The organism is Rhodanobacter hydrolyticus (assembly GCF_044904645.1).
On record NZ_JADIKK010000008.1, the window covers coordinates 2,338,801 to 2,451,878 of the forward strand.

At 65.3% G+C, this 113,078-nt stretch carries 107 protein-coding genes, 1 tRNA gene and 1 pseudogene (1 of these 109 running past the window's edge); 62 read left to right on the top strand and 47 right to left on the bottom strand.

Annotated elements, in window-relative coordinates; genetic code table 11:
- The first annotated feature begins 81 nt into the window (after positions 1-81).
- The 3 genes from glk (at position 82) to ISP25_RS13155 (ending at position 6,743) form a co-directional block, all read left to right on the top strand.
- Complete coding sequence (glk, locus tag ISP25_RS13145; protein WP_404614473.1) at positions 82-1,182, top strand: glucokinase; 1,101 nt, start codon at positions 82-84, stop codon at positions 1,180-1,182.
- Between the two features lie 80 nt (positions 1,183-1,262).
- Positions 1,263-4,208 (top strand): TonB-dependent receptor, encoded by a 2,946-nt coding sequence (locus ISP25_RS13150; protein ID WP_404614475.1) that lies wholly within the window; start codon positions 1,263-1,265, stop codon positions 4,206-4,208.
- Positions 4,209-4,421: 213 nt separating this feature from the next.
- Positions 4,422-6,743, top strand: coding sequence for a beta-N-acetylhexosaminidase (locus ISP25_RS13155; RefSeq protein ID WP_404614477.1), 2,322 nt, complete (start codon positions 4,422-4,424; stop codon positions 6,741-6,743).
- Between the two features lie 110 nt (positions 6,744-6,853).
- Here ISP25_RS13155 and ISP25_RS13160 read toward each other — a convergent pair.
- Positions 6,854-11,332: pseudogene (locus tag ISP25_RS13160) on the bottom strand (DEAD/DEAH box helicase); the annotation flags it as partial.
- A gap of 164 nt (positions 11,333-11,496) precedes the next feature.
- On the opposite strand from ISP25_RS13160, the gene ISP25_RS13165 reads away from it, so the two are divergent.
- Together ISP25_RS13165 and ISP25_RS13170 are read left to right on the top strand one after the other, a co-directional pair.
- Positions 11,497-13,506, top strand: coding sequence for a S1 family peptidase (locus ISP25_RS13165; RefSeq protein WP_404614479.1), 2,010 nt, complete (start codon positions 11,497-11,499; stop codon positions 13,504-13,506).
- Positions 13,507-13,511: 5 nt separating this feature from the next.
- The gene (locus ISP25_RS13170) at positions 13,512-14,339 is read left to right on the top strand and encodes an alpha/beta hydrolase (protein WP_404614481.1); all 828 of its coding nucleotides are present in this window, start codon (positions 13,512-13,514) and stop codon (positions 14,337-14,339) included.
- Positions 14,340-14,342: 3 nt separating this feature from the next.
- Here the strand turns inward: ISP25_RS13170 and ISP25_RS13175 are convergent.
- Positions 14,343-14,415 (bottom strand) — tRNA-Ile (locus ISP25_RS13175).
- A 131-nt stretch (positions 14,416-14,546) separates the two neighbouring features.
- Here ISP25_RS13175 and ISP25_RS13180 point away from each other — a divergent pair.
- Positions 14,547-14,918, top strand: a complete 372-nt coding sequence (locus tag ISP25_RS13180) for a SnoaL-like domain-containing protein (protein ID WP_404614483.1) — start codon at positions 14,547-14,549, stop codon at positions 14,916-14,918.
- A gap of 68 nt (positions 14,919-14,986) precedes the next feature.
- Here ISP25_RS13180 and rpoD read toward each other — a convergent pair whose 3' ends face one another.
- Positions 14,987-16,858, bottom strand: a complete 1,872-nt coding sequence (gene rpoD / locus ISP25_RS13185; protein WP_192159002.1) for an RNA polymerase sigma factor RpoD — start codon at positions 16,856-16,858, stop codon at positions 14,987-14,989.
- A 146-nt stretch (positions 16,859-17,004) separates the two neighbouring features.
- Positions 17,005-17,445: a D-aminoacyl-tRNA deacylase gene (gene dtd / locus ISP25_RS13190; RefSeq protein WP_404614485.1), complete on the bottom strand. Its 441-nt coding sequence runs from the start codon at positions 17,443-17,445 to the stop codon at positions 17,005-17,007.
- Between the two features lie 81 nt (positions 17,446-17,526).
- Between dtd and ISP25_RS13195 the strand changes: the two genes are divergently transcribed.
- Together ISP25_RS13195 and gnd are read left to right on the top strand one after the other, a co-directional pair.
- Positions 17,527-18,426, top strand: coding sequence for an LpxL/LpxP family acyltransferase (locus tag ISP25_RS13195; RefSeq protein WP_404614487.1), 900 nt, complete (start codon positions 17,527-17,529; stop codon positions 18,424-18,426).
- 42 nt (positions 18,427-18,468) lie between these two features.
- Complete coding sequence (gene gnd, locus ISP25_RS13200) at positions 18,469-19,425, top strand: phosphogluconate dehydrogenase (NAD(+)-dependent, decarboxylating) (protein ID WP_404614489.1); 957 nt, start codon at positions 18,469-18,471, stop codon at positions 19,423-19,425.
- Positions 19,426-19,461: 36 nt separating this feature from the next.
- Here the strand turns inward: gnd and ISP25_RS13205 are convergent, their stop codons facing one another.
- Positions 19,462-21,231 carry an SLC13 family permease gene (locus tag ISP25_RS13205; RefSeq protein WP_192159015.1) on the bottom strand — a complete coding sequence of 590 codons (1,770 nt, stop codon included), beginning with the start codon at positions 21,229-21,231 and terminating at the stop codon, positions 19,462-19,464.
- A gap of 138 nt (positions 21,232-21,369) precedes the next feature.
- Here ISP25_RS13205 and ISP25_RS13210 point away from each other — a divergent pair, with 138 nt between their 5' ends.
- Positions 21,370-22,293, top strand: coding sequence for a patatin-like phospholipase family protein (locus ISP25_RS13210; RefSeq protein ID WP_404616313.1), 924 nt, complete (start codon positions 21,370-21,372; stop codon positions 22,291-22,293).
- Between the two features lie 87 nt (positions 22,294-22,380).
- Here ISP25_RS13210 and ISP25_RS13215 read toward each other — a convergent pair whose 3' ends face one another.
- The 10 genes from ISP25_RS13215 to xth all read right to left on the bottom strand — a co-directional run bounded on the left by ISP25_RS13215 (position 22,381) and on the right by xth (position 30,630).
- A complete protein-coding gene (locus tag ISP25_RS13215; RefSeq protein ID WP_192159019.1) occupies positions 22,381-22,749 on the bottom strand; it encodes a DUF488 domain-containing protein in 369 nt (122 codons plus the stop codon).
- A 67-nt stretch (positions 22,750-22,816) separates the two neighbouring features.
- Positions 22,817-23,533, bottom strand: a complete 717-nt coding sequence (locus ISP25_RS13220) for a glycosyltransferase (protein WP_192159021.1) — start codon at positions 23,531-23,533, stop codon at positions 22,817-22,819.
- Positions 23,534-23,707: 174 nt separating this feature from the next.
- Complete coding sequence (locus tag ISP25_RS13225; RefSeq protein ID WP_192159023.1) at positions 23,708-24,574, bottom strand: ParB/RepB/Spo0J family partition protein; 867 nt, start codon at positions 24,572-24,574, stop codon at positions 23,708-23,710.
- 269 nt (positions 24,575-24,843) lie between these two features.
- The gene (locus ISP25_RS13230; RefSeq protein ID WP_192159025.1) at positions 24,844-25,731 is read right to left on the bottom strand and encodes a ParA family protein; all 888 of its coding nucleotides are present in this window, start codon (positions 25,729-25,731) and stop codon (positions 24,844-24,846) included.
- Between the two features lie 47 nt (positions 25,732-25,778).
- Positions 25,779-26,414: a 16S rRNA (guanine(527)-N(7))-methyltransferase RsmG gene (gene rsmG, locus ISP25_RS13235; protein ID WP_404614492.1), complete on the bottom strand. Its 636-nt coding sequence runs from the start codon at positions 26,412-26,414 to the stop codon at positions 25,779-25,781.
- A 214-nt stretch (positions 26,415-26,628) separates the two neighbouring features.
- Positions 26,629-27,084, bottom strand: a complete 456-nt coding sequence (locus tag ISP25_RS13240) for an SPFH domain-containing protein (RefSeq protein ID WP_192159029.1) — start codon at positions 27,082-27,084, stop codon at positions 26,629-26,631.
- A 363-nt stretch (positions 27,085-27,447) separates the two neighbouring features.
- Positions 27,448-28,281, bottom strand: a complete 834-nt coding sequence (locus tag ISP25_RS13245) for a pirin family protein (RefSeq protein ID WP_404614494.1) — start codon at positions 28,279-28,281, stop codon at positions 27,448-27,450.
- A 105-nt stretch (positions 28,282-28,386) separates the two neighbouring features.
- A complete protein-coding gene (locus ISP25_RS13250) occupies positions 28,387-29,133 on the bottom strand; it encodes a DUF4336 domain-containing protein (RefSeq protein ID WP_404614496.1) in 747 nt (248 codons plus the stop codon).
- A gap of 34 nt (positions 29,134-29,167) precedes the next feature.
- A complete protein-coding gene (locus ISP25_RS13255) occupies positions 29,168-29,854 on the bottom strand; it encodes a YecA/YgfB family protein (protein ID WP_404614498.1) in 687 nt (228 codons plus the stop codon).
- Positions 29,854-30,630 carry an exodeoxyribonuclease III gene (gene xth / locus ISP25_RS13260; RefSeq protein WP_404614500.1) on the bottom strand — a complete coding sequence of 259 codons (777 nt, stop codon included), beginning with the start codon at positions 30,628-30,630 and terminating at the stop codon, positions 29,854-29,856. Before xth ends, ISP25_RS13255 begins: the two co-directional genes overlap by 1 nt.
- Before the next feature lie 179 nt (positions 30,631-30,809).
- Here xth and ISP25_RS13265 point away from each other — a divergent pair, with 179 nt between their 5' ends.
- Positions 30,810-31,019 carry a cold-shock protein gene (locus ISP25_RS13265; protein ID WP_077480516.1) on the top strand — a complete coding sequence of 70 codons (210 nt, stop codon included), beginning with the start codon at positions 30,810-30,812 and terminating at the stop codon, positions 31,017-31,019.
- A 118-nt stretch (positions 31,020-31,137) separates the two neighbouring features.
- On the opposite strand, the gene ISP25_RS13270 is transcribed toward ISP25_RS13265, so the two are convergent.
- A complete protein-coding gene (locus tag ISP25_RS13270) occupies positions 31,138-33,198 on the bottom strand; it encodes a M3 family metallopeptidase (RefSeq protein WP_404614502.1) in 2,061 nt (686 codons plus the stop codon).
- Positions 33,199-33,293: 95 nt separating this feature from the next.
- Between ISP25_RS13270 and ISP25_RS13275 the strand changes: the two genes are divergently transcribed.
- Together ISP25_RS13275 and ISP25_RS13280 are read left to right on the top strand one after the other, a co-directional pair.
- Positions 33,294-35,042, top strand: a complete 1,749-nt coding sequence (locus ISP25_RS13275) for a patatin-like phospholipase family protein (protein ID WP_404614504.1) — start codon at positions 33,294-33,296, stop codon at positions 35,040-35,042.
- Positions 35,043-35,051: 9 nt separating this feature from the next.
- Positions 35,052-35,579 (top strand): gamma carbonic anhydrase family protein, encoded by a 528-nt coding sequence (locus tag ISP25_RS13280; RefSeq protein WP_404614506.1) that lies wholly within the window; start codon positions 35,052-35,054, stop codon positions 35,577-35,579.
- Positions 35,580-35,604: 25 nt separating this feature from the next.
- On the opposite strand, the gene ISP25_RS13285 is transcribed toward ISP25_RS13280, so the two are convergent.
- The 3 genes from ISP25_RS13285 to aroE all read right to left on the bottom strand — a co-directional run bounded on the left by ISP25_RS13285 (position 35,605) and on the right by aroE (position 39,313).
- Positions 35,605-36,144: a hypothetical protein gene (locus tag ISP25_RS13285; protein WP_192159045.1), complete on the bottom strand. Its 540-nt coding sequence runs from the start codon at positions 36,142-36,144 to the stop codon at positions 35,605-35,607.
- Positions 36,145-36,333: 189 nt separating this feature from the next.
- Positions 36,334-38,181, bottom strand: coding sequence for a peptide-N4-asparagine amidase (locus ISP25_RS13290; protein WP_404614508.1), 1,848 nt, complete (start codon positions 38,179-38,181; stop codon positions 36,334-36,336).
- Positions 38,182-38,482: 301 nt separating this feature from the next.
- Complete coding sequence (gene aroE, locus ISP25_RS13295) at positions 38,483-39,313, bottom strand: shikimate dehydrogenase (protein WP_343227584.1); 831 nt, start codon at positions 39,311-39,313, stop codon at positions 38,483-38,485.
- A gap of 150 nt (positions 39,314-39,463) precedes the next feature.
- Here aroE and ISP25_RS13300 point away from each other — a divergent pair, with 150 nt between their 5' ends.
- The gene (locus tag ISP25_RS13300) at positions 39,464-39,700 is read left to right on the top strand and encodes a hypothetical protein (protein WP_192159051.1); all 237 of its coding nucleotides are present in this window, start codon (positions 39,464-39,466) and stop codon (positions 39,698-39,700) included.
- 54 nt (positions 39,701-39,754) lie between these two features.
- Here ISP25_RS13300 and ISP25_RS13305 read toward each other — a convergent pair whose 3' ends face one another.
- Positions 39,755-41,239 (bottom strand): RimK family protein, encoded by a 1,485-nt coding sequence (locus tag ISP25_RS13305; RefSeq protein ID WP_192159053.1) that lies wholly within the window; start codon positions 41,237-41,239, stop codon positions 39,755-39,757.
- Between the two features lie 214 nt (positions 41,240-41,453).
- Between ISP25_RS13305 and ISP25_RS13310 the strand changes: the two genes are divergently transcribed.
- Entirely contained in the window at positions 41,454-41,915 is a 462-nt protein-coding gene (locus ISP25_RS13310; RefSeq protein WP_192159055.1) for a GNAT family N-acetyltransferase, read from the top strand.
- Between the two features lie 71 nt (positions 41,916-41,986).
- Here the strand turns inward: ISP25_RS13310 and ISP25_RS13315 are convergent, their stop codons facing one another.
- The 4 genes from ISP25_RS13315 to ISP25_RS13330 all read right to left on the bottom strand — a co-directional run bounded on the left by ISP25_RS13315 (position 41,987) and on the right by ISP25_RS13330 (position 44,486).
- Positions 41,987-42,562 (bottom strand): hypothetical protein, encoded by a 576-nt coding sequence (locus tag ISP25_RS13315; protein WP_404614511.1) that lies wholly within the window; start codon positions 42,560-42,562, stop codon positions 41,987-41,989.
- Positions 42,563-42,626: 64 nt separating this feature from the next.
- Complete coding sequence (locus ISP25_RS13320; RefSeq protein WP_192159059.1) at positions 42,627-43,139, bottom strand: hypothetical protein; 513 nt, start codon at positions 43,137-43,139, stop codon at positions 42,627-42,629.
- Between the two features lie 262 nt (positions 43,140-43,401).
- Entirely contained in the window at positions 43,402-43,680 is a 279-nt protein-coding gene (locus tag ISP25_RS13325) for a hypothetical protein (protein WP_192159061.1), read from the bottom strand.
- Between the two features lie 119 nt (positions 43,681-43,799).
- A complete protein-coding gene (locus ISP25_RS13330) occupies positions 43,800-44,486 on the bottom strand; it encodes a hypothetical protein (RefSeq protein ID WP_404614513.1) in 687 nt (228 codons plus the stop codon).
- A 94-nt stretch (positions 44,487-44,580) separates the two neighbouring features.
- On the opposite strand from ISP25_RS13330, the gene lptM reads away from it, so the two are divergent.
- The 10 genes from lptM (at position 44,581) to pnuC (ending at position 52,668) form a co-directional block, all read left to right on the top strand.
- Positions 44,581-44,802 carry an LPS translocon maturation chaperone LptM gene (gene lptM, locus ISP25_RS13335; RefSeq protein ID WP_404614515.1) on the top strand — a complete coding sequence of 74 codons (222 nt, stop codon included), beginning with the start codon at positions 44,581-44,583 and terminating at the stop codon, positions 44,800-44,802.
- Positions 44,803-44,811: 9 nt separating this feature from the next.
- Positions 44,812-45,645, top strand: coding sequence for a diaminopimelate epimerase (gene dapF / locus ISP25_RS13340; protein WP_404614517.1), 834 nt, complete (start codon positions 44,812-44,814; stop codon positions 45,643-45,645).
- A gap of 212 nt (positions 45,646-45,857) precedes the next feature.
- Positions 45,858-46,544: a DUF484 family protein gene (locus ISP25_RS13345; protein ID WP_192159069.1), complete on the top strand. Its 687-nt coding sequence runs from the start codon at positions 45,858-45,860 to the stop codon at positions 46,542-46,544.
- A gap of 7 nt (positions 46,545-46,551) precedes the next feature.
- On the top strand, positions 46,552-47,436 hold the full coding sequence (xerC, locus tag ISP25_RS13350; RefSeq protein WP_404614519.1) for a tyrosine recombinase XerC: 885 nt from the start codon (positions 46,552-46,554) through the stop codon (positions 47,434-47,436).
- Positions 47,437-47,673: 237 nt separating this feature from the next.
- Positions 47,674-48,210, top strand: coding sequence for an ATP-dependent protease subunit HslV (gene hslV / locus ISP25_RS13355; protein WP_192159072.1), 537 nt, complete (start codon positions 47,674-47,676; stop codon positions 48,208-48,210).
- A gap of 139 nt (positions 48,211-48,349) precedes the next feature.
- Entirely contained in the window at positions 48,350-49,690 is a 1,341-nt protein-coding gene (gene hslU / locus ISP25_RS13360; RefSeq protein WP_192159075.1) for an ATP-dependent protease ATPase subunit HslU, read from the top strand.
- 123 nt (positions 49,691-49,813) lie between these two features.
- The gene (locus ISP25_RS13365) at positions 49,814-50,428 is read left to right on the top strand and encodes a hypothetical protein (protein ID WP_192159077.1); all 615 of its coding nucleotides are present in this window, start codon (positions 49,814-49,816) and stop codon (positions 50,426-50,428) included.
- A gap of 189 nt (positions 50,429-50,617) precedes the next feature.
- A complete protein-coding gene (locus ISP25_RS13370; protein ID WP_404614522.1) occupies positions 50,618-51,058 on the top strand; it encodes a hypothetical protein in 441 nt (146 codons plus the stop codon).
- 93 nt (positions 51,059-51,151) lie between these two features.
- The gene (gene rbsK / locus ISP25_RS13375) at positions 51,152-52,057 is read left to right on the top strand and encodes a ribokinase (protein WP_404614524.1); all 906 of its coding nucleotides are present in this window, start codon (positions 51,152-51,154) and stop codon (positions 52,055-52,057) included.
- Positions 52,054-52,668, top strand: a complete 615-nt coding sequence (pnuC, locus tag ISP25_RS13380; protein WP_404614526.1) for a nicotinamide riboside transporter PnuC — start codon at positions 52,054-52,056, stop codon at positions 52,666-52,668. Before rbsK ends, pnuC begins: the two co-directional genes overlap by 4 nt.
- On the opposite strand, the gene mnmE is transcribed toward pnuC, so the two are convergent.
- The 4 genes from mnmE to rpmH form a co-directional block, all read right to left on the bottom strand.
- Complete coding sequence (gene mnmE, locus ISP25_RS13385; protein ID WP_404614528.1) at positions 52,611-53,954, bottom strand: tRNA uridine-5-carboxymethylaminomethyl(34) synthesis GTPase MnmE; 1,344 nt, start codon at positions 53,952-53,954, stop codon at positions 52,611-52,613. The two genes, pnuC and mnmE, sit on opposite strands and share 58 nt — an antisense overlap.
- A 209-nt stretch (positions 53,955-54,163) precedes the next feature.
- A complete protein-coding gene (gene yidC / locus ISP25_RS13390) occupies positions 54,164-55,852 on the bottom strand; it encodes a membrane protein insertase YidC (protein ID WP_404614530.1) in 1,689 nt (562 codons plus the stop codon).
- Between the two features lie 92 nt (positions 55,853-55,944).
- On the bottom strand, positions 55,945-56,337 hold the full coding sequence (gene rnpA, locus ISP25_RS13395) for a ribonuclease P protein component (RefSeq protein WP_404614532.1): 393 nt from the start codon (positions 56,335-56,337) through the stop codon (positions 55,945-55,947).
- Positions 56,338-56,351: 14 nt separating this feature from the next.
- Complete coding sequence (rpmH, locus tag ISP25_RS13400; protein WP_008211413.1) at positions 56,352-56,486, bottom strand: 50S ribosomal protein L34; 135 nt, start codon at positions 56,484-56,486, stop codon at positions 56,352-56,354.
- Between the two features lie 220 nt (positions 56,487-56,706).
- Here rpmH and dnaA point away from each other — a divergent pair, with 220 nt between their 5' ends.
- The 9 genes from dnaA to ISP25_RS13445 all read left to right on the top strand — a co-directional run bounded on the left by dnaA (position 56,707) and on the right by ISP25_RS13445 (position 67,073).
- Positions 56,707-58,047 (top strand): chromosomal replication initiator protein DnaA, encoded by a 1,341-nt coding sequence (gene dnaA, locus ISP25_RS13405; protein ID WP_192159092.1) that lies wholly within the window; start codon positions 56,707-56,709, stop codon positions 58,045-58,047.
- A 252-nt stretch (positions 58,048-58,299) separates the two neighbouring features.
- A complete protein-coding gene (gene dnaN / locus ISP25_RS13410; RefSeq protein WP_192159094.1) occupies positions 58,300-59,400 on the top strand; it encodes a DNA polymerase III subunit beta in 1,101 nt (366 codons plus the stop codon).
- Positions 59,401-59,489: 89 nt separating this feature from the next.
- Positions 59,490-60,569 carry a DNA replication/repair protein RecF gene (gene recF / locus ISP25_RS13415; protein WP_404614535.1) on the top strand — a complete coding sequence of 360 codons (1,080 nt, stop codon included), beginning with the start codon at positions 59,490-59,492 and terminating at the stop codon, positions 60,567-60,569.
- A gap of 72 nt (positions 60,570-60,641) precedes the next feature.
- Positions 60,642-63,065, top strand: a complete 2,424-nt coding sequence (gene gyrB / locus ISP25_RS13420) for a DNA topoisomerase (ATP-hydrolyzing) subunit B (RefSeq protein WP_192159098.1) — start codon at positions 60,642-60,644, stop codon at positions 63,063-63,065.
- Positions 63,066-63,280: 215 nt separating this feature from the next.
- Positions 63,281-64,561 (top strand): tetratricopeptide repeat protein, encoded by a 1,281-nt coding sequence (locus tag ISP25_RS13425; RefSeq protein WP_192159100.1) that lies wholly within the window; start codon positions 63,281-63,283, stop codon positions 64,559-64,561.
- A gap of 261 nt (positions 64,562-64,822) precedes the next feature.
- Positions 64,823-65,422, top strand: a complete 600-nt coding sequence (locus tag ISP25_RS13430) for an energy transducer TonB (RefSeq protein ID WP_450088478.1) — start codon at positions 64,823-64,825, stop codon at positions 65,420-65,422.
- A gap of 50 nt (positions 65,423-65,472) precedes the next feature.
- Entirely contained in the window at positions 65,473-66,219 is a 747-nt protein-coding gene (locus ISP25_RS13435; RefSeq protein WP_192159103.1) for a MotA/TolQ/ExbB proton channel family protein, read from the top strand.
- Positions 66,220-66,230: 11 nt separating this feature from the next.
- Positions 66,231-66,653, top strand: a complete 423-nt coding sequence (locus ISP25_RS13440; RefSeq protein ID WP_192159105.1) for an ExbD/TolR family protein — start codon at positions 66,231-66,233, stop codon at positions 66,651-66,653.
- A 6-nt stretch (positions 66,654-66,659) separates the two neighbouring features.
- Entirely contained in the window at positions 66,660-67,073 is a 414-nt protein-coding gene (locus tag ISP25_RS13445; protein WP_192159107.1) for an ExbD/TolR family protein, read from the top strand.
- Between the two features lie 169 nt (positions 67,074-67,242).
- Here ISP25_RS13445 and ISP25_RS13450 read toward each other — a convergent pair whose 3' ends face one another.
- Together ISP25_RS13450 and ISP25_RS13455 are read right to left on the bottom strand one after the other, a co-directional pair.
- Positions 67,243-67,986, bottom strand: coding sequence for a pyridoxine 5'-phosphate synthase (locus ISP25_RS13450; RefSeq protein ID WP_192159109.1), 744 nt, complete (start codon positions 67,984-67,986; stop codon positions 67,243-67,245).
- A 43-nt stretch (positions 67,987-68,029) separates the two neighbouring features.
- A complete protein-coding gene (locus ISP25_RS13455) occupies positions 68,030-68,674 on the bottom strand; it encodes a 4'-phosphopantetheinyl transferase family protein (protein ID WP_404614540.1) in 645 nt (214 codons plus the stop codon).
- 74 nt (positions 68,675-68,748) lie between these two features.
- On the opposite strand from ISP25_RS13455, the gene ISP25_RS13460 reads away from it, so the two are divergent.
- Positions 68,749-72,267: a PAS domain-containing hybrid sensor histidine kinase/response regulator gene (locus ISP25_RS13460; protein WP_404614542.1), complete on the top strand. Its 3,519-nt coding sequence runs from the start codon at positions 68,749-68,751 to the stop codon at positions 72,265-72,267.
- 108 nt (positions 72,268-72,375) lie between these two features.
- Here ISP25_RS13460 and ISP25_RS13465 read toward each other — a convergent pair whose 3' ends face one another.
- A complete protein-coding gene (locus ISP25_RS13465) occupies positions 72,376-73,053 on the bottom strand; it encodes a response regulator transcription factor (protein ID WP_404616314.1) in 678 nt (225 codons plus the stop codon).
- A 97-nt stretch (positions 73,054-73,150) separates the two neighbouring features.
- A complete protein-coding gene (gene acs / locus ISP25_RS13470; protein WP_404614544.1) occupies positions 73,151-75,091 on the bottom strand; it encodes an acetate--CoA ligase in 1,941 nt (646 codons plus the stop codon).
- A 181-nt stretch (positions 75,092-75,272) separates the two neighbouring features.
- Here acs and ISP25_RS13475 point away from each other — a divergent pair, with 181 nt between their 5' ends.
- From ISP25_RS13475 to ISP25_RS13490, 4 genes are all read left to right on the top strand, one after another.
- Positions 75,273-76,709, top strand: a complete 1,437-nt coding sequence (locus ISP25_RS13475; RefSeq protein WP_404614546.1) for a hypothetical protein — start codon at positions 75,273-75,275, stop codon at positions 76,707-76,709.
- A 151-nt stretch (positions 76,710-76,860) separates the two neighbouring features.
- Positions 76,861-77,424, top strand: coding sequence for an acetate uptake transporter (locus ISP25_RS13480; RefSeq protein WP_404614548.1), 564 nt, complete (start codon positions 76,861-76,863; stop codon positions 77,422-77,424).
- 54 nt (positions 77,425-77,478) lie between these two features.
- Positions 77,479-78,570, top strand: coding sequence for a PA0069 family radical SAM protein (locus ISP25_RS13485; RefSeq protein WP_404614550.1), 1,092 nt, complete (start codon positions 77,479-77,481; stop codon positions 78,568-78,570).
- A 55-nt stretch (positions 78,571-78,625) separates the two neighbouring features.
- A complete protein-coding gene (locus tag ISP25_RS13490) occupies positions 78,626-79,735 on the top strand; it encodes a hypothetical protein (protein WP_404614552.1) in 1,110 nt (369 codons plus the stop codon).
- Between the two features lie 149 nt (positions 79,736-79,884).
- Here the strand turns inward: ISP25_RS13490 and ISP25_RS13495 are convergent, their stop codons facing one another.
- The 4 genes from ISP25_RS13495 to ISP25_RS13510 all read right to left on the bottom strand — a co-directional run bounded on the left by ISP25_RS13495 (position 79,885) and on the right by ISP25_RS13510 (position 84,826).
- A complete protein-coding gene (locus ISP25_RS13495) occupies positions 79,885-80,478 on the bottom strand; it encodes an HAD family hydrolase (RefSeq protein WP_404614554.1) in 594 nt (197 codons plus the stop codon).
- A gap of 215 nt (positions 80,479-80,693) precedes the next feature.
- Positions 80,694-82,745 carry a S9 family peptidase gene (locus ISP25_RS13500; RefSeq protein ID WP_404614556.1) on the bottom strand — a complete coding sequence of 684 codons (2,052 nt, stop codon included), beginning with the start codon at positions 82,743-82,745 and terminating at the stop codon, positions 80,694-80,696.
- A gap of 70 nt (positions 82,746-82,815) precedes the next feature.
- Positions 82,816-83,721 (bottom strand): patatin-like phospholipase family protein, encoded by a 906-nt coding sequence (locus ISP25_RS13505; protein WP_404616315.1) that lies wholly within the window; start codon positions 83,719-83,721, stop codon positions 82,816-82,818.
- Between the two features lie 88 nt (positions 83,722-83,809).
- Positions 83,810-84,826, bottom strand: a complete 1,017-nt coding sequence (locus ISP25_RS13510) for a class 1 fructose-bisphosphatase (protein WP_404614558.1) — start codon at positions 84,824-84,826, stop codon at positions 83,810-83,812.
- Positions 84,827-85,297: 471 nt separating this feature from the next.
- Here ISP25_RS13510 and ISP25_RS13515 point away from each other — a divergent pair, with 471 nt between their 5' ends.
- The 12 genes from ISP25_RS13515 to ISP25_RS13570 all read left to right on the top strand — a co-directional run bounded on the left by ISP25_RS13515 (position 85,298) and on the right by ISP25_RS13570 (position 94,769).
- Positions 85,298-85,909, top strand: coding sequence for a DJ-1/PfpI family protein (locus tag ISP25_RS13515; protein WP_192159133.1), 612 nt, complete (start codon positions 85,298-85,300; stop codon positions 85,907-85,909).
- Between the two features lie 103 nt (positions 85,910-86,012).
- Positions 86,013-86,207 carry a hypothetical protein gene (locus ISP25_RS13520; protein ID WP_404614560.1) on the top strand — a complete coding sequence of 65 codons (195 nt, stop codon included), beginning with the start codon at positions 86,013-86,015 and terminating at the stop codon, positions 86,205-86,207.
- Positions 86,204-86,608 carry a GFA family protein gene (locus ISP25_RS13525; protein WP_192159136.1) on the top strand — a complete coding sequence of 135 codons (405 nt, stop codon included), beginning with the start codon at positions 86,204-86,206 and terminating at the stop codon, positions 86,606-86,608. The genes ISP25_RS13520 and ISP25_RS13525 overlap by 4 nt, the downstream gene beginning before the upstream one ends.
- Before the next feature lie 54 nt (positions 86,609-86,662).
- Complete coding sequence (locus tag ISP25_RS13530; RefSeq protein ID WP_192159138.1) at positions 86,663-87,367, top strand: helix-turn-helix transcriptional regulator; 705 nt, start codon at positions 86,663-86,665, stop codon at positions 87,365-87,367.
- Positions 87,368-87,455: 88 nt separating this feature from the next.
- Positions 87,456-88,070 (top strand): ParB-like protein, encoded by a 615-nt coding sequence (locus ISP25_RS13535; protein WP_192159140.1) that lies wholly within the window; start codon positions 87,456-87,458, stop codon positions 88,068-88,070.
- Positions 88,067-89,740 (top strand): SulP family inorganic anion transporter, encoded by a 1,674-nt coding sequence (locus ISP25_RS13540; protein WP_404614563.1) that lies wholly within the window; start codon positions 88,067-88,069, stop codon positions 89,738-89,740. The genes ISP25_RS13535 and ISP25_RS13540 overlap by 4 nt, the downstream gene beginning before the upstream one ends.
- Positions 89,737-91,530 (top strand): DUF885 domain-containing protein, encoded by a 1,794-nt coding sequence (locus ISP25_RS13545; protein ID WP_404614565.1) that lies wholly within the window; start codon positions 89,737-89,739, stop codon positions 91,528-91,530. Before ISP25_RS13540 ends, ISP25_RS13545 begins: the two co-directional genes overlap by 4 nt.
- Before the next feature lie 76 nt (positions 91,531-91,606).
- The gene (locus ISP25_RS13550; protein ID WP_192159144.1) at positions 91,607-92,020 is read left to right on the top strand and encodes an MbcA/ParS/Xre antitoxin family protein; all 414 of its coding nucleotides are present in this window, start codon (positions 91,607-91,609) and stop codon (positions 92,018-92,020) included.
- 81 nt (positions 92,021-92,101) lie between these two features.
- Positions 92,102-92,806, top strand: coding sequence for an RES family NAD+ phosphorylase (locus tag ISP25_RS13555; protein WP_404614567.1), 705 nt, complete (start codon positions 92,102-92,104; stop codon positions 92,804-92,806).
- Complete coding sequence (locus tag ISP25_RS13560) at positions 92,803-93,471, top strand: SGNH/GDSL hydrolase family protein (RefSeq protein ID WP_404614569.1); 669 nt, start codon at positions 92,803-92,805, stop codon at positions 93,469-93,471. Before ISP25_RS13555 ends, ISP25_RS13560 begins: the two co-directional genes overlap by 4 nt.
- A gap of 205 nt (positions 93,472-93,676) precedes the next feature.
- Entirely contained in the window at positions 93,677-94,222 is a 546-nt protein-coding gene (locus ISP25_RS13565) for a hypothetical protein (RefSeq protein ID WP_404614571.1), read from the top strand.
- Positions 94,223-94,316: 94 nt separating this feature from the next.
- Positions 94,317-94,769: a VOC family protein gene (locus tag ISP25_RS13570; RefSeq protein WP_404614573.1), complete on the top strand. Its 453-nt coding sequence runs from the start codon at positions 94,317-94,319 to the stop codon at positions 94,767-94,769.
- Between the two features lie 62 nt (positions 94,770-94,831).
- Here the strand turns inward: ISP25_RS13570 and ISP25_RS13575 are convergent, their stop codons facing one another.
- The 3 genes from ISP25_RS13575 to ISP25_RS13585 all read right to left on the bottom strand — a co-directional run bounded on the left by ISP25_RS13575 (position 94,832) and on the right by ISP25_RS13585 (position 98,281).
- Positions 94,832-95,755, bottom strand: a complete 924-nt coding sequence (locus ISP25_RS13575) for a VOC family protein (protein WP_404614575.1) — start codon at positions 95,753-95,755, stop codon at positions 94,832-94,834.
- 291 nt (positions 95,756-96,046) lie between these two features.
- Positions 96,047-96,982 (bottom strand): GlxA family transcriptional regulator, encoded by a 936-nt coding sequence (locus ISP25_RS13580; protein WP_404614577.1) that lies wholly within the window; start codon positions 96,980-96,982, stop codon positions 96,047-96,049.
- 411 nt (positions 96,983-97,393) lie between these two features.
- The gene (locus ISP25_RS13585) at positions 97,394-98,281 is read right to left on the bottom strand and encodes a patatin-like phospholipase family protein (protein ID WP_404614579.1); all 888 of its coding nucleotides are present in this window, start codon (positions 98,279-98,281) and stop codon (positions 97,394-97,396) included.
- 90 nt (positions 98,282-98,371) lie between these two features.
- On the opposite strand from ISP25_RS13585, the gene ISP25_RS13590 reads away from it, so the two are divergent.
- A complete protein-coding gene (locus tag ISP25_RS13590) occupies positions 98,372-98,560 on the top strand; it encodes a hypothetical protein (protein WP_404614581.1) in 189 nt (62 codons plus the stop codon).
- Positions 98,561-98,711: 151 nt separating this feature from the next.
- Positions 98,712-99,557, top strand: a complete 846-nt coding sequence (locus ISP25_RS13595; protein WP_404614583.1) for a CPBP family intramembrane glutamic endopeptidase — start codon at positions 98,712-98,714, stop codon at positions 99,555-99,557.
- Positions 99,558-99,578: 21 nt separating this feature from the next.
- Here ISP25_RS13595 and phhA read toward each other — a convergent pair whose 3' ends face one another.
- Positions 99,579-100,472, bottom strand: coding sequence for a phenylalanine 4-monooxygenase (phhA, locus tag ISP25_RS13600; protein ID WP_404614585.1), 894 nt, complete (start codon positions 100,470-100,472; stop codon positions 99,579-99,581).
- Positions 100,473-100,605: 133 nt separating this feature from the next.
- Between phhA and ISP25_RS13605 the strand changes: the two genes are divergently transcribed.
- Positions 100,606-101,082, top strand: coding sequence for an Lrp/AsnC family transcriptional regulator (locus ISP25_RS13605; RefSeq protein ID WP_404614587.1), 477 nt, complete (start codon positions 100,606-100,608; stop codon positions 101,080-101,082).
- 15 nt (positions 101,083-101,097) lie between these two features.
- Here the strand turns inward: ISP25_RS13605 and ISP25_RS13610 are convergent, their stop codons facing one another.
- Positions 101,098-102,381, bottom strand: coding sequence for an MFS transporter (locus tag ISP25_RS13610; protein ID WP_404614589.1), 1,284 nt, complete (start codon positions 102,379-102,381; stop codon positions 101,098-101,100).
- 71 nt (positions 102,382-102,452) lie between these two features.
- Between ISP25_RS13610 and ISP25_RS13615 the strand changes: the two genes are divergently transcribed.
- The 3 genes from ISP25_RS13615 (at position 102,453) to ISP25_RS13625 (ending at position 104,937) form a co-directional block, all read left to right on the top strand.
- On the top strand, positions 102,453-103,055 hold the full coding sequence (locus ISP25_RS13615; RefSeq protein ID WP_404614591.1) for a TetR/AcrR family transcriptional regulator: 603 nt from the start codon (positions 102,453-102,455) through the stop codon (positions 103,053-103,055).
- A 71-nt stretch (positions 103,056-103,126) separates the two neighbouring features.
- The gene (locus tag ISP25_RS13620) at positions 103,127-103,927 is read left to right on the top strand and encodes a lysophospholipid acyltransferase family protein (RefSeq protein WP_192159170.1); all 801 of its coding nucleotides are present in this window, start codon (positions 103,127-103,129) and stop codon (positions 103,925-103,927) included.
- Positions 103,924-104,937, top strand: a complete 1,014-nt coding sequence (locus ISP25_RS13625) for a YheT family hydrolase (RefSeq protein ID WP_192159172.1) — start codon at positions 103,924-103,926, stop codon at positions 104,935-104,937. The genes ISP25_RS13620 and ISP25_RS13625 overlap by 4 nt, the downstream gene beginning before the upstream one ends.
- On the opposite strand, the gene ISP25_RS13630 is transcribed toward ISP25_RS13625, so the two are convergent.
- Positions 104,906-105,166, bottom strand: coding sequence for a DUF3820 family protein (locus ISP25_RS13630; protein ID WP_404616316.1), 261 nt, complete (start codon positions 105,164-105,166; stop codon positions 104,906-104,908). The two genes, ISP25_RS13625 and ISP25_RS13630, sit on opposite strands and share 32 nt — an antisense overlap.
- Positions 105,166-106,638, bottom strand: coding sequence for an AAA family ATPase (locus ISP25_RS13635; RefSeq protein WP_404614594.1), 1,473 nt, complete (start codon positions 106,636-106,638; stop codon positions 105,166-105,168). Before ISP25_RS13635 ends, ISP25_RS13630 begins: the two co-directional genes overlap by 1 nt.
- Positions 106,639-107,123: 485 nt before the next feature.
- Here ISP25_RS13635 and ISP25_RS13640 point away from each other — a divergent pair, with 485 nt between their 5' ends.
- The 6 genes from ISP25_RS13640 to ISP25_RS13665 all read left to right on the top strand — a co-directional run bounded on the left by ISP25_RS13640 (position 107,124) and on the right by ISP25_RS13665 (position 110,300).
- On the top strand, positions 107,124-107,738 hold the full coding sequence (locus ISP25_RS13640; RefSeq protein ID WP_404614596.1) for a YbhB/YbcL family Raf kinase inhibitor-like protein: 615 nt from the start codon (positions 107,124-107,126) through the stop codon (positions 107,736-107,738).
- Positions 107,739-107,856: 118 nt separating this feature from the next.
- Positions 107,857-108,015 carry a DUF1328 domain-containing protein gene (locus ISP25_RS13645; protein WP_192159319.1) on the top strand — a complete coding sequence of 53 codons (159 nt, stop codon included), beginning with the start codon at positions 107,857-107,859 and terminating at the stop codon, positions 108,013-108,015.
- Positions 108,016-108,050: 35 nt separating this feature from the next.
- Positions 108,051-108,413 (top strand): DUF883 family protein, encoded by a 363-nt coding sequence (locus ISP25_RS13650; RefSeq protein ID WP_404614598.1) that lies wholly within the window; start codon positions 108,051-108,053, stop codon positions 108,411-108,413.
- Positions 108,414-108,418: 5 nt separating this feature from the next.
- The gene (locus ISP25_RS13655) at positions 108,419-108,889 is read left to right on the top strand and encodes an ABC transporter ATP-binding protein (protein WP_404614600.1); all 471 of its coding nucleotides are present in this window, start codon (positions 108,419-108,421) and stop codon (positions 108,887-108,889) included.
- A complete protein-coding gene (locus ISP25_RS13660) occupies positions 108,886-109,182 on the top strand; it encodes a hypothetical protein (protein ID WP_192159180.1) in 297 nt (98 codons plus the stop codon). Before ISP25_RS13655 ends, ISP25_RS13660 begins: the two co-directional genes overlap by 4 nt.
- On the top strand, positions 109,179-110,300 hold the full coding sequence (locus ISP25_RS13665) for an AI-2E family transporter (RefSeq protein WP_192159182.1): 1,122 nt from the start codon (positions 109,179-109,181) through the stop codon (positions 110,298-110,300). The genes ISP25_RS13660 and ISP25_RS13665 overlap by 4 nt, the downstream gene beginning before the upstream one ends.
- Positions 110,301-110,307: 7 nt before the next feature.
- Here the strand turns inward: ISP25_RS13665 and ISP25_RS13670 are convergent, their stop codons facing one another.
- The 4 genes in view from ISP25_RS13670 to ISP25_RS13685 are tightly spaced (at most 23 nt apart) and all read right to left on the bottom strand, a layout consistent with a single transcriptional unit that may run on beyond the window.
- Positions 110,308-111,213 carry a TolB-like translocation protein gene (locus ISP25_RS13670; protein WP_404614602.1) on the bottom strand — a complete coding sequence of 302 codons (906 nt, stop codon included), beginning with the start codon at positions 111,211-111,213 and terminating at the stop codon, positions 110,308-110,310.
- A complete protein-coding gene (locus tag ISP25_RS13675; RefSeq protein ID WP_404614604.1) occupies positions 111,210-111,995 on the bottom strand; it encodes a hypothetical protein in 786 nt (261 codons plus the stop codon). Before ISP25_RS13675 ends, ISP25_RS13670 begins: the two co-directional genes overlap by 4 nt.
- 12 nt (positions 111,996-112,007) lie before the next feature.
- On the bottom strand, positions 112,008-112,997 hold the full coding sequence (locus tag ISP25_RS13680) for a TolB family protein (protein ID WP_192159190.1): 990 nt from the start codon (positions 112,995-112,997) through the stop codon (positions 112,008-112,010).
- A gap of 23 nt (positions 112,998-113,020) precedes the next feature.
- Positions 113,021-113,078: the 3' end of a hypothetical protein gene (locus ISP25_RS13685; protein WP_404614606.1), read on the bottom strand. It continues 140 nt past the right edge of the window; only the last 58 of its 198 coding nucleotides appear in the window; the start codon falls outside the window, past its right edge; the stop codon is at positions 113,021-113,023.

Genomic DNA, 113,078 nt, shown 5'->3' on the forward strand with positions numbered 1-113,078 from the left:
TCCGCCGCACTTGCCTTCCGACGGCCTCGCGCTCAGCGCGTGCCGCGCCGGTTGGCCGCAGCGGACAAGGGGGGAATCCACGTGGGAGAGTTCGCCAGCCAGCGCCATGTCGCCCAGCCGGTGCCGCGATCGTCGGCGCCGGATGGCGTGCATGACCGCAGCGAGCCGTTCCTCGCCGCGGATGTCGGCGGCACCCACGCGCGCATCGGCCTGATGGTCGGCACGCCCGCCGAGCGGCATCCGGTTAGCGTGCTGCATTACCACCGCTACCACTGTGCCGACTGGGCCGACCTCGGCAGCGTGCTGCGCGATTTCATGGCGCAATTGCCGGCTGCCGGCTATGCCGAACTGGCAGCGCGCGTGCGCCGCTGCGTGGTGGCCAGCGCCGGCGTAGTGCTGGACGACAGCATCGTCAACGAGAACCTGCCCTGGCCGGTGTCCATCGGTGCGCTGCGCGAGCTGCTCAAGCTGGCACAGTTGGAAGTCATCAACGATTTCGAGGCGGTCGCCTGGGCCACGCAATTCCTGGGCATGGACGAAACGCTGCCGGTGATCGACACCGCCACGTCTGCGCCGCACGGCCCGGTGCTGGTGATGGGGCCGGGCACGGGGCTGGGTTCGGCCGTGCTGCTGCCGCGCGCTGCCGGCCATGCGCAGGTGCTCCCCACCGAAGCGGGCCAGATTGCGCTGGCGCCCGGCAACGAGCGCGAAGTCGAGATCCTGCGCGTGCTGGCACGTGGCCGCGCCTACGTCTCCTGCGAGGACGTGCTCTCCGGCCCTGGCCTGCTCAACCTCTACCACGCGCTGTGCGAGCTGCGCGGCTGTCCGGTGTCGCTGATGACGCCGGCCGAAATCACCGGCGCGGCGCTGGCCGGCCACGATGCCGCCGCGCTGGAAACGCTGCAGGTGTTCTGCGGCCTGCTCGGCAGCTTCACCGGCGACCTTGCGATGCTGTACGGCGCCAGCGGCGGCGTGTTCCTCGCCGGCGGCATCCTGCCGCAGATCCATGGCTTCCTGCGCGCCAGCAGTTTCGCCGAGCGCTATTTCAACAAGGGCGTGATGCGCGCCTGGCTGCAGAAAGTTCCTGTTCGACTGATTGAGCACGGCCAGCTTGGTGTCATCGGCGCCGCCGGCTGGTTTCTGGAGGAACGGCAGGGAGAACGAACCATGCCGCCGCTCTAGCGAGACGGCGCCGAATACCGCACCACGCAAGCCAACAACCACGGTTACATCAACCGATCCAACCTCTGAGGGGAGGCCCCATGAACCATCGCAAGACACTGCTCGCCGCGAGCATCGTCGCCGGCCTGTGCCTGTCCGTCGGCGCGTATGCGCAGGACAGCACCCAAAACACGAACACCGGCTCAACCGGCTCCACCGCGAATGCCGGCAAGCCGGACAAGGTGAAGCAGCTCTCCACCGTCACCGTCACCGGCATCCGCAACAGCGAGGCCCTGTCGCTCGACACCAAGCAGGCCGCCGACTCGCACGTCGAGGTGGTTTCCGCCACCGACATCGGCAAGCTGCCGGCCAAGAACGTGGCCGACACCATCGCCCAGTTGCCCGGCGTGAACATCTCCGACGCAGCGGGTGCCGAAGGCGGCTTCGACGAAGCCGACCGCGCCAGTCTGCGCGGCAGCGCGCCTTCGCTCACCCTGACCACGGTGGACGGCCACAACATCGGCTCGGGCGACTGGTTCATCACCGGCGGTGGCGGTACGCGCAGCGTCAGCTACGCCATGTTGCCGTCGGAAATCGTCAGCCAGGTGGTGGTGCACAAGACCTCCGAGGCCAGCCTGCTCGAAGGCGGCGCCGCCGGCACCATCGACATCATCACGCGCAAGCCGCTGGAGTTCTCCAAGCCGTTCACCGCCGAAGCCAGCGTAGGCGGCGTGTATTCCAGCCTGCCAAGCAGCACCAAGCCGCAGTTCAACGGCCTGGTCAACTGGAAGAACGACGACAGCAGCTTCGGCGTGCTGGCTCAGGTCTTCTACGAGGATCGCGAACTGCAGCGCGACGGCCAGGAAATGCTGGGCTACTCGTACATCCCCACCGGTTCGGCGGCTGCCAAGCAGCTCGGCCTGCCCAACAATGCCTCGGGCAGCACGGGCGTGTTCTACCCCAACCTGCCGGGTTCGGCGCTGTTCACTCAGGAGCGCAAGCGCAAGGGCGCTTCGATCGACCTCGAGTGGAAGCCGGTGGACAACCTGACCATCAACCTCGATGGGTTCTATTCCCACCTGAACGCGACCGACTACAACCGCAATTACATGCTGCGCCTGCGTGATCGCGTGCCGACCAGCACGCTGTCCAACTATACGATCGACGGCAATGTCCTCAGCAGCGCAACGCTGGCGGGTGCGCCGGGCCTGTCGCAGGGCATCTACGACATGATCTCGCGTCCGGACGAAAGCGAGTCCAGCCAGTACGTCACCCTCGATGCCGCCTGGCAGGCCACGCAGAACCTGAACTTCAAGTTCCAGCTCGGCACCACCAAGGGCACGGGCAACACGCCGGTGCAAGACATCATGGAGATGGACACCGGCTACGGCGCGTCCTCCAGCTATTCGATGAACGGCCTGAGCTCGCCGATGGGCGTGTCGCTGGGTGGCAACAACGGCACCTACAACCCGGCTACCGTGGGACTGGACTGGATCTTCGGCGACCAGGGCATCCATGTCGTGGACAAGGAGAATTGGTTCCAGGCTGACGGCGAGTTCGATTTCGACGATGCCGGCGCGCTGTCCTCGCTGCAGTTCGGCGTCCGCGATTCGCGCCACACGCATAACAGCCTGTTCGCGATCAGCCAGGGGCCCAACTGGGCTTCGGCCATCAACTTCACCCCGAACTCCACCCTGTGGCCGGCCAGCACCCAGAGCTATACCAACCCCTTGTCCAGCGGCCTCGGCAGCGTCTGGTACTGGACGCCCTCGCAGCTGGCCCAGTTGGACTCTACCTACGCTGATCGCGCCAGCTACGGTCCGGCCTCGCGCTTCTATCCGAACGACATCTACCAGATGACGGAGACGAACAAGGCCGCCTACTTCCAGGTCAACTTCGCCGGCACCAATTGGAGCGGCAACGCTGGCGTGCGCATGGTGGGCACGGACGAGAACATCGGCTACACCGCGGGTTCGGCGCAGCAGGCCGACGTCATCGGGCCGTACTGCAATTCGCCGTGGTATCCGTGCGACGCCACCACCGGCACGGGCGGCTGGTACTGGAACTTCTACAAGGCCCACTACACCAAGGCGCTGCCCAGCTTCAACTTGAAGTACAACCTCAACAGCGATGGCAGCCTGATCGCACGTTTCGCCGCCTCGCAGACGCTGACCCGCCAGGATTACGGCCAATTGGCCGGCTTCCTGACGCTGAGCGATCCGGAGAAGGCGGGTTCCATGGGTGCGGGCCTCGGCCCGAATCCCGAGCTGAAGCCGCTGATCTCCACCAACTTCGACGCTTCGCTGGAGTGGTACTTCGCGCCGCGTGGTCTGTTGTCGGCCAGCGTGTACCAGATGGATCTCAACAACTACTACGACTACGGCACGGTCACCCGCACGTACCTCAACAGCTACCTGACTTTCAACAAGACGAACAACCCCAGCGGCGCGCCGATCTTCAGCCAGTACCTGATCAGCCAGCCGGTGAACGTCGACGGCACGCTGAAGGGCGTGGAGTTGAACTGGGTGCAGCCGATCGGCGATCACTATGGCACGCAGGTCAGCTACACCTATGCCAACGGTCATTCCTCGGGCGGCACCTACCTGTACAACGCGGACGGTACCTTCGCGAACAACGTGGCCGCGGGCAGCCGCCCGCTGTACGGCACCTCGCGCGACACCGTCAACCTGTCGGCGTTCTATGAAGACAAGCAGTGGAACGCGCGCATCAACTACACGTACCGCTCCTCGTTCTACGACGGCATGATGCCGGTGCAGGCGGGCACGCTGTCCAATGCGGTCACGGGCCAGTCGAACACCATGCCGCTGCTGCCGTACTACCAGGCCGGCACGGGTTACCTGTCGTTCTCGCTGGGCTACACGCTCAACGACAACGTGAGCTTCTCGTTCGACGCGATGAACCTCAACAACCCGAAGCTGCGCTACTACGACTATGGCTACCAGGCCGGCCTGGGCTTCGGCAAGGTGCCCGAGGCGTTCTACCAGAACGGTCGCCAGTACTACCTGACGGCGAACTTCAAGTTCTGATCCACCGCTTTACCGCGACATTCGGCGGGCCACGGACGGCCCGCACTCTCCCCGAACGGGCCCGGCTTCATTTTGCGGGCCCGTCTTTTTGCCACCACATATCCATGCCGTCGCCCTTCGGGCCATCGCCGGCGCAATGCCATGTCGCTCCCGGAACACTTTGTCCGGTCCGATCCCGCGATGGCATGCTGGGCCACCCCACAGGAGATGCCGATGAATCGTCGAACCTGGCTGCAACGCGCCTGCCTGCTGTCCGCGCTGGCTGTGTTGCCCTTGCATGCGACGCTTGCTGACGATGCGGCAACGCCCTCCCTGATTCCGCTGCCGGCGCAACTCTCCTTGCAGCGCGGCAGCTTTGCCGTGGATGCCGGTACGCCTGTCGTGCTCGCCAGCCATGACGCCGCAACCAGACAGACCGCGGGCTACCTGATCGACCTCGTGGCGCGCACGCGCGGCCTGCAGCTGCGCATCGCCGGCGACGACAAGGCTGCGCACGCCATCGTGCTGCTGCGCGATCCGCAGGCGCCGGTGGTGCAGGCGGAAGGTTATGCGCTCGACGTCACGGCACAAGGCATCCGCCTCACGGCGCGCGACGATGCCGGCCTGTTCCATGGTGCGATCACACTCGCCCAGTTGCTGGCACCCGACGCGAAGCAAGGCACGGTGGACGTACCCACGCTTTCCATCCGCGATTGGCCACGCTTCGCCTGGCGCGGCCTGATGCTGGACTCCGGCCGCCACTTCCAGAGCGTGCCCGAGGTCGAGAAGCTGATCGACCAGATGGCCCAGCTCAAGCTCGACGTACTGCACTGGCACCTCACCGACGATCAGGGCTGGCGCATCGAGATCAAGCGCTATCCCGAACTCACCCGCATCGGCGCATGGCGCACGCCGCCCGACGCCGGCAAGGACGGCGAGCCGCAACGCTACGGCGGCTTCTATACGCAAGACCAGATCCGCGCCGTGGTGGCCTATGCCGCCGCGCGCCACGTCACCATCGTCCCCGAGATCGACATGCCCGGCCATGCACAGGCGGCGGTGGCGTCGTATCCGAAAATCGGCGTGACCGGCCAGCGCCCGCAGGTGTCCGTCGACTGGGGCGTGAACCCCTGGCTGTACAACGTCGACGACGACACCTTCACCTTCATCGACAACGTGCTCGACGAGGTGATGGCGCTGTTCCCCTCGCAATACATTCACGTGGGCGGCGACGAGGCGATCAAGAACCAGTGGAAGTCCTCGCCTGCGGTGCAGGCGAAAATGCGCCAGCTCGGCATCACCGATGAGGACGCCTTGCAGGGTTGGTTCATCGGGCGCATCGGCCAGTACCTCGAAAAGCACCACCGCAAGCTGATCGGCTGGGACGAGATCCTCGAAGGCGACAACGTGCCCACCGACGCCGCGGTGATGTCGTGGCGCGGCATCGATGGGGCGATCAAGGCCTCGTTGCTCGGCCACGACGTGGTGATGTCGCCGTCGCCCGACCTGTACTTCGATCACGTGCAGGGCGACCTGCCGGACGAATACGCCGGCCGCCTCGGCGTGGAATCGCTGAAGGACGTCTACGCCTTCCAGGCCGTACCCGACGTGCTGGGCCCGGCCCAGGCAAAGCACGTGCTGGGCGTGCAGGCCAACGTCTGGACCGAGCACCTGCCGACCATGGAGCTGGTGGAACACACCACTTTCCCGCGGCTGGATGCGCTGGCCGAAGTGGCATGGTCACCGGTCGCCACGAACGACTGGCATCGTTTCCTTGAGCGCCTCCCGGCAGAGCTCGGGCGCCAGCGCGAGCAGCACGTCGCCGTCGCCGACAGCTCCTTCGCCGTGGACATCGCCACCGACCGCAACGTGGCGCTGGCTACCGGCAAGGCCACGGTGACGCTGTCGGACCAGGCCGGCTTCGGTGCGATCCATTACACGCTGGACAGCAGCGAGCCCACGCCAGCTTCGCCGCTCTACCGCACGCCGTTCAACGTGACGCTGCCGGCTATCGTCCGCGCCAGCAGCTTCGCCACCGATGGCAGCGCACTCGCCATGGCACGCACGCGCACGCTGGACCGTGCCGCCCTGCTCAGCCTGTCCGGCACCGAGCTGGCCAACTGCGCCGGCAGCGACTTCCGCCTGCGCCTGCAGCCCACGCCGGACGCCACCAGTACACAGCCGGTGTACGCGGTGAACATCTTCGACAATTGCCAGATGTTCCCCGCCACGCTGATGGACGGCGTCACCGCCATCCACGTGGATGCGGTGCGCCTGGTGCGCAACTACGCCCTGGCCGGCGATGCGAAGCTGGTGGTGGAGCGTCCGCACGACACGCTTTTCGGCGAACTGGTGGTGCATGCCGACAGCTGCGACGGCGCAGTGCTCGCCCGCATGCCGCTGCCCGACCCCGCGCACAGCCCCAGCAAGTTCAAGCTGGATGCGAAACTGGCTGCCCCAAGCGGTGCGCACAGCCTGTGCATGGCGTATGCCACGCCGGTCGACGGGCCGCTGTATGGCGTGGGACATGTGTCGCTGGAAACCGGCACGCCTTGATACCTTCCGCCTCCCAGGCACGTGGGGAGCCCCATAGCAGACAACAAAATGCTTCGCGTACGAACCGCCTCCTGCCAGCAGCAGCAGGCGTTCTATTTTCTGCGCAATTGCAATGCCTGCCGCGCCGTTTGCGTTTCGGCAGCGGAGAGTTCGACGAGCGGCACGAACTTGCCCGAGATGTGTGCGGCGAGCGGCACGCCATCGCGATAAAGCACGCGCGAGCCAGGCACGGCAGGCACCTTGTCGCCGGCCAGCACGCTGCCGACCAGATTCAGCGGGTCGCAACCGCCCACCACGGCCAGCTCGCCATCTTCCGCGCGTTGGCGAATGGCCCGCAGCGGCGCGATCGCTTCGGGCAGCGCGAACTGTTCGCCCACCAGACCTTCCACGAAACGGCCGCCGCGAATCTCGCCGCGTGCTTCCAGCCGCCGGTACACGCGCAACAGCTCGCGCCACGAAGGCAGCCATGGCGCCTCGCGCTCAAGAAGTTGCCAGAACACCACGCCGTAGCGGCTGAGCAGAGTCCGGGCCACATGCTCGACGGTCTCGTCGGCAAGGATGTCGGTGACCCCGGATCTCTCGTCGCCAGGGGCCGCAGCGTCGATGCTCCCGTCCTTGCCTGCAGCGGAAGAACGGGGCGGCATGCTGCGCAGCAGCGACCAGCGCCCGGCATCCTCGATGCCGCCAAACACGTGCCGCCGCAAGCGCCGATGCCGCGGCGCCTCGCGCTTGGCCGCGGGCAGCAGCAGGGCACGCAGGCCCGCGAAGCTGTCCGCACTGATGCGGCCGGCGGCGACCAGTTCGCCCAGCGCATCCTCCAGCTCGGTGCGCAGCAGATGAGCGATGGATTGCAGCTCATCGAAGAACAGCGCGCCGTGCTGTTGCAGCGCGTCGGCCACCGCCTGGGCGCGCGAGGACAGCAGGCTTTGCTGTGGCGAGGCTTCCCGCGCGACGGACGTCCAGACGGCCATTTGCCTGCGCGGCAACAACACGATGGGTGTGGCGCGTACCGGGCCGCTGCCGCCGCCCGAGCGCAGGCGGCTCCACCCCGTGCGGCCGGAACGGCACAGCTCGTCCAGCCAGGCGGCCGAGTAATCGGCGATGCGCGCGGGCAGGATCTCCGTCTCCCACGCGCCGGCCGCCGCCTCGTAGCCTTCGAGTTGCGCCAGCACAGCCGGCAGCGCATCCGGGCCGCGCAGTTGCGTGGCTGGACTGGCGTGCTGCCAGTCCAGCAGGAAGCGCAGCAGCTGGCGGCGGCTCACCGGCTCGATCTCGCGCCGCAGCCGGCCCAGCGTGTAGCGGTGGATGCGCGCCAGCAGATGGCGCTCGCACCACTCCGTTGTCCCGACGGCGGAATCGAAACGGCCCTGGATCACGTAACCCTCGCCCTGCAGGCGCAGCAACGCGGCTTCCACGTCGGCAGGCGACACGCCCAATGGCGTGGCCAAGGTTTCGACGGTGACCGGCCCGAGGCCGAGCAGCCGGCCACGAACCAGTTCGCGCAGTGCGTCTTCGCGCGTCCAGCTTTGCGCGGCGTATTCGGTGGGCGCGGCAATGACGGGTTGCAGTGGGACTGCCGGATGCACCGCCTGCCACAGCGGGAGTTTTTCGGCGGTGACCCAGACGCCTTGAGGCGCGATGGCAAGTCGCGTGGCGCGCTGGTTGCGTGCCAGCGCATGCAGCCGGTCGCTCCAACCTTCGTTCGCCGTGGCCTCGTGCACTGTGATGCCACCCAGCGCATCCAATGCCTCGTGCATTTCGTCGGTGCTGCGCACTTCGGGCCACGCCTCGGCGCGCACGGCGGCAATGGCGTCGGGGTCGAGTCGGCCGAGATCCCCGGCGTTCACGGGCTCGCCTTGCCGCACGGCGCGGGTGCGGCGCTCTTCCAGCGGCGCATCGTCGAGGAAGGCGTAAGGTGCCGCGTTGAGCACCGCTCCAGCGAGCGGGCTGGGCGCTGCCAGGTCGCGCGCCACGAGGCGGATGTCGCCGCTTTCCAGTTGCCGCAGCAAGCGCAGCAGGCCATCCACGTCCATCGCCTCGCGCAGGCAGTCGTGCAGGGTCTGCGCCACCAGCGGGTGATCGGGAATCTGGCGCTCGCCGACGATGTTTTCGAGACAGGCCACCTGATCGGGGAACACCGCGGCGAGCAGGTCCTCGCTGCGCATGCGCTGCAATTGCGGCGGCACTTTCTTGCCGCCGGCGAAGCGCGGCAGCGCCAGCGCGGTCACGGCGTTCCAGCGCCAGCGTGCGGGAAACAGTGGCGCGTCGAGCAAGGCCTGGACCAGCACATGCTCGGCGCTGTTCGAGTGCAGGTAGCGCGCCACCTCTTCCAGCGGAAAGCTGTGACTGGTGGAGAGCGAAAGCACGATGGCGTCTTCGGTCGCCGCAGCCTGCAACTCGAAATTGAACTGGCGGCAGAAGCGCTTGCGCAGGGCCAGGCCCCATGCGCGGTTGATGCGGCTGCCGAACGGCGCGTGGATCACCAGCTGCGTGCCGCCGGACTCGTCGAAGAAGCGCTCGAACACCAGGGTCGATTGCGTGGGCAGCACACCCAGCGCAGCCTTGGCCGAGGCGAAGTAATCGACCAGCTGCTGCGCGGCGGCTTCGCCCAGGCCCGGTTCGGCGCGCAGCCATGCCAGCGCCTGCTGCTGGCCACCCTCGTCGAGTTGCGCCTCCAATTCCTCGCGCAGACGCGATACCGCAAACGAGAGTTCATCCGTGCGTCCCGGCGCTTCGCCCAGCCAGAACGGGATGCTGGGTGGCACGCCGTGGGCGTCTTCCACGCGCAGGCGGTCGCGTTCCACGCGCAGGATGCGGTAGCTGGTGTTGCCAAGCTGGAAGATGTCGCCGGCCAGGCTTTCGACCGCGAAATCCTCGTGCACCGAGCCAACCACGGCGCCTTGTGGTTCCAGCACCACGAGGTAGTCGGCGGTGTCCGGGATCGCGCCGCCGGAGGTGAGCGCGACCAGCCGTGCGCCGCGCCGCGCGCGCACCTGGCGATGCACGGCATCGCGATGCAGGTAGGCGGCCCGTGCGCCGCGGCGGGTGGTGAAGCCTTCCGCCAGCATGCGTATCACCGCATCGAAGTCCGCACGTGCCAGGGCGCGGTAGGGATAGGCGCCACGCACCAGCGCGTACAACGCATCTTCATCCCATTCGCGGCAGGCCACTTCGGCCACGAGTTGCTGCGCCAGCACGTCCAGCGGTTGCGGTGGCTGCACCAGGGCGTCGAGCTCGCCCCGGCGTACGGCGTCGAGCAGGGCGGCGCATTCCACCAGGTCATCGCGCGTGGTGGGGAACAGGCGCGCCTTCGGCGTACCGCCGACATGATGGCCGGAACGGCCCGCGCGCTGCAGGAAGGCGGCGATGGATCGCGGCGAACCAAGCTGGCAGACCAGGTCCACGTCGCCGATGTCGATGCCCAGCTCCAGCGAGGCCGTCGCGACCAGCACCGACAACTCGCCGCGCTTCAGCCGCTGCTCTGCATCGAGGCGCTGTTCCTTGGCGAGGCTGCCGTGATGCGCGGCGACCGCCTCCTTGCCCAACCGTTCGGAGAGATGCCGCGCCGCGCGCTCGGCCAGCCGCCGCGTATTGACGAACACCAAGGTGGTGCGATGCGCCTGCACCAATTGGGCGAGGCGGTTGTAGACCAGCTCCCACGCATCGTTGGACATCACCGCTTCCAGCGGCAGAGGCGGGAGTTCCAGGGCCAGGTCGCGCTTCCGCACGTGGCCCGTGTCGATGATGGTACAGCGCGGCTTTTCCTTCTCCCCGACGGGGAGAAGGTGGCCCGAAGGGCTGGATGAGGGGCGGGTGCTTGCGGCAGCCTTCCCAAGAGCCGGCCCTGATAAAGGTCGAGGCGAGAGTGCTCCCTCACCCCAACCCTCTCCCCAAAGGGGAGAGGGAGCGATTGCAGCGCCGACCAGGAACCGCGCCACTTCCTCGATCGGTTTCTGCGTCGCCGACAGGCCGATGCGCTGCAGGCGCCGCTGGCACAGCGACTCCAGCCGTTCCAGCGTGAGTGCCAGGTGCGCGCCGCGCTTGCTGCCGGCGACGGCATGGATCTCGTCCACAATCACGCTGCGCGTGCTTTTCAGCATTTCGCGGCCGGAAGCCGAGCCAAGCAGGATGTACAGCGATTCCGGCGTGGTGACGAGGATGTGCGGGGGGGTCTTGCGCATCCAGGCGCGCTCGGCCTGCGGCGTGTCGCCGGTGCGTACAGCCGTGCGGATGGCCACTTCGGGCAGGGCCTGCTTTTCCAACTCGGCACGGATGCCTTCCAGCGGCTCTTCCAGGTTGACGTGGATATCGTTGGACAGCGCCTTCAGCGGAGACACATAGACCACCCGCGTCTCGTCCGGCAACGCGCCCCCGTTCGCCACACCCTCGCGCACCAGTGCGTCGAGTGCAGCGAGGAAGGCGGTGAGCGTCTTGCCCGAGCCGGTGGGCGCGGCTACCAGCACGTGGCCGCCGTCGCGGATCCTCGGCCACGCCTGCGCCTGTGCCGAAGTGGGCGCGTCGAAGCGGCCCTCGAACCACGCGGCGACGGCGGGGTGGAATCCATTCAACGGCGAAGCATCCGCATGCATGCAAGCTGGGCGTGAGGCGGTGGGAACGCCCGATTCTACGCCCACCGCGCTGCCCGCAAATCGCCATGCACGACGGTGCGCCGGCATGCCAAGATGCGCATCGCTGCCGCCCGCGAGGATGCCGAGGGGAGTCCGCAGGCCGCGCGATCATGCGAAGGAAACGTATGCGTACCTGGTGCGAATGGACGATCCGCCTTCTCGGCCGGATCGGCATGCTGATGCTGCTCTCGGGGATCGGCGCAACGACGGTGCAGGCAGCGAGCCTCGATGCCGCGTTGCTGCCGAAGATCCAGGCCGCCACCTTCGAGGTGGTGCAGGCCAAGCCGGTCAATGATCCGCTGACCTACGAGAAACCGCTGCCGCTGGATCTGCTGCCCTACCAGGAGCGCACCGACAAGTACTACTCCATCGGCACCGCCTTCGCGATCGGCCATGGCCGCTACGTCACGGCGGGCCACGTGCTGATGGTCGGCATGAACAGCCTGTGGGGACCGCCCGAGCTGCGCGACGGTGCCGGCCATGTCTACCCGATCGCCAAGATCGAGAAGTTTTCGCTGCGCCAGGATTTCGTGGTGTTCACGCTGGCGCAGCAACCGGCGGGCGACGCGGCGCTGGAGATCGACCGCACGCCTGCACTCAATCAGGTTGTCTACGCGGTAGGCAACGCGCTGGGCACCGGCGTGGTGATACGCGACGGCCTGTACACCTCCGACACTCCGGAAGAACAGGACGGAGCGTGGAAGTGGATGCGTTTCTCCGCCGCCGCCTCGCCCGGCAACAGCGGCGGTCCGCTGCTGGACCAGGACGGCAAGGTCATCGGCGTGGTGCTGATGAAGTCGGCCAACGAGAACCTCAACTACGCGCTGCCGATCCGCGACGTGCAGGACGCGCCGGATGGCAAGGCTGTGATCGACACGCGCACCGGCTACCAGATCGACCTGTTCGACACGGTACAGAACGACGAATTCAAGACGCAGTTTGCGTTGCCCGAGAGCCTTGGCGATTTCTACCGCGACTACCAGACGCGCTTCGATGCGAACGAGGACAAACAGCAGAAGGCACTGCTGGATCGCGAATCCGCCAATCTGTTCCCGAACGGTGCCGGCTCGGCGCGCCTGCTGCACGAGCAGACGACATTCAGCGGGTTCCCCTCGTTGATCGTGCGTGGCAGTGACGGCCAGTGGGGCCGCACGGACACCCAGTCGCGCTACTTCGAGTTGGACAGCAAAGGCTATGTACGCGTCGGTGGAGCCGGGCACAACGGCCTGGTCCACATACGCCGTCCCGACGGACTCGACGCGGCAAAGTTCTACGGCGATGCGAAGACGCGCATGGATCTGCTGGCGCGTGCCGGCTTGTTCCAGCGCTCGGTGGGTAGCGAGAAGATCAAGATCACCTCGCTGGGCAAGCCGACACTCGAAGCAACTCATGTCGACCGCTGGCAGCGCCCGTGGCGCATCGCTGTCTGGCCGCTGCCCTACGCCAACACTCTCGTGGCGACCTATACGCTGCCGACGCCGAACGGTTGCGTGATGCTGGTGCGCTTCGTGCCGCCCGCTGGCTTGCACGACACGCGTCTGGACTTCGACGAACTCAGCAGTTTCGTATACCTCACCTACGAGGGCACGCTGGCGCAGTGGAAGGATTTCCTCGGCAATCCGGCGCTGCAGCCGGCAGCCTTCCGCAACATCCACATCGACTATGGTTATGGTCAGCGCTTCAGCTATGCCTCGCAGCGGGTGGCGTTCTCCTACCCTTCCTCGTTGCAATCGATCGGGCCGGACAACCTGCTGTGGCTGGGCCTCCGCTTCTTCACCGACGGCAAGGCACCGACGTGGGACGTGGGCGACGTGGAGGTTTGGAAGGACACCGCTTCCGATGACCACGACCGCGTCAACGTCCAGCGCTTCATCGCGCCGCCGGACGGGTTGGACGACGACATGACCAGCCGCTGGAAGAAATTGTCGGAACGCCAGTATCCCTACAATGCGGTGGCGAGCTCCCAGGACGACCTGATGAAGATCGTCACCGTGATAGCCCCGACGGCTGCCGACAAGCAGCCGCCCACGGTGCTGTACAGCGCTCTCTACGGTACGGCGGGCACGCAATCCCAGGACTTCATGAAGGGCAAGCTCGATCTGCTCACGAAGGACCTGCAAGTGACGGAACACTGAGCACGATGGCAGGCGCAACGGCATCGCTGGAGATGCCCGACGGCCAGCCGCTGCGCCTGCACGACTGGCCGCTGCCGCAAGCGCGACGCGGCGGCGTGTTGATCGTGCATGGGCTGGGCGAGCACGCCGGGCGCTACGAGGCGCTTGCGCGCTGGTTCAACACACGCGGCTACACGGTGCGCAGCTACGACCAGCGTGGCCACGGCGAAAGTCCGGGGCCGCGCGGCGTGCTCAGCCATCCCGACGATCTGCTCGCCGATCTCGCCGTGGTGCACGCGGACTATGCACGCACGCTGGGCATCGCACCGCTGTTGCTCGGCCACAGCATGGGCGGCCTGGTGGCCTTGCGCGCCGTGCTCGACGAACGCATCACACCGAAAGCGCTGGTGCTCTCCTCGCCCGCGTTGCGCAGCCATGCCTCGCCGGGCCTGCAACGGCTTGCCGCAACGCTGGCGCACCTGCTGCCCGGCCTGCACCTGCGCAACGGACTCGAGCTGGAGCGCCTGAGTCACGATCCGCAGGTGGTGGCCGCGTACCGCAACGATCCGCTATGCCACGACCGCGTCAGCCCGCGCCTCGCCGACTTCATCTTTCGCGCCGGCGCGTCCTGCATCGCCGACGCCGGTCGCCTGGAAGTGCCCACTCTGCTGTTGGTAGCTGGCGACGACGCACTGGTGGATGCCGCCGGCAGCCGCGACTTTGCTGCCGTCGCGGCGCGCACGAAACAACTCACCACGCGCTACTTCGCAGCGCTCTACCACGAGTTGTTCAACGAAGCCGAGCCCGGCCGCACCCAGGTGCTGAGGCAGTTGGAAGACTGGCTTGGAAAGTAGATCTGGGCCCACCAGGATTCGAACCTGGAACCAAGGGATTATGAGTCCCCTGCTCTAACCGTTGAGCTATAGGCCCGTAGTGGCTGCTTAGCGCAGTCCAGCATGGTAACGACGGGCGGCGCGGGCGTCGAGCGGATGAGGCTGCTGACAGCACGCTGTCAGCGGATGGGCATAGTCTGGCAGTCCCATCCCTGTGGAGACTCCCGCATGAATACCGAAGCCGTGGCGAAGCGACTGGTCGAACTGTGCCGCAAGGGCGAGTACGAACTGGCGCAGCAGGAGCTGTATGCGCAGGATGCCGTGAGCATCGAGATGCCGGGCGCGCCGGCAGGTGCGATGGGCGACGCGAAGGGGTTGGAAGCGATCTACGAGAAGGGGCGGCAGTTCGCCGCGAGGGTGGAGACCATGCATGGCGGCACCGTCAGCGATCCGCTGGTGACCGGCAACTGGTTCAGCGTGGCCATGTCGATGGATGTGACATTCAAGGGCCGCAGCCGCGAGCAGATGTCCGAGATCTGCGTGTACCACGTGCGCGACGGCAAGGTAGTCAGCGAGCAGTTCTTCTACGACATGGGCTGAGCGCGGGCCGGATGCGGCAACGGCCGCTTGCGCGGCCGTTGTCGTTGCACTGCCTTTGTGCCGCGGAATCAATCCACGTCGAGGAAGGAGCGCAGCTGCTCGGAGCGGCTGGGGTGGCGCAGCTTGCGCAGCGCCTTGGCTTCGATCTGGCGGATGCGCTCGCGGGTGACGTCGAACTGCTTGCCGACTTCTTCCAGCGTGTGGTCGGTGTTCATGTCGATGCCGAAGCGCATGCGCAGCACCTTGGCCTCGCGCGGGGTGAGGCCCGCGAGCACGTCACGCACGGTTTCCATCAGGCCGGTCTCGGTGGCCGAGTCGATCGGCGAGGACGCATTGCTGTCCTCGATGAAATCGCCGAGGTGGGAATCCTCGTCGTCGCCGATGGGCGTTTCCATCGAGATCGGTTCCTTGGCGATCTTCAACACCTTGCGGATCTTGTCCTCGGGCATGTCCATTTCCTTGGCCAGCTCCTCCGGCGTGGCCTCGCGGCCGTACTGCTGGAGCATCTGGCGGGAAATGCGGTTGAGCTTGTTGATCGTCTCGATCATGTGCACCGGGATGCGGATGGTGCGCGCCTGGTCGGCGATCGAGCGGGTGATCGCCTGGCGGATCCACCAGGTGGCATAAGTCGAGAACTTGTAGCCGCGGCGATATTCGAACTTGTCCACGGCCTTCATCAGGCCGATGTTGCCTTCCTGGATCAGGTCGAGGAACTGCAGGCCGCGGTTGGTGTACTTCTTAGCGATGGAGATGACGAGGCGCAGGTTGGCCTCCACCATTTCCTTCTTGGCGCGGCGCGCCTTGGCTTCGCCGGAAGCCATCGCGCGATTGATTTCCTTGATGTCGGTGAGCGGCAGGAACAGCTTCTGCTCGATGGCGGCCAGCTTCTCCTGCTCGGCGTCGATCACCTCGCGATGGGTCTTGATGTTGGGCGACCACTTCTGGCGCTTGCGGCCCAGCTCGGCGGCCCACTCGGGGTTGCCTTCGTTGCTAGGGAAGGCCTTGAGGAACTCGGCCTTGGGCATCTTCACCTGCTTGACGAAGATCTCCATCAGCACGCGCTCGTGATGGCGGATGTCGCCCACCACTTCGCGCAGCTTCTTGACGAAGCCGTCGATCAGCGCGCTAGGCAGCTTGAGCTTGAGGAACTCCTCCGCCATCTGGTCGCGCAGCTTGACGATCTTCTTGTCGGTGATGCCGGCGGCCTTGGGCGCGGCCTTCTGGAACTTGCCGTAGTGGTCGCGCAACAACTCCATGCGGCGCTTGACCTCTTCCGGGTCGGGGCCGCTGGTGCCGGCTTCCTCGTCCTCGGAGGCGCCCTCTTCCGCGTCGTCCTCGTCGCCTTCGCCCTCGCCGTCTTCGGCGGCCGCGGCCGCGGCTTCCTCGGCCTCCAGACGTGCGGCATCGGCGGCGGCTTCCAGGTCGAGGAAACCGGCGAGGATTTCGCTGAGGCGGCGCTTGCCGTCGAGGTGCTGATCGTATTCCTCCAACAGCAGTTCGATGGTCAGCGGGAAGCTGGCCAGCGCGGTCTGCACCTGGGCGAGGCCTTCCTCGATGCGCTTGGCGATGGCGATCTCGCCCTCGCGGGTGAGCAGTTCCACCGTGCCCATCTCGCGCATGTACATGCGCACCGGGTCGGTGGTGCGGCCCACCTCGGCGTCGACGGCGGAAAGCAGGGCGACGGCTTCTTCGGCTGCGGCCTCGTCGTCGGTACCGGTGCCCGGGGCGTTGTCGGCCAGCGGGTCGGCATCCGGCGCGGCGTCGTGCACCTCGATGCCCACGCCCTTGAGCACGGCCATGATGTCTTCGATCTGCTCCGCATCGACGATGTCGTCGGGCAGGTGGTCGTTGATCTCGGCGTACGTCAGGTAGCCCTGCTCAAGACCCTTGGCGATCAGCGCCTTGATTTCGGACTGTTGCTCGTGGACTTTGTTGTTCATTAACCGACCGCCGCAGGGTTCAAGAACCGGACATTATAGCGATATGCTGCTTTTTTGACCAGTTTTCAAGCTGGAAAAATTCGCCGAACGGGACGCAAAAATCGCGCCAGATCGCGGGTTTGCATAGCACATGACGTAAAAGGCATTCAGCCCGTGTCGAGCCGGAAGGTCACCGGCCCGTCATTCACCAGGCTGACCACCATATGGGCACCGAAGCGCCCGGTTTCCACCCTCGGATGCGCGGCGCGCGCCAGCTCCACCAGATGTTCGAACCAGTGCCGGCCATGCTCGGGAGCGGCCGCGCTGGTGAAGCTGGGCCGCATGCCGGAACGGGTATCGGCGGCGAGGGTGAACTGGCTCACCAGCAGCAGGTCGCCGCCGGTATCAGCCAGTGAGCGGTTCATCTTGCCGGCGGCGTCGCCGAACACGCGGTAGCCGAGCAGGCGTTGCAGCATGCGCTGCGCCTCGCGCTCGCCGTCGTGCGGCTCCACCGCCACCAGGGCGAGCAGGCCGGGGCCGACGGCACCCACGGTTTCGCCCGCGACCTCGACACGGGCGGAGAGCACACGCTGGATCAGGGCGATCATGGCGACTCATTGGCGAGCGGAATGCGCAGGATAGCGCGCCTTTCCGCGGGTGGAAGCCCAGCGATCCCGTACACTGGTCGGATGCGTGCCGACATGTTCCTGATCTACCTGCTGCTGCGCCTGCTCGCCCTGCTGCCGTTGCGCGCATTGCATGCCGCGGGCGCCTTGTTGGGCCGTTTCGCGCTGTGGCGGCGCACGCGCACTGCGCACCATGTGGCGGTGAATCTCGCCATTGCCCGCCCCGGTCTGGATGAAGCCTCGCGTGCTCTGCTGTTGCGCGAGGCGCTGGCCGAGAGCGGCAAGTCGGCCACCGAGATCATCAAGATCTGGGGCAGCGATGCCGAGCATTCGCTGCGGCTGGTGCGCGAGGTACACGGCGAGGCGCTGTTCGACACCGCGCTGGCGGAGGGCAAGGGAGTCATCATCGCCGCGCCGCACCTCGGCTGCTGGGAGCTGCTCAACTACTGGCTGTGCCGCAAGACGCCGATGGCGATCCTGTACCGGCCGCCGCGCATCGCCGCAGTGGAAGGCTTGCTGCGCAAGGTGCGCGGCGCGCTGGCCCCGGAGCAGGTTCGCGCCGAAGGCGCGGGTGTGCGTACGTTGTACAAGCGGCTCGCCGCCGGTGGCACGGTGGGCATCCTGCCCGACCAGAAGCCGCGCGCGGGCGAGGGCGAATTCGCCCCGTTCTTCGGTCGCGACGCGTTGACCATGGTGCTGCTGCCGCGGCTCGCCGCACGCACCGGCGCCACCGTGCTGTACGCCTTCGCCGAACGCCTGCCGCGAGGCGCCGGCTACCGCATCCACATCCTGCCCGCGCCGGATGGGCTGGCCGACGCCGACCTCGCCACCGCCTGCACCGCGCTCAACCGCGGTGTGGAATCGTGCATCGGGCTCGCTTTTGCCCAATACCAGTGGCAGTACAAGCGCTGGTCTGCCGATAACCGGCCCAGCCCTTACGACAATGAGCGCGGCGCAGCATGATGCATGCAGCAACGCCGGCACGTTCACGGCACATGTGCGGCGATGCGTCTATACCAAACGTCTTTTGTTGAATCAGAGGAACAAGCGATGCAACTCGGCATGATCGGTCTGGGCAAGATGGGCGCCAACATGGCGGAACGGCTGGTGCGGGGCGGCCACAAGGTCACCGGCTACGACCCCAGCGCCGACGCGCGCAAGGCGGTGGCGGACAAGGGCGTGGCGGGTGCCGACTCGTTGGCAGCGCTGGTGCAGGCGCTGCCCGCGCCACGCGTGCTGTGGCTGATGGTGCCCTCGGGCAAGGTCACCGACGATACCGTCAACGCGCTGCTGCCGCTGCTCTCAAAGGGCGACATCGTCATCGATGGCGGCAACTCCAACTACAAGGACACGATGCGCCGTGCCGAGCTTTATGCCGGGCACGGTCTGGGCTACGTGGACTCCGGCACCAGCGGCGGCATCTGGGGCCTCAAGGAGGGCTACAGCATGATGGTGGGCGGCGACGAGAAGACTGTGGGGACCCTCGCCCCCATCTTCGAGTCGCTGGCGCCCGCCGCCGACAAGGGCTGGGGCCGCGTCGGCCCGGTGGGTTCCGGCCACTTCACGAAGATGATCCACAACGGCATCGAATACGGCCTGATGCAGGCCTATGCCGAAGGCTTCTCCATCCTCGGCCACAAGAAGGAATTCGACCTCGACCTGCACCAGATCGGCGAGATCTGGCGCTACGGCAGCGTGGTGCGTTCCTGGCTGCTCGACCTCACCACCGATGCGCTGGGCAAGAACCCGACCATGGACGGCATCGCACCCTACGTGGTCGATTCCGGCGAAGGCCGCTGGACCGTGAGCGAAGCCATCGACCTCGACGTGCCAGCCCCCATCATCACCGCCTCGCTGATCGAGCGCCTGCGTTCGCGCGACACCGATTCGTTCACCGACAAGCTGCTGTCGGCGATGCGCAATGAGTTCGGCGGCCACGCGATCAAGAGCGAGCCGAAGTAAGAACCGGCTCCAACCGCAGCATCCCGGCTGGCTGGCTCAGCCGGGATAAAACGGCCAGAATCGCGGTATCAGCCACATCGACAACGCACAGAACAGCGCGATCAGGGGTATGCCCACCTTCATGAAGTCGGTGAAGCGGTAGCCGCCGGCGTAATACACCATGGTGTTGGTGGGGTAACCGACCGGTGTGGCAAAGGAGGTGGCGGCAGCGAAGGCCACGGCCACCACGAAGGGGCGCGGATCGGCGTGTATGGCGTGGGCCACGCTGGTGGCGATGCCCACCATCAGCACCACGGACGGGTTGTGGCCCATCAACTCGGTGAGCAGGGCGGTGAGCAGGTACACCATCATCAGCACGGCGAGCGGGCCGTGGTTGCCGATGAGGTTGATGCCTGCGTGCACCACGGCGTGCGAGAGGCCGGTTTTCTCGATGGCGGTGCCCAGCGGCAGGATCGCGCCGAGCAGCACGATGATCTTCCAGTCCATGCCTTCGTAGACGTCCTTGCGGCCGAAGCAGCCGGTGAGCGCCATCATCGCCGCGCCGCAGATCGCGGCCACCGGTATCGGCAACCAGCGCAGGCCGGACACCACCACCACGCCGGCCATGATTGCCGCCGCCACGATGGCCTTGCGCGACATGCGGCGCGAGTCGTCGCGCTCGCTGAGCACGATGAAAGCGTCGTCGCCGCGCAGTCGCGACATGCCGTCCTCGTCGACCAACACCAGCAGCACGTCGCCTACCGCAAGGCTGGTGTCGCTGAGCTTTTCTCGCAGCACCTGACCGCGGCGATGAATCGCCAGCACTGCCGCCTCGGGGCGCCGGCCAAGGTCTGTTTCGTCCAGCCGGCGACCTTCGGCGAGACTGGCGGGGGCCACCATGATCTCGGCGAGCACGCGCGGATGGTTGGCGTCGCGCACATAGCGGCTTTCCGGCACGTTGGTGAGGTGCGCGCTGCGCTGGAAGTCCTCGATCTTTTCCCAGTCGCCGCGCACCAGCAACACGTCGTCCATCTCCATCTGCTGCGAACGCGGCGACCACATGCGCCGTTCGCCGCGCAGCAGTTCCAACGGATACACGCCGTAACGCTCACCCAGTTGCGCCTCGCCGATGCTCTTGCCCACCAGCGGCGATTGCGCGGTCAGCGCCAGCTCGGTGACGTATTTGCCGATCTCCACTTCCTCGATGTCGTCCGCCTCGATATGGCGCGGCAGCAGCCAGCGCCCCACCAGCATCAGGTAGGTGATGCCGGCCACTGCCAGCAGCATGCCCATGCCAGTGAACTCGAACACGCCGAAGCCGGGCAGGCCGTTCTTCTGCGCCAGCGAATCAACCAGCAGATTGGACGAGGTGCCGATCAGCGTGCACACACCGCCCATCTGCGCGGCGTAGGCCATCGGCATCAGCACGCGCGCGGGCGAAGTGCCGGTGCGCTGGCATACGCGCAGCGCCAGCGGCAGGAAGGTGGCGACCAGGGCGATGTTCTTCACGAACGCGCCCAGCGGCGCGATAGCCAGCATCATGGTGAGCGTGAGCAGCCATGGCTGACGGATGCGCATCAACAATCGGCTCAAGGGTTCCAGCACGCCCGAACGCTCGATGCCGATGCTGAGCGCGAACATCGCCGCCACCGTCACCGTGGCTTCATTGCTGAAGCCCGACAAGGCCTCGCCCGGGCTGACGATGCCCAGCACCACTAGTGCGGCGAGCGTCAGCAAGGCCACCAGGTCGACGCGCAGCTTCTCGCTGGCGAACAACGTCATCGCCACCGCGATGATGGCCACCACCGCCCAGGCCTGCCAGCTCATGCGCAGGCTCCGGTTCGTGCGATCGGCGGCGGTGTCTGCATCGGTTCATCCCCAGCGGCTTCACCCGCATGCTACGCGACGGCGGCGCGAGCGCAAAACCGCATGACGCATTCACCGCAGGCGGCGCAGAATGTAGGCATGAACACCCCGCTATCCATCGAGGCCTCCGGCACCGCGCGACGACCCACCGTGGGGCTGGCGTTGGGTGCAGGTGGCGCCAAGGGCCTCGCGCACATCGGCGTGATCGAGGAACTGGAAGCACAGGGCTACCACATCGCCGCCATCGCCGGCAGCTCGATGGGCGCCCTGATCGGCGGCATCCATGCGACGGGCAAGCTCGCGGTGTACCGCGACTGGGTATGTTCGCTGGCGAAGTTCGACGTGCTCAGGCTGGTGGATTGGACCTTCTCCGGCGGCGGCCTCATCAAGGGCGAGAAGATCATCGAGACCCTGCGCGCCCTAGTCGGCGACGTGTTGATCGAGGAACTGCCGCTGGCCTTCACCGCAGTGGCGGTGGACATCGACCGCGAGCGTGAAGTGTGGCTGTCGCGCGGCCCGCTGTTCGATGCGATCCGCGCTTCCATCGCCATACCCACCGTGTTCCGGCCACACCACATCGGCGGGCGCCGACTGGTGGACGGTGGCCTGCTCAATCCCGTGCCCGTGACACCGCTGATCCGCGAGGCGGCGGACTACCTGGTGGCGGTGAGCGTGGACGGGTTGGCCATCGAAACCTCGCCCGCTCCGCCGGCCGAGGAAGTGGAAGGCACCGACGCACCTGGCTATCGCCAGCGCGTTGGTGCCTTCATCAGCCGCCTGATGACGCGCTCCGGTGGCAACGAAACGCCACGCGAGCCGGGAGCGCTGGAACTGCTCACGCAGGCGATGGATCTGATGCAGGCCAATCTCGCACGGCTGCGTCTCTCTGCCTACGAACCGGACCTGCTGATCCAGTTGCCGCGCAACATGGCCAACCCCTACGAGTTCTACCGCGCCCGTGAATTGATCGAACTGGGCCGACAACAGGCGCGCGAGGCATTGGCGCATTGGCCGCGCCGCTGACACCTTCCTGCATGGGCACAGCCTGCGGCAAATGCTTTTTGCCGCCATTCCTGCCTGGGCCTGGACGGCGAAAGCCGGTGCAGAAGTTCAACGCGGCCCGTGCGTGCGCAACCAGTTCTCCAGATACGACTTCAGCACCACCGCGTTGTTGTGTTCTTCGTCACGGGCGCCGTAGAGCAGGGTGACGGGATGTTTCGCGGCGTGCTCGGCCAGCGGGCGCCAGTGTTCGGCGCGCTTGTCCAGCTCGCCGGCGTAACGCTGGCGGAAACCTTCCCAGCGCGCGGGATCATGGCCAAACCACTGGCGCAAGGCGGTCGAAGGCGCGAGCTCCTTGGCCCACAAGGCCAGCGGCACATCGTCTTTCTTCAGGCCGCGCGGCCATAGACGGTCGACCAGCACGCGGTAGCCGTCGGACTTGGCCGGCGGCTCATAGACACGTTTCACGGCGATGCTCATGCACGCATCTCCCGCAGGGGAATGCGTGCCAGCATACGCCCGCGCCATCACACGGGCGTGATCCGGATCAGAGCTCTTCGATCCTGGTGACCTTGCCTCGGCGCATCAGCCAGGCCACACCGCGCAAGTCGGCCAAGCCCACCCACAGGCGGTCGAGCATGCCGTACTTGGAGACGCCCGCGGTACGCGGACGATGACCCACCGGCACGCTTGTGCTCTGGAAGCCGGCGCGCTTCACCAGCGCAGGCAGGTAACGATGCATGTGGTCGAAGTAGGGCAGACGCAGGAATACCTCGCGTTCGAACAGCTTGAGCCCGCAACCCGTGTCCGGCGTGGCGTCCTTGAGCATGCGCGAGCGCACCGCGTTGGCGATCTTCGAGGAGATGCGCTTGTTGAAGCTGTCGCGCCGTGTGGTCCGCCAGCCGGCGAACAGTTTCACTTCGGACGCAGCAGCATCGCGCGCAGCCAGCAGTTTCGGAATATCGGCGGGATCGTTCTGGCCGTCGCCGTCCAGCGTGGCGATCCACGTGCCGCGTGCCGCGCGCACGCCGTTCCACACCGCCGTGCTCTGGCCGCTGCGGGTGACGTGGTGCAATACGCGCAACTCGGGATGCTGCGCCTTCTGCGCATTCAGCACGGCACGACTGTCGTCGCTGGAATCGTCATCGACGTACACCACTTCGTAGTCGAACCTGCCGCGCAGTGCAGCGGCGATTTCGGCAAGCAGCGGCGGGATGTTGTCGCGCTCGTTGAACACGGGGACGACGACGGAGAGCTGGGGCATGGGGCCAGTCCGGAGAACGATCAGGCGGCGATTATCGCCGATGCGGATGGATAACGCAGGCAAAGCGTGGCATCTCGCGGTTCGCCCTGAGCGTGGCGAAGAGGAGTCGGAGGGCGACCTTTCGACTCCGACGCTTCGAGCCCGCACCCCGGGCGGACGTGGTCGGGCATCACGTCAGCGCAGCTTGCCGAGAATGCCTTCCAACTCGTCATTGCTGTGGTAGTGGATCACCAGCTTGCCGCGGCCACCGCTGCCGGCGGCGAGCTCGACACGGGTGGCGAAGCGTTCCGCCAGCTCGCGCTCCAGCGCGGCGACATTGGGATCACGCACTGGAGCGCGCTTGGCCTTGCCCTTGGGCGCGGCCTGGGCGCGACGCGCGGCGTCCTCCAGCTCGCGCACCGACCAGCCCAGGGTCACCGCCTGACGGGCCAGCTGCAGAGCTGCGGATTCGTCGAGGGTAAGCAAGCAGCGCGCGTGGCCCATCTCCAGTTTGCCCTCGTCGAGCAGCTTCTTGATCGGCTCGGGCATTTCGGTGAGCCGCAGCAGGTTGGACACCGCGGCGCGCGAACGGCCCACCGCGTCGGCGGCCTGCTGGTGGGTGAGGTCGAAGTCCTCGATGAGGCGCTTCAGCGCGTCGGCCTCCTCCAGCGGCGTGAGGTCCTGACGCTGGATGTTCTCGATCAGCGCCATCGCGGGCACCGCGACTTCCGGCACCTCCTTCACCAACGCAGGGATCTCGGCGAGCTGGGCGCGCTGCGAGGCACGCCAGCGGCGTTCACCCGCGATCAGTTCGTATTGATGCTTGCCGATGGCACGCACCACCACCGGCTGGATCAGGCCCTGGGCCTTGATCGAGGCAGCCAGCTCGTCCAGCGCCTCGTCGTCCCAATGGCGACGTGGCTGGTATTTGCCGGGCTGGATCTGCTGGATCGGCAGGGTGCGCAGCTCGCCTTCCTGCTCAAGCACAGGCGCGGCGGCGCCATCGCCACCCAGCAATGCGTCCAGCCCGCGACCCAATCCGCGCTTCTTTGCAGCAGCCATGTCAAAGCCTGTCCATGATTTCCAAGCACCTGGCGCCGGAGGCTGTTTGCGCGCAGGCCAAGGAAGAGTGAGGGAGTGGACGCCGGTCCACGAACGAATGATGACGCAGGAATGCGGGCAAGCAGACCCGGCCCAAAGCGTTGCCATCCGATGGCCGCCATGCCGCAGTGCGCGGCTTGGCCTGAACACCGGTCAGGCTCCTGCCACGCACCGCCACCGGATGGTCATTGGACGACAACGCGGAGTACCTGGAAATCATGGACAGGCCCTTAATCCCGATGGTTGGCAGCGGGCGCCTTGAGCGCCATGCCTTGCACGCTCCGCGCGGGTGGCTCGGCGGCGTCTTCGGGTTCGGCAGCGTCGCTGGCTTCGACCGGTACCGGTATCGGCGGCAGGCCACGCTCACGGCGGATGATTTCGCCGGCGAGTCCGATGTAGGCGATCGCACCGCGCGAACTGCGATCGTAGAGATGGATAGGCTGGCCGTGGCTGGGCGCTTCGGCGAGGCGGATATTGCGCGGAATGATGGAGCGCAGCACCTTGTCGCCGAAGTGCGCGGTGAGCTGCGCCGACACTTCGTTGCCGAGGTTGTTGCGCACGTCGTACATGGTGCGCAGCAGGCCCTCGATTTCCAGCTTGGGATTCAGGCGCTGGCGCACCGCTTTGACCGTTTCCAGCAGGCTTGAAAGACCTTCCAGCGCGAAGAATTCGCATTGCACCGGTATCAGCACGCCGTCCGCCGCGGTGAGCGCGTTGAGCGTGAGCAGGTTCAGCGTGGGCGGGCAATCGACGAGGATGGTGTCGTAGCGGTTGGCCACCGAGGCCAGCTGTTCCTTCAGGCGGTGCTCGCGCGCCAGCGTGTCCATCAGCTTCAGTTCGGCGGCGGTGAGGTCGCCGTTGCCCGGCAGCAGGTCGTAATGGGCATCGGTGGTGACCACGGCATCGGCCACCGCGGCTTCTTCCAGCAGTACCGCGCAGCCGTTGGGTCGCGCTTCGTGCTTGTTCACCCCGGAGGCCGTGGTGGCATTGCCTTGCGGATCGAGGTCGACGAGCAACACGCGGCGCTTCGCCGCGGCCAGCGCCGCCGCGAGGTTCACTGCCGAGGTGGTCTTGCCGACGCCGCCCTTCTGGTTGGCGACAGCGATGATGCGTGCCATGTCGTCGTTTCGTGTGCGCGAAAGGGGATCTAGATTAGCAGCCGGATTCAGCTTGCGCTGCGACCGAGCACGACCAGGCTGCGCTCGGCGTCCAATCCCGGCACGGCGAGCGCGTGGATGCCGCGCACTGCGAAGCCGGGCGGCACGCCGGGCAATTCCTCGTCCGGCGCCTTGCCCTTCATCGCCAGCCAGATGCCGTCCGGCGCCAGCAGGTGGCCGCCCCAGCCGAGCATGTCGGCGAGGCTGGCGAAGGCGCGCGCCGTGATGCAGTCGAACGTGTCCTCCACCTCTTCCACCCGCGACTGGACTGCACGCACGCCGTCGAGCTTCAGCGCACGGATCGCCTCGCGCAGGAAGCGCACCTTCTTGCCGTTGGAATCCACCAGCAGGAGCTGTCGCCCTGGTGCGGCAATGGCCAGCACGATGCCTGGGAGGCCGGGGCCGGTGCCGAGGTCGGCCAGGGTCTCGCCCTGAACGTAAGGCAGGATCGCCAGCGAGTCGAGCAGGTGGCGGGTAACCATCTCGGCGGGATCGCGGATCGCGGTGAGATTGTAGGTCGCGTTCCAGCGCTCCAGCAGGGCCTGGTAATCCAGCAGGCGTTCCACCGCATCCGCAGGCAGGACGAGGCCAAGCGCGGCGATGCCCTGTTCAAGGCGGGCCTGCAGGGCGGCGCGGAGGCTCATGCGGGATCCTGTGCAATGGTGGGCCGGCCAGTATCCGGCGAAACAATGCTCGCGGTCATTCATGTTCGATCGCAAGCATCAAATCGGCGGCCATCCCGTAGCCGCGCTACTTAAGTCAGGAAAAACAAAAACCCGCCAGACGGCGGGCCAAAGCTTTCTCAACTCCCCTGTGCGCGGGCGCTCTAGGGCGGCCCTGCGCAGTGTCGTCCTGCCCTCAGGCGGCGAGATCCAGTTCCACACGGGTGACCATCACGCCACGCGGGCGCAACATGCCATTGAGGCTCTGCTTGAGTTGCTGGCCCAGCGCGCGCTGATCGGCAGCCGCCTCGACCTTGCCTTGCAATGCTTCCACCGCGCCACGGCGAATCAATTGGTCGGCCTGCTCGATCATGGCATCGGCGCGCTCGGGCTCCAGCACCTGCCAGTACACCGTGCCGCGCACGTCGCCCGCATCGACCAGCGGCTCCTCGAAACGCAGCACCCGGCCACCCAGGTCGATGCGATGTCCTACCCGATCCAGCAGCGGCAGCACCAGATGGATGCCCGGCTGCAGCAGACGCACCGTCTTGCCGCGGCGATAAAGGCTGCAGACCTGCCCGGCCGGAACGCGCTTCACCATGAACGCGACGAGCACGAACAGGCTGAGGACAATGAGAATCGAAGCAGACATGACTTTAAAATCAGTAGGTTATGTATTAATTGTTACGCTTTGACTGGAAGTTAAGCATACAGCCAGTTGAAGCCTGAAGATTAATTTTTATTTAACGCCTATGCCGGGCAACTTGCAAGCCCCTGAATCCAAGGCCTTTGTCGGCATCAATCCCTTTGCACTGAAGGATTAAGCATCAGCCGTACCAGCCGCTACCGCCGGGGACGCGCCCAAGCAGAGAGGGCCCGCAATCGGGCTGGCGATCACAGGCTGCATGTCGATCCGGTTGGCTTTTCGCGACAGCACAGCTGTCGCCACAATCGTATCCACCGTGCCCGGCCAAGCCCCGGCCAGCTTGGCCGGGGCAATTGAGGACGCAGCGCGTCAGAACTTGCCGGCGCGGAAGTCGGCGATGGCCTCGTGGATCTGCTCGGGCGTGTTCATCACGAACGGTCCATAGCGCGCCACCGACTCGCCCAGGGGCCGGCCTGCGACCAGCAGCACGCGTGCCGGTTCGTCGCCACCGTCGATGCACACGCGTTCACCCGTCGACAGCACCGCCAGTTCGCTGCGCGCGAGCTTGTCGCCGGCCACCCGGGCATCGGTACCATCGAACACGTACGCGAAGGCGTGGTGGCCTTCGGGCAGCGGAATCTCCACCTGGGCGCCCGGTTCGATCGCGATGTCCATGTACACCGGCGCGGTGACGATGCCGGCCACCGGCCCGACAGCGCCGGCCAGCTCGCCGGCGATCACCTTCACCGTCACGCCGGCGGCCGGATGCAACACGGGAATGCGCTCGGGACCGATGTCCTGGTAGCGCGGCGCGGTCATCTTGTCGCTGGCGGGCAGGTTCACCCACAGCTGGAAACCCCACATCAGGCCGTTTTCCTGCTGCGGCATTTCCGAATGCAGAATGCCGCGACCGGCGGTCATCCACTGCACGCTGCCGGGCACCAGGTCGCCACGGTTGCCGTGGTTGTCGCCATGTTGCATGTGGCCGGCCAGCATGTAGGTGACTGTCTCGAAGCCGCGGTGCGGATGCTCGGGGAAACCCGCGATGTAGTCGTCGGCGCTGTCAGAACGGAACTCGTCCAGCAGCAGGAAGGGATCGAGCATGTCCAGCCCGGGCTGGCCGATGATGCGCTTCAGCTTCACGCCCGCGCCGTCGGCGGTGTCGATGCCGCGGATGCGGCGTAGGATGCGGCGTTCGCTCATGACGATGCTCCGGTTGAAGGAATGCCGCCCAAGATGCGCGCCCGGCGCGCATTACCCAAGCGCCATGCGGGGAACGGATTGTTCCCACGATGCGACGATCCCAACTCAGCCCAGCCAGCGGAATGCGCGGCGCAGTTCCGCTTCTGCGTTCTCCAGATAGCAGCGGCCGTGGGCGAGGATGATCCGTCGCGGCTGCCAGACCATGATCTGCTGCAGGCAGATGCGGGCGCGGGCTCTGTCGCGGAAGGTGAAGCGCATGTCCAGCGGGGTCTTGCCGTCGGGATCGAGCACGCCACCTAACCGCGCGATCCAGCGCATTGCTGTCCCCAGCTTTGCCGGCTCGAAGTTCTCGATCAGATCCGCAAGGATCAGCGTGGCGCTGGCACGGTGCAGGAACACTATTTCCTCGATCGCGCGGCTGCCGCGGAAATGCAGTTGATCGAGATCGCCGGCCCAGACCGGCTCGGACACGTCGCCCAGATCGGCATCGAAGGCGACCTTGATCTTCTGGTCAGCCGCGCGTTCGCGCACACCAGGCGACGCCCAGGCGACAGCATCCGGATAACGCTGCTTCCATGCGGCAATGTATGCGTAGTGCAGTTTGTTCGGCGAGACCAGGTGGCGCACGGACCCCAGCGCATCGATCGCTGCGAAAAGCGCCGTATCGGGCTCGATCGGCGAATGGCACCATAGACCGCCGTCGGCCAGCCGCGCCACGGTCATGCGGGTGGGAAACGGCGCGCTGCCGCCCAGCGCGGCCATGCGCACGATTGGACCGTCGACAATCCACAGTCCGGGCGCAACCGTCTTCAGCGTATTCAGCGGCTCATAGAGTGGTGAGGCGGCATGCATGCGTCTGTCCCTGCCCACTCCAACCTGCCCGCGATCAATGCACCCAGTGCCCGCTGCGGTGTCGCGGTGCCGTACCTTCCTGGATTTCCGGTTCGCTGTGCCGCTGCACCATCGCTTCCAGCTCGGCTTCGGTAACGGGCTTGGCCAGCCAGTACTGGCCCACGGCGCCGAGCACTGCAGGGATCTGCGTGAGGCAGTCGTCGTATTCCTCGTCGCTGAGCTTCTCGAACTCGGCTTCGGCGCTGAGCACGCCGTCGTCGACCGCCAGCGCCATCACCGGTCCCAGCAATTCCATCAGTTGCGGATCATCGGCGAGGCGGCTTTCCCACAACGCAGCGCGCAGGTCGATGCCGCGGCTGAAGCCTTCGCACCAGCCGGCGGCGGAAAGCGCGGGGCCGGTGTCGGTATCGATCTCGCCCAGGATGGGCTCATAGGCGTCCACATCGAGTTCGGCGCTGATCGAGTCGTTGAGCTTGGCCAGCAGTGCCAGCACGCGGTTGCCTTCGGCTTCGTCGTCGAAGGGTTCGTGCAGGACTTCAGGCAGCCATTCGTCCGGCAACACCTGCAGGGGGCCGACCGCGAGCGCGCTGAGCAAACCGTGTACGCCATCCAGCAGCAGGTGGGTGTCATTCTCCTGCGTATGTGCGCGCAGGTAGCGATCCAGTTCGTCGAGCTCTTCGTCGGTGAGCGAGCTGGGCCAGTCGGTCTTGCTTGTATTCATCACGTATCCAATTCCAGCGTCACCGGCGTGTGGTCGGAAGGGCGTTCCCAGCGACGCGGTTCGCGATCGATCGCCGCGGCGCTGGCGGCGGATTTCAAGGCTTCGCCGAGCAGGATCAGGTCGATGCGCAGGCCCATGTTGCGCCGGAACGCGGCCTGTCGGTAGTCCCACCAGCTGAAGTGGCCGCCCTCGGACTGGAACAGCCGGAAGCTGTCGTGCAGCCCGAGATCCGTGATGGCCTTGAGCGCGGCGCGTTCGGGCGGCGAACAGAGGATATCTTCGCCCCATGCGGCGGGGTCGTGTACGTCGCGGTCGTCGGGCGCGATGTTGAAATCGCCCAGCACCACCAGCTTGGGGTGTCGCGCAATTTCGGCCTCAAGAAACGCGCGCACGCGTTCCAGCCAATGCAGCTTGTAGGCGTACTTCTCATCGCCCACCGCCTTGCCGTTGACGACGTAGAGATCGACGATGCGCAAGCCACCCACGCTGGCGGCGAGGATGCGCCGCTGCGGGTCGTCCAGGCCCGGGATGTCGGTGACCACGTCGGCGAAATCGCCCAGCTCCGCGCGAGCGAGGATGGCCACGCCGTTGTAGGTCTTCTGCCCGGAAAACACCGTGTGGTAGCCGGCGGCGGCGAGCTCGGCGGCGGGGAATTTCACATCCTCCAGCTTGGTTTCCTGCAGCGCCACGATGTCCGGCCTGGCGTCCACCAGCCACTGCAAAAGCTGCGGCAGGCGCACCTTCAGCGAGTTCACGTTCCACGAGGCGATCTTCATGCGGGTATTGTAAGGGATGGTTTCCAGCTGAACCGGTGACGGCCCCAACCGGCGCCACGGCCGTTTTCCATGTATGCTCGCGACGGCAAGAGCCGGGGAGGACTCGGATTTCCTGCTCCATGTTGCGGTCAGGCACACCCGTCCGGCCGCGATTCATTCATGTTTCAAAGGTATGTGTCATGTCGGAACGTCAGAGCGGTACGGTTAAGTGGTTCAACGATGCCAAGGGCTTCGGCTTCATTACGCCGGAAAGCGGTGAAGACCTGTTCGTGCATTTCCGCGCGATCCAGGGCAATGGCTTCAAGTCGCTGCAGGAAGGCGAGCGCGTCACTTTCGTCGTCACCAAGGGCCCGAAGGGCCTGCAGGCCGAGGAAGTGCAGAAGGCCTAAGCCTCTGCACTCCGCCGCCTGGGAAAGCCCGCCGCAAGGCGGGCTTTTTCTTTGGAGGCGCGGCCATGAATGGCTGTTCGATTGATTCCGGATCGCAGCCGACCGCCGACTGGCTCGTTCAGTCCAGCAAACCGTGGCTGCGCAGCAATGCTTCCGGCTCGGGCTTGCGACCGCGGAAGGCCACGAAGCTTTCCAATGCCGGACGGCTTGCGCCCACGGAAAGCACTTCGCAGCGGAAGCGCGCGCCGGCAACGGGATCGATCACGCTGCCAGCCTGCTTCGCCGCATCCTCGAACGCGCCGAACGCGTCGGCACTGAGCAGCTCGGCCCACAGGTAGCTGTAGTAACCCGCCGCGTAGCCGCCGGCGAAGATATGCGAGAACGCATGCGGGAAGCGCTGCCACGCCGGAGGATGCAGCACCGCCACCTGCTTGCGTGCCTGTTCCAGCACGGCTAGTGCCCGCGCGCCTTCGGCGGGGTCGTAGCCGAGGTGCAGGCTGAAGTCGAACAGCGCGAATTCCAGCTGGCGCACCAGGAACAGGCCGGCGTGGAAATGCCGCGCGGCGAGCATGCGCTGGAACAGTTCTTCCGGCAACGCTTCTCCGGTCTGCCAATGGCGTGCGAACAAGTCTAGTGCCTCCCGATTCCAGCCGAAGTTCTCCATGAACTGGCTGGGCAGCTCCACCGCATCCCACTCCACGCCGTCGATGCCGCCGATCGAGGGCAGGGCGATTTCGGTGAGCAGGTGGTGCAGGCCATGGCCGAATTCGTGAAACAGGGTGAGCACGTCGTCATGCGTGAGCAGCGCGGGCCGGCCTTCGGTGGGCGGCGCGAAGTTGCAGGTGAGGAAGGCCACCGGCAGCTGCTTCGCGGCGCCATCGTCGAAGCGGGCGCGGCAGACGTCCATCCACGCGCCACCGCGCTTGCCGTTGCGCGCATAGAGATCGACATAGGCGCCGGCAAACACGCGGCCGTCGGCATCCATCACGTCGTAGTAGCGTACGTCCGGATGCCATACGTCGACGCCATCGCGGGGGGCAAGCGTGATGCCGTAGAGTTTGCGCACGATGGCCCACAGCCCATCGACCACCGCGGGCAGCGGGAAATAGGGCTTGAGCTGCTCTTCGTCTAGCGCGTAGTTCTTCTGGCGCAGCTTTTCGGAGCTGTAGCCGACGTCCCATGATTCCAGGTTGTCGAGCTTGAGTTCCTCGTGTGCGAACTGGCGCAGAGTGGCCAGCTCACGCTGCGCCACCGGCTTCGCGCGCGCGGCGAGGTCACCCAAAAACTCCATAACCTCGGTGGGCGAGCCGGCCATCTTGGTGGCCAGCGATTCCTCTGCCGTATTGGCGAAGCCGAGCAGCTGCGCGGCCTCATGGCGCAGCGCCATGATCTTCTCGATACGCGCGGAGTTGTCGTACTTGCCGGCGTGCGGGCCCTGGTCGGAAGCGCGCGTCTGGTAGGCCCAGTACACGCGTTCGCGCAGGCCGCGATTGTCGGCATAGGTAAGCACGGCCTGCACGCTGGGCTGCTTCAGCGTGACCAGGTAGCCGTCCAGGTCCTGGTCCTTGGCGTACTGGCGCAGCACCGCAAGGCCGGATTCTGGGATGCCGGCGAGATCGCGCTCGTCGGTGACGTGCTCGTGCCAGGCGTCGGTGGCGTCCAGCACCGCGTTGGAGAACTCGGTGGAGAGCCTCGACAGCTCGACGCCGATCTCGCGGAAGCGGCTGCGCGCGGGTTCCTCCAGCGACACGCCGGAGAGCCTGAAGTCGCGCAGCGCGTGTTCCACCAATGCGCGCTCGGGCCGCGACAGCGCGGCGAAACCCGGCGCGTCGGCCACCGCCTGCACGGCGGCGTACAGGTCGCGGTTCTGGCCCTGCGCGATGGCGTGTTCGGTGAGTTTCTCCTCGGCCGGCCCGTAGGCCTCTCGCAGCGCGGGACTGTCCGCCACCGAGTGCAGGTGCGACACCGGCGCCCAGGCGCGGGCGAGGCGCTGGCCCAGGCGCTCCTGCGCCAGCATCACATGCGCGAAATCGCGCAGCGCGCCGGGGGCGATGATCGCAGCGATTGCGGCATCGTCGTCGGCGAGGATATCGGCGATGGCCGGTGCCACATGCTCGGGACGGATGCGGGAAAACGCCGGCAGTGCATCGTCGGCCAGCAGGGGATTGTCTTGGGTCATAAAGTGCTCCTTTCCGACGCGAAGCGTGGCGACCACACCGGGCGAAATCAAGCGCGACGACACCGCCCTCACGGCGCCGAAGTAGCATTGCCGCCATGCAGCCCACCGACCTGGCCGACCTGATCCGGCGCACCGCGATCTTCGCGCACCTCGACGAATTCCAGCTCGAGATGCTGGCCAGGCGCATGCGCTGGCTGTGCCTGCCCGGCGGCCAGTACCTGTTCGAGGCCGACGAGCCCTCCGAGGCGCTGTACCTGCTGCGCAGCGGCAGCCTGGGCGTGTTCGACGGTCCCTCCACCCTGATGCACCAGCTTGCCGCGGGCGACTGCGTGGGGGAAATCAGCCTGCTCTCAGGCGGCAACCACCACCTCTCCGTGCGGGCGCTGCGCGATTCCGAACTGCTGCGGCTGGATGTCGCCGACTTCGAGGCGATGGTGGAACGCCACCCCACCACCATGCTGGCGGTGGCGCGCACCGCCACCTTGCGCCTGCTGCAGAACCAGCACCGCGTACCGTCGCCCAACCGGCCGCGCACTTTCGCGATGCTGCCCGCGCACCGCGGCGTCCCGGTGCGCGAACTGGCGCAGCAACTGGCCACGGCCATGGAGCCCTACGGCCACTGCACGGTGATCGACGCCGAACTAGGCCGGGATCGCGGCAGCGACTGGTTCGCCGAGCGCGAGGCCTGGGCGCAGTTCGTGCTCTACCTCGACGACGACAGGGACCCGGAATGGCGCCAGCGCTGCCTGCGCCAGGCCGATGCTCTGCTGCTGCCTGCGCTGGCCGCGCAGGCGGCGCAGCCCTGGACAGAGTTCGCGCCCGGCCACCCGGCCCGCACCGAGCACCGTCCGCGCCACCTGTTGCTGCTGCACGAGCGCGGCGAACCGGAGCGCGGCTCGGCGCAACGCTGGCGCGCGCCGTTCAGCGGCTCGCTGATGCACCACCACATCTGCGGCGAGGGCGACATCGAACGGGTGGCGCGGCTGGTCACCGGCCACGCGCGCGGGTTGGTGCTGGCCGGCGGCGGCGCGCGCGGGCTGGCCCACCTCGGCGCGATCAAGGCGCTGCGCGATGCGGGCCATGCCTTCGACGCCGTGGGTGGCACCAGCATCGGCGCGATCATCGGCGCAGGCGTGGCCCACGGCTGGGACACAGACACCATGCTGCGCCGCTACTTCGAGGCTTTCGTGAGCAGCCGCCCACTGTCGGACTGGACGTTGCCGTTGGTGGCGCTGACCCGCGGCCGCCGCGCCAGCCACATGCTGCGCGAGGCCTTCGGCGACAGCGAGATCGAGGATCTGGGCAAGCCGTTCTTCTGCGTCTCCACCAACCTCTCCGGCGCCGGCCGCGCGGTGCATCGCACCGGGCCGCTGTGGCTGTGGCTGCGCGCCTCCAGCGCGATCCCCGGCGTGCTGCCGCCGGTGCTCCATCGCGGCGAAGTCCACGTGGATGGCGCGCTGGTGGACAACCTGCCCACCGACGTGATGGCCACCGACGGCATCGCTCACCTCACCGCACTGAGCATCCACGGCGGCATGGCGCTGCGTGCCGGCATCGACGACGTGGCGACCCCGCCATGGTGGCGCCTGCTGCTGCAACAGCGTCGCGGCCCGCGCTGGCCGGGCCTGGTGTCCACCCTCGCCCGCGCCGCGATGGTCAACAGCGAGGAAACCAGCGAGCGCTGCCGCGCGCTGGCGCACCGGCTGATCGTACCGCCGCTGGAACGAGTGGGCCTGCTGGAATGGAAGAGCTGGCGCCGCGCGGTGGACGCCGGCTACCGCGAAACGCTGCGCGTGCTGGAAGCCGAGCGCAAGGATCGGGAACCCGGCTGTGACAGCCTCTAAAATGCCCCCATGAATCTGCGCAGCTACAAGGGCATCGCCCCCGTCCTCGGCGAACGTGTCTACCTCGACCCCGCCGCCACGGTGATCGGCGACGTGGTGCTGGGCGACGATGTATCGGTCTGGCCCGGCGCAGTGTTGCGCGGCGACGTGAACCACATCCGCGTGGGCGCGCGCAGCAACATCCAGGACGGTGCCATCGTGCATGTCGCACACGCCGGCCCTTATGGCCCAGGCTACCCTTGCCTGATCGGCGCGGACGTCACCATCGGCCATGCTGCCGTCGTGCATGCCTGCACCATCGAGGATGGTTGCCTCATCGGCATGCACGCCAGCGTGCTTGACGGCGCGGTGGTGAAGAAGCATGGCTTCGTCGGTGCTGGCGCGCTGATCCCGCCGGGCAAGGTGGTGGGCGAGCGCGAGTTGTGGCTGGGCAACCCGGCGAAGTTCGTGCGCGTGCTCAGCGACGCGCAAGTTGAGCAGCTGATGTACTCCGCCGCGCACTACGTGCGAGTGAAGTGCGACTACCTGGGGGAGTGAACAACCGAAAGCCTTCTAAAGGCTCCTATTGCACCGCAGCCGTCTGCCGAGCGGCCATCGCTGCGGCTTGTTCGGCATGCGCGCGACCCAGCAGCCTGCGCTGGGCGTCGAGATAACCGCCGAGCAAGGCGAGCTTGTAATCGCTCGCATTCAGTTCCTCGTGGGCAGGATCGTACTTGTAGTTGCCGGCATCGTACGCACGCAGCAGTTGCAGCTCGCGTTGCGCCTCGTCGAGGTCACCGGCAGCGATGGTGTGCTCCGTGTCCTCGCAAGCCGACTTGAACATGTCGTGCAGCCCTTCCATCGCGATGCGATTGCCTGGCTCGAGCTGCAGCACGCTGAAGTAGAACTCGAACGCGTTGCTGCCTACCGGTGCGACAAGTCGGCCATCGCGCCGCGCGTCGGCGGCAAGGCCAAGCAGGATGTGCACGCCGTTGTCGTCAGACGGTGACTGGGCCGTGGCGCGGGCATTCCAATGCCACCAGCCACCACCGATCAGCATCAAGAGCAAGGCGCCACCCAACCAGACCCGGCGGCGCGAGAAGAACGAAACAAGACTTTGCATGACACCCGTGCCTGACGAAACCAAGGTCGTGGCTGTCTCAAGGAACACCGTCGACCGGGCTGCAAGCTAACTGTGCATTGTGTCAACGCGATGACTCTGCGGATCGGGCCGACAGCGAAGCCCACGGCCCGGCCAAAAAGAAAGGACCGGCTTCCCGGTCCTTTCTTGCTTGCCCATGCTTGAGCCGGGTCAAGGCAACAATTGCACGGTCGCGCCGTAGACGCTGGATGCATATTGCGAAAAGCGATCACGCCAGGAAAGGTTGTTGGAACCCATCCAGCACGCCGCGCCATCCACCCAACCCGTGAGAGCGTTGTCCTTCGAGGAGATCTTGCGGCTGTAGCACTCGTCGAAGGAATCCCTGTAGCGATAATCCTGGTGGCTGTACGTGTCGGTGGCCCCGGTAAATTGCCCTGCCGCGTTCCAGTTGTAGGTGTTGTTTCCGTCGAACGTATTGTCCACGGTAGCCTCGGCTCCCAGGAAATATCCGGGAAACACGGAAGCCGATTGCCTGTACCCCTGCTCCTTCACATCGGTGTACTGCTGATAGCTGCCGTCGGCCTGTTCGAAATAGCCCAAGTTCAGCTTCAGCGGATAGCTGTGCCGCTCGCGAAGAACGACCGTCTTGTGGCCATCGGTGCGCGTCGTGGTCGAATCCACCGTCGTGGTCTGGACGATGTTTTCGCCTTCGCTGTTGGCCGGCAGGGTGTAGTCCTGCGAGTTGGAAAAGGCGATCTTCTGCGCCACTTCCGTTTGCACCACGCCATGCGAGGTGGCCACCACGCCGACAATGGCGAATTTGCGGTTCGACGTGACGGTGATGTTTCCGCCAGTCACGTTGTTGCTTGCATCGGTGGTGAGGTTTTCGACAACCCGGGGCGTGGGCACGGCGGCCAGGCTATTCGAAATGACTGCTCCCCTGACTTGCTTGGAACCGTGGTCGAGATACAGCAGCAAGTTGCCGGCAACGCTGAAATACTGGTTCGCGTTGAACACGCTCATCGAAATGCTGTGCGTCTTGCCATCGTCGAGGGTGCCGGCGAAAGGCGTAAGGTCGACGCGATAGGGAACGAAAGACAGCGTCTGCACACCGGGCGTCGGTTCCCAGAGCCCGGGATTGCCCGTACCGCCGGTGTAAATCCACGGGTACACCGGTGCGACGCCGGCAGGCTGGCCATCGATGCTGATTTCGGTTTCGCGGAACGCCGTGTTGTTGCAACCGAAGAAGCTCAGCGTTCCCTGGTCGTTCGGATTGCACGAATACCAGATCTCGTCGTTGCTCTGGCTTTGTGCGTAGACTTCGAGGTAAGCGCGTTCGATATTCCTCGGCAGCGATGTATAGGTTGCCGTGTATTGGTCGGCTGTCGTGTTCAGGGCATAGGTGCCGTTCGCGGGATTCGAATTCATCGACAGCACGAGATCCGGGCGCGGTTGCAGAATCCCATGACCTCCGTTGTCGCCATTCCTGCCGCGATTGCCGTCATTCGCCAGGGGGTAGAAATACAGCGCCGCCGAACCGCTGAGCTTGCCGTCGTATGGGCCCTCTACGTAATTGACGAAGTCGGAGTGCCCGGCCTGACTGGCCGTAAACAGTGCGCTGTAGTCGGTCACGTCTTTTTCGATATGCCAGGTCGTGGCACTGGGCGGTGCGACGCTGGGTTCCTGCGTGGTGCCGAAATAGAGGATCGCGCCACCCAGCCAGATGGAGCCGGTACGATCGAACTGGTTGGTGCCGACCATGCTGGTGTCGATCGTGAGCACGACTTTTTCCCAGGGACCGGGACATCCGGCAGGCGGTGTGTAGTTGATCGGCGTCGGGCCGCTGGGGTTGTCGAAGGATGCGTTGGTGTACAGCGGCACGACGCATGGCGTCGTCGGCGGCCGCGGCACGGTCGGATCGGCTACGGCCACGTTGTGCGAACCGATCGTCAAGGATTGTGCCGACACGTTCGACACGCCAGTGCACGCCAGAACTGCCAAGGCGCACTGCGCGATGGGAAGTCTCAAACTCCGAACCGTATGCAAACGAGTCGACATGGCTCTATCTCCCCTCGACCGGACCGCCTGATCGGCGCTGGTCACGTTGGACGAATCGACCGGACTGCTGCCGGCGGCGAAAACACTGCAGGTACACCACTTCGGCTCGGCGATGGCCGGGCTTCGAGCGAACATCCCCATCCGCAACATGTAATTACCCCCTACCGTAAGAACTTGTCCGTGAGCTCGACGGCATCGCGGACAGGCTCTGGTCACCCCCTGTGCCGGCCATGCTGGCACCCGCATTTTTAGACGGGGTCAAATCGCCCTTCGAGAGGGCGATGCGGTTGGCATGGATTGCTTAGCCCTCTGCACGCAGGCTCTGGTAGACCGGTTCAGTGTCGGGGTGGCGGCCATGCCACAACGCGAACGCTTCGGCCGCCTGTTCCACCAGCATGCCGAGGCCATCCCACGCGTAGCGCGCACCGCCCGCCTTCGCCCACGCGACGAAATCGATGGCGGCCGCGCCATAGGCAAGGTCGTAGCAGAGCGCGCGCGCGCCCACCAGCGACATCGGCAGTTTCAAGCCGCCGCCCAACACCCCGGCCGAAGTGGCATTGACGATCAGGTCGTAGCTGCCGAGGTTGGCGAGGTCGTCCCAGTAGCGGGTATGCACGCGGGCCGGCTCGCCGATCGCATCGGCCAGCGCATCGGCGGTCTCCGGTGTGCGATTGACGATGGTGAGCGTCTGCACGCCGGCATCCAGCAGCGACCACGCCACAGCGCGCGCCGCGCCACCCGCGCCCAGCAGCAGTGCGTCGTGACCGCGCAGATCCACGCGGTGGCGCTCGGTGAGATCGCGTACCAGGCCCGCGCCATCGGTGTTGTGTGCAACGAGCCGGCCATCGGGCAGGCGGGTGAGCACGTTGGCCGTGCCCGCACGGGTTGCCGCCTCGCTGCGCTCGTCCGCCAGCGAGGACGCCGCACCCTTATGTGGCAGGGTGACATTGGCACCCGTACCACCGGCGATGAAAAAGGCGCGCACTGCATCGGCAAAGTCCCCCGGCGTCGCATCAATGGTGCGGTATTCCAATGTGATGCCGAACTGCTGCGCGAAGCCCTGGTGGATGCGCGGGGACAACGAATGTGCGATCGGATGACCGAACACGGCGAACTGGGAGGGTTGGCTCACGCGGTGCTCCTGGAATGAGAGGCCATTGTAAGAGCCTCTTCGCGATCTCCACACGCAAGGAGGATGACGGACGCGAACGGTCCGCCGCGGATCGCAAGCCGTGAGATGCGACATCGGCATGCTGCACCCATCGCCCGCGAGGAAGCAGCCATGCACACTCCCACCATCCAGCACCACGACCACGGGGACCTGTTGGCCATCGCCCTACTGTGGCTTGCCATAGGCGCTGCGCTGCTGGTGACCACGCTGGTGCCTCTGCACACAGCCCTGCTGGGCTGGGCACCTCTGCTGTGGCTGTTCGTCGCTCCACTCACGCTGCTGCTGATTCTCGAGCCGGGCTTGCCCAGGCAACTGCTCGCATTGCGACGCCCGCGGCGCCGTCACTGATTCCATCTGGCAGTGGAAGGGCTCGTCGCCGCAGGGAAGCGGCGACGGTTCGCCTCACTGGCTGACGCCCTGTCGCTTGAGTTCCATCCGGCGCAGGAATTCGCGCATCACACTGAGATACAACTCGGGGCCGAGGCATTCGTCTTCGACGCCGGCGTCGATGGATGGGTTGTCGTTCACCTCGATCACCACCGGCTTGTCGCCCACGCGCTTGATGTCCACGCCATAGAAACCATTGCCCACGGCCTGCGTGGCCTTGAGCGCCAGCTTCACCACGTCGGGCGGGGCGCTTCCGATGGGCAGGGTTTCCGACTCGCCGGTTTTCGACGGGCCTTTCGCGCCATGGTTGTAGATCTGCCAGTGGCCGCGCGACATGAAGTATTTGCAGGCGTACAGCGGCTCGCCGTTGAGCACCCCGATGCGCCAGTCGAATTCGGTGTAGACGAATTCCTGCGCCAGCAGCAGGGCGCTGTGCTGGAACAGTTCCGCGGTGGCTTTGGCGAGCACGGCTTCGTCCTCCACCTTCACCACGCCGCGCGAGAACGAGCCGTCGGGAATCTTCAGAACCAGCGGATAGCCGAGTTTCTCCGCGACGTCCTTCAGGCTGCGCGCGTCGTCGCGGTAGAGGATTTCGGTACGCGGCACGGCGAGCTTGCGCGAGACCATCAAATCGTTGAGGAAGATCTTGTTCGTGCAACGCAGGATCGAGGTCGGGTCGTCGATCACCACCATGCCTTCCTTCTCCGCACGATGCGCGAAGCGGTAGGTATGGTTGTCGCTCGCGGTGGTTTCGCGGATGAACAGACCGTCGTATTCGGCGAGGCGCTGGTAGTCGTTCTTGCCGATGGGATCGACTTCGATGCCGAGCTCCTTGCCGGCCGCGATGAACGCCTTCTGCGCCCGCTTGTTCGACGGTGGCATGACCTCGTGCGGATCGACCAGCATGGCGACGTCGTAGCGGAACTGCTTGCGCGCCTTGGGCTTGCGCCACAGCTTCTTGCTGAAGCGGTCGAGTTCCTCCGCGAAGGCGTCTTCCTGCGCGTCATCCAGCGTTTGCAGGCCGACCGGCTTGATGGCGCTGGTCTGCCACACGCGATCGCGCTCGAACTCGATGCGCAGCAACGGGCAGGGGAACATTTCGAACACCTGCCGCGCCAGATCCTGCAGCGCAGGCTGCGAGGTCTGGCCGAAGTAGACGAGGATGCCGAAGTCGGTGGTGTCGCGGCCGCCCGCAGGCAGGAAGTGGGTGAGCTTGGTGTTGAGGTCCTCGATCTCCAGGCCGTAAAGCGAACGGCGGCGCAGGTCGTTCACCGTGCGCACCGACGGCATCACCTTGTGTCCGCGCGCCTCGGCCAGCAGCGACACGTAGTAGCCGGTGCCGAGATATTTGTAGCTGCGGCAGAGATTGATGACGTGGGTGCGCTCGTCGTCGCTGCCCACCGGTTCGCGCAGGTAATCCGCTGCGGTGACTACATCCGCTGACGGGTAATAGACGCCCCAATCGGAGGCTTTCTCGACCACGATGACCAGACGAGCCATGTCACCACTCAGGCTTGCGATTGCGGGGCGCCCTGCATGCAAGGCGATGAACGCGCAGTGTCGCACAGCGCGAACGCGCATCGGGGCGTGGCACTGAACCCTTGCTAAGCATTCGCCTCGCTATCGACCGATCACGATTGCCGCATCGTCGCCGGGCCACTACAGTCCGCCCGGTTTGCCGCCGTGCGCGCATCCGATCAAGGAATTCTTCGCCATGTCGCCAACCAATCTGCGCGTCCGCTCAGCCCAGCTTTCCGACCTCGACGATCTGGTGGCGCTGGAAGAACACAGCTTTACCAGCGACCGCTTGAGCCGCGCGCAGTTCCGCCGCCACCTCGACAGCGACAGCGCGAAGGTGCTGGTGGCCAGTACCGGCCCGCATCGTTTCCTCGGCACTGCCGTGGTGTTCTTCCGCAAGCGCAGCGGCGTGGCGCGGTTGTATTCCATCGCCACGCATCACGCCGCACGCGGCCAGGGCGTGGGCTCGATCCTGCTCGATGCCGTGGAAGAACTCGCCCGCCGCCGTCATTGCCGCGCACTGCGGCTGGAAGTGCGCGCCGACAACGCCAGCGCGATCCGTCTCTACGAGCGCCTTGGTTACCACAGGGTGTCTGCGCTTGCGGAGTACTACGAAGACGGCGCCGATGGTTGGCGCTACGAGAAATCGCTGGGCTAAGAGCTGTTTGCGATCTCTCCATGGCCCGCGCAGCGCCTGCATGCCCTCCGCAAGGCGTCCGCTTTGAGCTGTCAGTCGGTAGCCGATCCGCCCTTTGCCGGACCGGCTTCGCTTGAGCCGGCACTCGCCGCTCCAGGATCGCTCGCATGACCAGTCCCCGCCCGCGCGGGCTGGAACCGGACTGCCCCCTTTTCCACGCTCCGGCCATCGTCCGCGTGCCGCGCGCCATTCGGCGATCCGACGGAGATCGCCGTCACGACCAGCAAGGGAACAGCCGCGGCGATGAAAGGCGCCCTGGATTGCCTGGCGGGATCTTTTTCGGACTTGCGCCCAAGCAGCGCCAACGCGCCGCCGACCGATGCGGGAACCATGCAAAAAGCGGCAAGACCGCCGCCGATGAAGATTCCACCAGCCGCCGCGGCCATGACCAGACAACCGGGCCAGCGCTTCCTGAATACGAAGACGAACACGCTGTACACGATGACGAGAAAGGAAAAGGCCATGCCGACCAATCCCACCCGTATGCCTGGCCATGCTCCCTGGGCGTCGAGTGCCGTGACGAATCCGCCGAAAAACGACGTAACTAACCCGGCGACAATTCCCAAGATGCCCGAAATCAGGGCGATGACTCCTCCCGCGACCCTCATATCCCCTCCTTGGCGGAACCGCACCAATGAACAAAGTCCATGGACCCGAACAACTTGTCAGGCATCAATCCTTCTGCCGCGCAATGGTGAACTCCTCGCTGGATGAATAGCCATCCATAGTCGCCAGTGTGTACTCCCCTTTGCACACGCGCTCTTTCTTTGTCGAAGAACAAACCAGCGGGACTTCCTGTTCCTTGACGAGCCACGACTGAAAGCAGGATGGATTCTTTTCATCGGGCTGCCTGAAGCAACCCCTGGAAACTGCGCACACCGAATTGGGCATGTCCGGGTTGCAAACGGGAGATGGCTTGTCTCTGGATTTGCAGTTTGACAATGCGGCTGGATCGCCGTTTTCGGAGAAACTCAGATCGCACTCGAAATTGAATTGATTTGAAACATTTATCTTGAAATTACCGCCATCTTTCCTGATGGACACGCTTTTGAGTGCAGCAGCGTCGTTGTCGCCGCCATACAGGGACATGTTCAGCCATTTTTGCCTGTTTGCGCCGGCGTCATCCGACAAGGCGGCCCAGGAAATACAAGACAACAATAAAAACAAACAGATCTTCCGGATCACGGATTTCTCTCCCTAGAGTAACGCTCGACGCCGATCAGATCCCGGATCGGCACATGCGCCCGGATACTCCGCGCGCGTCGTCATCGCGTCAAGCTGGTCCATCGATCCAACTGTGCAATTGCCAACCAGGTCCACTTGCCGAATCCCGGACCGATTCACGCCGGCCCGACACGCGCTTGAGTGCCCGGACGAAAACCGATGCCAATCCGGCCTCGCCGCGGCAGCGGCAAGGCCGGCCCGGCTCACGCCAGCAGCACGTGCGTCACTTATGGTTCTGGTTCGCCGCTTCCGCCGCCGCCTTGAGTTCGCGGTTGGCCTGGTCGAGCAGGTCCTTCGCTTTCGCCGCGTGGCCGTCCATGTCCCATTCGTTCGCTTGCTGCGCGGCGACGATGCGCTGGTAGGCCTTGTCGGTGAGCTTCTGCGCGGCGGCGATGTTCGGATGGCGACTGCTGCTGACATCGCGCACGGGCTGTGCGGCGAAGGCCGTGGCGGCGACGGTTGCCAGCGCGGCGGTCAAAACGGCTTGCGTAAGCTTGTTCATTGGCCTCTCCCAGGTTGGATGGATGCCACGACGGTACGGCTTGCCGATGCCGCACCGCCGTGGCGAGGCGAATCTAGCGCGGACGCCGTACAAGTTCCTGCGACGGATTTGTCCGCCCTTCAGCGCAGGCCGCCCAGCGGCGAACCGATGCGCCGCTCGGTGGCCGCATCAGGCCGCGCCACCAGTGCGCCGGCGCCCGAAAGACTCAAGCTGTAGTGGCCGCCGTCGACCAGCGGCAGGAAGGCGCCGCTGCCGTAGACCGCATCCACCATCGGCAACGCGCGCGGGTATTGCCGGTGCAGGTCGAGCAGGTCGAAACCGTCGGCGGAGCCGAGCGCCACCACCGTGCGCGGCGCGCTCTGTTCCTGGGTCGCGTCGTCGTAGCGACCGTCGATGCGGTCGAGGCGATAGAGCGGCGGCAGACCGACAAGCAGCTTCCACTTCAACACCACCGCCTCCACGCGCCAGTCATCACCGGCCAGTTGCACCTGGCGGGTGGCACCATCTGGCCAAGTCAAGGTGACGGCCCAGCGCTGTGGCGAAAGGATATGCGCGTCGATCTCGACCACGGGCGTTTCTTCGTCCAACAGGCGATAACCGCGCAGGGCCCATCCGCCGACGCCAAGCAGCAAGCTGAGCACGAGGCACACCACACACAGCAACCCGTGCCAGCCGGCAGCCAGCCGCGCACCGGCATCGAGGCGGCGGCGCAACGTCAGCAGTTGCAACAGGCAGAACAGCAGCAGGACCGCGGCGAGCACCAGCAGCACGGTAGCGGGCAGGCGCAGCAGCTCGATCAGGTTCATCGCGGGTCCCAGGTACTTTGAGGCAGGCGCATGATAAGGCCCAGCGGCGCGCTCGCTATACTGCGGCGTCGCGTTTCCCCACAGGTGTTCGATCATGCGCCGTTCATTGCTGTCGCTGCTTTGCCTCGCCGTCGCCATGCTTGCCGGCTGCGGCAACAAGGGCCCGCTGTACATGCCGAACAGCCCGAACCCGCCGGTATACGTGCCGCCCAAGCCCGTTCCTGCGCCGTCCGCTACGGCAACCGGCCCGGCACCGGATGCGCCGACGGCGGCGAGCAGCGCGCCTATCTCCGCCAGCAGCAGCGCCACGCACTGAGCTTTGCCGATGCTTCGGTTCTCCAAGATGCATGGCCTGGGCAATGACTTCGTCGTGCTCGATTGCCGCACCACACCGTTTGTGCTGGACGAAGCCGGCATACGCGCGCTGGCGGACCGTCGCACCGGCGTAGGCTTCGATCAGCTGCTGAGCGTGGAGCCGGCACGCGATCCGTCCTGTGCGTTCTATTACGGCATCTGGAATACCGATGGCTCGCCCGCGCGTCAGTGCGGCAACGGCGTGCGCTGCGTGGCGGCGTGGTTGTTCCGCGCCGGTGCGTTGACGGCGGATGAGCCTGTTCGACTGGAAAGCCCGTCCGGTCCGGTGACGGTGCGCCTGCTTTCCGCCCACGAAGTCACCGTGGAGATGGGCGAGCCACAGTTCGCACCAGATCGGATTCCGTTCGCAGCGGATACCGAATCGACTCGTTACATGATCGACGTCGACGGCACGTTGCTGGAAATAGGTGCGGTGTCGATGGGCAATCCGCATGCAGTGGCATTGGTGAACGAACTGGCCAACAGCACCGCGGACCGGCTGGGTCCTGCGCTCACCACGCATCCGCGTTTCGCCGAGGGTGCGAACGCCGGCTTCGTCGAACGCCTTTCCCGGCAGCACCTGAAACTGCGCGTGCACGAGCGCGGCGTGGGTTGGACGCTCGCCTGCGGCACCGGCGCCTGCGCGGCGGTGGCGGTGTTGCGCCAACGTGGCGAGGTCGACGAGCAAGTACGCGTGGATCTGCCCGGCGGCTCGCTGCGCATCGCGTGGCCCGGCCCTGGCCACGCGTTGTGGATGACCGGCCCGGCGGCCTTCGCATTCGAAGGCGAGTGGCCAGGAGTCTGAGCATAGAAACGCTCAAGACGAAAAGCTCGTTCTGCGGGGCAGATTTTCGTCGGTTCGCCGGCCCATAGTGGTTCCATGGGCCAAGATGCGGCAGAAATCTGCCCCGGAGAGCAGGCTTTGCAGCCCGAGCGGCTTCCACCGCTCAGGCTCCAGATTGATCGAACGGCGCGTCCATCGCACACTCGTCGCATGACCGCCGCAGGAAATCGTGCATGAACGCCCCCTTGTCCGACGACACCACCGAAGCCGGCGTGGTTGCGGCCTATCTGAAGCGGCATCCTTCCTTCCTCACGGACTACCCCGAGTTGGCCGCGCAACTCACCATGCCGCGCGAACAAGGCTCGGTGTCTTCGCTGGCTGCCTACCAGTTGCAACAGTTGCGCGACAAGAACGCGGAGCTGGAACGGCGACTGGTCGAACTCACCAGCATCGCCGCCGACAACGAAAAATTGATGGAGCGCGTGCACGCGCTCACCGTGGCACTGCTGCGCGCGAACACGCTGGAAGTGACCACGCGCACCGTGATCGCCAAGCTCAACGAAGATTTCCACACCGAGCAGGTGCGCCTGCTGCTGTTCGGCCGCCACGCCGACCTGCCGCGTTCGGACTGGCTGCGCCAGGTCGGTGGCGGGGCTGCCGAACTGCCGGAACTGGCCGAACTGCTGCAGCGACGCGATCCCGTTTCAGGCCGCCTGTCGCCCGAGAAGCTGACGCAGCTGTTCGGCGACGATGCGGCTTCGATCCGCTCGGCGGCGCTGATACCGCTGGGCAACGCCGGCATGCTCGCCATCGGCAGCCACGACCCGGACCGCTTCCAGCCCGGCATGGGCACGCTGTTCCTCAAGATGATCGCCGCCACCGTCACCGCCGCACTGGCGCGGGCGCGGGATCTCGCCTGAGCAACCCATGACTCCCACCCAACAGGTCGAAGCCTGGCTCGGCCGCCTCGCGGGCGAACGGCAGGCTTCGCCGCATACCGTGGACGCTTACCGCCGCGATCTCGCCAAGCTCACGGGGTGGATGGAAACGCAAGGCTTCGCCAGCTTCGAGGCGCTGGAGCCGAATCGCCTGCGCCAGTTCGTGGCCGCCCAGCATCGCGCCGGGCTCTCGCCGAAAAGCCTGCAGCGCCTGCTTTCCTCCTGCCGCAGCCTGTTCCGCCAACTCACCCGTGAAGGCCTGCTGGCGCACGATCCGCTGGCCGGCGTGCGCGGCCCCAAGGTGCACCGCAAGCTGCCCGTGGTGCTGGACGTGGACGAGGCCGCCACTCTGGTGGAGTCCGGCAACGACGGCACGCTGGCACCCCGCGACCGCGCAATGCTGGAACTGTTTTATTCCAGCGGCCTGCGTTTGTCCGAGCTGGTCGGCCTGTGCTGGAACGACCTCGACCTCGACGGCGGCGAAGTGCGCGTCCTGGGCAAGGGTCGCAAGACACGCATCGTGCCCGTGGGTCGCCACGCCGTAACTGCCTTGCGTGCGCTGGGTGAAACCACCGGCAGGACACCCGAATCACCGGTGTTCCGCGGGCGTGGCGGCGCGGCCATCAATCCGCGCACAGTGCAGATGCGGTTGCGCAAGCTCGCGCTCGCGAATGGCTTCGCCAAGCACGTGCACCCGCACCTTCTGCGCCACACTTTCGCCAGCCACATGCTGGAATCTTCCGGCGACCTGCGTGCGGTGCAGGAACTGCTGGGCCATGCCGACATCGCCACTACGCAGATTTACACGCACCTGGATTTCCAGCATCTGGCGAAGGTGTACGACGCTGCGCATCCCAGGGCCAAGAGAAAGTAAACGCGCTCCTTGCGTTTGCCCTTTCTCCCCTCTGGGAAGAAAGTTGGGATGAGAGACGGTCTTTGCGTGGGAGCTGCTTGCTGAAGCTCGCTTCGACAAGATCCCTTGCCAGCTTGACCCCTCACCCCAACCCTCTCCCCCAGCGGGGAGAGGGAGCGAACGGGCCGGACGGGTCCGGTCCGCATTGAAGCCCCGGCGAACCGACCCCATCTGGTTCGCTCAACCTCGGAGCTTTTCATGGAATCCTTCCACGCTACCACCATCGTCAGCGTGCGTCGCAACGGCAAGATCGTGATCGGCGGCGACGGCCAGGTCACGCTCGGCAACATCGTGGCCAAGTCCAATGCACGCAAGATCCGTCGCCTCGGCCGCAACGCGGACGTGCTGGCCGGTTTCGCCGGTGCCACGGCCGATGCCTTTACCCTGTTCGAACTCTTCGAGCAGAAACTCGACAAGCACGGCAACAATCTCACCCGTGCTGCGGTGGAGATGGCCAAGGAGTGGCGTACCGACCGCCGCCTCGGCCGCCTCGAAGCCATGCTGGCGGTCGCCGACAAGGAAGCCTCGTTGCTGATCTCCGGCAACGGCGACGTGTTGGAACCCGAGCACGGCCTGATCGCCATCGGCTCCGGCGGCCCGTATGCGCAATCCGCTGCGCTGGCGCTGCTGGAAAACACCGAGCTGGACGCGCGCGCCGTGGTCGAGCGTGCGCTGAAAATCGCCGGCGACATCTGCATCTACACCAACCACAACACCACGATCGAGGAGCTGTAAGCGGCTACTCGCATCGCTTCAATGCCGTCGTTCCGGCGCAAGCCGGAATCCAGAGCCTCTCGGCCTGATCGAGTGCTCTCGTCACTGGATCCCGGCCTACGCCGGGATGACGGACAAAAATCCAACCTTCCGGTGTCCCATGTCCGAACTGACCCCCCGCGAAATCGTCAACGAACTCGACCGCTACATCATTGGCCAGCACGACGCCAAGCGTGCTGTGGCGGTGGCATTGCGCAGCCGCTGGAGGCGCATGCAACTCGCGCCGGAAATGCGCAACGAGATCACGCCGAAGAACATCCTGATGATCGGCCCCACCGGCGTGGGCAAGACCGAGATCGCGCGCCGCCTCGCCACGTTGGCCAACGCACCGTTCGTTAAGGTGGAAGCCACCAAGTTCACAGAAGTGGGCTACGTGGGCAAGGACGTGGAATCCATCATCCGCGACCTCGCCGACGTGGCCTACAAGCTCACCCGCGAATTGGCGATCAAGCGCGTCCGCACGCAGGCGGAGGATCGCGCCGAGGATCGCATTCTCGATGCGCTGTTGCCGCGTCGGCAGACGCCCACCGACTGGAGCCACGACCAGGCCACCACGCCGACAGCCGACAGCGACACCCGCCAGAAGCTGCGCAAGCAACTGCGCGAGGGTGCGTTGGACGAGCGCGAGATCGAGCTGGATTTCGCCATGAACGTGGGTGTGGAAATCATGTCGCCGCCGGGCATGGAGGAGATGGGCGCACAACTGCGCCAGATGTTCCAGAACATCGGCGGCGCCAAGACCCAGCACCGCAAGCTGGCGATCAAGCTGGCACGACCAATACTGGTCGAGGAAGAAGCCGGCAAGCTGCTCAACGACGAAGAGATCCGGGCGCAGGCGGTCGAGGCCGCCGAGCAGAACGGCATCGTCTTCCTCGATGAGATCGACAAAGTGGCGCAGCGCAGCGAGTGGGGTGGCGCCGGCGTCAGCCGCGAAGGCGTGCAGCGCGACCTGCTGCCGCTGGTGGAGGGTTCCACCGTTTCCACCAAGTACGGTCCGTTGAAGACCGATCACATGCTGTTTATCGCCTCGGGCGCGTTCTCGCTGGCGAAGCCCTCCGACCTGATCCCGGAATTGCAGGGACGCCTGCCGATCCGCGTGGAGCTCAGCGCCCTGTCGGTGGACGATTTCAAGCGCATCCTGCGCGAACCACACAACGCGCTGACCAAGCAGTACGTGGCCCTGTTGGGTACGGAGGGCGTGAGCCTGGAGTTCACCGAATCCGGCGTCGATCGCTTGGCCGAAGTGGCTTACCAAGTGAACGAGCGCACCGAAAACATCGGTGCGCGCCGCCTGCATACCGTGATGGAGCGGTTGCTGGAAGGCATCTCCTATGAAGCAGCAGACAAATCCGGCGAAAAATACCTTATCGACGCCGAACAGGTAGACAAAAACCTTGGCTCGCTGGTGCATAACGAGGATCTGAGCCGCTACATCCTCTGAGGTGCGGATGACATGAAGCGCGCTAATGCATACAAATGGCGCGTTTTATTTGTATTTTCGCCGAAGATAGAGGAAAACGTCCTCTAAACAAGCCTTCACGGTCGCTCTGCTAAAATATTCACCATGGCAAAGATTCTCGAATTCAAGACCAACGGTTTGCGCGCCCAGCTGCGCGAAGCGCAGGAACAGCAGACCATGGTGCGCCTGTGGCGTACCGAGTTGGAGCACGGCAGCTTCTGCGGCTATGTGGGTGGTGTGGGCAACGAGTTCGTGCTGCTGTCGGTAGTCGGCGACGGCATCACCGATGACGGCATCTACGTGATGCGCCACCGCGACATCACCGAACTGGAATCACCGGAACGCCATCATGTCTTCATGGCCAAGGCGCTCGCAGTGAAGGGCATATCCCCCCGCCTGCCACCCAACTTCCCGCTGGATTCGGTTCGCGACGTCGTGAAAGCCGCCGGCGCGATGTCGCCGGTGATTGCCGTGCACGTGGACACCGAGGAAGAAGAGGAAGTCTGCTACATCGGCAGCCTCGCCAGCGTCGACGAGGATGGCTTCTATCTGCAGGAACTCAGCCCCGATGCGGAATGGATGCGCCAGGCCTCGTTCTTCGCCTGGGATGAGGTCTCCACGCTGAGCATCGGCGACGGCTACGCCCAGGCCCTGCTCGCCGTGGCGGGCCCGGCCCCGTCGCTGGAACCAGGCGACGCGGGCATCGGCCACATGCACTGAACCTGCTTCCCGATTGCAACGATGACGCCCGCCGCTGACCCGGCGGGCGCTTTCGTTTCGTCCCGCCGAAATCCAGGGAAGTCCCTTCATGCGCCTCAGGTAAACCCGCTGCCGCCAGCCCCGTTACCGGACAGGCGACACCGCTGCAATACATCCCTGCGCGATTCACGCCTGCCATGGAGACCTTTCATGCACACGATTTCATTGCGATTGACTGTCTGCGCCCTGGCCTTCGGCTTGCTCGTGGCCGCGCCGCTCGGCGCCGTATCTGCGCAGGACGATCCGCCGTCCGCATCCGATGCGCCTGCGGCGCCGCACCGCTTGCCTGATCCGCAGAAGCAGGCCCATCGACTGGCACACAAACTTGGCCTCGACGCCGACCAGCAATCGAAGCTGGCCGCGATCTTCGGCAATCGCCAGCAGCAGGTCGCTGCCGTCCGTGCCGACACCACGCTATCCATGCGCGACCGCAGGACGAAGTTGCTCGCCATCCATCAGGACAGCGAAAGCCAGATAAAGGCGCTGCTCTCGCCGACCCAGCAGCAGCAATACGCGCAGCTGCAACAGGCCATGAAGGCACACCGTGAGGCCCAACAGGAGTCGAACCAGGCTGCCCCCGAAAGCCATTGAGTCCAGGGGAGCATGCCGACTGCGTGAGGCCACGCTTGGCATAACCGGTGCCGCACCGTTTACCCTGCGGTTTCCATCGCTACGGAAACCCGCATGAGCTGCATCGTCGTCGTCGGCAGCATCAACATGGATCTGGTCACGCTCGCGCCGCGCTTCCCCGGCGCTGGCGAAACCCTGCTCGGCAGTCGTTTCCTCACCGCGCATGGAGGCAAGGGTGCGAACCAGGCGGTCGCCGCGGCGCGCCTGGGCGCCAGTGTAAGCATGGTCGGTGCGCTGGGCCGCGATGCCTTTGGCGACCAGTTGCACGCGGGGCTGATGCGTGAAGGTGTCGACCTCGCCCACGTCGCCCGCATCGACCATGAATGCAGTGGCAGCGCATCCATCACCGTGGCGGAGGGCGAGAACCAGATCATCGTGGTGCCGGCCGCCAATGCGTGCGTCACGCCGGCGCAGGTGGAAGCCGCGCGGGAAACCATCGCGCAGGCCGACGCCGTGCTGGTGCAACTGGAAATTCCCCTCGACGCTGTCGAAGCCACATTGCGGCTGGGTCACCTGCTCAAGGTTCCCGTCATTCTCAATCCCGCACCCGCGCAGAAGCTGCCGCACGAATGGCTGCAGCTGACCAGCTACCTCACTCCCAACCAACACGAACTCGCTACTGTCCTCGGTGAAGACACGCACTCGGATTTCCGCGACCTGATGCGTCGCGCACCAGGCCCCGTGGTACTTACCCGCGGCAGCGAAGGCGCGTGGTACCGGGACTCCGCGCAGCCCGAACCCCAACACCAGCCAAGCTTCGCCGTGGACGCCACCGACACCACCGGCGCTGGCGACACCTTCAACGGTGCGCTCGCCGTATTCCTGCACGAAGGCCTGCCGCAAGCCGTGCGCAAGGCCTGCGCTGCGGCCGCTCTGTCGGTGACCAGGCTGGGCGCGCAAGGCGGCATGCCGCAGCGGGCCGAGCTGGATGCATTCCTCGCAGACGGCCCCCGCGCATGAGCCCGCTGGAAATCGCGGCCAACCTGCTGGCCGGTGCGTCCATCATCCTGGCCGGACGCAACAGCGTGCACACCTGGTGGACCGGCATCGTCGGCTGCGGCCTGTTCGCCTTCGTTTTTCTGGACAGCCGCCTGTTCGCCGACACCGTGCTGCAGGTCTTCTTCGTGATTACCAGCATCGTGGGCTGGTGGCAGTGGCTGCATGGAGACCACGGCGAAGAACTCCCGGTCACCGACCTGCCGGCGCGCAAGCTGTGGCTGCAACTGCTGTCCGGGGCGATCGGCGCGGTCTGCTACGGCCTGTTGCTCCGCCGTTTCACCAATGCCTACTCGCCCTTCCTCGATTCCACCGTGCTGGCCTTCAGCATCGTGGCGCAATTGCTGATGATGCGCCGGCACGTGCAGAACTGGCCGTTCTGGCTGCTGGTCAATTCCATTGCCGTGCCGCTGTACGCCAGCCGCGGCCTGTACCTCACCTCAGCGCTGTATGCGGTGTACTGGATCAACGCGCTGGTGTCGTGGAGGCATTGGCTGCGATTGCGCGACGCTGCTACTCACTTACCGATGCAGAACGACCCAAAGATGGCGCCGAGCAAATCGTCGCTGGTATAGCTGCCGGTGATTTCGCCCAAAGCGAGCTGGGCCTGGCGCAACTCTTCGGCAGCCAATTCGCCGGCGCGGGCAGCAGTAAGCGCATGAGCCGTACGGATGAGGTGGTCACGCACGGTCTCGAGCGCGAGCACATGGCGGCGACGAGCGCTGAAGGCACCTTCGCCGCTGCCCGCACCGGCGAGCTGCTTTAAGTGTTCGCGCAGGACATCCAGGCCTTCGCCGGTTTTGGCGGAAGCCCACAGCCAGCGGACGCCATCGCGGATTTCCGTGTGCTGCGTGGCGTTGGCCAAGTCGATCTTGTTGACTAGCACCAGGCGTTCGGCCCCTTCGGGCAAGTGTGCGAAAAGAGCGAGGTCAGCCTCCGCATGCTTTGCATCGGTGACCAGCAGCGCTGCGTCTGCGCGTTGCAGTTCGCCATGCGCTCGGCGAACGCCTTCGCGCTCCACTTCGTCGTCGGTATCACGCAGACCGGCGGTGTCGGCCAATTCCAGCGCGATGCCGTCGAGCGATACGCTTTCACGCAATACGTCGCGGGTGGTGCCAGCGATGGAAGTGACAATGGCGCGCTCGCTGCCGGCCAGCGCATTGAGCAGGCTGGACTTGCCGGCATTCGGACGGCCGGCGATAACCACGCGCAAGCCATCGTTCAAGCGCAGGCCGCGTTGCGCTTCGCGCAACAGTTCGCCGAGTTGCGTGCGCAAACTATCGAGTCGCCGTGTTATGGCGGGATCGGCAAGGAACTCGATTTCCTCCTCCGGAAAATCGATGGCGGCTTCGATGTACACGCGCAGTGCGATCAGTGCCTGCAGCAGTGCATCCACCTTGCGCGAGAACACGCCCTCCATCGAACGCAACGCGGCGCGCGCGCCCGCCTGTGAGCGCGCGGCAATCAAGTCGGCCACGGCTTCGGCCTGGGCCAGATCCAGTTTGCCATTGAGGAAGGCACGCTCGGTGAATTCACCGGGGCGTGCGAGCCGCGCACCAAGTTCGCACACGCGGCGCAGCAGCGCATCGAGCAACACCTGACTGCCGTGACCTTGCAGCTCCAGCACATGCTCGCCGGTATAAGAGGCGGGAGCAGGGAAGTGCAGCAGCAGACCGTGGTCGATCGCTTCGCCGTGCGTATCCCGGAAGGTACCGAAGTGCGCATGGCGTGGCTGCGGCGCTCGGCCGAGCAGGGTTTGCGCAATGGCTGGCACCAGTGACCCTGACACGCGCAGCACACCCACCCCGGCTGCGCCCGGCGCACTGGCGATGGCGGCAATGGTATCGATGTGCTGGGTCATGGCGTGAGCGTAAACGAAGACGGCCGCAACGGTTGCCCGGCGCGGCCGCCTCGGTCAAAAAGATAGGGTTACGAGTGCAGCTCGGAAGACGCTTGTTTGACTCTGCAACCACCATCCTTGGTAGTCGCCGTTCATTCCATTGCTCACGCGATGTGAAAAATCGCCCAAGCAAATTTTTCGCGATCAGGAACGATCGCAAGAGTCAGTCGTCAGGCCGCCTTGGCCGTCGCTTCCTCGCGTTCCACGTGATGGGTGATCCACCATTGCTGACCAAGGCCCACCAGGCCGTTCACCGCGTAGTAGAGGCACAGGCCCGCGGGGTAGAAGGCGAACATCACCGAGAAGATCAGCGGCATCACCTTCATCATCTTCGCCTGCGCAGGATCCATGCCCGCCGCAACCGGGTTGAGCCACTGTGTGCCCAGCATCACCGCTGCGTAGATCACCGGCAGGATGTAGAGCGGGTCGTGCGCGCTGAGGTCGGGAATCCACAGGAACGATGCCTGGCGCAGTTCCAGCGAATACTCCAGTACGTAGAGCAGGGCGAAGAACACCGGCATGGTGATGAGCACCGGCAGGCAGCCCGCCATCGGGTTCACCTTCTCCTTCTTGTACAGCTCCATCTGTGCCTGTTGCAGCTTGGCCTTGTCGTCGCCGTAGCGCTCCTTGAGCGCCTGGATGCGCGGTTGCAGCTTGCGCATCTTGGCGCTGGAGCGGTACTGCATCGCGGTGAGCTTCCAGGTGGCGCCCTTGATGAGCAGCACCAGCAGGATGATCGCCAGGCCCCAGTTCTTCACGATGGAATGCAGGAACGACAGGATGCCGTGCATCGGCACGGCGATGGCCTTGAACATGCCGTAGTCGATGGTGAGATCCAGCCCGGGTGCCACCGCGCCCAGCTGGCCCTGCAGGTTGGGGCCGACATAGAGACGTGCCTTCGCGTCCACGCTCTGCCCTGGCGCCACATTGATCGTGGGGCCGATGGCGCGGATGAGATAACGCGGATGCTCGCTGCCCGGGTTCACCGTGTCGGTGGAATAACTGGCGGTTTCATCGGCCGGCGGAATCCATGCGGCGAAGAAGTACAGCCGCAGCATCGCAGCCCAGCCGCCCTTGAAGGAAGCATCCAGCTTGTCCTTGGGCTCGGCGAGATCCTTGAACGACAGCTTCTCGAACTTCTCGCCGGTGTACCAGGCCGCGCCCTGGAAGCTGCGTGCTTCCGGGTGGGACATATTGGTCAGCCAGTTGCCGTCGTGCGGCGGTTCGGCACGCAGCAACTGGGTATAGGCGTTGCCCTGCCACGGCGTGCTGCCGGCGTTGTCGATTTTCTGGTCCAGCGCGACCACGTAGCTGCCGCGAGCGAAATGGTAGGTCTTGGTGACCTTGAGACCCTTGGCGTCCTGCCAGGTCAGCGGAACATCCAGCTCATTCTGACCCGCTGCGAGTTTGTAGTCGGTCTGCGCGCCCTGGAACACGGCGAGATGGTTGGGCTGGTCGGCCGCATCGGCATCGCTGCTGCTGACGAGGCCGTTCTGTGCCACGAAGTAATGCGCGTCGCTATTGTCGAACAGGGTGACCGGCGCAGGATTCGGGTCCTTCTTCGTACGCGGCGTCACCGGATAATCCAGCAACTCGGAACGTACGATGCTGCCGCCGCGCGTGTCGATGGTGAGTCGCAGCATGTCGGTGGTAACGGTGATCAGCGACGAAGACGCGCTGTCGCCGGAGGCATTGCTGACGCTTGGCGAGGCGCCGGGCTGCGCACCCGGTGCTCCTGTCGTGCTGGCGGCGGCAACCGGGGCCGGCGGCGGCGCCATGTAGTCCTTCTGCCAGGCCATGAACAGGAAATAGCCCACGGCAAGCAGGGCGAACAGGAGGAAGTTGCGTGTTTGGTTCATCGGCTCACGGATCCGGACGACGCCACGCAGCACGCGGCCACAGAGGAAGAGGGAAGGTCAACGCACGATTGTGGCGGCGGCATCGGTCGGCATCAATGGCGCTGGGTCGCATCGGGCGCCGGTTCGACCGGTTCCAGCCGGATCGCCGCAAGGCGACGCCATAGCGCGTCGGCCTCGGCCAGCAATTCCGCTCCAGACAGTTGCACGGCCTGTTCGCGCGCCATCACCACCACGTCGACCGGCGGCAACCGGTCACGGATGTTGCGGAACGATTCGCGCAACAGGCGCTTCAGACGATTGCGCTCCACTGCGAGCTTGGACGCCCGCTTGGAAATCGCCAGACCCAACCGCGCATGAGGCAAGCCATTCGGCCGATAGCGCAAATGAAAACAGCGGCCACCGAGGCGGCCGCTGCTAGCTCGCAACGCTGCGAAATCGCCGGCCAGTCGCAGCCGCGACTGACGCGGCAAGCCGGCAGGACGCATGGCTGCCGTCCCGATTACGGGATCAGGCGCTTGCGGCCCTTGGCGCGGCGGGCGTTGAGGATTTTGCGACCGTCGGCGGTGGCCATGCGGGCACGGAAGCCGTGGGTGCGAGCGCGCTTGAGCTTGCTGGGCTGGAAGGTCCGCTTCATGGCGTTGCTCCGAAGGGAATGAATGTTGGGAAAAAGGTCGCAAAGTATGCATTGGGCCGCTGGGCGCTGTCAAATCAAAGCGTTCCAACCCCAACCCGATGTCACGCCGCAGCTTGTGAGTGCATATGTGGATGGTTTGGGGATGACGCACCGAAGCCTGCTGCTAGACTTGTCGATCCACCCTGCGCGCAAGCGCCCCTGCCTGTGGACGAGAGACTTCATGAGTGAGTTGTGGCGGCGCTGCCTTGGGCGTCTGGAAGGCGAGTTGAGCGCCGAGGATCTGCACACCTGGCTGATGCCGTTGCAGGCCCGCGAGGACGAAACCGGACTGGCGCTTTTTGCACCCAACTCCTACACCCTGGAAACGGTGCGCGCGCGCTACCTGCCGCAAATCAGCACCTTGCTGGCCCAACTCGCCGGTCGCGACTTGCCGGTGCGACTGGATGTCGGCTCTAGCACCCCACACAATCCGGCCAAGCCGGCCATCAAACCTGCTGCCAGCGGGGCGATCGAGTCGATTCAGGCGCAGACGCCGGCCTTCAACCACAACCTCGACCCGCACTACACCTTCGAGACCTTCGTCGAGGGCAAGTCCAACCAGCTGGGCAAGGCCGCCGCGATGCAGGTGGCGCAGAACCCCGGCCGCGCCTATAACCCGCTGCTGCTGTACGGCGGCACCGGCCTCGGCAAGACCCACCTGATGCATGCCGCGGGCAACCTGATGCGGCAGAACAATCCGAACTGCAAGGTGCTGTACCTGCGCTCGGAACAGTTCGTGGGCGCGATGATCGAAGCGTTGCGCACCAAGAGCATGGACCAGTTCAAGCTGCGGTTCCGCTCCGTGGATGCCCTCTTGATCGACGACATCCAATTCTTCGCCGGAAAGGACACCACGCAGGAAGAGTTTTTCCACACCTTCAACGCATTGTTCGAGTCCAAGCAGCAGATCATCCTTACCTGCGACCGCTATCCCAAGGAAGTGGACAAGCTGGAGCCGCGCCTTAAGTCACGCCTGGGCTGGGGTCTTTCCGTGGCGATCGAGCCGCCGGATTTCGAGACGCGCGCGGCGATCCTGCTTTCCAAGGCGCACGACAAGGGCGTGGCGGTGGACGAGCACGTGGCGATGCTGCTGGCCAAACGTATCCGCTCCAACGTCCGCGACCTTGAGGGCGCGCTGAACACGCTGGCGGCGCGGGCGAATTTCTACGGCAAGCCGATCACCACGGACTTCGCCGAGGAGACCCTGCGCGACCTGCTGGCCACTCACGCGCAAGCAGTGACGGTGCCGAACATCCAGAAGGTGGTGGCCGAGTACTTCAACATCCGCCTGCAGGATCTGCTCTCCACGCGCCGTGTACGTTCGTTGGCGCGTCCGCGACAGATCGCGATGGCGTTGTCCAAGGAACTGACCGACCACAGCTTGCCCGAGATCGGCGACGCCTTCGGCGGACGCGACCACACTACGGTTTTGCACGCCTGCCGCACCATCAAGAAGCTGTGCGAAGGCGATCCCCGCATGCGTCAGGACTGGGAACAGCTGATCCGCATCCTTACCGGTTGAGTATTTTCGCAGGCTGAAGCACAAGTTCTTGATAAGCTGCATGGGAAGCTGTGGATAATGCGTGGACAGGCGAGGCGGTAAAGTTATCCACAAACCGCCCACGTCGAAGGCACTGCTTTCCGCACACCCATATTTGTCGCCAAGCGATTGATTCAAAAAAGATAAACGGCGAAAAAAAGTTATCCACGCCGTCTACAGCAACTACCAACTTTCTCTTAAAGACAGAACAGCAGGCATAGGGGTCGCGCCGACATGCAATTCAGCATCCAACGAGAAGCTCTGCTCAAGCCACTGCAACAGGTCGTGGGCGTGGTGGAACGCCGCCAGACTCTGCCGGTACTGGCCAACCTGCTGGTGAAAGTCGTCGATGGCCAACTCTCGCTGACCGGAACCGATCTGGAAGTGGAGATGATTGCCACTTCGACAGCTGACAAGCTGGTCGAAGGTGAAATCACCATACCTGCACGCAAATTCTTCGACATCGTCCGTGCGCTTCCGGATGGAGCCAACGTCGAGCTGAAGCTCAATGGCGACCGTGTTGCCCTGAGTGCCGGTCGCAGCCGCTTCACGCTGACGACCTTGCCCGCAAGCGAATTCCCCACCATCGATTCGATTGAATTGGTGGAAAAGGTCAGCCTGCCGGAAGAAGCCTTGCGCGACCTGATGGAGCGCACTGCGTTCGCCATGGCGAACCAGGACGTTCGCTATTACTTGAATGGCATGTTGCTGGATCTGCAGGAACACAGCCTGCGTTGCGTGGCGACTGACGGTCATCGACTCGCCATGAAGGAAACAAGCCTGGCGACCACGGTGAAAGCGCGTAGGCAGATCATCATTCCGCGCAAAGGCGTGAACGAGTTGATCGGACTGCTGGAGCCAGGCGAAGGCACGGTTGAGCTGGAATTCGGTCGCAACCATCTGCGCGTGCGACGCGGTGGAGTGACCTTCACATCCAAACTGATCGACGGTCGCTTCCCCGATTACGAGGCGGTGATTCCGCTGGGTGCCGACAAGACCGCGACGCTGGATCGGGAAGTGCTGCGGGGTGCCCTGCAACGCGCGGCGATTCTTTCGAATGAAAAGTATCGGGGCGTAAAGCTGGAATTGTCTCCGGGCAAGCTGCGCATCGTGGCGCACAACCCTGAGCAGGAAGAGGCCGTGGAAGAAGTGGAAGCGGACACCCACGTCTCCGACCTGGCTGTGGGTTTCAACGTGGGTTACCTGCTGGATGCGCTTTCCGCACTTCGCGGTGAGCAGGCACGGCTGAGCCTGCGTGATGCGCAGTCGAGCTGTCTGGTGCAGGAGCACGATAGCGAGCAGGCCCGCCACGTCATCATGCCTTTGCGCCTCTGACGCATGCCTTTCGGCAAACATCAGGACCTCAAGCAACGCCGGAGTTGTCGCAAGACGCTCCGGCGTTCTTGCTTTGGACGGCAGTCGAGATGAGGCTGGATCGCCTGCGCATCCAGAATCTGCGCTGCCTGAGTAACGCCGATCTAGGGCTGGCGCCTGGTATCAATGTCTTCGTGGGTGCCAATGGAGCTGGCAAGACCAGCGTGTTGGAAGCGGTTTTTCTGTTGTCGCATGCTCGCTCGTTCCGAAGCGGGGCGCGGGAGGCTTTGCTGGCACGCGGCGCGTCGCGCCTGTTCGTATTCGCCGAACTACGCCAGGCGGAAGATCGTCTGATGCGTTTGGGCCTGGGGCGCGAGGCTTCGCGTTGGGAAGCACGCATGGAAGGCGAAAGCGTGAACCTGGGCGAGCTGATCGCCGAATGTGCGGTGGCTTGTTTTGAGCCCGGTTCTCACGCCTTGATCGCTGGTGCGGCCGAAGAACGGCGACGCTTCCTCGATTGGGGTGTGTTTCACGTGGAACGTGCGTTCCTGGAAACGTGGCGTCGCTACCAACGTGCCTTGAAGCAACGCAATAGTTTGTTGCGCACCGGAATCGAGCTCAGTTCGTCGTTGTATACCCCGTGGGAAACCGAACTTGCCACGCTGGCGGATTGGTTGGACCACCATCGTCGGGAATACCTGGAACAACTGCGTCCTCATCTGCATGCCTGCGTGGCCGCTTTGCTTCCTGAGCTTGGCGAACCGGATTTGCGCTACCGACGCGGATGGTCGGATGAGAAGAGTCTTCGCGAACAGCTGGAAGCTCAGCGGGGTAGGGATCTAGCCCGTGGCCACACTGGTCTAGGGGCACATCGGGCGGATTGGTCGCTGGCCTTCGAGCAGGCACCGCAACGGGAGCATCTTTCCCGGGGCCAGGAAAAGCTTGCGGCTCTGGGTTGCATGCTGGCGCAGGCGCGGCTTTATGCCGACCAACATGGCGACTGGCCCATCATTTGCCTTGACGATCTCGCCTCCGAACTCGATGACGCACATCAGAGAGCTGTGATCGGCCAGCTCGCCGAAAGTGGCGCACAGGTTCTGATGACGGGTACCGGCTTGCCCGAGCCCTTGCGCGGGTTTCCGCATCGCATGTTTCACGTGGAACAGGGTCAACTGACACCCCTGCTATAATCGACAATTCCCCGCAGGAACGACAGCTTGCCTGCCGTCCACGCCTGCGCAGGCATAGGAACCGGTAGCCGCATGAACGAACCCACCAACGAATCGCAGTACGACTCCAGCAACATCAAGGTGCTGAAAGGCCTGGAGGCGGTCCGCAAGCGCCCAGGCATGTACATCGGCGATGTGGGTGACGGCACTGGCCTGCACCACATGGTGTTTGAGGTGGTGGACAATTCCATTGACGAAGCCTTGGCGGGCTTCTGCGACCATGTGACCGTGACCATCCTCGAAGATGGCTCGGTGAGCGTCACCGATAACGGTCGCGGCATTCCGGTAGACACGCACCCGGAAGAAGGGCGCTCCACCGCTGAGGTGGTGATGACCGTGCTGCACGCCGGCGGCAAGTTCGACGACGACAAGATCTCTGGCGGCCTGCACGGTGTGGGTGTGTCGGTGGTGAATGCGCTCAGCGACCATCTTTGGCTCACCATTTGCCGCGATGGCCACGAGTACCAGCAGGAATACGCGCTGGGCGAGCCGCAATATCCGTTGAAGGAAGTGGGGCCTTCGGACAAGCGCGGCACCACCGTGCGCTTCATGCCCAGCCCGCAGATCTTCAAGCTGACCGAGTTCCATTACGACGTGCTGGCCCGGCGCCTGCGCGAGCTGGCCTTCCTCAATTCCGGGGTCCGCATCGAGCTGCGCGATGAACGGGGGGAAGGGCGGCACGATACTTTCGTGTATGAAGGCGGCATCCGCTCCTTCGTGCAGCACCTTGCCCAGCTCAAGACGGCACTGCACCCGAATGTGATCAGCCTGTTCGCCCAGCAGGACAAGATCAGCGTGGAAGTGGCGGTGCAGTGGACCGACTCGTACAACGAGGCGATGTTCTGCTTCACCAACAATATCCCGCAGCGCGACGGCGGCACCCATCTCACCGGCTTCCGCATAGCGCTTACCCGCGCACTCACTGGCTACATCGAGAAGGAAGGATTGGCCAAGAACGCCAAGGTCGCGCTTTCCGGCGACGACATGCGCGAAGGCATGATCGCCGTGCTCTCGGTGAAGGTGCCCGGCCCGCAGTTCTCTTCGCAGACCAAGGACAAGCTGGTTTCGTCCGAGGTGAAGACGGTGGTGGAGCAGGCGGTCTACGAAAAGCTCAGCGAATTCCTGCTGGAGCACCCCAACGAAGCCAGGGCCATCGCTTCCAAGGTGGTGGACGCCGCGCGAGCGCGCGAGGCCGCCCGCAAGGCGCGTGAAATGACTCGCCGCAAGGGTGCGCTGGACATCGCCGGCCTGCCCGGCAAGCTCGCCGACTGCCAGGAAAAGGATCCTGCGCTGTGCGAACTGTTCCTGGTCGAGGGTGACTCCGCCGGTGGCTCGGCCAAGCAGGGGCGCAACCGCAAGACCCAGGCTGTGCTGCCGCTCAAGGGCAAAATCCTCAATGTGGAGAAGGCCCGTTTCGACAAGATGCTGTCTTCCGCCGAAGTCGGAACGCTTATCACCGCGCTCGGCACCGGTATCGGCAAGGAGGACTACAACCCCGACAAACTGCGCTACCACCGTATCGTCATCATGACCGACGCGGACGTGGACGGCTCGCACATCCGCACCCTGCTGCTCACCTTCTTCTACCGCCAGATGCCCGAGCTGATCGAGCGCGGCCACGTCTACATCGGCCTGCCGCCGCTGTACAAGCTGAAGCAGGGCAAGCAGGAGCTGTATCTCAAGGACGATGCGGCACTCAACGCCTACCTGATCTCCAACGCAGTGGACAACGCAGAGTTGGTCGCGGATCCGGCCGCGCCTCCCATTACCGGCGAAGCGCTGGAAAAGCTGCTGCGCGACTACCAGACCGCGCTGGATCAGATCGAACGCCTCGGCCACCGCTTCGACACCAGCGTGTTGTCGGCGCTGCTGGAGCACTCGCCGATCACACCGGAACTGTGGACCGACGCCTTGGCGATGCAAGTATGGCTTGACGGCATCGCAGCTCGCCTCGCCGCCAGCGGACTGGGCAAGCCGCGCTACAGGCTGTCGTTGCGCTCCGCGCAGGGCGAGCAGCCGGCAGCCATCGAGGTGGTGCGTGAACAGCACGGCCTCAGCCATACCCTGCTGTTGCCGCAACCGTTCTTTGCCGGCGCCGAGTTCCGCCCCATCCTGCACGTGAGTCAACAGCTGGCCGGCCTGATCCAGGCCGAGGCCGTGGCCCGTCGCGGCAACGCCTCGCGCGGCGTTATCCGTTTCGCCGATGTGCGCAGCTGGTTGCTGGACGAAGCGAAGAAGGGTCGTACCATCCAGCGCTTCAAGGGCCTGGGCGAAATGAATCCCGAGCAGCTATGGGAAACCACAGTGAACCCCGAGACGCGTCGCATGCTGCAGGTGGGAGTCGAGGATGCCTTCGCCGCCGACCAGATGTTTTCCATGTTGATGGGCGAAGCGGTGGAGCCGCGCCGCGACTTCATCGAGGCGAATGCGCTCAAGGTCGCCAACCTCGACATTTGAAGTTCTGCTGGTGCGGTTCTGCGAACCGCGCCAGCTTGCTCATCCGATCTGTCAACAATGCGTCGGAGTACGGAGTTGTTCCGCGCAAACCATTGATTTCGAATGGATTTCGTTGCCGCGCTGCAGCTTGTCATTCTTACATCGATCAGGGTAGTCTCCATGATCCCCTGCGCAGATGTATCGCGTAAAAAACTCCGGACACACCGAGGATCGTCATGAAGCACACGCCCCTGTTCACGCTGCTGGTCGGCGCCGCGCTGGCGTTCACCACCGCCACCATGCCTGCCCATGCAGACGATTCTTCGAAGAAGCAGACCTCGGCTTACCCCAACGCCACGCGTGCTGAGCCGAAGCTCGATCTGAAGAGCGAAAAGGATCAGAAGGCGCTCAACGACGGTGTCGCGGCGGTGAACAGTGGCGATTCCGCCAAGGCGACGCAGGTTCTCCAGCCGATCATCGACAAGAGCGACAGCAAATACGCTCAGGCGTTTGCCCTTTACCTGATGGCCAACGTCTCGTTCAAGAATGGCGACGTGAAGGCTGCCATCGACCAGTCCAAGCGTTCGCTGGATATCGGCGTGCTGCCGAATGACACCTATTTCCAGGAAATGCTCACGCTGGCCCAGATGTATGCCGGTGACCAGCAGTACCAGGCTTCGCTGGACACCATCGCCAAATGGCGGACCGAGGGCAAGTCGGAAACAGCCGACTCCTATGGCTTGGAGGGCGTGGACTACTACTACCTCCAAAAGTATCCGGAAGCGATCGCAGCCATCCAGAAAGCCAAGTCGCTGACCGACAAGCCGAAGGATTCGTGGAATCAGGTCCTGATGTCCAGTTATGCCGAATCCGGCCAGGGGGCTGAAGCGTCCAAGATGGCGCAGTCCGAATACGAGAAGAACCCCTCCGACAGCAGCATGCTGCACAACGCCAGCACCATTCTTTTGCAGCAGCAAGATTACGCTGGTGCTATCAAAATCCTGGAAGAAGGCCGTGCCAACGGTGCCCTGAAGGACGAAGCCGACTGGATCCTTCTGGTCAAGGCTTACCTGATGCAGGCACAGAACGGTGGCGGCGATACCAAGGCCGGCAGTGCCAAGGCGTTGGCAGCCTTCGACGACGGCGTAGCCAAGGGCGCCATCAAGCCCAGCGCGGACAACTACAAGCTTGCCGGCGACGCCGCCATGATCGGCGATGACGATGTCAAGGCGATCGGCTATTACCAGAAAGCTTCGCCGCTGGCCACCGACGGCGAGGTGGACATGGCGCTGGGCGGTGCCTATTTCCAGGAACAGAAGTTCTCCGACGCCAAGAAGTACCTCACCCAGGCCATCGCCAAAGGCGTCAAGCACAAAGGCCACGCCTACATGATGCTTGGCGAGTCGGATCGCCAGCTCAAGGACAAGGCTGGTGCGGTCGCTGCTGTGAAGCAGGCTGCGCTGGATCCTGAAACGGCGGACAAGGCACAGGAGTGGCTGAAAAAGTCCGGCAAGTAATTGTCAGACTAAAGCAGTAAAGCGTCGCAGATGGACGTCCATCTGAACGCCACGTTAGCGCTATACAAAAGCCAGATGCTGTTGTACCGTTGAAACCTTCCCTGCGTAACCCCAGCGGCGTGTTTCGTCCATATGCCAGACGGAACACACCGAGCCTGCGGCGACGCTTTCTCCGTTCCCAGCTCCAGATAGTGACAGATGGCCTCTAGTACCGAAGACACAGAACGCGAAGAGGGGTTCAGTTGGAAACGAACCCTAGCGTTGGCGTTTGCCATTGGTCTGCACGCCTTCGCGTTTCTTATCCTGCTCGCGCCCATGGCGCCTCCGGGCCAGAAGCACGAGAAGAAAGAACAGATCGTGCAGGTGAACTTCATCGAACCGCCGCCGCCGCCGCCGCCACCGCCGCCGCCGCCGCCGGAGCCGCCGAAGCAGCCGCCGCCGAAGATCATCAAGCAGGTGATTCCGCCGCCGAATCCGCCGCCGCCGACTCCGCCGCCGCCGGTGCAAGAGGTGTCGCAGAATGCGACTCCGGCACCTCCGCCTGCTCCTCCGGCACCGCCGGCGCCGCCGAGCGACATCGCAGCAGGTTCGGATCTGTCCTATGGCAGCCGGCCGCAGCCGCGATATCCGCCACAGGCCATTCGCCAGCGCCATGAAGGCACGGTGACTCTGTTGATCCTGGTCGGCGTCGATGGTACGCCGAAGGACATCAAGGTCGACCAGTCCAGCGGATACCACGAGCTTGATCGCGCCGCGATCGAAGCGGCACAGAAGTGGCGCTTCAATCCCGAGATCAAGAACGGCCAGAAGGTGGAGGGTTACGCACGCGTACCGATCACCTTCAATCTCAACAACCTGTAATCTCCGTTACAGCCCCCACAGTTCACGCTTGACTTCCCAAGGGTAGCGTTATGTTCCTACAGACTCCTGCACCGACCGATGCCGCCCAGGTGGCTGGCAACTCCAATGCCGAAGCCATGAAGCAGATGGGCTTCGCCAACCTCGCCCACGGCTTCGACTGGCTGGGCTGGGTGGTGTTCATCACTCTCGTGGTGATGTCCTTCCTGTCCTGGTATTTCATCATCGCCAACGCCATCCGCAATTCGATGGTGCGCGGCCGCGCCGACAAGGTCATCGGTGGCTTCTGGAACAACAGTTCCACCCAGGACGCCATCCGCGAGCTGGAAGCCCAGCCCAAGGGCGAGCCGTTCTCGAAGATCGCGCTGGACGCCGCTTCCGCGGTGGCCCATCACCAGCAGGCGAACAAGGGTGGCCTGGCCGAGTCGCTGAGCCGCTCCGAGTTCGTCGACCGCGCGCTGCGCCAGGCCGTGGCTCGTGAGAGCCTCCGCCTCGAAGGCGGCCAGACCCTGCTCGCCACCGTCGGTTCGTCGGCTCCGTTCGTGGGTCTGCTCGGTACCGTGTGGGGCATCTACCACGCCCTGATCGGCATCGCCGCCAGCGGCAACGCTTCGATGACCGCAGTGGCCGGCCCCGTGGGCGAAGCGCTGATCATGACCGCCATCGGTCTGTTCACCGCTATCCCTGCGCTGCTCGCGTTCAACTTCTTCAACCGTTCGAACCGCGTCATCTTCGCCCGTTTCGACGAATTCGCGCACGACCTGCACGACTTCTTCGCGACTGGCTCGCGCGTCGAGTGAGGGTCTGATCCATGGCAATGAGCGTCGGAGGCAATACCGGCGGTCCGGTTTCGGAAATCAACGTCACGCCACTGGCTGACGTGATGCTGGTGCTGCTGATCATCTTCATGATCACGGCACCGCTGATGTCCCATACGGTCACCGTCACGGTGCCGGTCGCGGCTCCCAAGAGCGATGAGGCTAAGATTGAGACACCGCCGCTAGATCTGGCCATCAAGGAAGACGGTACGTGGTATCTGCAGGATCAGTTGGTCAGCGAAACGCAGCTGAAGTCGCAGTTGGCGGTGGCGGCGCAAAAGACGCCGCAACCGGAATTGCAGATTCGCGCCGATAAGGGCATCCAGTGGAAAACGGTGTTCAAGGCCATCAGTGACGCCAAGGATCAGGGCATGGTGCATGTCGGCTTCATGACGTCCGCCCCGGTGAAGGAGTAACGAACCATGGCTTTCTCCACCAAGTCCACGGGCGGCCCGATGGCCGACATCAACATCACGCCGTTGATCGACGTGATGCTGGTGCTGCTGATCATCTTCATGGTGACCGCGCCGATTCCGTTGCTGAAGATCAAGATCGACTTGCCGCAGCCGAACCCGAACCAGATCCCGCCGACCAATCCGCCGGAACCGATCAACCTCAAGATCGACCAGTCGGGTGCGTTCTACTGGAACGACACGCCGGTCGATGAGCTGGGTCTCAAGGCACAGCTTGCGGTGGTCGCCCAGCAGACCAACCAGCCGGAAATCCAGATCAAGGCTGCCAACACCGTCGCCTACCAGTACGTCGCTACCGTGCTGGCCGACGCCAAGCAGTACAACCTGACCAAGATCGGATTCACCGACAGCGACAGCCAGTAAATCGGCTGCCGGAACCAGCGTTACCCGCGCCAACCCCCGCCCAGTGCGGGGGTTGGCGTTTTCGGGATGAGCGGATGCCTGTCGAGTGAACCTCGCGTACGGATGTCCTGGTTCCAAGCGAAGCGGCAACACCATCGAGCACAGGTTCCGCTTTCCGGGGACGGAAGCTTTAACGCAGGATCTGCAGATAGTTGCGCACCGTGGAGGCCAAGCCTTCGTAGAGTGCCTCGCCAATCAGCGCATGGCCGATCGATACCTCGGCCAGGCCCGGGATTGCGGCCTTGAACGTTCCCAGGTTGGCCTGGCTGAGATCGTGGCCTGCGTTCACCGCCAAGCCCGCCTGCTGTGCCAACCGCGCGGTGGCGGCGCAATCCGCGAGCACGGCGTCAGGCTCGCCTTCGGCGAATGCCTCGGCGTAAGGGCCGGTGTAGATCTCGATGCGTTGCACACCTAGGGCCTTTGCCGCCGCGAAATCCTGTGGGCCGCTGTCCACGAACAGGCTGACGCGGCAGCCGATAGCGTTGAGTTCGTCCACCAGTGGACGCAGGCGTTCAAGGTCATTCGACAGGTCGAAGCCGTGGTCGGAGGTGATCTGGCCGTCGCCGTCGGGAACCAGCGTCACCTGCGTGGGGCGTACTTCGCGCGCCAATGCGATAAGGCCCGGATAGCCGCCGCGCGGCGGTGCGAAGGGATTGCCTTCGATGTTGTATTCGACCCGGCCGCGCAACATCGCGGCCAGCGCGCGCACGTCCTCGGGACGCACATGGCGCATGTCCGGTCTGGGATGCACCGTGATGCCGCCACAGCCGTTCTCGATACAGGTCTGCGCCGCGCGGCAGATGTCGGGCTCGGTGCCGCCGCGCGAGTTGCGCAACACGGCGATCTTGTTGAGGTTGACGCTGAGCAGGGTCATGCCGGCGATCTGCGATGGAGAAAGAAATACAACACTGCCGCGATCACTCGTCGTCGGCAAGCGCGAATGTGCGGATGCAGCGTGGTGCGCCGCGCCAGGCCAGTGCGGCGAGTGCGTCGGTACCGATGTCGAGACTGCTCAAATGCCACGCGGCGGGATCGTCACCATCGAGCTGTTGCAGCACAAGTCCATTTGCTTCGTGGCGGAACGAAAGCCGATCCAGCCCGAATGCGATGCCGCGACCCAGCGCCTTCAGCACAGCCTCGCGCGCAGTCCAAAGTTCGAGAAAGGCCGTGCGCTGCGCCTCCTCGTCCAGGGTGTCCAGCCAATCGGCTTCTTCGGCGGTGAAGAATCGTCGCGCAATGGCCAGCGCATTGGCGCGCTTGCGCCGCTGCTCCAGGTCGATGCCGACGGCGACCCCGCGCGCCAGCGCCACTAGCGCCTGCTCGCCGCTGTGCGACCAGTTGAAGTCCAGCGCATCGCCATGCCTTGCATCCAGCCTAGGGCGGCCATGTTCGTTCTCCGCCAGCCGGACATCCGCTGCCTCTATACCCAGGTAGCGCGCGATCAGGGACAGCAGCGGGTCCCGCCCCGTGCCCTTGGGCCGATGCAGGCGCCAGACGTGAATCTCGTCAGCCCGCAGAGGCTCTGCTACTTTCGCAGGTGGGAATCCGTGGATGGCATGCATGCGCGCATGCTGGCGGACAGACGCCGTCGCGCACAAGCCGGCGGTTTGCGTTGTCGAAGAGTGGGGGTGGGCGCTTGATTGCAGGCTGGCTGCTGCTGCTCGTCGCGCTGCTGTACGTGGGCGTGTTGTACGGCGTGGCGTGGCTGGGCGACCGGCGGCCGTTGTACCCGCGCCAGCCGCGCCTGCGCCCCATCGTCTACGCGCTGGCCTTGGCGGTGTATTGCTCGTCGTGGACGTTCTACGGCGCGGTGGGCACGGCGGCCCGCCATGGCTTGGGTTACCTGCCGATCTATCTCGGCCCGGTGTTGCTGTTCGTGTTCGGCTTCGGCCTCCTGCGCCGCCTGGTGGAAGTGGCGCAGCAGCGCAATATCACCTCGATCGCCGACTTCATCGGCGCGCGCTTCGGCAAGTCGCACGGGCTGGCCGCATTGGTGGCCGCGATCGCAGTCATGGCGGTACTGCCGTACATCGCGTTGCAGTTGAAGGCAGTGGCGATGTCGTTCGCGGTGCTGGGTGGCAGTGCGCCGGATTTGCGCGATCCGGTCCTGACGGACCCCGCGCTGTGGTGTGCGGGACTGTTGGCGGCGTTCGCCATCCTGTTCGGCACGCGCAGCATCGATGCCACCGAACACCATCACGGCATGATGCTGGCGATTGCGCTGGAATCACTCATCAAGCTTGTCGCGTTTGTGGCGCTTGCGCTGTATGCCCTGCATCACGGACCGGGCCTGGCGGCAAGCGCGAAGCTGTTGCCGCAGCATTCGGGCAACGGTTTGTCGTCGGCAAGTTACATGGTGCAGACCATGCTGGCGTTGCTCGCCATGTTCTGCCTGCCGCGGCAGTTCCAGATCGGAGTGGTTGAGTGCGAAGACCCGCGTGACCTCAATCGTGCGCGCTGGATGTTTCCGCTCTATATGCTGGCCATCACTCTTGCGGTGTTGCCCATCGTGGCGGCCGGCATGCCGTTGCCTGCGGTGCGCGACGGGATGGCCGATGCGTGGGTGCTCAACCTGCCGCTGGCACTGGGCAGCCATGGCATGGCGATGCTGGCCTTCGTGGGCGGCTTCTCCGCAGCCACCGGCATGGTGATCGTGTCGGCGGTGGCGCTGTCCACGATGATAAGCAACGACCTGGTGATGCCTGCGCTGCTGCGCGTGCGCCGCCTGCAACTGGAGCGCCTGAGCGACGTCTCGCGGCTGGTGCTGCGGGTGCGCCGCGTCGCCATCGTGGTGCTGGCGATACTGGCCTATGGCTATTACCGCACGGTGGCCGATACGGAAAACCTCGCCGCGACCGGCCTGCTCGCCTTCGCGGCAGTGGCGCAACTGGCGCCAGCCATTGTGGCGGCGCTGTACTGGCGCGGTGCAAGTCAGCGCGGTGTAGCCACCGGCCTGGTGGCGGGTTTCGCAGTATGGGTCTGTACCTTGTTGCTGCCGACGATGTTGCACGCAAGTGGATGGCAGTGGAGTACCGCATCCGGCCCAGGCTGGTGGCATTCGCTGGCGCCATTTCATCTGGGCAGCGACGACCCGTTGTTATACGGCACGCTGTGGTCGCTGCTGGCCAACGTGACTTGCCTTGTGTTCGTCTCGTTGCGCTGGCACCCCAATCTGGAGGAGCGCCTGCATGCCGCGCTCTTCGTCACCCCGCATACAGCCAGCCGCAATGGCGCGGGAGACTGGCGCGGCCGTGTGGCGGTGGCTGACCTTCGCACTATCGCCACGCGCATCGTGGGCCAGCGTGGCACCGAGCGCGCCTTCGCCGAACATGAAGAGCGCCGCGGTCGTCCGCTGCAGCCCAGCGAAACGGCGGATCGTGCATTGATCCAGCACACCGAGCGCCTGCTTGCCGGCGCGGTGGGTGCGGCCAGCGCGCGGCGCATCCTGATGGGCATGCTCTCCGGCTCGGGCCTGGACATCGCCGAGGCCATGGCGCTGATGGACGAGGCTTCGCAGGAGCTGCGTTTCAACCGCGAACTGCTCTCCTCGACGCTGGAAAACGTCTCGCAGGGCATCAGCGTGGTCGACGCCGGCATGCGCCTGGTGGCATGGAACCGGCGCTACCTGGAGTTGTTCGGATACCCCGACGGCATGGTCTACGTGGGCGTGCCGGTGGCCGACCTGATCCGCTGGAATGCCGAGCATGGCGAGTGCGGTCCCGGCGAGGTGGGCGGCCACGTGGCCAAGCGCATCGCCCACCTGCGCGCCGGTACGCCGCATGTCTTCCAGCGCGTGCGTGCCGACGGCAGCACCATAGAAATGCGCGGCAGCGCGCTTCCCGGCGGGGGCTATGTCACCACTTACACGGATGTCACAGCATACAAGCGAGCCGAGCAGGCACTGATAGAGGCGAACGAAACACTGGAACAACGCGTGGATCAACGCACCGCGGAGCTGAGCGAAGCGTTGGCCGCCACGGCGCAGGCACAGCGCACCGCGGAAGCCGCCAATGCGTCGAAAACGCGTTTCCTCGCCGCCGCCAGCCATGACCTGTTGCAACCGCTCAATGCTGCGCGCCTGTTCACTTCCGCATTGCGCCAGCAACCGCAACTGGACGTGGAATCGCGCCAGCTCGCCGAACGCATCGACGTAGCCTTCCGTGCCGCCGAGGACTTGCTCGATGCCTTGCTCGACACATCGCGCCTCGACACGGGAACGTATCGACCGGAGATCGCCGATTTCGCGCTGGCGGAGCTGTTCGATTCGCTGCAAAGCCAATTCGCCCCGTTGGCCGAGCAGCGCGGCCTGCGCCTGCGCGTGGCGCGCACACGGCTGGCGGTACGCAGCGATCCGCAGTTGCTGCGCCGTGTGCTGCAGAATTTCCTTTCCAATGCGTTGCGCTACACCCATCACGGTGGCGTGCTCCTGGGTGTCCGCCGCAACAGTGGCAAGGTGCGAATCGAAGTGTGGGACAGCGGCCCAGGCATTCCCGCCGAGCAGAGCGCGCGTATCTTCGGCGAGTTCCAGCGGCTGGAGCAGCCTTCACCCTGGGGCGAGAAAGGCCTGGGCCTGGGCTTGTCCATCTGCGATCGCATCGCGACCATGCTCAATCATCGGCTCGACCTGCAATCGCGCCCGGGCCATGGCAGCTGCTTCGCGGTGGTCACACCGCGCGCCGCCGCCGCACCCGAGCGCCGGCAAGGTGTGCGCCGTGTCAGCGGCGTCGGCGGCGACGAGCAATTGCCGCTCACGGTGCTGTGCCTCGACGACGACATCGCCATCCTCGATGGCATGCGCATCCTGCTGAGCCGTTGGGGCGTGGATTGTCGCACCGCCCGCGATGCGGCCGCTGCGGCTGTCGAGCTGGAGCGCGGGCCGGTGGATCTCATACTCGCCGACTACCACCTTGCCGACGACACCGACGGTCTGCAGGCGTTGCAACAACTGCGTGCCAATCATGTCTCGCTTCCTCCGGCCGCCCTCATCACTGCCGACGGCAGCAGCGAGCTCAAGCAGCGCGCCCGCGCACTGGGCTACCCGTTGTTGCACAAACCGGTAAGACCCGCAGCGTTGCGTGCGCTGCTGACAGCGCTGGTGAAGAAGCAGGAGAGGGCGGCGTGGACGCACGAGCGTGCGCAACGCACGTGCGAATAGCGCGTCGAGCCTGGGTGAGCGGCTGCGCATGCCTGGATTGGCGTGGCCCCGACTGCTCCACGCGAACACCCAGCACAGGCTGTTGTCGCCCGTACTCCAGAGGTCGGATCACTCGTTTTCCTCGTCCACCAGCAGCGGTTGCATCGCGCCAGGTTCCACGGCGAGGTGGCTGGCGGCGAGGGCGACCTGCGTGCGGTTGTTGACGCCCAGCTTGCGCATGATGGCGGTCATGTGCGCCTTCACCGTCGCTTCGGATACGCCGAGTTCCCAGGCAATCTGCTTGTTGAGCAGGCCTTCGGCGATCATGGTGAGCACGCGGAATTGTTGGGGGGTCAGCGTAGCGACGCGGGCAGCGATGTCCGCTTCATCGGGCTGCAGCTCGGCGCTGCCTCCAACGAGTTGAGGCGGCAACCACACGTCGCCATCGAGCACGGCGCGGATGGCGCGGACGATCTCGTCGCCCGCCGTGGATTTTGGGATGTAGGCCGCGGCGCCATGGGCCAGCGCGCGGCGCGCGACCTGCGCTTCTTCATGGCCGGATACGACGATGATCGGCAGGCCGGGGTATTGCCCCCGGATATGCGCCAGCGCGGAGTAGCCGCGCGCGCCGGGCATGTGCAGGTCGAGCAGCAGCAAATCGGCGTCGGGGTATTGCTCGATCAACGAGTACAGGCCCTGCACGCTTTCGGCGCTGCGTACCTGCGCCCGCGGCAGCGCGGCGAGTACTGCGCGCTGCAGGGCGTCGCGGAACAGGGGGTGGTCGTCAGCGATCAGGATGTCGGGCATGGTTCGATGGAATCGGTAGGAGCGCACCTTGCGCGCGAATGCCTTGGCGCTGATCGGAGCAGGAGCATTCGCGCGCAAGGTGCGCTCCTACCGTGGCTCATTTGATCAGGCGTTCCTCGACGAGGCTCTTCACCACGCTGGGATCGGCGAGGGTGGAGATATCGCCGAGCTGGTCGGGCTGATTCTCGCCGATCTTGCGCAGGATGCGACGCATGATCTTTCCCGAGCGGGTCTTGGGCAGGCTGGGAGCCCACTGGATGTAATCAGGCGTGGCGATGGGACCGATTTCCTTGCGCACCCAGGCGACCAACTCCTTCTTCAACTCGTCGCTGCCGGTCTCGCCGGCGATCAGCGTGACGTAGGCATAGATGCCCTGACCCTTGATCTCGTGCGGGCAACCGACCACGGCGGCTTCGGCGACTTTCGGGTGCGACACCAACGCGCTTTCCACCTCGGCGGTGCCGATGCGATGGCCGCTGACGTTGATCACGTCGTCCACACGACCGGTGATCCAGTAGTAGCCATCCTCGTCGCGACGCGCACCGTCGCCGGTGAAGTAATTGCCCGGGTAGGCACTGAAATAGGTTTCGATGAAGCGCTGGTGGTCGCCGTATACCGTGCGCATCTGGCCGGGCCACGAGTCGGTGATCAGCAGGTTGCCTTCGCAGGCGCCCTGCTGCACTTCGCCGCTGGCATCGACGATGGCGGGTTTCACGCCGAAAAATGGTTTGGTGGCCGAGCCGGGCTTGGTGGCGATGGCGCCGGGCAGCGGGGTGATGAGGATGCCGCCGGTTTCGGTCTGCCACCATGTATCGACAATGGGGCGTTGGCTCTCGCCCACCACGCGGTGATACCACTCCCACGCCTCGGGGTTGATCGGCTCGCCCACGGTGCCGAGCACGCGCAGACTGGCGCGCGAAGCCTTCTTGACCGGTGCTTCGCCTTCGCGCATCAGTGCACGGATCGCGGTGGGCGCGGTGTAGAACAGCGACACCTTGTGCTTGTCCACCACCTGCCAGAAGCGGCTGAAATCGGGATAGTTCGGCACACCGTCGAACATCAGCGTGGTGGCGCCGTTGGCCAGCGGGCCGTACACCACGTAGCTGTGGCCGGTGACCCAGCCCACATCGGCAGTGCACCAGTAGACGTCGTCCTCGCGCAGGTCGAACACGCATTCGTGGGTGTAGCTGGTATAGACGAGGTAACCGCCGCTGGTGTGCAGCACGCCCTTCGGCTTGCCGGTGGAACCGGAGGTGTAGAGGATGAACAGCGGATGCTCCGCTTCCATCGGTTCGGCCGGGCAGTCGGCGCTCTGGCCCTCCATCAGATTGTGCCAATAGCGGTCGCGCGGCGACTGCATCGGCACCGCACTGCCGGTGCGGCGGACCACCACCACGGTTTCCACGCTGTTGGTGCCGGGACGCTTGAGCGCCTCATCCACGTTGATCTTGAGCGGGATCTTCTTGCCGCCTCGCACGCCTTCGTCGGCAGTGATCACGGCCTTGCAAGCCGAGTCCGCGATGCGTCCGGCCAGCGAGTCCGGCGAGAAGCCGCCGAATACCACCGAGTGAATCGCGCCGATGCGCGCGCAGGCCAGCATCGCCACCGCCGCCTCGGGGATCATCGGCAGGTAGATCGCCACGCGGTCGCCCTTGGTCACGCCGAGGTGCTTCAACGTATTGGCGAACTTGCACACTTCGGCGTGCAGCTCGCGGTAGGTGAGCTTGCGCGACTCGTTGGGATCGTCGCCCTCGAAGATGATCGCCACCTTGTCGCCGCGTTCCGCGAGGTGGCGATCGAGGCAGTTGGCCGCCACGTTGAGCGTGCCGTCCTCGTACCAGCGGATGTGCAGGTTCTTCGGATCGTAGGAGACGTCCTTGATCTTGGTCGGCTTCTTCGCCCAGTCCAGCCGTTCGCCCACCTTGGCCCAGAAGGTCTCGGGATCCTTTACCGACTCGGCGTACAGCCGCTCGTAATCGTCCAGACGGATGCGCGCCTTGGCGGCGAATGCGGGGTCGACGGGATGGATCGTGGACATGCAAGTCTCCTGAAGACAAGGGTATAGGCGGCATAGGCAGACGTTTGAGTGTAACGAGGTCGCCAGAGTGTCGAAGGACCCGGCGTATCGACTTTGGTCGAAGTTAAGACCATCGGCGAATAGCCGCATGTGCGAAAGCGTGACCATGCTCGGCGCCACCACTCCAAGGGGAGGCTGTCCCATGAGCCCGACACTCGTTCGTCGTTGCCGTGCACCGTTGGCGCTGGGCGTTGCCGTTGCGTTTTCGTTGCCCTGGGCGGCGTCGGCGCAAACCACCGGCAGCACCGGTGACAGCACGCGCGAACAACAGCTGGAGCAGAGGGTGGATCAGTTGGAGCAGGAGGTTGCCCAGCTCAAGGCGATGATCCAGACGCAGCAGCAGCAGCCCGCGAGCCAGACCGCACAAGGCACACCCGCTGCCGGGGCGCAGAACGTCGCCGCCGCGCCCGCCACGAACACAGGCAAACCGGTGTTCAGCAGTGCGCCGGGTCTGTCGGTGGCGCTGCACGGCTTCATCAGCGCCTCGGCCTTCAGCCAGAACAAGAGCTTCGTCTACGGCAACGGCCAGAATGCGGAATACCCGTCGTCCACATCCACCAACGGCACGCTCAGTGGGGTGGACGTGCGCAACACGCGCTTCTGGCTGGACTTCAGCGGTGCGCGGCTGGCCGGCGACTGGACGGGCGGTGGCCGCATCGAGATGGATTTCTTCGGCGGCTACAACGGCACCGGCGCCTATGCGCAGCAGCAGCCGATCCCGCGCCTGCGCCAGGCTTACATGGACCTGGTGAACGCCGACAGCGGCAGCACGGTACGCATCGGCCAGCAGTGGGATCTGCTGTTCCCGCTCGACAGCGTCACTGCCTCGCTGTCGCACATCGCATTCCCGCTGGGTTTCGGCACCGGCATGATCGGCTGGCGTTATCCCGGCGTGGTGTGGATGCAGGATCTCAACCACGGCAGCGGCGGCGTGCAGTGGCGTTTGGACATGGGCGCGTTCGAAGGTTCATGGAACGGGCCGGATGCGGCCGTCAACAACATCAATTACCTCACCGCGGGCAATGCCGGTTTCCGTCCGCAGGTGGAGGCGCGACTGCACGTGCAGGGCGCGAATTGGCTGGCTTATGCGGTGGCGCACTACAGCACCGTGGACCTGCGCGGCGTGAGCGGCACCGTGGCGACGCCGGTGCAATCCAACGTGAAGAGCGTCGGCTACGAAGTGGGCGGCCAGTGGAAGCCCGGTCCCTGGGTGTTCCGCGCCAATGTCTACACCGGCAAGGGTCTGGGCGAAGTGTTCGGCGACCTGTCGCAGTTCGGCGACATCAAGGACACCGGCGGTTACCTGCAGGCGGGCTACAACTTCACGCCCAGCTGGAACCTCAGCGCGGTCTACGCCAGCAGCAAGCCCAACAAGGACGACGTGATCCGCTGGATGGGCAACGGCTCCACCGGCTTGTTGCGCAGCCGCCAGACCGGGATGGACCTCACCTACGCGGCCGGCAACTACGAACTCGGCGTCGAATGGCTGTACGGGTGGCTCGACAGCACCACCAATGGCATCGACACCAAGACCACCAGCGGCAACCAGGTCAGCCTGAGCGCGCTGTACCACTTCTGAGCCCGATGAAAGCGGTGTACAGGATTTGTGCCGCCGTCATCCGATCCACATGCGGGCACGCGCCTGTACCCGGTACGTACCGATGCGAAGCACGTGACGGCTCGTCATACACCGCCGTGGCCACCGTTATTCGTCCACTGGGAGTCGCACGATGAGCGACGCAAGCACGCAAACGAAGTTTTCCAACCCAGCGCCACTTGGCCTGGCCGGTTTCGCACTGACCACCTGGCTGCTCAGCATGATCAACGCCGGCTGGTTCGACGGCGACGCCATGGGCATGGTGCTGGCCTGCGCACTAGCCTATGGCGGTACCGCGCAGGCGATCGCCGGCGTGATGGAGCTGCCCCGCGGCAACACCTTCGGCGCCACCGCCTTCCTCAGCTACGGCGCATTCTGGTGGTCGTTCGCGCTGTTCGTGCTGTTCCTGCACGACAAGGTGCCACCAGCCTTCGTCGGCTGGTACCTGTTCCTGTGGGGCGTGTTCACCTTCTACATGTGGCTGGGCACGCTGCGTGCACCGCGCGCGCTGCAAATGATTTTCCTCGCGCTGTGGATCACCTTCTTCCTGCTTGCCGCGGGTGAATGGACCGGCATGGCGAGGCTGCATCAGGCGGGAGGCTACACGGGCCTGCTTACCGCCGTCCTCGCGTTCTATCTGTCTGCCGCCGAGATCATCAACGACAGCCAGCAACGCACCGTATTGCCGATTGGTTGATGCTCGCGCGCAGGTGTCGCGTGCGGTGAGATGCCTTGGCGGCACGCTGCGCGGATGGACGATTCCTTCATTCCAGCACGAGCGATCAAAGGCCGTGGCGCCGCTTCCAATCCGGAAGGGCGCTTCGAGACCATCCGGCACCACACCGAGGACGACGGCTGGCAAAGCACACTGCTGGACGAAGCCGCGCCGCGCCCGCGGACCTGCGTCACCGAGGAGCGTGCACGCAGTGTCATCACCAGCAACGATTCGCCAGACATTGCTTTTGAGCAGGCACTGAACCCATTTCGCGGATGCGAACACGGGTGTGTCTATTGCTTCGCGCGCCCTTCGCACAGCTATCTCAATCTTTCACCGGGCCTGGACTTCGAGACGAAGCTGCGTGCCAAGACCAACCTCGCCGAGGTGCTTCGCATCGAACTGGCAAAACCACACTATGTGCCCAAGCCGATCAACATCGGCAGCAACACCGACCCGTACCAGCCGATCGAAAAGAAATGGCGACTCACCCGCGCCGCGCTGGAAGTGCTGTCCGAATGCCACCACCCGTGCACGATCGTCACCAAGAACGCACTGGTCGAACGCGACATCGACCTGTTGGTCGCAATGGCGCGGGAGAAACTGGTGCAGGTATTCGTTTCGGTGAATTCGCTGGACAACCATCTCGCCGCGAAGCTCGAGCCGCGCGCCTGTGCACCGCATCGCCGCCTCAAGGCCGTCGCCGCGCTGGCCGAAGCCGGCGTGCCGGTGGGCGTGCTCGTTGCGCCCATCATCCCCGCGCTCAACGACATGTACATGGAGGCCGTGCTCGAGCGCGCGCACGAGGCCGGCGCGCGTTGTGCCGGCTATACCGTGCTGCGTCTGCCATGGGAATTGAAGCAGCTGTTCCGCGAATGGCTGACGTTGCACGCACCGGATCGCGCTGCCCACGTGATGAGCCTGGTGCAGCAGATGAACGGCGGCCGGGACTACGACAGCAACTTCGCAACGCGCATGCGCGGCCATGGCGTATTCGCGGAATTGCTGCGCAAGCGCTTTGAAATCGCCTGCCGCCGCCACGGCTTCGGCCGTGCTCGCGAACTCCAACTCGATATCTCGCGCTTCGTGCCTCCGCGCAAGCCGTCACCGCAGGGAGAGCTGTTCTGAGCGGCATTCCGGCTAGACTGCGCCAGTCGGTTTGGCGCTTATGCGGAGTGGAAGCATGCTTCGTCGCTGGCTTGGCAGGTCGATCCTGAAGTCGCTCGCACTCGGCTGCTGGGTGCCGGCATGCCTGTTGTTCGCGGGTATGGTGGATGCCCGACAACCCGCGCCAAGCCCTGCAGCCCCGCCACCCGCAGATTGCGCGAGCCCGGCTGCCCTGTTCGCTTTCCACAGCGACTTCTGGGTCAACTTGCACCATTTCCTGTACGTCTCGGCCGTGGCGGCAGCCAGCCAGAACCGTCCTCATCCGAGCAGACTGGAGGCGGACGACACGGCAACACAGCAGCGTCTCGACACTTCCGAAAGCGGCGAGTGGAATGCCGTTGTCGCCTATTACGAGAAATCGATGGTGTCGCGCGACCTGCTCTTCGATCCCGGGATGGGGCAGATCAAGAACCAGCTGGAGGATGCTACGGATTCGTCCGACCTGGCCCAGACGGACATCCCGACAACGTTGAAGGCGATGCTGCTGCAAGCTGCACCGATCTACCGCAAGTACTGGTGGCCGGCGCAAGATTCGCGCAATCACCGCTGGATCGCCGGCCTTCGACCATTGCTCGCGGCGCATGGCTCGGCGATGTGCGAAGCATTGACGAAGGTCTACGAACATCCCTGGCCGGCGTCTCCCGTCCGGGTCGACGTGGTGGGCTACGCCAACTGGGCTGGCGCCTACACGACGTTGGCGCCGGTACGCATCACTATCACCTCCACACAAGCGTCTTACCAGGGGCAGGCTTCCTTGGAAATGGTTTTCCACGAGGCATCGCATGGCATGGTCGACAAGCTGACCGCGGCGATGGAGGATGCCGAGAAGGCACTGGACCGCCAGCATGCGGGTGCAAGTGCGGCGGTGCCGAAGACGCTGTGGCATGCCGTGCTGTTCTACACGGCGGGCCAGTTGGCGGCACGCCAGATGCCAGGCTATGTCCCGTATGCCGAAAAGAATGGGCTTTGGCAGCGTGCATGGCCGGCACCGGACTACGACCTGATCGCGCGCGACTGGTTGCCCCGTATCCAGGGCCACGCCGGATTGAGCCAGGCGGCGACATCGCTGGTCGATGATGTGGCGGTGCAGGCGCAATCGCAGGCGCGCCGCGGGGCCAGCGGCTAGGTCGGAAGCACCGCGCCGCTTTCTTGCTGTTTGTTGCCAACGGAAGCGTGGCGATGCGCAGCACCATGGTCGGGACGCGCGGTTGCCGGGCAGATCGACGATACGCGCATCGAAAGGACAATCGATCGTTGCCAATCCGGTCCGGCGAGTCAGATCCTCTCCACGCCGCGGTAAAACTTCCTCTGTGCCAGCGCCAGCATGGCTTCGTCTTCATGCGTGTCGCCATACGCATAGCACTGCCCGTAGGCGGCGAGATCGTAGCGTTCGCGCACGCGCCGCGCCTTTTCCTCGCTTATGCATTGCGCGCCAAGGTAGCGGCCGGTAAGGCGTTCGCCGCGGGTTTCCAGGGTCGAGCAGATCAATTCCAGGCCGTGCTGCCTGCACCATGGCGCCAGGTAAAAGTCGAAGCCTCCGGAAACCACCACCACCTTGTCGCCCCGTGCCTGATGCAAGGCGATGCGCTGCATGGCCTCGGGGCGCAACATGCCGGGGATGTACTCGATGGCGAAACGGTCCCCGGCTGCATGGACCCGTGTGGCTGGTACGCCGCGGAATCCGAATGCCGTCACCGCCTGGCGTATCGTCGTGCCCGCGAGGAGTCCCATCTTGTAACCGGCAAGCAGTGGCGCGAACACAGGTATGCCCAGGGCGCGCCGCAGTGGCGTCGCCGCCAGACGCATGAAATCGGACATCGTCTCGCGGGTGGTTATGGTGCCGTCGAAATCGAACAGGGCGAGGTTCATGCGTAGTCGTCCGTGGCCAAGCGTGGGCGCCGTTGCTACAAATGGCAGGCAAGTTCAGCAGGGCGACGGAAATCGCCATTGACGTCGCGACAGGCGACCATCGGTTATCACCACGCGCGAGTCAATGTGGCGGCTTCGCGCACGGCCTATCCGCTGCTTGAACGGGAGGGTGACCGACTGGCCTTCCCATCCAGGAAGGCCAGTCGTTCCACTGCCTATTTCGACGCCGGCAGGTATTTCGCGAACCACGCTAACGAGCGCTGCTGCAGGTCGCGGGTGTGCTCCGGGTTGGCGAAGTGGTGGCCTTCGTTCGGATACACCACCAGCTGCGCAGGCACGCCGAGGGTCTTCAGCGCGTGCCAGAACTCGAAGGACTGCGGCGCGGGGCATTCCTCGTCGCGGTCGCCGACGATGATGAGCGTGGGGGTCTTGGCCTGCTTGATGAAGCTGAGCGCGGAGCTCTTGGCGTAGGCCGCCGGGTCGTCATACAGGCTGGCGCCGAAGTAGGGGATCATCCACTGGTCGATCTGGTTCTCGCCGTAGTAGCTCTGCCAGTCCGAGATGCCGGCGCCGGCGACCACGGCGCGGAAGCGCTGGGTCTGGGTGGGCGCGAACATGCTCATGAAGCCGCCGTAGCTCCAGCCGGTGAGGCCGAGGCGATGGTCGTCCACGGGCGCCATCTTCTCCACCGCGTCGACGCCAGCGAGGATGTCGCGCAGGTCGCCGTAGCCGAAGTCCTTGCGGTTGGCCTGCACGAAGGCTTCGCCCTGGCCGAAGCTGCCGCGCGGATTGGGCATGAACTCGAAGTAGCCTTCAGCGGCATACATCGCACCCATGCCTGGCCAGGTGGACAGCACACCCCAGGCCGGACCGCCATGCACGCTCACGATCATCGGATAGGTCTTGTGCGGGTCGTAGTTGGCCGGGTAGAGCAGCCAGCCCTGCACGTCGCGGCCCTCGTTCTTCCACTCGACCGACACGGCCTTGCCCCACGCGGGCTTGAGCCCGGCGTTGAGCGAAGTGACGGCAGGCGGCGCCGTGCCGTCGAGCTTGCCGGCATGCACTTCCGGCGCGTGCTCGTAGGAGCTCTGTTCGAAGGCCACGCGCTGGTGGTCGGCGGACAGCGACACCGAAAGCACCGCGCCGCCGGCACCGATCATCGCCGGCACCGTGAAGTAGGGCGCCTGCGCGCTGGCTTGTTCGCCGCGGATGTCGTAACGGGCCAGCTGCACCTTGCCCTTGGCGTTCTGGCTTACCGTCAGGGCGTCCTTGCCGGCCCAGGCAAACCACTGCGGCGTAACGGCGATACCGGAGGTGAGGTTGCTCGGCTCGCCGCCACTGGGCGACACGCTGTAGAGATCGCCGCCGGTGGCGCCCTGATCGCTCATCAGGCCGCCGATGAAGGCGATGCGCGAGTCATCCGGCGACCAGCGCGGCAGCGCCATCTGCAGGCCGTGCAAGGAGCCGCTAACGGTGGATGGATCGACCACCACGCGTGGGGCAGCCCCTTCCTTCGCATCCTGCACGTAGAGCTTCGCCACCCACCAGTTGTTGTCGCCCGGTGCCGGCGCGGCGGTATAGGCGATGCGCGACCCGTCCGTCGACCAGCCGAATTCGTAGGCGTAGATCGACGCCGGCGTGAGCGTGTGCACGGCGCCGCTGGCTACGTCGAGGCTGGCAACGCGCTGGATTTCCTCGTGCTCGTCCTCGCCGATCACGCCCACCTGCGGCTTGCCCGCAGCAGTGGCGGTGGCGTGACGCGTGGCGCCGGGCACGTAGAGGAAACCCAGCGACTTGCCGTTGGCCGTCCACGCCAGTGCACGGGCGTAGCCGGTGAGCTTGGCCACTTCGCGCGGTGCGCTCTTGCCGTCCGCGTCGGCCAGATAGACGTCCGTGTGCATCGCCTCGGTGTTGGTGAGGTCGTGGCCGCAGTTGGCGATGAAGGCGAGCTGGTGCGAGTCCGGCGACCAGGCGAGATCGCCCTTGCTGCAATCGGCGAGTTTGGCACCCACTTCCAGTGCCTGCGCGTGCTTGCCATCGGCGTCGGCCAGTTCGATCACGGCTTGCTTGCCTTCCTGCACCCATGCCAGGTGCGTGCCGTCGGGCGACAACGCCACGTCGCCAATGCGCTGGACTTTGTCGAGCTTGGGCAAGGTCTGCTTGGCCTGCGCAGCGGACTGGGTGGCAGGCGTGTCTGCTGCGGCCAACGCGAGCAGGGGTGTGGCGGAAAGGGCCAGTGAAACGAGGAGACGCGAGGACTTCGGCATGGTGCGAACCCGGGTGCGGGGGAAACCGCCACGCTACAACCGCAGGCGGCGGCGCACCATGTGCGGATCGTCAGGGTTTGGCGGCGAGCTGGGCGGCTTCCCGCGCGGCGAGCTTGGCGCGGATCTCCGGAATCGCCGCCAGCGCAGCCTTCTCGCCGGCGAGGATGGCCAGGTTCTTCTGCTCGAAATCGGCGGGGCCGATACCGCTGAGATCGGGGTGGATCACCACGTCGGCGCGGGCGATCTCCTGCTTGGCCAGTTCGCGGCCCATGATGGTGATCGACTGGCCCATGATGTTGAACATGCCTTGCGGGTTCGTGCCGCCCGGCGCGGCCGAGATGTCCACCGCGATCACGAAATCCGCGCCAAGCTGGCGCGCAGCGTCCACCGGGATGGGGCTCACCACGCCGCCATCCACGTAGTGCATGCCGCGGATCTCCACCGGCTCGAAGACGCCGGGGATGCTGGAGGAAGCACGCACGGCCTGGCCGGTATTGCCGCTCACGAACACCGTGCGCTGGCCGGTTTCCAGTTGGGTGGAGACCGCCGCGAACGGCAGCTTCAGCCGCTCGATGGGCTGGTTGTGCACCAGCTGGTTCACGTAATCCTGCAGCGCCTTGCCTTGCACCAGGCCATCGGAGAACAGCCGCACGTCGCGGATCTTCGATTCGTCCAGTCCGAATGCGGTCTCCTGCAACTGGAACGGATCCATGCCGCTGGCGTACAGCGCCCCCACCACGCTGCCGGCGCTGGTGCCAGCCACCACATCGGGATGGATGCCGCTGGCTTCCAGCATCTTGATCACGCCGATGTGCGCGAAGCCTTTCGCTGCACCGCCACCCAGGGCCAGGCCGATCTTGAGCTTCGGCGGCGGCGGTGGCGGAATCGCCGGTGGCGGCACGGGCTTGGCCGCGTGGGTGCAGGCACCCAGCGCGAGCGCGGCGAGCAGTGGCAGGAGCAGGCGGCGGAACGGCATCGATGGAGTCACGCGGGAGAAGTCGGGCGTGCCGGAAGCCTACGGTCGGCTTGTGGCACGTTCAGGGCGCGGAACAGGCGGCGAAGCGTCAACCCTGCGCGTTGTCCGCCTCACGGTGGTAGCGCGTGGCCTGTTCCACTTCCTGGCTGGAGCCCAGGAATACCGGCACCCGCTGGTGCAGGCCGGTCGGTTGCACTTCCATGATGCGTTCGCGCCCGGTGGTGGCTGCGCCACCGGCCTGCTCGACGATGAAGGCCATCGGGTTGGCTTCGTACATCAGGCGCAGCTTGCCGCCCTTGCTCTTGATCTTGGCGTCCAGCGGGTAGAAGAACACGCCGCCGCGGGTGACGATGCGGTGCACGTCCGCCACCATCGAGGCCACCCAGCGCATGTTGAAGTCGCGTCCGCGCGGGCCGTCGTTGCCGGCCAGCAGTTCGCCGATGTAGCGCTGCATCGGCGCTTCCCAGTGGCGCTGGTTGGACATGTTGATGGCGAACTCGCCGGTCTGTTCCGGGATGCGGATGTCGCGGCGGCTGAGGATGAAGCTGCCGATCTCGCGGTCCAGCGTGAACTCGTGCGTGCCGTGGCCGAAGGTGAGCACCAGCAGGGTGCTGGGGCCGTACACCACGTAGCCGGCGGCAAGCTGGGTGGTGCCCGGCTGCAGGAAGTGCTCGGCCTTCGGTTCGGTGACGTCGTCCGGGCAGCGCAGCACCGAGAAGATCGTGCCCACCGAGATGTTCACGTCGATGTTCGAGCTGCCGTCCAGCGGGTCGAACAACAGCAGGTGCTGGCCTTTCGGGTACATGTCGGGGATGGGTTGCGGGTCCTCCATTTCTTCCGACGCGCAGGCGGCGAGGTGGCCACCCCAGGCGTTGGCTTCCAGCAGGATCTCGTTGGAGATCACGTCCAGCTTCTTCTGCGCCTCGCCCTGCACGTTGTCGGTGCCAGCCGCACCCAGCACGCCGCCCAGCGCGCCCTTGCCGGTGGCCACGCCGATGCGCTTGCAGGCGCGGGCGACCACTTCGATCAGCAGCGAAAGCTCGGTGTTGATGTGGCCGGCGCGGCGTTCCTCGATCAGGAACTGGATGAGCGAGACGGGTTTCATGGGATGTCCGTGGCAGGGTGGCAAACGAGGTGGTGCGCGCATTGTCCGGGCTTAGCCTGAACTGCGCCATGCCTGAGAGCCCATCCGCCACCTCTCCATGGTCCGCGTTGCCTTGCCGTGGCCGTCGGGTGGTCGTGCGCGGCGCAGCGCCTGGCGGGCAGGTCAAACTGCGCGTCGCCGCATGGCGGCCACGGCAAGGCAGCCCGCAGGGCTGGGTCTGTTTGCGCGCAGGCCGGTGTCATCACTCGGTCGCGGACGGACGTCCACTCTTCGCTCCTCATGGCCGAGCCCATCCATGGACTCTCCCCGCACGCTCCGTTCTTCCTCGACCCGCGCGCAAACAGCTCACGGCGCGGGCCATGGGGAAATCGTGAACAGGCTCTGAGAATCTTTGAACCGGCCCCGGGCTGCTGACACAAGGGTGTCAGCAGCCCCCGCGCATCCTGTACTTCCAATCAAGGAGGGAATGGCATGCGCGACACGGTTTATTTTCTCGTTTTCGACGGCTACGCCGATTGGCAGGCTGCTTTGGCGCTGTGCGAGATCCGCCGCCCCGGCGACTGGCGCGTACAGGCAGTCGGCTTCTCGATGGCGCCGGTGACCTCGATGGGTGGCCTTGTGGTGCAACCCGAGTCGACGCTGGCCCAGATCGACCTTGCCCGTGCGGCACTGCTGATCCTGCCCGGCGGCCACCTGTGGACGCGCGGCGAAGGCTTGGCCGCAGTGGCCGCCGCGCGCCGCGTGCATGCGGCCGGCGCGCCGGTGGCCGGCATCGATGGCGGGGTGCTGGCACTGGCTCGTGCCGGCCTGCTCGACCACTGCCGGCACACCGGCAACCACGCTGGCCACATTGCCATGCATGTGCCGGATTACCGCGGCGCCGAACAATACGATGCCAACGTGCTCGCGGTGAGCGACGGCGGCACGCTCACCGCCAGCGAGCTCGGCAGCGTGGAATTCGCACGCGAGGTGATCCGTACGCTGGATCTCTACAGCGCCAGCGACCGCGAACACTGGTTTCGCCTCTACAAGCATGCCCTGCCGCCACCGTGGCTGGCCGGCGCCACGGCGGTTGCCGCTTGAGGAATGGCGCCTGCGCCCGACCTGACCACGCTTCGGGAAAGCAGTCCGATTCCGCTGGTCCAATCACGGCCATCTGGCCGCACTTTCGAGCAGAGCTCACGCCATGACGAACAAATCCACGATTGATCGCGTGCTGATGGCTTATCGGCCGCTCTACCTGCGAGGCCTGTTGCTGGATGGGCAATACCGCCTGCCATCGGCCACGGCGCGCAAACCCGGAACCCCGCGTCGGCGCATGTTGCTGGCGGCGCTGACCGGCCTGCGCCACGTCGTCGCCTCCACGGAGAACAAGCCATGAAGAAGACCTACCACGGCAGCTGCCACTGCGGTGCAGTGCGCTACGAAGCCGATCTCGACCTCGCCGCGGGCACCGGCCGCTGCAATTGCTCCATCTGCGCCAAGACGCGCTGGTGGGGCGTCACCGTCAAGCCGCAGGATTTTCGCCTGTTGAGCGGCGAGGACGCGCTGTCCGACTACCAGTTCGGCACATTGAGCGCGCACCACCTGTTCTGCCGGAACTGCGGCGTGCGGGCGTTCGGGCGCGGTTACGTGGAGCAGATCGGCGGCGACTACGTGGCGGTCAATCTCGCCTGCCTCGACGATGTCGAGCCGCAGGAGCTGATCGACGCGCCGTTGCGCTGGTGCGATGGCCGCGCCGACAACTGGATGAACCCGCCCGCCGAAACGCGGCATCTCTGAGGCATGTGACGGCAGGCACTGGTCGCCGCCGCGCAGGCAAGCCACCATGAAACGATGCGACGCGCCGACCGCCTGTTCCTCATCATCCACGCCTTGCGCGGACGCCGTACTGCGCTGCCCGCGCGCAACCTCGCCGAGACGCTGGGCGTGTCGCTGCGCACGGTCTACCGCGACGTGGCCGACCTGCAGCTCTCCGGCGTGCCCATCGAAGGCGAGGCCGGCGTGGGCTACGTGCTGCGCAAGGGCTCGGACATCCCGCCGCTGATGTTCACCGCCGACGAACTCGAATCACTGGTGGTGGGCACGCGCTTCGTGCGTGCCTTCGCGGGCGACCGCCTGGCTGCCGGCGCGCAGGCGGCGTTGCTGAAGATCGAGGCGGTACTGCCACCCGAGCTGCGCGAGCGCGCCTCGCGCACCCGCATCTACGCGCCGGTGTGGCGCGACCAGGGCAAGGCCGATTTCGCCGCGCGGATCGATTCGCTGCATGCGGCCATCGAAGCGCGCCATGTGTTGCGCATGGAGTACAGCGACGAAGCCGGCAAGGCCAGCGAGCGCGAGATCGAACCTTTGTGCCTCGCGTTCTGGGGCGGCAAGTGGACACTGGGCGCGTGGTGCCGGCTGCGCGAAGGCTTCCGCAATTTCCGCCCGGATCGCATCGTGCTCTGCATCGCTTCCGGCGAGCGCTTCGACGATCGGCCTGGCCGCAACCTGGAGGCCTACCTGCAGGCGGTTGGCGGGAATTACACCGGCTTGGAATAAGCCTCGACGCGAGCTCGTGCGATGCAAGCCCCATCGGTGCGTGCGCTCAGGTACGCTCGCGGCACTGCATCCGCGGAGGAATCGAGCCATGTCGGCAACCGTACGTCATCCCCTGTTGTCGGTCGCCCCGGCCAAGCTGCGCCCGACCCAGCTGACCGTGGGCAAGGCCGAGGTCGCAGCCAAGCGTGCGCAATGGAAGGAGCTTGGCAAGAAGAAGCGCAAGGAACTGCTCGAATCGCACTGGTTCCCCGGCGTTCTCGGGCCGAAGCACCAGGTCTATATCGTCGATCATCACCATCTTGGCCTAGCCCTGCAGGAGGAGCGCGTGAAGAGCGTGCCGGTCATGATCCAGCGTGATTTCTCCTGGCTGGCCCCGGACGTGTTCTGGCGCACGATGGAGTTCAACCGCTGGGCGCATCCCTACGACCAGCACGGCGCCCGTGTGGACTACACCGCCATCCCGGCCAGCCTGGCCGACATGGCCGACGACCCCTACCGCACACTTGCCGCGCGGGTGCGCATGGCCGGCGGTTGCGCCAAGGACGCGGTGCCGTACGCCGAATTCCTTTGGGCGGACTTCTATCGCCGCCACCTGAAGTTGCCGGGCGGCAAGATCGGCGCGAAGGCGATGCAGCAGGCGCTGCTGCTTGCACACAGCCAGGACACGGCCTATCTGCCGGGTTGGAGCGGCACGATCGGATGAACGCGACGGCGGCCGCCCCCGCCACGCCTGGCGCCAACCGCGGCGCCGATGTGCTGGCCGGCCTGTCGATCGCCGGCCTGCTGTTGCCCGAGGCCGTGGCGTACTCGGGCATCGCCGGCCTGCCGCCGCAGGCCGGCGTGATCGCGCTGTTCGTCGGCCTGGTCTGTTACGGCCTGCTCGGCCGTAGCCGTTACGCCATCGTCTCGGCCACGTCGTCCTCGGCGGCGGTGCTGGCTGCGGGCACCCTGGCGCTGGCCGGCCCGGATGCGGTTTCGCGCGCAGCAGTGGCGGCGACCCTGGTGCTGCTCACCGGCGGCTGTTTCCTGCTGGCAGGCGCGGCGCGGCTGGGTGGCCTGTCGCAGCTGATCGCGCGACCCGTGCTGCGCGGTTTCACCTTCGGCCTGGCCTGCGTCATCGCGCTGAAGCAGTTGCCGAATCTGTTCGGGTTGCCAGGCCTGCACGGCGATTTCGTGCCGCTGCTGCTGGCGACCTTGCTGCAGGCGATCCACCTCATCCAGCCGGCTACGGCAGGCGCCGGTGTGATCGCGCTGTTGCTGCTGTTCCTGTGCGAACACGTACGGCGCCTGCCCGGCAGTCTGCTCGTGATCGTGCTGGGTGTGGCCGCTTCCGGCTGGCTGGCAGCGCACGGCGTGGCGTTGACCGGCGCGATCAACCTCGCTCCGGCATGGGGCTGGCCGACATGGCCGACCGGCAACCAATGGCTGCCCAGCATCGAACTGGCCGTGGCGCTGCTGCTGGTCCTGTACGCAGAGTCGTACGGCGCGATCCGCGCATTCGCGCTGAAGCATGGCGATACGGTGGAGGCGAACCGCGACCTGCTGGTGATCGGCTTGGCGAACGCGCTCTCGGGCCTGTTGCACGGCATGCCGCTGGGTGCGGGTTATTCCGGTACCTCGGCCAACGAAGCCGCCGGCGCGCGTTCGCGACTGGCCGGCCTGGTCGCGGCGGCGACGTTGCTGGTGATGGTTCTCTTGCTGCTGCGCTGGATCGAGCGGATTCCCGAACCGGTATTGGCGGCCATCGTGATCCATGCGGTGAGCAAGTCGTGGCGGCTGTCGGTGTTCAAACCGTACCTGCAGTGGCGGCGCGACCGCCTGGTGGCGCTGGCTGCGGTGGTTGCCGTACTGGCGCTGGGCATTCTCAATGGCTTGCTGGTGGCCATCGCTTTCAGCCTGGTGATGTTGTTGCGCCAGCTCGCCACGCCACGCCTCAGCGTGCTGGGCAAGTTGCCCGGCAGCCATGATTTCGTGGGCGTGGATGAACACCCGGCCGCGTTGCCGCCACCCGGCATGCTAATCCTGCGACCGGAAGAGCCGCTGTTCTTCGCCAACGCGGAATCGATCCTGGCGTTGGCGCGGCAGCGGGTCGCCAGCCATGCCGACGGGCCTGCGGTGGTGCTCAGCCTGGAGGAGTCGCCCGATCTGGACAGCACCGCGCTGGAGGCCCTGGCGGACTTCGCTGCATGGCTGGGCGCGCGCGGCATCGTGCTGCGGGTGGCGCGGCTCAAGGACAGCGTGCATGATTTGCTGTTGCGCGCGGCACTCCCCCAGCTTCCGCCGCAAGCACTTGATTACTGGAGCGTAGAGGATGCCGTCACGGCGACCCCTTCAAGCTCCGCGCAACAACCGAACGGGACACCCACGCAGTGAACAAGATCGTTACGAACCTGCAATGGCTGGCGCTTGGCTTGGCGCTGACCGCGCCGGCATGGGCGGGGCAGGACGCCAATGCGCATTTCAAGCAGGTCTACACCGACGAATGGGCTTGGCGCACTGGGCAGGCCGGCATCAGCGCTTCGGGCGAAGCGCAGCCGAACAATGGCCGCCTGGATGCCGTGGACGCCGCCAGCCAGCAGCAGCGGCTCGACTACTGGCAGCAGGTGCTCAAGCAACTCCGTGCCATTGACGTCAGCCAGCTTTCGCCGGAAAACCGCGAGAATTACGCGGTGTATCGCGAGCAGATCCGCAACTTCGTCGCCGATCAGAAATTCATGAACTGGCAGATGCCGTTCAACAGCGATTCGGCGTTCTGGAGCGATATCGGCGACGATCTGGGCGGCGATCACCTGCGCACCGCGGACGACTACCGCCGCTATCTCGACCGCCTTGGCCAGATCCCGCACTACTTCCAGCAGCAGATCGACAACATGCGGTTGGGCCTCAAGCGCGGCTTCAGCGTGCCGCGTGCAGTGCTGGCGGGCCGCGACAAGTCCATCGCCGCCGTCGCGAGCATCACGGATCCCACGGCCAGCAGCTTCTACGCGCCATTCGAGCAGATGCCCGCGAGCATCTCCGACGACCAGGCGCAGGCGTTGCGCGGCGAAGCGCTGCAACGCATCCGCGACCAGGTGATCCCGGCCTACGCCGGCCTGTTGAAGTTCTTCGACAACGAATATGTGCCGCAGGCGCGCACCACGCTGGCCGCCGAGGACTTGCCCGACGGCAAGGCGTTCTATCGCCAGCAGATCCGCGAATACACCACGCTCGACCTTTCGCCCGACCAGATCCACCAGATCGGCCTGGACCAGGTGGCGAAGATCCATGCGCAGATGCTGGACGTGATGAAGCAGACCGGCTTCAAGGGCAGCTTTGCCGACTTCCTCAACTACCTGCGCACCGATCCGCAGTTCTACGCCAAGACGCCGCAGGAGCTGCTGGACAAGACCGCGTGGGTGGCGAAGGAAGTGGACGGCAAGATGTCCCGCTTCTTCGGCCACCTGCCGCGCCTGCGCTTCACCATCGTGCCGGTGCCGGCCGACATCGCGCCGTACTACACCTCCGGCCGCGGCGGCGCGGACGCATACCTGGTCAACACCTACGATCTGAAGTCGCGCGCGCTGTACAACATGCCGGCGCTGACCCTGCACGAGAGCTACCCCGGCCATTCGTTGCAGTTGGAGCTGGCCGAGGAGCAGCACGATTTCCCCGCCTTCCGCCGCGACGGCTACATCTCCGCCTATGGCGAGGGCTGGGGCCTGTATTCCGAATACCTCGGCAACGAGATGGGCATCTACCAGACGCCCTGGCAGCAGTTCGGCTACCTCACCTACCAGATGTGGCGCGCCTGCCGTCTTGTGGTCGATACCGGTATCCACCACCTGGGCTGGACGCGCCAGCAGGCCATCGACTACCTCACCGGCAACACCGCGCTCAGCCCGCTGGAAATCGACAACGAGGTGGACCGCTACATCAGCTGGCCGGGCCAGGCCGACAGCTACGAACTGGGCTACCTGACCATCCTTCGGCTGCGCGCCAAGGCCGAAAAGGCATTGGGCGACAAGTTCGATATCCGCGCCTTCCACGACACCGTGCTCTCCACCGGCTCAGTGCCGCTGCCCGTGCTGGAACAGCGCATCGACAAGTTCATCCAGGACGGCGGTCCGGAGCCGGGTTTCGGTTGCGATTGCGCGAAAGGCAAAAGCACGTCAGGCGCTTCCTGAACCGGTACGAGCCGTTTTGGACGTTCCTGCCATTTTGCAGTAAATTGCACATGTGCTTCACATGGAGAGTTTCGACATGAACGCACATGCCGGCCACATCGCCGAAACCGCGCCGCACTACGTCCCCACTGACGCGGCATGGGGGGGGGCTGCGCTGCGCAGCTTCTTCCGCGTTGCCGAGCACTGGGATCTGCGGGTCGCCGAACAGCGCAAGCTGCTCGGCGATCCACCCGAATCCACGTTCTACAAGTGGAAGCGCGAGCAGACCGGCGGCCTCGGTCGCGACACCTTGGAGCGCATTAGCTACCTGCTCGGCATCTGGAAGGCGCTGCAGATCCTATTCCCCGACCCGGCACAGGCCGACGCTTGGCTGCGCAAGCCGAATGCGGCGTCGCTGTTTGGCGGCCACTCGGCACTGGAACGCATGCTGTCGGGCAACGTGGCCGACCTGTTCGTGGTACGCCAGTACCTGGACGCGCAGCGCGGCTGAAGCGATGCCAATCGCGTTCCGCGAGACCGCCTGATAGCACGCTCGCTCTCCCGGCCTACAGGAACGATACGGACAACAGTGATGCCTGCCGATCTGCCGCCCGTCCGTCGCATCCGCTGGAGCCACGCCTATCGCATCGTGCCCAGCCGCTTTCCGCCGGTTGGCGTGTATGACCGCATTGCCGATCCGGCAGATCTCGATGCAGTGTTCGCGATCGAGGCGTTGACCAACCCGCGTCTTCGCGAGGAGGCTGGCGTGCTGAAGCTGGTGGCGAAGGAGCACCGCATCAGCGGTCCTGGCTCGACCCCGGTGATGGCGGCGTTCACGCATCTGAACCCGGAAGGCAGCCGCTTTTCCGACGGAAACTGGGGCGTCTTCTACGCCGCGCACAGCGTGGCGACGGCAGTGGAGGAAACCGTCTACCACCGCGAACGCTTCCTCGCAGCCACCCACGAACCGGCCTGCGAAATCCAGATGCGCTGTTATAGCACCCGGATCGACAGCCGCCTGCACGACATCCGGGACGGCTGGAAGAAGGAACACGATGCCGATTCCTATACGGCCAGCGTCAAACTCGCGCGCACGCTGCGCGATGCCGGGTCCAACGGCATCGTGTACGACAGCGTGCGCGACCATGGCGGCGAATGCGTGGCCGCGTTCCAGCCCGACGTGGTCGCACCCTGCGTGCAGGCGCAGCACCTTATCTATCGGTGGGACGGTAAGCGCATTGCACGGGTGCTGGAAGTGTCGGAACTCGCACGAAGCATCCCACGGAAGGCACGATGAAACACGGGCTGATCTTGTTGTTTGCCCTGCTGCCGCTGTGCGCTTCCGCGCGCATGGCCCATGACCACACGCAGTGGAACGCCGATATCGCGACGTTCGAGCAGGCGGACCATGCGCAACCACCGCCCGCGGGCGCGGTGTTGTTCATCGGCAGTTCGTCGATCCGGTTCTGGAAGACGCTGGCAAGCGATTTCCCCGAGGTGTCCACGATCAACCGCGGCTTCGGCGGCTCGGAGATTGCCGACAGCACGTTCTTTGCCGACCGCATCGTGGCTCCGTATCACCCACGCGCCATTGTGATGTACGCAGGCGACAACGACATCGAAGCCGGCAACAGTCCGCAGCAGGTGCGCGACGACTTTGCGGCCTTCGTGCGCAAGGCTCGCGCCGTCGATCCCGGCGTGCCCATCGCCTTCATAGCGATCAAGCCCAGCATGGCGCGCAAGGCCTTGCTGCCGAAGATCCGCGAGGCGAACGCACTGGTACGCGAATACGCAGCCACGCAGAAGCAGGTTTCCTACCTGGACATCTTCACGCCGATGCTGGGCAAGGACGGTCAGCCGCAGGCCAGGTGGTTCATACAGGACGGTCTGCACATAAACCGCACAGGCTATGAACTGTGGATCGGCATCGTGCGTCCGTGGGTGGATGCGCACGGGCGGTGATGCGGGTTTGCGTGAAGCTTGACCGGCTCAGCACGGTCACCCTCGGCGCATGGCGGGAGTCGAAACGAGGCTAGTCACATTGGCGGAGAGCCAGGATGACTGGCGAACGTGCCGCGGCTTTCTCGCTCTAACGAAGTCCTCAGATACCTGACTCGGACACCGGCTGCCGATACCATGGAAGTACGGCGAACACACAGGGGAAAATATGTCGTTACGCAAGCTATGGCTCTTGCCGCTGGTCATGCTGCTCGCCAGCTGCGCGACAGCGCCGGTCATGAAAGACACCGCGGCTCTGCCCCCAGGGATCGGCATCATGGTCGCCAACGTTTTTGTATGGTCGGTAGGCGGTGTGGCGTATCCGCCTGTGAGCATCAAAGTCGACAAGCTCCATGGCTTTTCTTCGGCGACAACTCTCAATCTTCCCCAGCGGAGCAACCTCATCGTGATTGAGCTTCCGGCGGGGGATTACAGCTGGACAGATTTGGAGCTGGGGTCTGTCGCCGGAGGGTCGACGTCATATCGCATGCCCTTCACCATCGAGCCCGGAAAAATCAATTATGTCGGTGATCTGCTGCTTACCCTGAATAGTTTCCATAAGCCGGGCGGCATGCCGACTTTCGGTTTCCGGGTGGGTGATCAATCGCAGCGTTGGCTACCGGTCGTGGCCAGCAGATATCCCCTGTTGGCACATGCGTACCCCACCGTGATCCACCTGACGGAAGATCATATGGTTCCGAACCAGAACCGTTAGCGGATTGCCCTTTCATCCCGATCGCGTCATGGGCATTCGGTGGGATTGATTGAGCACGCGGATTGCGAAAGCCATGCGAACCGGGAGTACATAGATGAAGCGGCGACCGATTCTCTTGCTATGTCTGGCCTCGCTCCCAATAACCGGCCTGGCGCAGGCGGCATCCGCGCCTCCGGCCGGGCACATCACCGGTGTCGGCGGGGTCTTTTTCAAGGCGAAAGACCCCAAGGCGCTTGCAGCGTGGTATCGCGATGTCCTTGGCATGCCGGTAGAAACGTGGGGCGGTGCGACCCTCCGCTATGACGCGCCCAAGCATCCTCCCGCGCTCGCCTGGAATGCGTTTCCCGCATCGACGAAATACTTCGCGCCGTCGACGAGCGGATTGATGATCGACTATGCCGTGGACGATATGGACGCGTTGCTCGCGAGGTTGCGTTCCAAAGGCGTTGCGGTCCTCAAGCGTGATGACAGCGATCCGAACGGCCGTTTCGCGTGGATTTTGGATCCCGAAGGGAACAAGGTCGAACTGTGGGAACCCAAGCACTAGTCGGTGGGTGCGACGTGCACCTGGCGTTGCAACCTGGCCGATCTGCTTCGGTGCTTGCTGCCTCACATATCGTGCGAGGCTTTCGTCGCTGCGCAGGGCAGGTTGTCCGGCTCCATGGCATGGAACTCGATGGAAAGGCCGAGATCGTCCTGCGTAGGGGCCAGGAAGGATTCGCCGGACAGCCCGCGATAGCTTGCCAGCTTGCCTTCGTAGCCACGCTCGACCCAGCGTCGCGCGCGCTCTAGATCGGCCACCCCGAAGCTGACGCCCAGAATGCGCGGCCCCCCTGCCATGACTCGCTTGGCAAGGCCCGGTCCTTCGGGCTGAAGTGCCAGCAGCGCGGTCGGTCCGACTGGTATGCAGAATCCCGTCGCACCGACTTCGGGCAACTTCACCGGCACCGCATGTCCGAAGCCCATTTTCTCCAGTTGCCGGCGATCGGCGTCGGCATCCCCGGACACCAGCCATATTGCCGAGAGTTCGCGTGCCCCGTTGGGGTGCTCGCGCGTTACGCGGTAGTCGTCGGCATTGCCGGGGTCGAACTGGTCGGGCGCGTAGTCGGCGGCGTAATCGATGAAGAAGGTGTTGCTCGACAGCGGCGCATGGTCGAAGGCGAACAGGCGCCAGCCCGGCTTCGCACCGTCCGGGCCGGAAAAGAACGGCGTAACGGCGTAATGCAGTGCCTGCAGCGTGGTGTGAATGGCGTCGAGCGACGAGGTACGGAAGCCAAATGTGCGTGAGCCTGGGCCGCCCTTCAGGGCTTCCTGGTCCTGCTTCATGCCTGGATCGAAAGCAGGATCCGGGCGGGTGATGCCCAACAGTTCGATGAAGCTGCCATCCGAGAGCCGGATATAGCGATTGGCTACGCCGCCCGGATCCCGTCCTGGACGCACCTGGAAACCCAGCTTGACGGCCATGACCGAGGTGACCTGGTCGATCCCGCGTCCCCACAGCAAGATGTGGTCGAGTCGGGTGCCGGTATTCATTGGTGCAGGTGTCGTTGTGGCAGCCTGCGCGGCGCCGACACACAGAAGCCATGCGGAAAGAAGCGGGATCAAGCGCATATGGGTCCTTACGTGGAGAGCGGTTTCCTTGCGTTGGCCGCGAGTCTCATGACTGTCGTGGCCGCAGGCGCAACGATGCCTGGCACCTGGTTGATCAGCAGGCGTGTTGTTCGACCGCTGCGCTCTTTTATCGAGGGTCGGGCGACTCGGCCGCAAGGACAATTTCCGGACAAAAACGGTCAACGCGGGAAGTCGCCACGACCGTTGCGGCAATCAGGCGCCGGCGCCGCGGCGCAGCGACTGGGGTGATGCACCGAAAGCGCGCACGAAGGCGCGGCGCATGCGGCTCGCGTCGCCAAAGCCCGTCGAGGCGGCAATGTGATCCATGTGCAGATGGCTGGTCTCGACTGCGACGCGGGCAGCTTCCAGTCGCAAGCCTTCCACCACCTTCGCCGGCGTCGCGCCGATTTCGGCCGCGAAGGCGCGGGCAAAATGCCGAGGGCTCATCGCGGCGCGCTCGGCCAGCCGATCGACCGGCATCGGTTCGGCGATGCGTGCGCGCATCCAGCGGACCAGCTCGCCGAACCGCCCGGTCTTGCCGCCCTGTTCCACCAGCACGGAATACTGCGACTGCCCCACATGCCGTCGCTGATGCACGACGAGCTGCTGGGCCGCACTTCGCGCGATGCCGGGTCCGAGGTCATCCTCCACCAGGGCCAGCGCAAGATCGATCCCGGCGGAAATGCCGGCCGAAGTCCATACATCGCCATCCCTGACGAACATCCGGTCGGCATCGAGCTGCACCTTGGGATAGCGCAGCCGAAAGCGTTCGGCCGCGGCCCAGTGGGTGGTGGCGCGCCGCTCGTCGAGCAGTCCGGCCTCCGCCAGGAAGAATGCGCCTGAGCAGACTCCGGCCACGCGGCGCCAGGCGTCGTCGCCGAGCCAGGCCACAATGCCGGCCTGGTTTTCCTCGACCTGGGCCAGATTGCCGCCCGAGACGATGACCGTATCGAAACGCCCCGATTCCATTGGCGCTGCTGCCAGGCAAACACCCGACGAGCTGCGCACAATCCCGCCGCCGGGGGCCAGCACGTTGATCGCATAGCTGTCCGGCCGGAAACGTTCCGCCATCTCGAACACGGCCACCGGGCCGGCGGCATCCAGCAGTTGGAACCCGGGGAAAACGACGATGGCGATCTCGCGTCGCATGGCAGCCGTCAATGACTTGATTCAATGCCCGGAAACTGGCGCAACCATGGCGCAGGCGTCAAGGTGACTGATGGCCTGAGCCGCTTGGGCAGTGCGCCTCCGGGTTCCCCCGGAAGCCGATAACGCGACGGAAATACGGGAGCACAGGAGCAGTTCGGAATATCCGCTCTGCGCAGCCCGAAGCAGGCGTTGCCGGTGCCATCAAGCAACCGGCCCTGGCGTCGCACCGAGCCGAATCCGAAACGGTACCCGGCCAGAGTCTGCGTTCGCGCCCAATGCCTCGGATTTCACCAGAATGACGCGTGGTGTTGAAAAGTCGATGCCCGCGCTGGCAGCAAACGCTTCGTATGTGCAGCGGTTGAACACCTGGCCACCATCGAAAACTTTCGCGACGAGGCATGAATGAGTGCTTCACCCAACACGTAGTCCGCCGTTTGTGAGTGCTTCGCGCGCGTTGCGCTCCCCCATCGCCCATGCATCGAGCACGGTGGCGCGCACGGTGCAGTCGAGCATGCTCACCGGAATACGCGTGCCGGGTTGCCAGTAGTTGCGCCCGTTGGCGCGGAACAGGGAAGGCAACTTCGGGTAGTGGCGGGTCAGCAACACGAGAGTACGCACTTTCTCATGGTCGCTTTGCGGCGGAAGTGGCGCGTTGTCGGTATAGCCACCATCGAATGCGTATTCGCCGTCGATGCGTCGCGCGGGAATGAAAGGAAGTGCGGCACCTGCAGCCGTCAGCAATGCGTGAGCTTCGCCCAGGTTGCTGCAGTCGTGCAGTGCACGGAATTCCTGTCGCAGGCCAAGTCGGTGCGGTAGCCCGGAGTGCAGGGGCCCGCGCAGGAACTTGTCCGCCAGATAGGCCAGTGTGGCGATTCCGATGGAGCCATGCAGTCCCAGCCAGCGCGCCGGACGGGTGATCGCCACCTGCAGGCGATGCTTCGATTGTCGCAGCGCCCGAAAATGGTCGGCATCGATGAAGCTGGCCAGCCATGCCGGATAGATATGGCGGTGCGCGTAACGCAGTCGCCCGCGCAGCAGGCCACGCCATTCGAACATGCGGGCTTGCCCGGCATACAGGCGCTGGCAGCTTGCAAGCGCGACTTGCGGCCCGCTGGTGAGAAAGGCGGCGGCAACGGCGGCGCCTGCGCTGGTGCCCACGAGCTGCGCGGGTAATCGCCAATGTTGCGCCAGCAAATGCGAGATCGCGCCTGCTTGCCACCAGCAGCGGTTGCCGCCGCCGGCGAAGATCAGGGTGTCGATGGAGGCAAGGTCGAGGCTGGCGAGCGATTCAATGTGCATGGCGGCTTCCCTGCGTGGGTTGAGATGCGTAATCCGCGCATGGCGGCATGGACGACAAGGTACAAGTCCGGCATGCGAATAAATTGGCATATGGACGGCCCGCTTGCCGGTTCGGGCGTTGCGATGTCGGCCGGAGATCTTTTCACGATCTCCATGGCCGGAGTGCAGCGCCAGGAGAACCGACCGGGTGAACTGCAAACCGATCCACTGGCGTGGCGCAGGCAGGTGTCCGGGGTGGGCGAACCGAAGCGCGGCGACAGGGATGGGCTCGGACAGTGACCTCCGGCACGCTCGGCCCGGCGTCGGTCATGTCGACAATGGCGCGTCCTGGTGCGGAGGCGCATCGTGATGGCAGCATGCCTCCGGTCGGTGATTGCACGACACGTACGTCCGTAATCGATCGAAGCCACCCTGCCTGGACGCACTGCCCATGAAGATGTCTGTCGGTGTTTCATCGAAGAGATCGCTGCGGCTATTTTTCCCGCTCGCCTTTGTGATCGCCTGGGGCTTCTGGCTGGTGCCGCTGCTGGGCAGCCGCGGTGTGCTAACGGTATCCGGCGGCGCGCAGATGGCCTTCCTGATCGCCGGCTCGTATGCGCCATTCTTGGCTGTCTTCATCGCCTTGCTTCGCGACGGCGGTTGGTCGGCACTGGGGCGCTTCGCTTCGCGTGCCCTGCGCTGGCGGATCGCCTTGCGCTACCTGCTGGCAGCGCTGTTGCTGATACCGGCGCTGGGGCTGGTCGCGGCATGGGTCTATGCGTCGCTTGGCGGCCCTGCTTTTGCACTGGCTGTACCGGCAGGGCAGATTCCGCTGTTGTTCGCGATGATGCTGTTCATGGGCGGCGCGGTGAACGAGGAGTTCGGTTGGGCCTATGCAATCGACAACCTGCAGCGTGGCCGGCGTCTGCTGCCGGCAGCGGTCATGCTGGGCGTGATCTGGGCCTGCTGGCACCTGCCGCTGTTCTTCATCGTGGGAGTGACGCAGTCGTTCCTGCCATTCTGGGCGTTTGCGATCTTCGCGGTCGCGTTGCGCGTGCTGTTCGTGTGGGCCTACGAGAGCACAGGCAAGAGCATCCTGGCGACACTGCTGTTCCACACCACGCTCAATCTCACCCTCAACCTGTTCGTACTGGTGGATCGCTCACCCCAGCGCAACGAGCGTGGCTTCATCGTGTTCGCATTGCTGGCGCTGGGTGCGGCGGCGGCGGTGGCGCTCGCGTCGAGGTGTTACCGCAGCACAGCCGCCCTTCCCGCCGCGAGCGCGGAAGAAGGGTGACGGCGCTCGACACTGGACCGCTCAGGCGTCTGCGCCGGTTGCAAACCCTTCGCGCGTGCCGCGGTTGAAGACGCGGTCGCCGTCCAGCACATCGGCAGCGGCATGCGCAGGCTCGGCCTTGAGCTTCGCGTAGATCGGCGTGAAATCCGGGTGGGTGGCTTCGAACAGCTGCTCGAAGCTGTCGATCACGAAGTAGGTCTGCTGGAAGGTGTCGATGCGGTAGCGCGTGCTCATCACGCGTTCCAGGCCGAAACCGATGCGGTTGGGAGCGGGCGAGTCCAGACAGTAGATCGACTCACCCTTGGAGCTGACGATGCCTGCGCCGTAGATGCGCATCCCTTCGTCGGTGTGGATCAGGCCGAATTCCACCGTGTACCAGTACAGGCGCGTGAGGTTCATCAGCGCCTCGGGGCCGATCGCGAAGGCCTTCATGCCGCCGCGGCCATAGGCCTGCATGTAGTCGGCGAACACCGGGTTGAGCAGCAGCGGCACGTGGCCGAACAGGTCGTGAAACAGGTCGGGCTCGCTGAGATAGTCGAGCTGCTCCGGCTTGCGGATCCACCAGCTCACCGGGAAGCGGCGGTTGGCGAGGTGGTCGAAGAACACCTCGTCCGGCAGCAGGCCTTCCACCGCCACCAGCTCCCAGCCGGTGGCCTCGGCCAGCACCTTGTTGAGTTCGGAAAACTTCGGGATGCCGCCATCGCCCAGGCCGAAGCGCTCCACGCCGGCGAGGAATTCCTTGCAGGCGCGCCCGGGCAGCAATTCGCGCTGGCGCTTGTACAAGGTGTCCCACACCTCGTGGTCGGCGCGCGAGTAGCTGTCCCACGGCTGCTCCACCACGCCGGTGGCGTAGACCGGGATGTAGCCGCGATCGGTCTGCTGGTGTTCGACCTTGCGGGGTGTGGTGTTTTCCATGGTGGGCGGCCGGGTGGGATGGACGCAATGAGCATACGGCGAAGCTGTCGCACGAAGCTTGCAATATTGCGCATCGTTAGGTTGATGGCACAATATTCATGCATTCAAAGATGATTATGTCGAGGTATCGTGCATGACAGCGCTGGATCGCATCGACCTGCGCCTGCTCGCCGTGCTGCAGACCGAGGGTCGCATCACCAATGCCGAGCTGGCCGAACGGGTGAACCTGTCGCCGTCCGCCTGTCTGCGCCGACTGCAGCGTCTGGAGGCGGACAAGGTCATCACGGGCTACGCCGCGCAGGTGGATCCGCAGGTGGTGGGGCTGGGCCTGCAGGCCTTCGTGCGCGTGCAGCTGGTGAAGCACGAAGCGGCGATGATCGAACGCTTCGTGGAACGCATCAGCGGCTGGGACGAAGTGGTGGCCTGCCATGCACTCACCGGCGACATGGATTACCTGCTGCACGTCTTCGTGGCCGATCTCGCCGACTTCTCGCGCTTCCTGCTCGATCGCCTGCTCAACGACGCCGGCGTGGCCGACGTCAATTCCAGTTTCGTGCTGCGCACGGTGAAGCGCTCGTCGTCGCTGCCGCTGACGCAGTTGGAACGCTAGATCGCGAGCAGGTGTTCAGGCCGCTTCCAGCGCCGGCGCAAGGTCGCAGCGCGCGCGGCGGATGCGCAACGCGAGGAAGGCCGCGACCACACCGCTCGCGCCGGCGATCACGAACGGCATCAGGTAGCTGCCCAGCTGCACGCGCAACACGCCGGCCATGAAGGCTGCGACGGCAGCGCCGACCTGATGGCCTGCGACCACCCAGCCGAACACCACCGGCGCGTCGCGCTCGCCGAAGGATTCGGTGGCGAGGCGCAGCGTGGGCGGCACGGTGGCGATCCAGTCCAGCCCGTAAAACACGCCGAACAGCGACAGGCTCTGCAGCGAGAAATCGGAGTAGGGCAGGTAGATCAGCGACAGGCCACGCAACCCGTAATAGGCGAACAACAGCTTGCGCGGATCGACCCGGTCGGTAAGCCAGCCCGAAGCCGTGGTGCCGACCAGGTCGAAAATGCCCATCATTGCCAGCAGGCTGGCCGCGCGCACCTCGGGAATGCCGTGGTCCCCGCACATCGCGATGAAATGGGTGCCGATCAGGCCGTTGGTGGTGAAACCGCATACGAAGAAGGTGGCGAACAGCAGCCAGAACGCGCCGCTGCGGCTGGCCCGCTGCAATGCGCCCAACGTGAGCGCGAGCAGATTGCCGGCAGGCATGCCGACGTCGGCGGGTTCGCCGGACGGCGCGCCATAGCGGGTCAGGCCGATGTCGGCAGGCCGCTCCGGCAACAGCCACAGCACCACCGGGATCAGCACCGCACACAATACGGCGAGCAATAGCACCACCGCGCGCCAGCCGGCATATTCCGAGATCGCCGCGAGCCCGGGCAGGAAGATCAGCGTGCCGGTGGCGGTGCTGGCGGTAAGCAGGCCCATCACCAGGCCGCGATGCGTGCTGAACCAGCGGCCGGTCACGGTGGCGCCCAGCACCACCGCCACACAACCCGTGCCCACGCCAGACAGCACGCCCCAGCTTGCCACCAGCTGCCACGGCTGCGTCATCAGCGCGCTGGATGCGGCGGCGAGGCCCATGACCGCCAGCGCTGCCATCAACACCCGGCGGATACCAAAGCGTTGCATCAGCGCCGCCGCGAACGGACCCATCAGGCCGTACAGCAGGATGCCCACCGCTGCTGCGGCCGAGATGCTGTCGCGGCTCCAGCCGAAGGCTCGGCCCAGCGGCAGCATCAGCACGCCCGGCGTGGCGCGCATGCCGGCGGAGACCAGCAGGGCGAGGAATACGACGGCCACCACCACGAAGGCGTAGTTCTGGCCGCGAAGGCGAGGGCGCGATATAGTCATGTTACCGATCGGTACGTTGTGGTTCGCGCAGCATACGTACCGATCGGTAACATTGTCAACGAGTGCCGCACATGCCCGTCCGAAACAAATCCGCCCAGGGCGCCGAGGCGCGCCCCCGCGCCGCCGACCGCATCCGCGATACGGCCTTCGAGCTGTTCTACCGCGAAGGCATCCGCGCCATCGGCGTGGAGGAGATCGTCAACCGCGCCGGCGTCACCAAGCCGAGCCTGTACCGCGCCTACGAATCCAAGGACGAACTGGCAGCCGATTACCTGCGCGATTACAACGAGCGTTTCTGCCGAGTCTTCGAAGCCCCATCGGCGGAACATCCCGGCGACCCCAAGGCCCAACTGCTGGCCTACCTGGACGGGCTGGCTTCGCGCGCCTCCAGCGACGGCTACCGCGGTTGCGGCCTCACCAACGCGGTGATCGAATACCCCGAGCGCGACCACCCAGCGCACAAGGTGGCAGTGGAGAGCAAGCGTTCCTTGCGCAAGCGCCTGCGCGAATTGTGCCGCGCAATGGGCGCGCGCGACGCGGAGGCGCTGGCCGACGGCCTGCTGTTGCTGATCGAGGGAAGTTATGTGTCTGGCCAGACTTTCGGCCGCGGCGGCCCGGCGCGGATGCTCGGCAAGGCAGCGCGAACCCTGATCGAAGCCAGCCTCGGCAACTGAGCCGCCGGTTGCGGAACATGTGCGGCGGAGTGGTCAAACCCATCGCCGACTGAGGCTAAACTAACCGACTGATGAGCACCGACGCCCCCGCCGCGCCCCCACGCAACCAACTGCAACCGCTGCGTTATCTGTGGCGGGTGCCGTTGCTGCTGCTGCATATCCTGCTGGCGATCCTGCTCGCCGCGTTCGTGATGAGCTGGAACCGCAACCAGGTGATGAAGGATGGGCGCGAGCCGTTTGCGCACAAGCTGATCCGCTGGTGGTCCACCGCCCTGCTGCGCATCTTCGGCCTGCGCTCGGTGCGCATGGGCCAGCCGCTGGCGGACCCGGTGCTGTTCGTGGCCAACCACACCTCGTGGATCGACATCGTGCTGCTGCATTCGCAGCGTGCGGTCTGCTTCGTCGCCAAGGCGGAAATCGCGCGGTGGCCGCTGGTGGGCTGGCTGGCGGCCAGCGGCGGCACCATCTTCCATCGCCGCGGCAGCAATCACTCGCTGGCGGCGGTGATGCAGGTGATGGTGGAGCGCCTGCGCGTCGGCCGTTCGGTGGCGGTGTTCCCCGAAGGCGGCACGGGCCACGATGGCGTGCTCAAGGTGTTCCATGCACGCATCTTCCAGGCGGCGCTGGATGCCGGGACGCAGTTGCAGCCGGTGGCGTTGCGCTTTGCGCGCGACGGAAAGCGCATCGTCGATGCCGGCTTCCGCGAACACGAGAGCTTCATGGGCAACTTCCTGCGCCTGCTCGGCAGCGCGCCGATGGATGCGGAGGTGCACTTCCTGCAGCCTGTGCCGGCCAGCCCCGACGCGCGCCGCAAGATGGCCGAGCTGTCGCGCGAGCGCATAGCCGCGGCGCTGGAGGATCGCAACGCATGAACCTGCCGTGCGGAAAGGATTTCCGTCCGACATGGCCGCTCACCAGTGGGCATGTGCAGACCATGCTTTCCTCCAGCGGCATACGCCGCCTGCTGCTGCCGCGCGCCGCGCGGACCGTGCAGGAAGGTGCCGAGGCGGTGATGGTGGACGGCGGCAACGGCGTGCGTCTCACCGGTGCATTCACCGCACAGAGAAGCCGCCCCCAGGCACGCGGCCTTGCCGTGCTGTTCCACGGCTGGGAGGGCAGCGTCGACTCCACCTACGTGCTGCAGACCGGCAGCCGGCTGCTCGCCGACGGCTGGGACATCTTCCGCCTCAACTTCCGCGACCACGGCGACAGCCATGCGTTGAACGAGGCGCTCTTCCATTCCTGCCGGCTCGACGAGGTAGTACTCGCGCTGGCCGACATCGCCGCGCGCTGGCCGGCACGGCCGATGGCGCTGGCCGGCTTCTCGCTGGGCGGCAACTTCGCCTTGCGCGCGGCATTGCAGACCTCGCGCCTCGGGATCCCGCTCAGCTACGTGCTGGCGGTGTGCCCGATCATCGATCCCAGCGAGGGCCTGTTCTCGCTGGAAGAGGCGGCACCCTGGTTCTACCAGGCCTACTTCGTGCGCAAGTGGCGCAAATCGCTGCTCGCCAAGCAGAGCGCATTCCCGCAGCACAATTATTTCGAGCTCACCGAGCTGAAGCAGAATCTGCGTGGCCTCACCGAGTCGCTGGTGCTGCGCCATACCGATTTCCAGTCATTGCAGGGATACCTGGACGGCTATTCGGTGGCCGGTGACGCGCTGCAGGCCATGCAGATCCCTGCCACCATCCTCACCGCGCGCGACGACCCGGTGATCCCGGTGGGCGCGTTCGAGCAGTTGCGCCTGCCGCCGAACGTGGAACTGGACATCTCCGACCATGGTGGCCATTGCGGTTTCATCCGCGGCCGCGACATGACCAGCTTCACCGACGACTACATTGCGGCGCGATTCAACGCCGTGGCAGACGGGTCATTGCGCTAGCCGCCTGGGCGGCGCTCTGCGCCCCCCGCAACGGATCGAGCAGCCGCTTCAGGCCGTTGTGATCGATCTCCAGCATCAGCGCGAGCAGTCTGCCGAGTTCGCCATGCGGGAAGCCTTTGCGCGCGAACCATGCGAGGTAGGCGCCGGGCAAGTCGGCGATCAGGTGGCCCTTGTACTTGCCGAACGGCATGCGCACGGTGACGAGGCGCTTGAGGTCGTCGGCTTCCATCAATCCGCCGCCACGCAACGTCCCTGCGCCCATGCGCGCAATGTCTCCACCTGCTCGCGCATCAGCACGGACAGGGGCCGGGTTTGCACCAGCGCGGCGAGCAAAGCGGATTGATCCAGCTCGCCATGACCGGCGACGTCGTACAGTGCGCTGACGATGGCCTGCTCGATCTCGGCCCCGGAGAATCCCGCGCTTGCTTCGGCAAGCGCAGGCAGGTCGAACGCCGCAGGATCGAGCCGGCGACGTTTCAGGTGCATGGCGAAGATCTCCGCGCGCATCTCGGGCCGCGGCAGGTCCACGAAAAAGATCTCGTCGAAGCGTCCCTTGCGCAGCAGTTCTGCGGGCAGCTCGTGCACCGCGTTGGCGGTGGCCACCACGAACACCTTCGACTTGCGTTCGGCCATCCACGTCAGCAGGTAGCCGAGCACGCGGCGCGACACGCCGCCGTCCTCGCCGCCGCTGGCAAGGCCTTTTTCGATCTCGTCGATCCACAGCACGCAGGGTGCCAACAATTCGGCGCTGGCCAGCGCCTCGCGCAGGTTCTTCTCCGTCTCGCCCTGGTACTTGTCGTACAGCGCACCGAAATCCAGTCGCACCAGTGGCACGCCGAAGCCGCCGGCGATGGCCTTGGCGGCGAGGCTCTTGCCGCAACCCTGCACGCCCAACAACAGCACCCCCTTGGGCGGGTCGAACACGGGATCGGGTTCGGCAGCGAGGAACACGGCGCGCCTGCGCTGCACCCATTCGCGCACGCGCGAAACGCCGGCAATGTCCGCGAAACTGGCGGTGGCGTATTCGTAATGCAGCAGGCCCGAACGATTCAGCAATTCGAACTTGGATTGCATCAGCTCGGGCAAGTCCTCCGGCCCCAGCGCGCCGTCGTTGTAGATCAGCTTGCGCACGATGCGCCGTGCATCGGGTGCGGACAGACCGAGCAGGTTGCGCACAATGGTGCGCGCGGCATCGTTGTCCACTTCCAGCCGGCGGTTGTTCTCGCGCTGCCACGCCAGCGCCTCGCCGCGCATGATCGCGGCCAACGCCTTGAGGTCGGGCAGCGCCAGCGGAACGCGCAGCGCCAGCGCTTCCAGCTCGCCCGGCAGTTCCACTTTCGCGCCTATCAGCACGATGGTGTGTGCAGCACAACGTTGCCGCTGCACGATTTCGCGCAGCAGGCGCTGACTCATTGCGTAACCGAGCAGGCCGTGGAAGTCGAACAGCAGGTAGATGCCGCGCTCGGGTTCGGCACGGATCGCCTCCAGCGTGCTGGTGACATCGGACGCCGGCTGAGTGTCGCGTCGCGCGAAATCGAGGCGCTGCAGCCCGTCGGTCAAGGTCCAACACCATAGCGGATGCAGCGCCTGTGCGATCACGTGGCGGAAACATTCGATCACGCGCTGCTCGTCTACCGTCTCGATCACCAGCAGTGGTGTGGCGGCGCGCACCAGGGTGGTGAGGTCTTGCAGTTCGCTCATGCTTCCTCCGTAGAAGCGCGCACGTTAGCAGAGCCGCTAGGCGATACGGCATGGGTACAGGCTTGGCTTTTCCGGCCGACCGGAAACGTGCCACGCGCCCGCCTTCGTTCCTGTCTTTACTTTGCGCACCTGGCTTCATTCGGCATGCGCTTCTGCGGGGGTAGGCAGGTTCCGGCGGCCTACAGGGGCGCGATCCTGATCGCCGAACACGGTCTGGAACCGCATGAAAATCCGGTCACCGTGCGATGACGGTGCGCCTCGACGGCAACAAGGCGGCGGGCTGTCAGCCGCACATCACCGGCTTCGAGCAGAACGAACAAGCCCGGGCCGTCCGGACGACGTGCAGCTCCGCCCGGCCACAGCGTGTTGGCGAGCGACGACCTGCCGGGCGCGGTCACAGGGTGACGTATGAGGTCGCGACCAGCAGATGCGCTCGCGCATGCCTTGCGGCATGCTTCCGTGATTCACCGATCCGGGAGCTTCCCATGCAACTGCGCAGCGACGATTTCACCCATGGCCGGCCTATCCCCGTTGCCAATGCCTTCGGCAAACCCGGTGCGCCGGTGGCGTTGTCGGACAACCGCAGTCCGCACCTGGCGTGGAAGGATGCACCGGAAGGCACGCGCTCCTTCGTGCTCACCTGCATCGACACCGACGTGCCCAGCTGTGGCGACGACGTGAACAAGGAGGGTCGCGTGGTACCGGCCGACCTGCCGCGCGTGGAGTTCGTTCACTGGCTGATGGCGAACATTCCCGAAGAGTGCGGGGAGCTCGGCGAAGGTTCGTGCTGTGACGGCATCACGCCGCGCGGCAAGCGCGATCCCATTGGGCCGCCGGGCAGCGTGCAGGGCTTGAACGATTACACCGGCTGGTTCGCCGGCGATGCCGAAATGGGCGGCGATTACCTCGGCTACGATGGCCCGTGCCCGCCGTGGAACGACAGCATCGTGCACCATTACCACTTCCGCATCCATGCGCTGGATGTGGCGAAGCTGGACCTGCGCGGCGGCTTCACGCTGGCCCAGTTGCGTGAGGCGATGCACGGCCACGTGCTGGCAGAGGCGGAGTTGATGGGAACCTACACGATCAATCCGTTGTGAATGCGGGCATGAAGGCGTAGCAAGTCTGCGCCTTCACGTCCGGAAGGCGCACGGTGTGGATGAATGGCGTTGCACGGAGGACACGCCGCGGTCGGCATTCGTTCAAGAGGGCAAGGCCATGCTTCACTACGCGCTGATTTTCCTCATCGTTGCCGTCGTTGCCGCTGCGCTGGGCTTCGGTGGTTTGATCGGGGGCGTGGCGGCGCTTGTCGTGAAGATCCTGTTCGTCGCGTTCCTGGTCTTGGCGATCGTCGCGTTCCTGCGGCGAGCGAAATGAATCGACGTCCCATGGCATGGCTTCAAGGAGGCAACATGAACCAGCATCCCGCAACCACCGGCAACACCAGCACCAGCCGCATCGATGACAGTGCCGAGCGCGTCAAGCAGGCCACGTCCAGCGCGGTGGCAGGTACCAAGGAAGCGGTGGATCGCGCCGCCGACCATATCGAGGCCAGCCTGCACCGCGCCACCGACAAGGTAGCTGCGGGCGCGCATCAGGCCAGCGACAAGCTAGCCGACGCCGGTGAGCGCGGTCGGGCCGCCTACGACGCCACGATGGATCGCGCCGACGAATGGCTGGGGCAGGTGCGCGACTACGTGCGCGAGAAGCCGGTGCAGTCCGTGGCCATCGCACTGGGCGCGGGCTGGTTGCTCGGTCGCTTGCTGCGGCGCTGACCCTCATGCAGGAGGAACCCGCGCGCGGGCAGGATCGCGCGACGGCGCCGGAGCCCCCGGCGCCGTCCTCGTCTCTGCTGGATGAATTGAACCGGCTTGCAAGCGCGGCACGACGGCTGTTCGGTGCCCAATTGCAGCTGCTCGCCGCCGAGTTGGGGCTGGCGCGCAGCGCGGTGTCGTGGCTGCTGGTGGCCGCGCTGGTCGCCACTGTGGCCGGCGTGGCCTTGGGCTTGACCTTGCTCGGCTTGATTGGCGCGCTGCTAGCGGTGTGGTTCCATTCGTGGATCTGGGCGTTGCTGGTGTTGGCGCTGTTGCAGGCGCTGCTGCTCGCTGGCGCTGTTGCGATGTTCCGCCGCTGCATGCGCTGGATGAGCCTGCCCGCCACGCGTCGCGAATGGAATACGATGATGCGCGAGACGATGCGGCGCGCGGAAAGCGACATCCAGAACGACGGTGCAGGGGAGGGCAAGCCGTGAGCTTGTTCAGACAACTCGACAAGGTGCGCGCGGCGCAGGCGCGGGTAGCGGCGCATCGCACGGAACTGGCCGCGCCTGCGGCCGCCTTGCTGGCGCGCGGACAAGAGCATCCGCTGCTAATGCTCGGCGCGGCGGGTGGCGCGGGTTTCGTGCTGGGCACTCTCGACGCCTCGCCGTTGCGCATACCGGGGTTGGACTCGCTGCTGCGCGGCGGACTCGCCGAGGCCGTGGCGCAAGGCGTGCGCCTGGTCGCGGAGCTGGGCGCCAATGCCGCGGATCAAGCTTCCCCATGAACGTGCCCGTTGGTGGGGAGACGGATGAAATCGCCCCGCCGCCGGCGCATGGCGGTTTCGAACGCCGCAACGTGCTCGGCACGCGCCGCCACCTGCGCGCCATCCGGGTGCTCCTCAACGGCTTGCTGCTGCTGGCCCTGCTGTACACGGTGACCTTGTGCAAGGCCCTGCTGATCCCGCTAGTGCTGGCTGCCTTCATCGGCCTGGCGCTGAATCCCATCGTGGCCGGCGTCGCCCGCCACGGCCTGCCGCGCTGGCTGGGCGCCAGCGTGCTGATGCTGGCGTTGATCGGCGGTATCGGCACAGGCATCGGCCTGCTCACGCCGCCGGCGCTGGAATGGTTCCACGACGCCCCAACCACCATCCGCAGTTTCGTGCCCAAGCTTGAGCATTTCACCCAGCCGCTGGAGGCGGCCAACCGTGCCACGCAGACCCTGGTCAATGGCCATCCCGTGCGGGCCAGGCCGGAGCCGGTGGACGTGGCAGTGAGCGCGTGGGACGTGATGTCCACCGCACCCAAGGTGCTGGCGGCGGTGCTCACCGTCGTGCTGCTGGTGTTCTTCTTCCTCGTGTATGGTGAGTTGCTGCTGCGTCGCCTGGTGGAGATCACGCCCGGTTTCAACCACAAGCGGCAGGCGGTGTCGGTGGTGCGTGGTATCCAGCAGGAAGTGTCGCGCTACATTCTCACAACCCTGCTCATCAATTTTTCGCTGGGCATGGTCACCACGGCGCTGCTGTGGCAACTGCGCATGCCTGACCCGCTGCTGTGGGGTGCGGTGGCGATGTTCGCCAATTTCATCCCTTACGTGGGTGCCATCGTCACCACCACCGTGCTGCTGCTGGTAGGCCTGGCGCATTTCGACGACCTCACCCACGCCTTGCTGCCCGCATTGTGTTTTGCCGGCCTCACCGCGTTCGAAGGCAACCTGGTGACGCCGCTGATCCTCGGTCGCCGCATGCGTCTGAGCCCCATCGCCATCCTGGTCTGGCTGCTGGTATGGGGCTGGCTGTGGGGCATCCCCGGCGCGCTGCTCGCGGTGCCCATGCTTACCAGCGTCAAGCTGATCGCCGAGCATGTGCGTGGCTGGGAGTGGTTTGGGCACATGGTGCAGCGCTAGCGCGGCATCACAGTCCGGCCGTGGCTGTCGCGTGTTGGCGCAGCCAGGGCGTGAGGTCGAGCTGCCAGATGCCCGATTGACCGGTGAAGTACACGCTGTGACCATCCAGCGCGATGTGCGATCCCCATGGCATGTCCCGGTTCACGGTGTCGCCGAGATCGATCGGCTTTCCCCAGTGGTTGCCTTCGCGGAAGACGATGCACAGCCGGCCGAGACCGCCCTTGGTCTTGCCGTAGTCGAATACGACGAAGGATTCGTCTGGCGCCACTGCCGGATCGTGGGTGGACACGTCCGGATCGCCCAGCCCTGCGCGCACCGGGGTCGCATAGCGGCTGTCGCGGTATGCCGCGCGCCAGGTGTGCATCACCTTGGCCTGCTTGTCCCAGCGGATGAAATACAGGCTGCCGTCGGCGGCGATGCTGGCGAAGTCGACGAAGACATCGTTGTTGACGACGGCGCCCAGCCAGACCGGTTTGCCCCAGCCATCACCCTCCCGATTTACTCGCCAGATGTTGGAACCCGGCGCGGAGCCGCCGACGAAGTAGTCCTGCGTCAGCGGTTTGCTGCCCGTTGTCGGCGGCCGATCCGAGTCGAACAACAGGTAGCTGCCATCCGGTGCCATCACTGGATCCTGGTCGAACCAGCGCCCGGAGAAGCCCGCGACCTCAGGCTGCGACCAGCGTCCGTCGATCTTGCGCGAGACCATGATGGTTTTGCGCTTGCCCTCGCTTCGATCGAAGAAGACCGTATTGCCGTCGGGAGTGAAGGCCAGCGTGTCGTCGCTGTCTGGATGGAGGATGCCGCCCAGCGTGACGGGCTGCGGCGCGGCGGTCGCCGTGGCGGCGGCCTGTGCGCCCGCCGTGGTCAGCAGCAGGCCGATGGTCAGGCATAAATGCGTCACGGTGCGCATCATCGTGTTGCCTCCACTGGCATGGCGTTGAGCAGGATGTATTGGCGTTCGGTGGCTTCGACGTGGCCGTACCGGGCGGAGGTCAGTATCAGCCGCCGCGTGCTGACCAGCTCATCGCTGAGCACGACGCCGTCGCGGAACGTGGTGTAGCCGTGCCAGTGTGCGTGCCCGGCTTGTCGCGTCACCTCGCAAGGCTTGCCGTCGCGGGTCAGCGTGAGCTGCGGCTTCTCATCTAGCCATGCGCCATCGCCGCTCCCTTCGCGTTCCAGGGTGACGGTGTGGCTGGCTGGGTCGAGCGCCACCACGGTTACCGTCTGCTTACCAGCGGGACCCAGCTCCCATGGCCCCGCGATGTCCACGGTCCAGTGTTGACCGAGCTTGAGTGTGGCCGGCGGCGATCCCCACAGCCGCGGGTTGTAGGCCAGCCCGCTGGCATCGGTGTTGGGCGCGCACTTGCCGTCGAAGCAATTGGTGGCGCCGCTGTCGGTCAGTTCCGCCGTGCCGTTGCCAGCGGCTCGGCCGTCGTAGCGGTAATCGACAAACAGATGCGGCGACGCGAGAGCGGCGTCGGTCACGCGGTAGGTCGCGGTGCCGCTGACACGGTGCACCGCTTCATCGAAGCCGGGCGCCTGGACGGCGACGGTACGCGAAAACACGTTGCCGAAACTCGCGCCGGGGCGAAACGCGGGAGTCAGCGCCGGCGCCGTGGTGGAAACAGCGGCCGCAGCCAAGCCGGGCAACGACAAACCGGCCAGCAGGATCGAGCATAGGCGGATGCGGGTCATGTGGCCTCCGTGTCAGGGCGTGATGCCGTGCGCGCGCAGCACGTCGGAAATGTCGAAGCGCCACAGGTTGCGCGAACCGTTCAGTGGTTGCTCAAGGCGTTGCTGCAGGGTGGCGGCGTTGTCGCGCGGCTTGGGGAAGCTCACCTCGTCGCGCCGGCTGCTGGAGACGAACAGCTCGCCGAAGCGCGGCCCCAGCGAAGGCGCATTCTCCAGCGCCGTGCTGTTGACTTCGCCCGGCAGGTGCAGCGGCTTGCCCCAGTGGCCGTCCGCCTGGCGGAATGCGATGTAGAGATCGGCGCTACCCAGCGAATCGCCCTCGTCGCCGGCGTAGACCAGGAAACGCTCTCGCGGATCGACGGCCGGGTCCATGCGGTTGTGCGCCAGGTCGCCCAGGTCCACGCGTTGCGGTGTCGCGTAGCCCTGCGCCGTGCGGTGCGCCACGTAAATTTGGTATGCGGCGCCGGAGTCCGGCCGGTGCGCGGAGAAATAGATGTCGCCATTCGCCGCCACCGAGGGGTTGTAGATCATCGCCCCGTCGTTGAGCGCGCCGTCCACGTGTACCGGTTCGCTCCAGTGGCCGTCGGCCTGGCGTTGCACGTACCAGAGATTGGTGCCTGCGAAATGGTGGCCGCCCATTTCCGTCGTCAGCGATGCACCGCCCGGCTGGAGGGGACGGTTGGAGACGAAGTACAGCCGCTGGCCGTCCGGCGACAACGTGGGCTCGGAGTCGTGCCATTGTCCGGAAAACGAGGCCACCTGCGGCATGCCCCAGTGTCCGTCCACCCGATGCGAGACAAGAATGGTGTCGTCCCGTTCGGCAAAGTCGGAACGCATGAAGTACAGCGTGTTGCCGTCGGGCGTCAGTGCAGCCGAGGTTTCCTGCAGGGCGGTGGAGATCGTGCCGGGTCCGACCAGTTCGCCGTGGCTTTGCGCGCGCGCGGCGATGGGGGCGGTCATCGCGGCTGCGATGAGGGCGGCCAGGACGAAAGAACGTGGGGACATGTTTGCTCCTGATGAGGGCGCGCCTATGCGGCGCGGTCGAAGAACACGGCGGCGCCATCGGGCGCGAAGGTGAGGCATTCC

Coding starts and splice junctions, on each gene's coding strand:
- ISP25_RS13150 (WP_404614475.1), top strand. CDS start 1,263: ATGAACCATCGCAAGACACTGCTCGCCGCGAGCATCGTCGCCGGCCTG.
- ISP25_RS13155 (WP_404614477.1), top strand. CDS start 4,422: ATGAATCGTCGAACCTGGCTGCAACGCGCCTGCCTGCTGTCCGCGCTG.
- ISP25_RS13165 (WP_404614479.1), top strand. CDS start 11,497: ATGCGTACCTGGTGCGAATGGACGATCCGCCTTCTCGGCCGGATCGGC.
- ISP25_RS13170 (WP_404614481.1), top strand. CDS start 13,512: ATGGCAGGCGCAACGGCATCGCTGGAGATGCCCGACGGCCAGCCGCTG.
- ISP25_RS13180 (WP_404614483.1), top strand. CDS start 14,547: ATGAATACCGAAGCCGTGGCGAAGCGACTGGTCGAACTGTGCCGCAAG.
- rpoD (WP_192159002.1), bottom strand. CDS start 16,858: ATGAACAACAAAGTCCACGAGCAACAGTCCGAAATCAAGGCGCTGATC.
- dtd (WP_404614485.1), bottom strand. CDS start 17,445: ATGATCGCCCTGATCCAGCGTGTGCTCTCCGCCCGTGTCGAGGTCGCG.
- ISP25_RS13195 (WP_404614487.1), top strand. CDS start 17,527: ATGCGTGCCGACATGTTCCTGATCTACCTGCTGCTGCGCCTGCTCGCC.
- gnd (WP_404614489.1), top strand. CDS start 18,469: ATGCGTCTATACCAAACGTCTTTTGTTGAATCAGAGGAACAAGCGATG.
- ISP25_RS13205 (WP_192159015.1), bottom strand. CDS start 21,231: ATGAGCTGGCAGGCCTGGGCGGTGGTGGCCATCATCGCGGTGGCGATG.
- ISP25_RS13210 (WP_404616313.1), top strand. CDS start 21,370: ATGAACACCCCGCTATCCATCGAGGCCTCCGGCACCGCGCGACGACCC.
- ISP25_RS13215 (WP_192159019.1), bottom strand. CDS start 22,749: ATGAGCATCGCCGTGAAACGTGTCTATGAGCCGCCGGCCAAGTCCGAC.
- ISP25_RS13220 (WP_192159021.1), bottom strand. CDS start 23,533: ATGCCCCAGCTCTCCGTCGTCGTCCCCGTGTTCAACGAGCGCGACAAC.
- ISP25_RS13225 (WP_192159023.1), bottom strand. CDS start 24,574: ATGGCTGCTGCAAAGAAGCGCGGATTGGGTCGCGGGCTGGACGCATTG.
- ISP25_RS13230 (WP_192159025.1), bottom strand. CDS start 25,731: ATGGCACGCATCATCGCTGTCGCCAACCAGAAGGGCGGCGTCGGCAAG.
- rsmG (WP_404614492.1), bottom strand. CDS start 26,414: ATGAGCCTCCGCGCCGCCCTGCAGGCCCGCCTTGAACAGGGCATCGCC.
- ISP25_RS13240 (WP_192159029.1), bottom strand. CDS start 27,084: ATGTCTGCTTCGATTCTCATTGTCCTCAGCCTGTTCGTGCTCGTCGCG.
- ISP25_RS13245 (WP_404614494.1), bottom strand. CDS start 28,281: ATGAGCGAACGCCGCATCCTACGCCGCATCCGCGGCATCGACACCGCC.
- ISP25_RS13250 (WP_404614496.1), bottom strand. CDS start 29,133: ATGCATGCCGCCTCACCACTCTATGAGCCGCTGAATACGCTGAAGACG.
- ISP25_RS13255 (WP_404614498.1), bottom strand. CDS start 29,854: ATGAATACAAGCAAGACCGACTGGCCCAGCTCGCTCACCGACGAAGAG.
- xth (WP_404614500.1), bottom strand. CDS start 30,630: ATGAAGATCGCCTCGTGGAACGTGAACTCGCTGAAGGTGCGCCTGCCG.
- ISP25_RS13265 (WP_077480516.1), top strand. CDS start 30,810: ATGTCGGAACGTCAGAGCGGTACGGTTAAGTGGTTCAACGATGCCAAG.
- ISP25_RS13270 (WP_404614502.1), bottom strand. CDS start 33,198: ATGACCCAAGACAATCCCCTGCTGGCCGACGATGCACTGCCGGCGTTT.
- ISP25_RS13275 (WP_404614504.1), top strand. CDS start 33,294: ATGCAGCCCACCGACCTGGCCGACCTGATCCGGCGCACCGCGATCTTC.
- ISP25_RS13280 (WP_404614506.1), top strand. CDS start 35,052: ATGAATCTGCGCAGCTACAAGGGCATCGCCCCCGTCCTCGGCGAACGT.
- ISP25_RS13285 (WP_192159045.1), bottom strand. CDS start 36,144: ATGCAAAGTCTTGTTTCGTTCTTCTCGCGCCGCCGGGTCTGGTTGGGT.
- ISP25_RS13290 (WP_404614508.1), bottom strand. CDS start 38,181: ATGTCGACTCGTTTGCATACGGTTCGGAGTTTGAGACTTCCCATCGCG.
- ISP25_RS13300 (WP_192159051.1), top strand. CDS start 39,464: ATGCACACTCCCACCATCCAGCACCACGACCACGGGGACCTGTTGGCC.
- ISP25_RS13305 (WP_192159053.1), bottom strand. CDS start 41,239: ATGGCTCGTCTGGTCATCGTGGTCGAGAAAGCCTCCGATTGGGGCGTC.
- ISP25_RS13310 (WP_192159055.1), top strand. CDS start 41,454: ATGTCGCCAACCAATCTGCGCGTCCGCTCAGCCCAGCTTTCCGACCTC.
- ISP25_RS13315 (WP_404614511.1), bottom strand. CDS start 42,562: ATGAGGGTCGCGGGAGGAGTCATCGCCCTGATTTCGGGCATCTTGGGA.
- ISP25_RS13325 (WP_192159061.1), bottom strand. CDS start 43,680: ATGAACAAGCTTACGCAAGCCGTTTTGACCGCCGCGCTGGCAACCGTC.
- ISP25_RS13330 (WP_404614513.1), bottom strand. CDS start 44,486: ATGAACCTGATCGAGCTGCTGCGCCTGCCCGCTACCGTGCTGCTGGTG.
- lptM (WP_404614515.1), top strand. CDS start 44,581: ATGCGCCGTTCATTGCTGTCGCTGCTTTGCCTCGCCGTCGCCATGCTT.
- dapF (WP_404614517.1), top strand. CDS start 44,812: ATGCTTCGGTTCTCCAAGATGCATGGCCTGGGCAATGACTTCGTCGTG.
- ISP25_RS13345 (WP_192159069.1), top strand. CDS start 45,858: ATGAACGCCCCCTTGTCCGACGACACCACCGAAGCCGGCGTGGTTGCG.
- xerC (WP_404614519.1), top strand. CDS start 46,552: ATGACTCCCACCCAACAGGTCGAAGCCTGGCTCGGCCGCCTCGCGGGC.
- hslV (WP_192159072.1), top strand. CDS start 47,674: ATGGAATCCTTCCACGCTACCACCATCGTCAGCGTGCGTCGCAACGGC.
- hslU (WP_192159075.1), top strand. CDS start 48,350: ATGTCCGAACTGACCCCCCGCGAAATCGTCAACGAACTCGACCGCTAC.
- ISP25_RS13365 (WP_192159077.1), top strand. CDS start 49,814: ATGGCAAAGATTCTCGAATTCAAGACCAACGGTTTGCGCGCCCAGCTG.
- ISP25_RS13370 (WP_404614522.1), top strand. CDS start 50,618: ATGCACACGATTTCATTGCGATTGACTGTCTGCGCCCTGGCCTTCGGC.
- rbsK (WP_404614524.1), top strand. CDS start 51,152: ATGAGCTGCATCGTCGTCGTCGGCAGCATCAACATGGATCTGGTCACG.
- pnuC (WP_404614526.1), top strand. CDS start 52,054: ATGAGCCCGCTGGAAATCGCGGCCAACCTGCTGGCCGGTGCGTCCATC.
- mnmE (WP_404614528.1), bottom strand. CDS start 53,954: ATGACCCAGCACATCGATACCATTGCCGCCATCGCCAGTGCGCCGGGC.
- yidC (WP_404614530.1), bottom strand. CDS start 55,852: ATGAACCAAACACGCAACTTCCTCCTGTTCGCCCTGCTTGCCGTGGGC.
- rnpA (WP_404614532.1), bottom strand. CDS start 56,337: ATGCGTCCTGCCGGCTTGCCGCGTCAGTCGCGGCTGCGACTGGCCGGC.
- rpmH (WP_008211413.1), bottom strand. CDS start 56,486: ATGAAGCGGACCTTCCAGCCCAGCAAGCTCAAGCGCGCTCGCACCCAC.
- dnaA (WP_192159092.1), top strand. CDS start 56,707: ATGAGTGAGTTGTGGCGGCGCTGCCTTGGGCGTCTGGAAGGCGAGTTG.
- dnaN (WP_192159094.1), top strand. CDS start 58,300: ATGCAATTCAGCATCCAACGAGAAGCTCTGCTCAAGCCACTGCAACAG.
- recF (WP_404614535.1), top strand. CDS start 59,490: ATGAGGCTGGATCGCCTGCGCATCCAGAATCTGCGCTGCCTGAGTAAC.
- gyrB (WP_192159098.1), top strand. CDS start 60,642: ATGAACGAACCCACCAACGAATCGCAGTACGACTCCAGCAACATCAAG.
- ISP25_RS13425 (WP_192159100.1), top strand. CDS start 63,281: ATGAAGCACACGCCCCTGTTCACGCTGCTGGTCGGCGCCGCGCTGGCG.
- ISP25_RS13435 (WP_192159103.1), top strand. CDS start 65,473: ATGTTCCTACAGACTCCTGCACCGACCGATGCCGCCCAGGTGGCTGGC.
- ISP25_RS13440 (WP_192159105.1), top strand. CDS start 66,231: ATGGCAATGAGCGTCGGAGGCAATACCGGCGGTCCGGTTTCGGAAATC.
- ISP25_RS13445 (WP_192159107.1), top strand. CDS start 66,660: ATGGCTTTCTCCACCAAGTCCACGGGCGGCCCGATGGCCGACATCAAC.
- ISP25_RS13450 (WP_192159109.1), bottom strand. CDS start 67,986: ATGACCCTGCTCAGCGTCAACCTCAACAAGATCGCCGTGTTGCGCAAC.
- ISP25_RS13455 (WP_404614540.1), bottom strand. CDS start 68,674: ATGCATGCCATCCACGGATTCCCACCTGCGAAAGTAGCAGAGCCTCTG.
- ISP25_RS13465 (WP_404616314.1), bottom strand. CDS start 73,053: ATGCCCGACATCCTGATCGCTGACGACCACCCCCTGTTCCGCGACGCC.
- acs (WP_404614544.1), bottom strand. CDS start 75,091: ATGTCCACGATCCATCCCGTCGACCCCGCATTCGCCGCCAAGGCGCGC.
- ISP25_RS13475 (WP_404614546.1), top strand. CDS start 75,273: ATGAGCCCGACACTCGTTCGTCGTTGCCGTGCACCGTTGGCGCTGGGC.
- ISP25_RS13480 (WP_404614548.1), top strand. CDS start 76,861: ATGAGCGACGCAAGCACGCAAACGAAGTTTTCCAACCCAGCGCCACTT.
- ISP25_RS13485 (WP_404614550.1), top strand. CDS start 77,479: ATGGACGATTCCTTCATTCCAGCACGAGCGATCAAAGGCCGTGGCGCC.
- ISP25_RS13490 (WP_404614552.1), top strand. CDS start 78,626: ATGCTTCGTCGCTGGCTTGGCAGGTCGATCCTGAAGTCGCTCGCACTC.
- ISP25_RS13495 (WP_404614554.1), bottom strand. CDS start 80,478: ATGAACCTCGCCCTGTTCGATTTCGACGGCACCATAACCACCCGCGAG.
- ISP25_RS13500 (WP_404614556.1), bottom strand. CDS start 82,745: ATGCCGAAGTCCTCGCGTCTCCTCGTTTCACTGGCCCTTTCCGCCACA.
- ISP25_RS13505 (WP_404616315.1), bottom strand. CDS start 83,721: ATGCCGTTCCGCCGCCTGCTCCTGCCACTGCTCGCCGCGCTCGCGCTG.
- ISP25_RS13510 (WP_404614558.1), bottom strand. CDS start 84,826: ATGAAACCCGTCTCGCTCATCCAGTTCCTGATCGAGGAACGCCGCGCC.
- ISP25_RS13515 (WP_192159133.1), top strand. CDS start 85,298: ATGCGCGACACGGTTTATTTTCTCGTTTTCGACGGCTACGCCGATTGG.
- ISP25_RS13520 (WP_404614560.1), top strand. CDS start 86,013: ATGACGAACAAATCCACGATTGATCGCGTGCTGATGGCTTATCGGCCG.
- ISP25_RS13525 (WP_192159136.1), top strand. CDS start 86,204: ATGAAGAAGACCTACCACGGCAGCTGCCACTGCGGTGCAGTGCGCTAC.
- ISP25_RS13530 (WP_192159138.1), top strand. CDS start 86,663: ATGCGACGCGCCGACCGCCTGTTCCTCATCATCCACGCCTTGCGCGGA.
- ISP25_RS13535 (WP_192159140.1), top strand. CDS start 87,456: ATGTCGGCAACCGTACGTCATCCCCTGTTGTCGGTCGCCCCGGCCAAG.
- ISP25_RS13540 (WP_404614563.1), top strand. CDS start 88,067: ATGAACGCGACGGCGGCCGCCCCCGCCACGCCTGGCGCCAACCGCGGC.
- ISP25_RS13550 (WP_192159144.1), top strand. CDS start 91,607: ATGAACGCACATGCCGGCCACATCGCCGAAACCGCGCCGCACTACGTC.
- ISP25_RS13555 (WP_404614567.1), top strand. CDS start 92,102: ATGCCTGCCGATCTGCCGCCCGTCCGTCGCATCCGCTGGAGCCACGCC.
- ISP25_RS13560 (WP_404614569.1), top strand. CDS start 92,803: ATGAAACACGGGCTGATCTTGTTGTTTGCCCTGCTGCCGCTGTGCGCT.
- ISP25_RS13565 (WP_404614571.1), top strand. CDS start 93,677: ATGTCGTTACGCAAGCTATGGCTCTTGCCGCTGGTCATGCTGCTCGCC.
- ISP25_RS13570 (WP_404614573.1), top strand. CDS start 94,317: ATGAAGCGGCGACCGATTCTCTTGCTATGTCTGGCCTCGCTCCCAATA.
- ISP25_RS13575 (WP_404614575.1), bottom strand. CDS start 95,755: ATGAATACCGGCACCCGACTCGACCACATCTTGCTGTGGGGACGCGGG.
- ISP25_RS13580 (WP_404614577.1), bottom strand. CDS start 96,982: ATGCGACGCGAGATCGCCATCGTCGTTTTCCCCGGGTTCCAACTGCTG.
- ISP25_RS13585 (WP_404614579.1), bottom strand. CDS start 98,281: ATGCACATTGAATCGCTCGCCAGCCTCGACCTTGCCTCCATCGACACC.
- ISP25_RS13590 (WP_404614581.1), top strand. CDS start 98,372: ATGGACGGCCCGCTTGCCGGTTCGGGCGTTGCGATGTCGGCCGGAGAT.
- ISP25_RS13595 (WP_404614583.1), top strand. CDS start 98,712: ATGAAGATGTCTGTCGGTGTTTCATCGAAGAGATCGCTGCGGCTATTT.
- phhA (WP_404614585.1), bottom strand. CDS start 100,472: ATGGAAAACACCACACCCCGCAAGGTCGAACACCAGCAGACCGATCGC.
- ISP25_RS13605 (WP_404614587.1), top strand. CDS start 100,606: ATGACAGCGCTGGATCGCATCGACCTGCGCCTGCTCGCCGTGCTGCAG.
- ISP25_RS13610 (WP_404614589.1), bottom strand. CDS start 102,381: ATGACTATATCGCGCCCTCGCCTTCGCGGCCAGAACTACGCCTTCGTG.
- ISP25_RS13615 (WP_404614591.1), top strand. CDS start 102,453: ATGCCCGTCCGAAACAAATCCGCCCAGGGCGCCGAGGCGCGCCCCCGC.
- ISP25_RS13620 (WP_192159170.1), top strand. CDS start 103,127: ATGAGCACCGACGCCCCCGCCGCGCCCCCACGCAACCAACTGCAACCG.
- ISP25_RS13625 (WP_192159172.1), top strand. CDS start 103,924: ATGAACCTGCCGTGCGGAAAGGATTTCCGTCCGACATGGCCGCTCACC.
- ISP25_RS13630 (WP_404616316.1), bottom strand. CDS start 105,166: ATGGAAGCCGACGACCTCAAGCGCCTCGTCACCGTGCGCATGCCGTTC.
- ISP25_RS13635 (WP_404614594.1), bottom strand. CDS start 106,638: ATGAGCGAACTGCAAGACCTCACCACCCTGGTGCGCGCCGCCACACCA.
- ISP25_RS13640 (WP_404614596.1), top strand. CDS start 107,124: ATGCAACTGCGCAGCGACGATTTCACCCATGGCCGGCCTATCCCCGTT.
- ISP25_RS13645 (WP_192159319.1), top strand. CDS start 107,857: ATGCTTCACTACGCGCTGATTTTCCTCATCGTTGCCGTCGTTGCCGCT.
- ISP25_RS13650 (WP_404614598.1), top strand. CDS start 108,051: ATGAACCAGCATCCCGCAACCACCGGCAACACCAGCACCAGCCGCATC.
- ISP25_RS13655 (WP_404614600.1), top strand. CDS start 108,419: ATGCAGGAGGAACCCGCGCGCGGGCAGGATCGCGCGACGGCGCCGGAG.
- ISP25_RS13665 (WP_192159182.1), top strand. CDS start 109,179: ATGAACGTGCCCGTTGGTGGGGAGACGGATGAAATCGCCCCGCCGCCG.
- ISP25_RS13670 (WP_404614602.1), bottom strand. CDS start 111,213: ATGATGCGCACCGTGACGCATTTATGCCTGACCATCGGCCTGCTGCTG.
- ISP25_RS13675 (WP_404614604.1), bottom strand. CDS start 111,995: ATGACCCGCATCCGCCTATGCTCGATCCTGCTGGCCGGTTTGTCGTTG.
- ISP25_RS13680 (WP_192159190.1), bottom strand. CDS start 112,997: ATGTCCCCACGTTCTTTCGTCCTGGCCGCCCTCATCGCAGCCGCGATG.